The sequence below is a fragment of the Nostoc sp. genome (genome assembly GCF_036917815.1).
Taxonomy (GTDB): Bacteria; Cyanobacteriota; Cyanobacteriia; order Cyanobacteriales; family Nostocaceae; genus Nostoc.
Window position 1 is genome coordinate 1 of the sequence record NZ_JBALEK010000020.1, and the last position, 113,080, is coordinate 113,080.

The 113,080-nt window shown below is 42.5% G+C and carries 95 protein-coding genes and 4 pseudogenes; 56 read left to right on the plus strand and 43 right to left on the minus strand.

The genetic code is table 11. From position 1 onward, the window contains the following. Window positions 1-101: 101 nt before the first annotated feature. From V7K97_RS05585 to V7K97_RS05595, 3 genes and pseudogenes are all read right to left on the minus strand, one after another. A pseudogene (locus V7K97_RS05585) lies at window positions 102-974 on the minus strand (protein kinase domain-containing protein); the annotation flags it as partial. 51 nt (window positions 975-1,025) lie between these two features. Next, window positions 1,026-1,574: a GIY-YIG nuclease family protein gene (locus V7K97_RS05590; protein WP_334799753.1), complete on the minus strand. Its 549-nt coding sequence runs from the start codon at window positions 1,572-1,574 to the stop codon at window positions 1,026-1,028. Window positions 1,575-1,646: 72 nt separating this feature from the next. Then, a complete protein-coding gene (locus tag V7K97_RS05595) occupies window positions 1,647-1,976 on the minus strand; it encodes a hypothetical protein (RefSeq protein WP_334799754.1) in 330 nt (109 codons plus the stop codon). Window positions 1,977-2,421: 445 nt separating this feature from the next. Here V7K97_RS05595 and V7K97_RS05600 point away from each other — a divergent pair, with 445 nt between their 5' ends. Further along, the gene (locus V7K97_RS05600; RefSeq protein ID WP_334799755.1) at window positions 2,422-5,397 is read left to right on the plus strand and encodes a molecular chaperone; all 2,976 of its coding nucleotides are present in this window, start codon (window positions 2,422-2,424) and stop codon (window positions 5,395-5,397) included. 186 nt (window positions 5,398-5,583) lie between these two features. Further along, a complete protein-coding gene (locus tag V7K97_RS05605; RefSeq protein WP_334799757.1) occupies window positions 5,584-6,675 on the plus strand; it encodes a hypothetical protein in 1,092 nt (363 codons plus the stop codon). A gap of 107 nt (window positions 6,676-6,782) precedes the next feature. Here V7K97_RS05605 and V7K97_RS05610 read toward each other — a convergent pair whose 3' ends face one another. Then, complete coding sequence (locus tag V7K97_RS05610) at window positions 6,783-7,661, minus strand: DUF4231 domain-containing protein (protein WP_334799758.1); 879 nt, start codon at window positions 7,659-7,661, stop codon at window positions 6,783-6,785. Between the two features lie 645 nt (window positions 7,662-8,306). Between V7K97_RS05610 and V7K97_RS05615 the strand changes: the two genes are divergently transcribed. Beyond that, the gene (locus V7K97_RS05615; protein WP_334799759.1) at window positions 8,307-9,476 is read left to right on the plus strand and encodes a homocysteine biosynthesis protein; all 1,170 of its coding nucleotides are present in this window, start codon (window positions 8,307-8,309) and stop codon (window positions 9,474-9,476) included. Between the two features lie 160 nt (window positions 9,477-9,636). Here V7K97_RS05615 and V7K97_RS05620 read toward each other — a convergent pair whose 3' ends face one another. Further along, the gene (locus tag V7K97_RS05620; protein ID WP_334799760.1) at window positions 9,637-10,668 is read right to left on the minus strand and encodes a hypothetical protein; all 1,032 of its coding nucleotides are present in this window, start codon (window positions 10,666-10,668) and stop codon (window positions 9,637-9,639) included. 378 nt (window positions 10,669-11,046) lie between these two features. Between V7K97_RS05620 and V7K97_RS05625 the strand changes: the two genes are divergently transcribed. Then, window positions 11,047-11,940, plus strand: coding sequence for a tetratricopeptide repeat protein (locus tag V7K97_RS05625; protein WP_334799761.1), 894 nt, complete (start codon window positions 11,047-11,049; stop codon window positions 11,938-11,940). Window positions 11,941-12,054: 114 nt separating this feature from the next. Here V7K97_RS05625 and V7K97_RS05630 read toward each other — a convergent pair whose 3' ends face one another. The 4 genes from V7K97_RS05630 to V7K97_RS05645 form a co-directional block, all read right to left on the minus strand. Beyond that, entirely contained in the window at window positions 12,055-12,675 is a 621-nt protein-coding gene (locus V7K97_RS05630) for a TMEM165/GDT1 family protein (RefSeq protein ID WP_334799762.1), read from the minus strand. A gap of 288 nt (window positions 12,676-12,963) precedes the next feature. Further along, entirely contained in the window at window positions 12,964-13,416 is a 453-nt protein-coding gene (locus tag V7K97_RS05635; RefSeq protein WP_334799763.1) for a DUF29 domain-containing protein, read from the minus strand. Between the two features lie 329 nt (window positions 13,417-13,745). After that, window positions 13,746-14,705 (minus strand): protochlorophyllide reductase, encoded by a 960-nt coding sequence (locus V7K97_RS05640; protein ID WP_334799764.1) that lies wholly within the window; start codon window positions 14,703-14,705, stop codon window positions 13,746-13,748. Between the two features lie 531 nt (window positions 14,706-15,236). Then, on the minus strand, window positions 15,237-15,383 hold the full coding sequence (locus V7K97_RS05645) for a hypothetical protein (RefSeq protein ID WP_334799765.1): 147 nt from the start codon (window positions 15,381-15,383) through the stop codon (window positions 15,237-15,239). A 33-nt stretch (window positions 15,384-15,416) separates the two neighbouring features. Here V7K97_RS05645 and recQ point away from each other — a divergent pair, with 33 nt between their 5' ends. The 3 genes from recQ (at window position 15,417) to V7K97_RS31915 (ending at window position 19,126) form a co-directional block, all read left to right on the plus strand. Beyond that, complete coding sequence (gene recQ, locus V7K97_RS05650) at window positions 15,417-17,579, plus strand: DNA helicase RecQ (RefSeq protein ID WP_334799766.1); 2,163 nt, start codon at window positions 15,417-15,419, stop codon at window positions 17,577-17,579. A gap of 415 nt (window positions 17,580-17,994) precedes the next feature. After that, window positions 17,995-18,567 (plus strand): Uma2 family endonuclease, encoded by a 573-nt coding sequence (locus V7K97_RS05655; RefSeq protein WP_334799767.1) that lies wholly within the window; start codon window positions 17,995-17,997, stop codon window positions 18,565-18,567. 424 nt (window positions 18,568-18,991) lie between these two features. Beyond that, window positions 18,992-19,126, plus strand: a complete 135-nt coding sequence (locus V7K97_RS31915) for a DUF3775 domain-containing protein (RefSeq protein ID WP_442936859.1) — start codon at window positions 18,992-18,994, stop codon at window positions 19,124-19,126. A 310-nt stretch (window positions 19,127-19,436) separates the two neighbouring features. On the opposite strand, the gene V7K97_RS05660 is transcribed toward V7K97_RS31915, so the two are convergent. Next, window positions 19,437-20,549 (minus strand): sensor histidine kinase, encoded by a 1,113-nt coding sequence (locus V7K97_RS05660; protein ID WP_334799768.1) that lies wholly within the window; start codon window positions 20,547-20,549, stop codon window positions 19,437-19,439. A gap of 517 nt (window positions 20,550-21,066) precedes the next feature. Here V7K97_RS05660 and V7K97_RS05665 point away from each other — a divergent pair. Continuing rightward, on the plus strand, window positions 21,067-21,372 hold the full coding sequence (locus V7K97_RS05665) for a 2Fe-2S iron-sulfur cluster-binding protein (RefSeq protein WP_334799769.1): 306 nt from the start codon (window positions 21,067-21,069) through the stop codon (window positions 21,370-21,372). Window positions 21,373-21,389: 17 nt separating this feature from the next. Then, window positions 21,390-21,629: a hypothetical protein gene (locus tag V7K97_RS05670; RefSeq protein WP_334799770.1), complete on the plus strand. Its 240-nt coding sequence runs from the start codon at window positions 21,390-21,392 to the stop codon at window positions 21,627-21,629. Between the two features lie 194 nt (window positions 21,630-21,823). On the opposite strand, the gene mgtA is transcribed toward V7K97_RS05670, so the two are convergent. The 6 genes from mgtA to V7K97_RS05700 all read right to left on the minus strand — a co-directional run bounded on the left by mgtA (window position 21,824) and on the right by V7K97_RS05700 (window position 28,500). Further along, window positions 21,824-24,487 carry a magnesium-translocating P-type ATPase gene (gene mgtA, locus V7K97_RS05675; protein WP_334799771.1) on the minus strand — a complete coding sequence of 888 codons (2,664 nt, stop codon included), beginning with the start codon at window positions 24,485-24,487 and terminating at the stop codon, window positions 21,824-21,826. A gap of 86 nt (window positions 24,488-24,573) precedes the next feature. Beyond that, window positions 24,574-24,828 (minus strand): hypothetical protein, encoded by a 255-nt coding sequence (locus V7K97_RS05680; protein WP_334799772.1) that lies wholly within the window; start codon window positions 24,826-24,828, stop codon window positions 24,574-24,576. Between the two features lie 45 nt (window positions 24,829-24,873). Continuing rightward, window positions 24,874-25,284, minus strand: coding sequence for a hypothetical protein (locus V7K97_RS05685; protein WP_334799773.1), 411 nt, complete (start codon window positions 25,282-25,284; stop codon window positions 24,874-24,876). A 1,151-nt stretch (window positions 25,285-26,435) separates the two neighbouring features. Next, window positions 26,436-27,254 carry a potassium channel family protein gene (locus tag V7K97_RS05690; protein ID WP_334799774.1) on the minus strand — a complete coding sequence of 273 codons (819 nt, stop codon included), beginning with the start codon at window positions 27,252-27,254 and terminating at the stop codon, window positions 26,436-26,438. Next, window positions 27,251-27,559: a chaperone modulator CbpM gene (locus tag V7K97_RS05695; RefSeq protein ID WP_334799775.1), complete on the minus strand. Its 309-nt coding sequence runs from the start codon at window positions 27,557-27,559 to the stop codon at window positions 27,251-27,253. Before V7K97_RS05695 ends, V7K97_RS05690 begins: the two co-directional genes overlap by 4 nt. Further along, window positions 27,556-28,500 carry a DnaJ C-terminal domain-containing protein gene (locus tag V7K97_RS05700; protein ID WP_334799777.1) on the minus strand — a complete coding sequence of 315 codons (945 nt, stop codon included), beginning with the start codon at window positions 28,498-28,500 and terminating at the stop codon, window positions 27,556-27,558. Before V7K97_RS05700 ends, V7K97_RS05695 begins: the two co-directional genes overlap by 4 nt. A 557-nt stretch (window positions 28,501-29,057) precedes the next feature. On the opposite strand from V7K97_RS05700, the gene V7K97_RS05705 reads away from it, so the two are divergent. After that, on the plus strand, window positions 29,058-29,990 hold the full coding sequence (locus V7K97_RS05705) for a polyphosphate kinase 2 family protein (RefSeq protein WP_334799778.1): 933 nt from the start codon (window positions 29,058-29,060) through the stop codon (window positions 29,988-29,990). 226 nt (window positions 29,991-30,216) lie between these two features. Here the strand turns inward: V7K97_RS05705 and V7K97_RS05710 are convergent, their stop codons facing one another. The 6 genes from V7K97_RS05710 to V7K97_RS05735 form a co-directional block, all read right to left on the minus strand. Further along, a complete protein-coding gene (locus V7K97_RS05710; RefSeq protein ID WP_334799432.1) occupies window positions 30,217-30,363 on the minus strand; it encodes a hypothetical protein in 147 nt (48 codons plus the stop codon). A gap of 187 nt (window positions 30,364-30,550) precedes the next feature. Further along, entirely contained in the window at window positions 30,551-30,925 is a 375-nt protein-coding gene (locus V7K97_RS05715; RefSeq protein ID WP_334799780.1) for an AtpZ/AtpI family protein, read from the minus strand. Then, window positions 30,922-31,332, minus strand: coding sequence for a F0F1 ATP synthase subunit epsilon (locus V7K97_RS05720; RefSeq protein WP_334799782.1), 411 nt, complete (start codon window positions 31,330-31,332; stop codon window positions 30,922-30,924). Before V7K97_RS05720 ends, V7K97_RS05715 begins: the two co-directional genes overlap by 4 nt. Next, window positions 31,329-32,756: a F0F1 ATP synthase subunit beta gene (atpD, locus tag V7K97_RS05725; protein ID WP_334799783.1), complete on the minus strand. Its 1,428-nt coding sequence runs from the start codon at window positions 32,754-32,756 to the stop codon at window positions 31,329-31,331. Before atpD ends, V7K97_RS05720 begins: the two co-directional genes overlap by 4 nt. A gap of 172 nt (window positions 32,757-32,928) precedes the next feature. After that, window positions 32,929-33,867 carry a F0F1 ATP synthase subunit gamma gene (locus tag V7K97_RS05730; protein WP_334799784.1) on the minus strand — a complete coding sequence of 313 codons (939 nt, stop codon included), beginning with the start codon at window positions 33,865-33,867 and terminating at the stop codon, window positions 32,929-32,931. A gap of 2 nt (window positions 33,868-33,869) precedes the next feature. Beyond that, window positions 33,870-35,537, minus strand: coding sequence for an alternate F1F0 ATPase, F1 subunit alpha (locus V7K97_RS05735; protein ID WP_334799785.1), 1,668 nt, complete (start codon window positions 35,535-35,537; stop codon window positions 33,870-33,872). 130 nt (window positions 35,538-35,667) lie between these two features. Here V7K97_RS05735 and V7K97_RS31920 point away from each other — a divergent pair, with 130 nt between their 5' ends. After that, window positions 35,668-35,769, plus strand: a complete 102-nt coding sequence (locus V7K97_RS31920) for a transposase (RefSeq protein WP_442938897.1) — start codon at window positions 35,668-35,670, stop codon at window positions 35,767-35,769. A gap of 21 nt (window positions 35,770-35,790) precedes the next feature. On the opposite strand, the gene V7K97_RS05740 is transcribed toward V7K97_RS31920, so the two are convergent. The 5 genes from V7K97_RS05740 to V7K97_RS05760 form a co-directional block, all read right to left on the minus strand. Beyond that, on the minus strand, window positions 35,791-36,225 hold the full coding sequence (locus V7K97_RS05740) for a DUF6640 family protein (RefSeq protein WP_334799787.1): 435 nt from the start codon (window positions 36,223-36,225) through the stop codon (window positions 35,791-35,793). 178 nt (window positions 36,226-36,403) lie between these two features. Continuing rightward, window positions 36,404-37,216, minus strand: a complete 813-nt coding sequence (locus tag V7K97_RS05745; RefSeq protein ID WP_334799789.1) for a F0F1 ATP synthase subunit B family protein — start codon at window positions 37,214-37,216, stop codon at window positions 36,404-36,406. 4 nt (window positions 37,217-37,220) lie between these two features. After that, a complete protein-coding gene (locus V7K97_RS05750; protein WP_334799791.1) occupies window positions 37,221-37,529 on the minus strand; it encodes a F0F1 ATP synthase subunit C in 309 nt (102 codons plus the stop codon). After that, window positions 37,516-38,199 carry a F0F1 ATP synthase subunit A gene (locus tag V7K97_RS05755; protein ID WP_334799792.1) on the minus strand — a complete coding sequence of 228 codons (684 nt, stop codon included), beginning with the start codon at window positions 38,197-38,199 and terminating at the stop codon, window positions 37,516-37,518. The genes V7K97_RS05750 and V7K97_RS05755 overlap by 14 nt, the downstream gene beginning before the upstream one ends. After that, the gene (locus V7K97_RS05760; protein ID WP_334799793.1) at window positions 38,189-38,494 is read right to left on the minus strand and encodes an ATP synthase subunit I; all 306 of its coding nucleotides are present in this window, start codon (window positions 38,492-38,494) and stop codon (window positions 38,189-38,191) included. The genes V7K97_RS05755 and V7K97_RS05760 overlap by 11 nt, the downstream gene beginning before the upstream one ends. A 480-nt stretch (window positions 38,495-38,974) precedes the next feature. Between V7K97_RS05760 and V7K97_RS05765 the strand changes: the two are divergent. Next, window positions 38,975-39,196 (plus strand): annotated as a pseudogene (locus V7K97_RS05765) (transposase); the annotation flags it as partial. A gap of 194 nt (window positions 39,197-39,390) precedes the next feature. Here the strand turns inward: V7K97_RS05765 and V7K97_RS05770 are convergent. Next, window positions 39,391-39,540 carry a hypothetical protein gene (locus V7K97_RS05770; RefSeq protein ID WP_334799794.1) on the minus strand — a complete coding sequence of 50 codons (150 nt, stop codon included), beginning with the start codon at window positions 39,538-39,540 and terminating at the stop codon, window positions 39,391-39,393. Window positions 39,541-39,625: 85 nt separating this feature from the next. On the opposite strand from V7K97_RS05770, the gene V7K97_RS05775 reads away from it, so the two are divergent. The 3 genes from V7K97_RS05775 (at window position 39,626) to V7K97_RS05785 (ending at window position 46,670) form a co-directional block, all read left to right on the plus strand. Then, a complete protein-coding gene (locus tag V7K97_RS05775; RefSeq protein ID WP_334799795.1) occupies window positions 39,626-39,823 on the plus strand; it encodes a hypothetical protein in 198 nt (65 codons plus the stop codon). 578 nt (window positions 39,824-40,401) lie between these two features. Next, a complete protein-coding gene (locus V7K97_RS05780; RefSeq protein WP_334799796.1) occupies window positions 40,402-45,765 on the plus strand; it encodes a translocation/assembly module TamB domain-containing protein in 5,364 nt (1,787 codons plus the stop codon). A 680-nt stretch (window positions 45,766-46,445) separates the two neighbouring features. Further along, complete coding sequence (locus V7K97_RS05785) at window positions 46,446-46,670, plus strand: hypothetical protein (RefSeq protein ID WP_334799797.1); 225 nt, start codon at window positions 46,446-46,448, stop codon at window positions 46,668-46,670. Window positions 46,671-47,335: 665 nt separating this feature from the next. Here V7K97_RS05785 and V7K97_RS05790 read toward each other — a convergent pair. Then, complete coding sequence (locus V7K97_RS05790) at window positions 47,336-48,268, minus strand: polysaccharide deacetylase family protein (RefSeq protein ID WP_334799799.1); 933 nt, start codon at window positions 48,266-48,268, stop codon at window positions 47,336-47,338. A gap of 1,139 nt (window positions 48,269-49,407) precedes the next feature. On the opposite strand from V7K97_RS05790, the gene V7K97_RS05795 reads away from it, so the two are divergent. From V7K97_RS05795 to V7K97_RS05805, 3 genes are all read left to right on the plus strand, one after another. After that, complete coding sequence (locus tag V7K97_RS05795) at window positions 49,408-50,040, plus strand: retropepsin-like domain-containing protein (protein ID WP_334799800.1); 633 nt, start codon at window positions 49,408-49,410, stop codon at window positions 50,038-50,040. A 1,054-nt stretch (window positions 50,041-51,094) separates the two neighbouring features. Next, the gene (locus V7K97_RS05800; protein ID WP_334799801.1) at window positions 51,095-52,228 is read left to right on the plus strand and encodes a mechanosensitive ion channel family protein; all 1,134 of its coding nucleotides are present in this window, start codon (window positions 51,095-51,097) and stop codon (window positions 52,226-52,228) included. A 9-nt stretch (window positions 52,229-52,237) separates the two neighbouring features. Further along, window positions 52,238-53,374, plus strand: a complete 1,137-nt coding sequence (locus V7K97_RS05805) for a mechanosensitive ion channel family protein (RefSeq protein ID WP_334799802.1) — start codon at window positions 52,238-52,240, stop codon at window positions 53,372-53,374. A 200-nt stretch (window positions 53,375-53,574) separates the two neighbouring features. Here V7K97_RS05805 and V7K97_RS05810 read toward each other — a convergent pair whose 3' ends face one another. The 3 genes from V7K97_RS05810 to V7K97_RS05820 form a co-directional block, all read right to left on the minus strand. Further along, the gene (locus V7K97_RS05810) at window positions 53,575-53,925 is read right to left on the minus strand and encodes a DUF1257 domain-containing protein (protein ID WP_012407317.1); all 351 of its coding nucleotides are present in this window, start codon (window positions 53,923-53,925) and stop codon (window positions 53,575-53,577) included. A gap of 142 nt (window positions 53,926-54,067) precedes the next feature. Beyond that, window positions 54,068-55,579: a stress-responsive protein Ycf46 gene (ycf46, locus tag V7K97_RS05815; protein ID WP_094339753.1), complete on the minus strand. Its 1,512-nt coding sequence runs from the start codon at window positions 55,577-55,579 to the stop codon at window positions 54,068-54,070. 78 nt (window positions 55,580-55,657) lie between these two features. Continuing rightward, window positions 55,658-56,011, minus strand: a complete 354-nt coding sequence (locus tag V7K97_RS05820; RefSeq protein ID WP_334799803.1) for a hypothetical protein — start codon at window positions 56,009-56,011, stop codon at window positions 55,658-55,660. Between the two features lie 121 nt (window positions 56,012-56,132). Between V7K97_RS05820 and V7K97_RS05825 the strand changes: the two genes are divergently transcribed. Continuing rightward, window positions 56,133-56,288, plus strand: a complete 156-nt coding sequence (locus V7K97_RS05825) for a hypothetical protein (RefSeq protein WP_334799804.1) — start codon at window positions 56,133-56,135, stop codon at window positions 56,286-56,288. Between the two features lie 91 nt (window positions 56,289-56,379). Here V7K97_RS05825 and V7K97_RS05830 read toward each other — a convergent pair whose 3' ends face one another. Further along, the gene (locus V7K97_RS05830) at window positions 56,380-57,171 is read right to left on the minus strand and encodes an FHA domain-containing protein (protein WP_334799805.1); all 792 of its coding nucleotides are present in this window, start codon (window positions 57,169-57,171) and stop codon (window positions 56,380-56,382) included. 222 nt (window positions 57,172-57,393) lie between these two features. On the opposite strand from V7K97_RS05830, the gene V7K97_RS05835 reads away from it, so the two are divergent. The 4 genes from V7K97_RS05835 (at window position 57,394) to V7K97_RS05850 (ending at window position 61,037) form a co-directional block, all read left to right on the plus strand. Next, entirely contained in the window at window positions 57,394-57,912 is a 519-nt protein-coding gene (locus V7K97_RS05835) for a hypothetical protein (protein WP_334799806.1), read from the plus strand. A gap of 161 nt (window positions 57,913-58,073) precedes the next feature. Beyond that, on the plus strand, window positions 58,074-59,228 hold the full coding sequence (locus V7K97_RS05840) for an NAD-dependent epimerase/dehydratase family protein (protein WP_334799852.1): 1,155 nt from the start codon (window positions 58,074-58,076) through the stop codon (window positions 59,226-59,228). A 12-nt stretch (window positions 59,229-59,240) separates the two neighbouring features. Further along, window positions 59,241-59,885 (plus strand): DUF4291 domain-containing protein, encoded by a 645-nt coding sequence (locus V7K97_RS05845; protein WP_334799807.1) that lies wholly within the window; start codon window positions 59,241-59,243, stop codon window positions 59,883-59,885. 6 nt (window positions 59,886-59,891) lie between these two features. After that, window positions 59,892-61,037 (plus strand): glycosyltransferase family 4 protein, encoded by a 1,146-nt coding sequence (locus tag V7K97_RS05850; protein WP_334799808.1) that lies wholly within the window; start codon window positions 59,892-59,894, stop codon window positions 61,035-61,037. 652 nt (window positions 61,038-61,689) lie between these two features. Here the strand turns inward: V7K97_RS05850 and V7K97_RS05855 are convergent. Further along, window positions 61,690-61,965 carry a DUF7219 family protein gene (locus tag V7K97_RS05855; protein WP_334799809.1) on the minus strand — a complete coding sequence of 92 codons (276 nt, stop codon included), beginning with the start codon at window positions 61,963-61,965 and terminating at the stop codon, window positions 61,690-61,692. 619 nt (window positions 61,966-62,584) lie between these two features. On the opposite strand from V7K97_RS05855, the pseudogene V7K97_RS05860 reads away from it, so the two are divergent. The 12 genes and pseudogenes from V7K97_RS05860 to V7K97_RS05915 form a co-directional block, all read left to right on the plus strand. Beyond that, window positions 62,585-62,757: pseudogene (locus V7K97_RS05860) on the plus strand (IS4-like element ISSysp3 family transposase); the annotation flags it as partial. A 720-nt stretch (window positions 62,758-63,477) separates the two neighbouring features. After that, window positions 63,478-68,181 (plus strand): hormogonium polysaccharide biosynthesis protein HpsA, encoded by a 4,704-nt coding sequence (gene hpsA / locus V7K97_RS05865; RefSeq protein ID WP_334799810.1) that lies wholly within the window; start codon window positions 63,478-63,480, stop codon window positions 68,179-68,181. 24 nt (window positions 68,182-68,205) lie between these two features. Next, window positions 68,206-68,946, plus strand: coding sequence for a hormogonium polysaccharide secretion pseudopilin HpsB (gene hpsB / locus V7K97_RS05870; protein ID WP_334799811.1), 741 nt, complete (start codon window positions 68,206-68,208; stop codon window positions 68,944-68,946). A gap of 377 nt (window positions 68,947-69,323) precedes the next feature. Further along, window positions 69,324-70,334 carry a hormogonium polysaccharide secretion pseudopilin HpsC gene (gene hpsC, locus V7K97_RS05875; protein ID WP_334799812.1) on the plus strand — a complete coding sequence of 337 codons (1,011 nt, stop codon included), beginning with the start codon at window positions 69,324-69,326 and terminating at the stop codon, window positions 70,332-70,334. A 36-nt stretch (window positions 70,335-70,370) separates the two neighbouring features. Next, entirely contained in the window at window positions 70,371-71,033 is a 663-nt protein-coding gene (locus V7K97_RS05880; protein ID WP_334799813.1) for a type II secretion system protein, read from the plus strand. A gap of 196 nt (window positions 71,034-71,229) precedes the next feature. Then, a complete protein-coding gene (gene hpsE, locus V7K97_RS05885) occupies window positions 71,230-72,189 on the plus strand; it encodes a hormogonium polysaccharide biosynthesis glycosyltransferase HpsE (protein ID WP_334799815.1) in 960 nt (319 codons plus the stop codon). 21 nt (window positions 72,190-72,210) lie between these two features. Beyond that, complete coding sequence (gene hpsE / locus V7K97_RS05890) at window positions 72,211-73,203, plus strand: hormogonium polysaccharide biosynthesis glycosyltransferase HpsE (protein ID WP_334799816.1); 993 nt, start codon at window positions 72,211-72,213, stop codon at window positions 73,201-73,203. A 1-nt stretch (window position 73,204) separates the two neighbouring features. Next, window positions 73,205-74,281, plus strand: a complete 1,077-nt coding sequence (locus V7K97_RS05895; protein WP_334799817.1) for a glycosyltransferase — start codon at window positions 73,205-73,207, stop codon at window positions 74,279-74,281. After that, window positions 74,247-74,903, plus strand: a complete 657-nt coding sequence (locus V7K97_RS05900) for a pilus assembly FimT family protein (protein WP_334799818.1) — start codon at window positions 74,247-74,249, stop codon at window positions 74,901-74,903. The genes V7K97_RS05895 and V7K97_RS05900 overlap by 35 nt, the downstream gene beginning before the upstream one ends. Before the next feature lie 32 nt (window positions 74,904-74,935). Beyond that, window positions 74,936-75,580 (plus strand): TIGR04282 family arsenosugar biosynthesis glycosyltransferase, encoded by a 645-nt coding sequence (locus V7K97_RS05905; protein WP_334799819.1) that lies wholly within the window; start codon window positions 74,936-74,938, stop codon window positions 75,578-75,580. Window positions 75,581-75,947: 367 nt separating this feature from the next. Further along, a complete protein-coding gene (gene hpsJ-B, locus V7K97_RS05910; RefSeq protein ID WP_334799820.1) occupies window positions 75,948-76,787 on the plus strand; it encodes a hormogonium polysaccharide biosynthesis protein HpsJ in 840 nt (279 codons plus the stop codon). Window positions 76,788-76,913: 126 nt separating this feature from the next. Beyond that, a complete protein-coding gene (locus V7K97_RS05915; protein WP_334799821.1) occupies window positions 76,914-77,822 on the plus strand; it encodes a glycosyltransferase family 2 protein in 909 nt (302 codons plus the stop codon). 288 nt (window positions 77,823-78,110) lie between these two features. On the opposite strand, the gene V7K97_RS05920 is transcribed toward V7K97_RS05915, so the two are convergent. Continuing rightward, complete coding sequence (locus V7K97_RS05920; protein ID WP_334799822.1) at window positions 78,111-78,386, minus strand: hypothetical protein; 276 nt, start codon at window positions 78,384-78,386, stop codon at window positions 78,111-78,113. Between the two features lie 392 nt (window positions 78,387-78,778). Between V7K97_RS05920 and V7K97_RS05925 the strand changes: the two genes are divergently transcribed. From V7K97_RS05925 to V7K97_RS05955, 7 genes are all read left to right on the plus strand, one after another. Further along, entirely contained in the window at window positions 78,779-79,543 is a 765-nt protein-coding gene (locus tag V7K97_RS05925) for a DUF502 domain-containing protein (RefSeq protein ID WP_334799823.1), read from the plus strand. Window positions 79,544-79,665: 122 nt separating this feature from the next. Continuing rightward, window positions 79,666-80,307: a transcription antitermination factor NusB gene (nusB, locus tag V7K97_RS05930; protein ID WP_334799824.1), complete on the plus strand. Its 642-nt coding sequence runs from the start codon at window positions 79,666-79,668 to the stop codon at window positions 80,305-80,307. A gap of 219 nt (window positions 80,308-80,526) precedes the next feature. Beyond that, window positions 80,527-82,191, plus strand: coding sequence for a signal recognition particle-docking protein FtsY (gene ftsY / locus V7K97_RS05935; RefSeq protein ID WP_334799825.1), 1,665 nt, complete (start codon window positions 80,527-80,529; stop codon window positions 82,189-82,191). Between the two features lie 872 nt (window positions 82,192-83,063). After that, window positions 83,064-84,449, plus strand: coding sequence for a PP2C family protein-serine/threonine phosphatase (locus V7K97_RS05940; RefSeq protein WP_334799826.1), 1,386 nt, complete (start codon window positions 83,064-83,066; stop codon window positions 84,447-84,449). 371 nt (window positions 84,450-84,820) lie between these two features. Then, on the plus strand, window positions 84,821-85,105 hold the full coding sequence (locus V7K97_RS05945) for an HU family DNA-binding protein (protein WP_334799827.1): 285 nt from the start codon (window positions 84,821-84,823) through the stop codon (window positions 85,103-85,105). Between the two features lie 22 nt (window positions 85,106-85,127). Continuing rightward, a complete protein-coding gene (gene cobD / locus V7K97_RS05950) occupies window positions 85,128-86,210 on the plus strand; it encodes a threonine-phosphate decarboxylase CobD (protein WP_334799829.1) in 1,083 nt (360 codons plus the stop codon). A 296-nt stretch (window positions 86,211-86,506) separates the two neighbouring features. Then, the gene (locus V7K97_RS05955) at window positions 86,507-87,961 is read left to right on the plus strand and encodes a dihydrolipoyl dehydrogenase family protein (RefSeq protein ID WP_334799830.1); all 1,455 of its coding nucleotides are present in this window, start codon (window positions 86,507-86,509) and stop codon (window positions 87,959-87,961) included. 413 nt (window positions 87,962-88,374) lie between these two features. Here V7K97_RS05955 and V7K97_RS05960 read toward each other — a convergent pair whose 3' ends face one another. Both V7K97_RS05960 and V7K97_RS05965 read right to left on the minus strand, forming a co-directional pair. Further along, a complete protein-coding gene (locus V7K97_RS05960) occupies window positions 88,375-89,094 on the minus strand; it encodes a diacylglycerol/polyprenol kinase family protein (protein WP_334799831.1) in 720 nt (239 codons plus the stop codon). A 198-nt stretch (window positions 89,095-89,292) separates the two neighbouring features. Continuing rightward, window positions 89,293-91,065, minus strand: coding sequence for a DUF3685 domain-containing protein (locus V7K97_RS05965; RefSeq protein WP_334799854.1), 1,773 nt, complete (start codon window positions 91,063-91,065; stop codon window positions 89,293-89,295). 143 nt (window positions 91,066-91,208) lie between these two features. On the opposite strand from V7K97_RS05965, the gene V7K97_RS05970 reads away from it, so the two are divergent. Beyond that, complete coding sequence (locus V7K97_RS05970) at window positions 91,209-94,232, plus strand: pentapeptide repeat-containing protein (RefSeq protein ID WP_334799832.1); 3,024 nt, start codon at window positions 91,209-91,211, stop codon at window positions 94,230-94,232. Between the two features lie 262 nt (window positions 94,233-94,494). Here the strand turns inward: V7K97_RS05970 and V7K97_RS05975 are convergent, their stop codons facing one another. Next, window positions 94,495-94,941: a Fur family transcriptional regulator gene (locus V7K97_RS05975; RefSeq protein ID WP_334799833.1), complete on the minus strand. Its 447-nt coding sequence runs from the start codon at window positions 94,939-94,941 to the stop codon at window positions 94,495-94,497. A gap of 637 nt (window positions 94,942-95,578) precedes the next feature. Between V7K97_RS05975 and V7K97_RS05980 the strand changes: the two genes are divergently transcribed. After that, window positions 95,579-96,049: a CRR6 family NdhI maturation factor gene (locus V7K97_RS05980; RefSeq protein ID WP_334799855.1), complete on the plus strand. Its 471-nt coding sequence runs from the start codon at window positions 95,579-95,581 to the stop codon at window positions 96,047-96,049. A gap of 343 nt (window positions 96,050-96,392) precedes the next feature. Here V7K97_RS05980 and V7K97_RS05985 read toward each other — a convergent pair whose 3' ends face one another. Continuing rightward, window positions 96,393-97,352, minus strand: coding sequence for a glycosyltransferase family 9 protein (locus V7K97_RS05985; protein WP_334799834.1), 960 nt, complete (start codon window positions 97,350-97,352; stop codon window positions 96,393-96,395). A gap of 69 nt (window positions 97,353-97,421) precedes the next feature. On the opposite strand from V7K97_RS05985, the gene ispD reads away from it, so the two are divergent. From ispD to V7K97_RS06000, 3 genes are all read left to right on the plus strand, one after another. Continuing rightward, window positions 97,422-98,105 (plus strand): 2-C-methyl-D-erythritol 4-phosphate cytidylyltransferase, encoded by a 684-nt coding sequence (ispD, locus tag V7K97_RS05990; RefSeq protein ID WP_334799836.1) that lies wholly within the window; start codon window positions 97,422-97,424, stop codon window positions 98,103-98,105. 214 nt (window positions 98,106-98,319) lie between these two features. Then, a complete protein-coding gene (scpB, locus tag V7K97_RS05995; protein WP_334799837.1) occupies window positions 98,320-98,856 on the plus strand; it encodes an SMC-Scp complex subunit ScpB in 537 nt (178 codons plus the stop codon). A 145-nt stretch (window positions 98,857-99,001) separates the two neighbouring features. Then, window positions 99,002-99,349 carry a DUF760 domain-containing protein gene (locus tag V7K97_RS06000; RefSeq protein ID WP_094333219.1) on the plus strand — a complete coding sequence of 116 codons (348 nt, stop codon included), beginning with the start codon at window positions 99,002-99,004 and terminating at the stop codon, window positions 99,347-99,349. A gap of 43 nt (window positions 99,350-99,392) precedes the next feature. Here the strand turns inward: V7K97_RS06000 and V7K97_RS06005 are convergent, their stop codons facing one another. After that, on the minus strand, window positions 99,393-100,604 hold the full coding sequence (locus V7K97_RS06005; RefSeq protein WP_334799839.1) for an HhoA/HhoB/HtrA family serine endopeptidase: 1,212 nt from the start codon (window positions 100,602-100,604) through the stop codon (window positions 99,393-99,395). Between the two features lie 302 nt (window positions 100,605-100,906). On the opposite strand from V7K97_RS06005, the gene V7K97_RS06010 reads away from it, so the two are divergent. Further along, window positions 100,907-101,800 (plus strand): LysM peptidoglycan-binding domain-containing M23 family metallopeptidase, encoded by an 894-nt coding sequence (locus tag V7K97_RS06010; protein WP_334799840.1) that lies wholly within the window; start codon window positions 100,907-100,909, stop codon window positions 101,798-101,800. A 64-nt stretch (window positions 101,801-101,864) separates the two neighbouring features. Here the strand turns inward: V7K97_RS06010 and V7K97_RS06015 are convergent, their stop codons facing one another. Beyond that, window positions 101,865-102,917 carry an isochorismatase gene (locus tag V7K97_RS06015; RefSeq protein ID WP_334799841.1) on the minus strand — a complete coding sequence of 351 codons (1,053 nt, stop codon included), beginning with the start codon at window positions 102,915-102,917 and terminating at the stop codon, window positions 101,865-101,867. A 554-nt stretch (window positions 102,918-103,471) separates the two neighbouring features. Between V7K97_RS06015 and V7K97_RS06020 the strand changes: the two genes are divergently transcribed. The 6 genes from V7K97_RS06020 (at window position 103,472) to cofG (ending at window position 109,216) form a co-directional block, all read left to right on the plus strand. Then, window positions 103,472-103,726 (plus strand): SemiSWEET transporter, encoded by a 255-nt coding sequence (locus V7K97_RS06020; protein ID WP_334799842.1) that lies wholly within the window; start codon window positions 103,472-103,474, stop codon window positions 103,724-103,726. A gap of 133 nt (window positions 103,727-103,859) precedes the next feature. Beyond that, window positions 103,860-105,515: a B12-binding domain-containing radical SAM protein gene (locus V7K97_RS06025; protein WP_334799843.1), complete on the plus strand. Its 1,656-nt coding sequence runs from the start codon at window positions 103,860-103,862 to the stop codon at window positions 105,513-105,515. An 85-nt stretch (window positions 105,516-105,600) separates the two neighbouring features. Further along, window positions 105,601-105,789, plus strand: coding sequence for a CPXCG motif-containing cysteine-rich protein (locus V7K97_RS06030; RefSeq protein ID WP_094330630.1), 189 nt, complete (start codon window positions 105,601-105,603; stop codon window positions 105,787-105,789). Between the two features lie 19 nt (window positions 105,790-105,808). Then, a complete protein-coding gene (locus V7K97_RS06035; protein WP_334799844.1) occupies window positions 105,809-106,258 on the plus strand; it encodes an SRPBCC family protein in 450 nt (149 codons plus the stop codon). 980 nt (window positions 106,259-107,238) lie between these two features. After that, complete coding sequence (crtW, locus tag V7K97_RS06040) at window positions 107,239-108,000, plus strand: beta-carotene ketolase CrtW (RefSeq protein ID WP_334799846.1); 762 nt, start codon at window positions 107,239-107,241, stop codon at window positions 107,998-108,000. Window positions 108,001-108,229: 229 nt separating this feature from the next. Continuing rightward, window positions 108,230-109,216, plus strand: coding sequence for a 7,8-didemethyl-8-hydroxy-5-deazariboflavin synthase subunit CofG (gene cofG, locus V7K97_RS06045; protein ID WP_334799848.1), 987 nt, complete (start codon window positions 108,230-108,232; stop codon window positions 109,214-109,216). Window positions 109,217-109,495: 279 nt separating this feature from the next. Here cofG and V7K97_RS06050 read toward each other — a convergent pair. Together V7K97_RS06050 and thrS are read right to left on the minus strand one after the other, a co-directional pair. Beyond that, window positions 109,496-109,576 (minus strand): annotated as a pseudogene (locus V7K97_RS06050) (element excision factor XisH family protein); the annotation flags it as partial. A 66-nt stretch (window positions 109,577-109,642) separates the two neighbouring features. Then, entirely contained in the window at window positions 109,643-111,502 is a 1,860-nt protein-coding gene (thrS, locus tag V7K97_RS06055) for a threonine--tRNA ligase (RefSeq protein WP_334799857.1), read from the minus strand. 427 nt (window positions 111,503-111,929) lie between these two features. Between thrS and V7K97_RS06060 the strand changes: the two genes are divergently transcribed. Further along, window positions 111,930-112,247 carry a DUF2605 domain-containing protein gene (locus V7K97_RS06060; RefSeq protein WP_334799849.1) on the plus strand — a complete coding sequence of 106 codons (318 nt, stop codon included), beginning with the start codon at window positions 111,930-111,932 and terminating at the stop codon, window positions 112,245-112,247. A gap of 304 nt (window positions 112,248-112,551) precedes the next feature. Next, window positions 112,552-112,881 (plus strand): DUF2973 domain-containing protein, encoded by a 330-nt coding sequence (locus V7K97_RS06065; protein ID WP_334799851.1) that lies wholly within the window; start codon window positions 112,552-112,554, stop codon window positions 112,879-112,881. Window positions 112,882-113,080: the final 199 nt, after the last annotated feature.

Here is a 113,080-nt window from a genome sequence, read left to right on the forward strand (position 1 = left end):
ACTTAACGCCTCTGGACAAGAAGTAGCCGACTACCTTGGATGAAGGAGGAAGAAATCTCTATTCTCAGCTTTGGCTAAGTTTAGGTAAGTATTTTCAAGCAGACTATAGTTGGTTGAGTCAAGAGGGGTTGCGTTGGTGGAATTGGATTTGCTATGCTCTGCAAGGTATCCAGCATTGCTCTAGCTGTGGGGTAGCGATCGCGCGGATGATAAGCGATCGCCCGATCAATTACTCTTGCCATAATTGGGCTAATATGACTGGCATACAGTCGCCAGACAATTTCACCCGTCTGGGAATCGGTTTCTAGTTGTTGCGCCTGTTTACCAGTCAGCAAATAAATTACCGTCATTCCCAAACTGTATAAATCACTAGAAAAAACTGGTCTACCTGCGGCTTGTTCACTCGGCATATAGCCAGGTGTGCCAATCACAATGGAACTGGTAGGATTGCCTTGAGAATTTACTACTGTTCCCATTGACTCCCGTACAGCGCCAAAATCAATCAGCACTGGTTTACCGTCCCGATGACGCACAATGATGTTATCGGGTTTAATATCGCGGTGAACGATATGCTTAGAGTGAACGTAATCCAGGACAGGTAATAAATTCATGAATAATTCCTGGACAGCGCCTTCACTAAATAGCCCCTGCTTCTGGACTTTTCCAGTTAAGGTATCACCTTCAACCCACTCCTGAACTAAGTAAAATTGTCCACCTGAGGAAAAGTAGGCATACAATGCCGGAATTTGGTCATTTGCGCCACCGAGTTCTTCTAAAATCGCTGCTTCCCGTTGAAACCTCTCTTGCACTAACTGGTAAATTTGGGGATTGTTATGAATCGGTCTTAGCTGTTTAACCACACAAGGCCGCTTTGAGGGCATATAGGTATCTTCAGCTAGATAGGTTTCACCAAACCCACCAGCGCCCAGTGTACGGATAACTTGATAGCGATCGTTCAGCAGCTGTATTGTCATAGGAGATTACAAGCGATATTCATTTTAAGATAGCTTTCCCCAAAACTACCTTCATTTCAAATCTAGTAAACCTTCTTCTTTCAATTTAGGATTAAAGCGAATTTGCATTTGCAAACCACGCACTTCTAGTAGTTGCGTTGAAATTTCTGCTTCTACTCTCCGGGCTACATTTTTAAGGATTTTTATTTGTGCTAATTCATCATTAGCTGGATTTTGATATTTTGCCTGTTCTTCAGGTGTCATTACTACTTTGACATCAATGGGATGAGTCCATTTTTCCTTGCTATCCCCATTTCCCCAGGGCACACTGCCATTTTCAGCAATCCAAGCATTTTCAATATTTTCTAAAGCTGTGCGACTAGGGCGTTCAATAGTTTGAACTTTTACCCAATAGCATTGCTGTGGCTGACGGACTAAATGCTGCTTGAGGCTGAGATAAACATCACGGGAGTATCCTACAAATTGCAGCACTTTTTCTTGGTCAAATATTGCATATACTCCGATTTTACCCTGAAATTGTTCGGGTAGTTGACCGCGATCGTCAATATAAGGAATGTATTCCAGAGTTGCTAAAGAAGAAAGATTCGTTTCAAGAGCCATACATCAAATATCAAACTTGCTGTTTGCCTTCAGACTTGAGAATTGCTAATTAGAGAAAAATTATCTTAAAAATTACCCATTACCCAATTTTTGGTAAATTGCACAAAGGCGACTGGGTTTAAAAATCTTAGCACTAAACATGAAATTTGGTGGTACGTTGATGATGGCATATTCATCAGATTCATGATACTTTTCAAATTCTGCTGGCATTCCTTTAGTGGTAGTTAAGCTGTAAGGAACTGGCTGGAAAAGTAATTCTGTAAATTTAAGTTGCTCACACCCCAACTGTTGACCAATTTGGTTTAAGAAAGCTTCACCAGTCAATAAATTGAATAGAGTTTCTTGAGCTTGTGCTTCAAGAGTGAAACTACCATCAAAGTTCTGAACGATTTTAAGAGGCATTTTCTGTATTAATAGCTAGTTATTAACGACTAAATGATGATGAACAGTAAGCAATATTTTATACATAATTATCTAGAGTGTTGGGCAAGCAAAAAAGCCTATCTTTTTCAGCAGACGAGCTTTGTTAAAGATTACGGCTTTAAAATCAGCCTATTGGATTGTAAGACTTCTTTCAGTTACAAGAGGAAGCTGGCATAGTTAAGAATCGTGAAGTCTAGCAAATTTTCAGGGATAGCTTAGTTCACCTTAAGGCTATGCGTGATGCCTTTGGGATTATGGCGATCATTTATCGACGGTCAGATGTGGGACTTCTTTTTGTTTCAGCTAAATTTGAGATTTTAGATTAAAAGTCTTTACCACAATGATTATCTAAGTTTGTCATGTTATGGTATAATATCACAGTTTTTAGCTAGCTATAAAACAAATAACAGAAAGTGATACTATAATGAACCCTTTCCAATTGAACAAATATAGTGATCAAGAACCAAGTGAGAAACAACAAAAAAGATTTCCGGGATGGTTTGCTTTAGATTTTGGTACATCCAATTCGACAGTCACACTTTTCGATCCAATTGAAGTACCGATCGCAGAAATTTTACCAAAAGAACAAGAAATGCGGTTGCGCGATCGCTTATCACAATGGCTAAGTTCTCCCGCCTCAGTCGCTTTACCAGATGTCAGCGCTGAAGATTGGGCAAAGTTTATCACAGAAATTAGCAAAAACCTGGAGATAGAACCAGAAAACTTGAGTGAAGTTTTTGAAAGTGATAATAAAGAGCGATTTTTGGAAGCAATTCGCCAAATTGAACTTTCTTTAGGAAACAGCGAGAGGTTCCGCCGTGCTGTCAGCAAAAAACTTTACCAAATTTATCATGAAGTGTTCCGCGTCCCTACCCTAGAGTCGCAAAATCTGATCCCAGTTGTGCTGGATATCGATCGCCGCGATACGGAAATTCCCAGCGAGTCGGAAATTTCGCAGTTAGGGGACTTAAAACTACGCATGGGTAGAGAAGCTAGAGATAACCGAAAAAAAGCGATCGCTCAAGGTACAAGCGGTTCTTTAAAGGAAATTATCAGCAGATTTCACCATTCACCCAAACGCTATTTTGGTCAGGAGCGATCGTTTTCAGTTATTTTGGATGGTGAAGAAGAGACAATTACGGCTAACCAACTAATCCAATCAGCTTGGGCGCATTTAATCGAGTTAACTGAAGATTATCGCCAACGCGCCCGACGCCGATTTTCTGAAGGAGATTTTTTGACAGCAGTTGTCACCTACCCCACTGTCGCCCCACCAGTTGTTCGTAAGGAAATTAGGGAATTAGTTGAGCAGTTGGGAATCGACGATGTGCAAACAGCTTATGATGAAGCCGTTTCCGTGGCAATATTCTTTTTATGGCGAGAATTTGGTGGTAATCTCAACATTGGTATTGAGTCATTTAAAACCCGTTGTCATCAAGCAGGAAACAAATGGTCACAAAATGTTCTCGTCTTGGATATTGGCGGCGGAACTACAGACTTAGCTTTAATTGAACTGACTTTAGAAGATAAAACCCCAGCTTTTGCCGACTATGAAGACCGAGGTTTAGGAGGACGTTACTATAAACTTACCCCCAAACTATTAGGATCATCCGGTCATTTACAGCTAGGTGGTGAGTTAATTACACTGCGAATTTTTAGATTATTAAAAGTTGCGATCGCAGACTTTTTATTGACGGCAGTAACAACAGGTGATATCGAAAACGAAAAGCTAGAAGATTTAATTAACTCGGAGTTAAACGAACGCTTCTTAGAACAAGGTAAATTCAAAACTGGCAGTCTTTTAAAATGTCTGGATAGAGAGAATCCCGAAGGTGATATTGCTTACAAAGATGCTCTAGATACTGCCGAGAAAGTATTACCCACCCGTTGGCAACAAGCACCCCAACGTTTGCAATCATTTTATCTTCTCTGGGATCATGCAGAAGCAGCTAAACTTAAACTTGGGCAAAAGCCGCCAGTAGAGAATTCTCTATCAACCTTCACACTTTCTGAACAGCAAATTTCCGAATTGCTCACTCAAAGTGCCGTTAAATTGCAAGTCAAAGATCCCAATAATATCTGCATCATCCTAGACAACCAGCAATTTGAACGAGCCGCCGCTTCAGGAATTAAAGAAGCGATCGGAATTGCCAAAGGATTAATGGAAAGTCGTCTGCGTCCCGATGATATCACCAAAGATTCTTGGAATTCCCAAAAAGTTGATTGGTTAATCTTGTCTGGTAAAACTTGTAATTTAGACATAGTGCAGCGCCAAATCTACCAAGAATTTAGTAAGTCTCCATATTTTGTCTGGAATCCAGAACGGATTACCTTTGTGTTGGAATTTACTAAATTAGCCACCTCAGCCGGTGCTTGCTATGCCGAGAAACTGCGAAGATTAAGATTCGATCCAGAAGAGTCTAAAAGCTTGCTGCGTAAGGGAGCCAACCAGCTAGAAATTGATGTCAAAAACCTATTTTATTATTTGCCCTGCAACTTCAAACGCAAAACCCAAAGTAACGATTTGTTGACTATATTCAAAGCCGGACAAGAACTCTATCAACTCGCGCCTTGGGAAACTGTCGCCAAAGTTCGTACTCTCTGGCAAGGCATACAATTAACTAACATTATCTACCGTCAAGATTACGAAGAGGGAGATTTACGACTATGGGGAAGCTTTGACGGCAAAAACCTCATGAATCAACTGGAAATGCCAGAAGCAGAGTTTCTGAAAAAAATCAAAGTCCAGTTTGAAATTGACCAAACCCTCGAATATAACGTGTTGCTTTGTCAGGGAAATCCCCATTATTTGATTGACATTCGTGGCATTGATTTAGAATCAGTAGTTTCCGAAACTTCAGCACTATTTTCTGATGGTAAATTGAACTGGAATATTGCTATAGAACGCTTCAATAAAGACTTAAATGATGGTGATATTGCCGTCAACGTTATCGAGTCAGCAACCGTTAATCAACCAGATGCCTATCATCTTGTATTTGAAGTAGGAAATGATGGTAGTAGAACGATTCAAAAATTCCACTATTTGCGCGATGGGGTGACACAACCAGGAACTGGGTTAATTAGTAATCCCTTACCTCCCTTCCCGCAAAGTGGCCAGCACACTTTCTATGTTTATCAAACAGATGCCGAAACCAACAGCAAAAAATGGATCCGAATTGGCGCACTTAGTAAACCAGATGTGACTACAGATTACCCTTGCCAATATCGTGTTACTGTTGACGATCAAGGAATTTTGCGGATGCACGCTGGGGAAGTGCCTTACTGGACATCACAAAATCAAGAATGCCTAAAGGAAGAAGGATGTGTTTATCTTGCTGAATTAGAGTTGCAACCTAATGAAGTTGATAAAGAACGCGATCCCTTTTGCGGTATACATTAACTCTTGGATTAAACCTCTGCGTTGAGAAAATTAATATTTTTAAACGCATAGGCGCTTCTCTACGAGACGCTACGCGTAGCTTGCTTCCCCGTAGGGGTACGCCTTCCCGTAGTGTAGTGGTGCAGAGTTTTGCCAAATTTAATTCGCGATGAATCACATATTAGGTAATATTTGGAGGTGATATTCATGCAGCACTTGCATCAGCTATTAGAAATAGAAAACTCAGAGTTAGCCCGGTTACTGCGGTTTAGTCTGTATGGATTGGAGTCTACTCTAAATCAGGCTCGCGCAGAATTTCCACTAGATCCAGGAGCCAAGCTATGTGATGATGTGCTGCAAGAACTTCATCGCCTGTTGCAAGCTGAACCCCCACAGCAAAATGCTGGTTGGGAAGATGCGCCAGATAAATTAAAACTAAGTCATCTCCGAGAAGCTTTCGATTCTGACTCAGAACTTAGTTATTATCTGGGGAATTCCCAACTGCAAAGCCAAACAGACTCAGATTTGTGGAATGAGATTCAACGTAAACTGCTGCGAGTTCCAGAGGATTTGGCTGCATCTTGGCAACAGCGTACCTTGGATTTGGCTCAAGAAGTTGGTGCGATCGCAGATAATTCTAATCTCTATCAACTTCCCTTTATCCGCGATGAAATTATCTATCCTGGGCTTAGTGGTACTGTTAAAACTCAGGGATTGACCCTGTATCAACAAGCACTTTCAAATTCTCAAGTTCCCGAAGGTAATGCATCCGATTTACCAGCTGCATTCCTATTTTTATATATGAATTTTATCGAAATAGACCCAGATTTACATCATGCTTTAAAAAGCGTTTTTAGCTTCGATGTTATCTCTTTACACTCTAAACCAGAACAGCGCGATCAATACATTGAGGCTTTAAGCGATCGCTTCCAACGCACCCAAAAAGCAGAGAAAAATACTGATCCTCTATCAATTCTACGTGCCTGGATTGACATGGATGAAGCAATACATTCGCTAGTATTCGTACCACCAGCTGAACGCTATTCTTGGTGGGGGAAGCTACAACACGAATCACGACGTATTCTGAAGAAAGTTATCGATCAATCAAATAATGCAGGTAATGAAGTGAGAATTCGCCAATTATCGGGACTTTATGCAGATATCTGTGCTTTATCTAAAGATGATTTACAACTAGACTGTGGTGGTATTCCTGGCGAAGTATTAACTTGTCTTCGGGTATATGCGCGAATTAATCAAGAAGAATCTCCAGGTCGTGTAATATTTCGCTCATCACGGTAGTTGCTGGCAAGTTTTCTAATTCTTGAGATTACGAGGCAAGGCAGATGATTCTGTAAATCCCCGCCTTGCCTTTTCGTCCGCCTGCGCGGACTCAAGACATTTGAAACCTACTTTGTTACCCCTGCTCCTGCTTTGTTTAACTCATTAGATGAAGCTGATTCTATCTTCTCTGATTGCGTCTCACTAGTTTGTTGCAATTGATTGAGATGAATATTGTTCACTTGAACAATGAAATATTCTAATGCCTGACTTGCCTTTTGTTGCTGTTGGGTTTCGTCAGACACATCATAACAACGATAAGGGGGAGTCACGCCCAATATAAATTTCTCTTGTTCAGCTTCTAACAATTCAACGGCTGTATTAGCAGCAAGGGAATTCTTCTGAAAAGGAAAAGAGGTAACTATACTAGCGACTATAGAAGCAACAGCTGGGCAAAGTACAGGGAGCCACTTTAGCCAGGCTTGTCCTGCTTCTAATTTGTCTACCAGAACTAAAATCGGTGTGACTCCTGATAAAATTACTGTCGCAATTTGCAAACTATAGTAAAGGTTTCTTGATACACTCCTAATTTTTTTATAATCGTCAATCAAGTCTTGACTGTATTGTAAAGCCTTCCCTCTTGTCAGAGTCAGGGTATCTTTATCCCAAGAATTAGGATTGGTCAATAGATAACTATAGAGTTCAGCTTTTTTGGTGAGTTCAGACTGATAAGTAGCCTTCTTATAGTTCTGAAATACTTGCCTATTTATCAGCAATAAAAAAAACAAAAAAGTTAGAGATACTGCTCCAGAAATTACAACTATTTTATCGTCTGAAAGAAAAAGAATGAAGAGTCCAGCAGAGAAAAATGCTGCAAGTAATAAATACTCAATCACCTTCAATTTAAACAATTTTTTTTCATCTGATGGGGAGGAGAAGTTTTCAATCCTATCAGAAACCTTAATTTGTTTTTTTTGTTCAAAACTAGTTAATTCCGAAGTAGTCATTGCCTCTTACTCAATTCGTTATTGGGTGAAATGTAGCCGTGGTTAACTAGTTGACTTAGAATGCTTTACCGAAGTCAGAAATGTTTCTTTCATCTGACGTAAAATCATTTAAATCTAGTAAGTCTAGTCAACCATAACCATACATACATTTGATTGATAATGCAAGGGTTTTTTGCAGTATTTTTACGTAGAATTTAAAATATTTTAGACACAAATAGCCTGCTTAACTCCAAAAAATATGATTTGGACTTTGCAAGACTTGAATTGTTTTTTTGAATTCTACCCTATCGTGGGTGTTACAGCTATTTTCAGGTCAATAGACAAGCATGCAAAAGTCCCCTAACACCCCACCCCCAACCCCTAAGAGCAAGCGGGGAGGGGAAACTTTGACGTAAGTTAAAGGCGGGGTGGGGTTCTTTTTTTTGATTTATGCAAGAAGTCTAATAGAACACGTGTTAGGGGCGCAGCAATGTTACCTACTGTGGTTCAAATACATGAAAAATGCTGTAAGCCTTCCCACAGACACTGGTGACAACTATTTTGAGATTGAATTATACAAGAGTCTCCATGAGGTACGCTCACAAGAAGTAATGAAAATTTCTTTTCCCTACTCCCCATTCACTAAGAAGCGCTAGCACTGATAAGATGCGAACAATTGCAGAAATTAACGAGAAAATCAGCCGCCAACGTGCGGTAGTGTTGACAACTGAAGAATTAAAAGCACGAGTTCTAGAAATCGGTGTTACTAAAGCTGCCAAAGAAGTTGATGTAATTACCACCGGCACCTTTGAGCCGATGGAATCAAGTGGTGCAATTATCAATCTGGGACACACTGATCCCCCGATAAAAATTCGCCGTTGCTGGTTAGATGGCGTACCAGCATACTCTGGTTTTGGGGCAGTAGATTTATATTTAGGTGCGAGTTCTGCTGTGGAGACGACGGATGGTGAAGAAGTCCGAGAACGTGGTGGTGGTCATGTCATCGAAGATTTGATTGCTGGTAAATCCATACACGTAAAAGCGCAAGGACAAGTAACAGATTGTTACCCCAGAGCCACTTTTGAAACTACAATTACCAGTGAAACAATTAATCAGTTTTATTTATTCAATCCGCGCAATCTTTATCAAAATTTTATTGTTGGTGTCAATGGTGGCGATCGCCCCCTTTTCACCTATCTCGGTCCCTTACAACCGCGTTTGGGGAATGCCGTTTACTCTAACCCCGGTGCTATTTCCCCTTTATTCAACGATCCTGATTTGCAACTCGTTGGTATAGGTACTCGAATTTTTTTAGGCGGTGGTATTGGTTATGTCGCCTGGGAAGGCACTCAGCACTTCCCTTTACAAAAGCGTTTAGCTAATCGGACACCGATTGGGCCTTCCGCTACTTTAGCTTTAATTGGTGATGCCAAACAAATGGATGCTCATTGGGTGCGGGGGTGTTACTTCAAAAGTTATGGTCCCTCATTGATGTTGGGCGTTGGTGTACCACTACCGGTATTAAATGAACAAGTCGTTGAACACTGTGCGGTGCAAGATCAAGACTTGGTAGCCCCAATAGTGGATTTTTCCATTCCCCGGCGCGTCCGCCCCACCTTTGGTTTAGTGAGTTACGCCCAACTAAAATCTGGGCGGATCACCATCGAGGGCAAAGCAGTACGCTCTGCCCCCTTAGCGAGTTTGTTTTTTTCTAGGCAAGTCGCCCTAGAGTTGAAAAAGTGGATCGAAGCAGGTACCTTTACTCTTACAGAACCAGTTTCTCCAATTCCGATGGACCGATCTTTTCTACCCCAAGATCGTCGGACAGATTTTTGATCTTGGGGAGTGGGGAGTGGGGAGTGGGGAGTGGGGAGTGGGGACTGGGGACTGGGGACTGGGGACTGGAAAAAATTAGTTGAACCCTTATATTTCATCTAATCCTCAATACCTAATCCCTAATCCCCAATCCCCAATCCCCAGTACCAATCCCCAATCCCTACTCTTGAGTCGGTTTCGGTCGCTTGATGGGTTTAGGAGCGGGTGTTTTTGGTATAGGTTTTGACACCACAGAGGGGTCGCCGCCTGTACTTGTTTTTTTGATGGGACGAGGGGTTTCGCCACTGCGTCTGGGGGGGAATGGTTTTCTAACACCAACACCAGTACCAGTACCACCGCCAGCACGAGGGCCACCTTTGAATGGTGGTCTGCGTTTTTTGGGCAAGTCAGCGATCGCCTCAGCTTTTTCTACTACCAAAACGTCAGCTTCCCGCTTGGCTTGGAAGTCCCAGAATTTTCCTACTGCTTTGGTGGTCAGCACACCCCTCAATTTCAACTTAAAATACTTGGGTTTATCAGTTGATTTGCGTGGAGCCTGCCTAATTTTGACTACCAAACTTTTAGCATCAAAAGACTGGTATACTACTTCACCACGAACAGAAAAACCACCATCAGTAACTTCTGATGAGGGTATTACGGCAGTTGTACTTAGTTCAGAGTTTTCGGATAAGCCATCATCGGGTGTCTGTAACTCTTGCAACTCCAAATCTGATTCGTCCTCATCTGTTGAGTTTTTAGCGAGATTTTCTGGCTCCCAAACTCCAACGATTTGGATGTGCAAGGTATCATTTTCTTGTCGTGTACGTGGATATACTACCCATAGGTGTTCTTTTTCTAAGTCTAGGTGATTCTTGACTAAGCTCATAATCCGGCCTAGGAGGACGGCATTGAGTTCTACACCATCTGTAGTCAGCAGCGTACCTTGAGTAAATTGTTCGCTGCTAGCATGATACCGACCCCGGACTAACCCGATGGCTCGATATTGCATCGGCTCACTGGGAGGCGGAATCGGTTGCTGTCGATTGACTAAGTTACCATTTGAGTCGGTCTCAATGGGGTTGACAGGCAAATTTTCAGGTTTAGAGGAGTGGGCTGCTATATGAACATTAGCGGCTGCCTCTATTTTAATTGGGCCTTGGTTAGAGGCAGAAGAATTGGAAGATTCAGGCAACGGCATCAGGTCGGAATTCATAAAAACTCCTTGCGGCGGAGACATATCCCATTGTGGGATTTTACAAAGGCAGCTGGAAAGAGCATTTGTGCGGCTGATGAAAGTATATTTACTTTTTACAAAGTCACACTAGGTTACTCTAGACAATCCTAAAGGCGCTAAATTTAGTGTGTAAACACTAAAAGTCTAATCTAGCGCCCACACACTAGTTTCGGAAGCATATCATAGCTACAATTCTGACGGCTCCTCCTAAAGTCATCACTTACTTTAGCAGTGTAAATAGTTAATTGTTATAAAATTCACAGGCAATTGGCGGTATTCCGCAAAGTTTTGGAAATTTTTAACTTTACGATTTGTGTAAATGATAATGTCATTAAAGTTCAGGAGAAAGACAAAACTGTGGCTCAAACACGCAATCGCTGGATAGTTCAAGTCATCTTGGCGCTGGCAATTCTTGCTTTTGTGGGTGTTTCGGTGATTCCCATAATTGGAGCATTTAATAATACGCCACCCTCAAGCCAGAATACCGCTAGCACCAGAGGCAGTTTGGCAGACTCTGACCAAAAATCAAAACTGGAAGACGAAGTGCGGGGTTATGAACTGGTTTTGCAAAGGGAACCAGAAAATCAGGCGGCGCTTAAGGGTCTCTTACAGGCGCGGCTGCAACTACTGAGTCAAAAAGAAAAAAGTGAGGTTAAAGCAGCTGATATCCAAGTTGTGATTGAACCCCTAGAAAAACTAGCGAAGCTGAATCCCGAACAGTCTGAATATTCGGTGCTACTGGCTCAAGCCAAACAGCAAATAGGCGATCGCGAAGGAGCAGCTCAAGCTTATCGCTCGATTTTGTCCACGAAACCAGGCGATTTGAAGGCTTTGCAAGGAATGGTGGCTCTGTTGATCAGTCAGCAACGCCCCGAAGCAGCCATTGGTTTGTTGCAAGAAACCCTCTCTAAGGCAACCCAAGCAAATACAATTCAGCCTGGAAGTGTAGATACAGTAGCCGTGCAGGTGTTGTTAGGCTCTGTTCACGCTTCCCAGAAACGCTATGCTCAAGCTAGCTCTGTATATGACCAGGCAATTAAGAAAGATCCCAAGGATTTTCGCCCCGTTGTCGCAAAAGCGATGCTCTTGAAACAACAGGGCAAAGACGCAGAGGCCAAACCTTTGTTTGATAGTGCCGCAGCTTTAGCACCTGCTCAGTACAGAGACGAAATTAAGAAGGCAGCAACGGTTTCTCCCATTCCTAAATCTGCTGCATCTCCTCCGGCTTCATCGGAAAGTAAGCCTAAGTAATGGGCATGGGGCACTTGTACTGAGCGCAGTCGTTGGCGCAGCCTAAGAAGAGAAGTATGGGGCATGGGGCATTGGGTATTAGTTATTTCCCCTCTGCTCCTCTGCTTCTTCCCCTCACGCTCCCTCAATGGCAGCAACGACGCCAAAGACTAAAAACAGGCATCCGCCAATAAAGGTAATTTGACGCTCAGAAATGCGTCCGGCAATCATTTTGCCGCCGATAACTGCGATCGCAGTACAAATTGCATGTCCTAAAATTGCACCTATTGTCACTCCAATGGGATTATTACCTGCTGCTAGGGCAATGGTGGCAATTTGGGTGCGATCGCCCAACTCTCCCATAAATGTCAACACAAAGGCTTCTATAACAATTGCTAAGGAAGTCTTTCGCTTGGGTAACTGCGAATCTGCTTGTTTCACTGCCGCTTCCGCTTCTTCTACAACTTCTGTATCAGAGGCAGTAGTGGACATCTTACTAGCGTCATACAACAGCTTGATACCAAAGGCAATAAATAAAGCTATTTCGGCGTAATGAATATAAACTTTTGGTAATAAAGATACCGCTTGTCCAAATAGCACCGAAAGGATTGTCATCGCCGCCAAAGCAGCTGTCACACCGATATATACCAGCCGCCGTGGGTGGTGCATTGACAAAATCACAGCAATAAAAAATGTTTTATCGCCTAATTCTGAAACTGTAATTAGTAATAAAGCTGCGGTAAAAGCTGTTAACACTCTCTCAAGCTCCTGAAGAATCGTTTACCGATGTGAAGCTTGATGAGAACCAAAAGACCTCACCAAGTTTCACACATTTCGGTGTGAACTTAGTGAAGGTCTCGCTTTCAAATAAATATTGATTACTTGCCATCTGAACCAGGGCTTTATCGCCCAGTATGTTGATTCAGATGTACTGGCTTTTGATTTTTTTAGCCAGCAGCTACTCCCCTTCTATGCGATCGCAATTATACATATTTTCCATGTAGTAAGTCAAGAGAGTAGGGAATGGAGAGACTGATTCAGTGGTTACTGAGGTAAAAACTCATCATCTGTGACTTCTGCTAGCTGGTATGGACAGTTCACAGGAAAGGATTCCATTGACAAGCCAGTTTCAGCTTTTGCCTGCTTAACCGCTTGTGCATAACACTCAGCAAAAACTATCTCAAGATAGGATTTGAGACTAGGTGAATCATCTAGAGCTTCTTTGACACGTCTACGATGTTCAATGATGCTTCCTTCCCAGCTACCGCTTCTTTTGTCGGGCTGAAATTGCCATTTGAGCAAATGCATCAGAATTACAATCAAATTACTTTTGAGACTCCGGCGCTCACTCCTTCCCATATCGGCAATTTCTTCAATTAGGTTCTCCCACTCAACGTTTGCGTAATCCTGACTTTGCAATTTTTCTACAGTCGTTTCTAGCCATTGCAAGTAATCAGTTTCATATAGGGTTTGGGAATGCGCCTTTAGAGAAGACATGGTAGTTTCTATAGGAAATGTTTAGATAATATCTCACATATCTTTACAATTAACATCGGTGCGTTAAATAATTCGTAATTCTTAAAACCAACTGGCTTGTATTCCCTATTAAGCACTACATATCTTTCATCAGGTTGTTTTTCAATGCAATAAGGAAGAAATACTGCTCTGAAATCGTTAAGCGCTATATCATTTCCTTTGTCTACAACTTTACTAAAGTCAGAGGTGACGTAATAATCACCTCAACCATTACTTCCCTGCACATAATGCCAATTCATTCAAAAAAATGAATCGATGAATCATGCAGGGTAACGCCACCTCCTGTCCCATCAAGCAAGTCCAACTAACTTGGCGCTGAGTTCCCATAAGCGATCGCCTCTGTCATCATCGCGGGCTTGAGGAGAAACCTTCTGCACAAAAGATTTGCCATCTTTCTTCTGACGATTTCCCCAACTCCAATAGACACCGGATTGATTATAGTCAGGATCGGCAACCACCGCAGCAACCCGTTCTCCCGCCAACTCCTGAGACACATATCCCCCAGTGATGTACTTTTGGAATAATGGGAAGATTTTCTGAAACAGGGGATAGTGGTTTCTAAATAGCGGCGTTTCTGCAACACATCCCGGATAGAGAGAATTGAAAACGATACCGGTTGACTCGTGATAACGTTCATGGAGTTCCCGCATAGTCAGCACGTTGCAAACCTTGCTGTCTTTGTAAGCTTTGACTGGTTCAAATTTCTTGCCATCAATCATTGCGATCGGCTCTTTAAACCCTTCTGCAAAGCCCTGCAAATCGCCCAAGTCGGGACGCGGGGGAATCTTCCCACCCAGTTCGTCTGGATTGTGCGTCACGGTTCCTAAAATGACGAGCCTTGGCTCTAAAGATGACTTCTTCAGATCCTCTAGCATCAGGTTGCACAATAGGAAATGTCCCAGATGATTTGTGGTGACAGTTAACTCGTAACCTTCGGGACTGCGTAACGGCTCCTTGATTAAGGGCATATAAATTGCGGCGTTGCACACCAAAGCGTCTAGAGACTTTCCAGTTGCTCGGAAGTTATTCACAAACTGGCGAACGCTTTCTAAGGAGCCAAGGTCGATATGTAAGCTGGTATAACTGTTGTAGGGGATTCCCACAGCTTGGGCAGCTTTTTGTGCCTTTGCTAAATCCCGACAGGCTAGTATCACAAACCATCCCTTTTGAGCAAGAGCTTTTGCCGCATACAAACCCACCCCCGAAGAGGTACCCGTAATTACAACCGTTGGCTTTTGATGTTGTTCCATTGTGTTCGCACTCCATTGACTATCTCTAGGATCTCACAGCAGGGAGCCATCATTAGCCCTGGCAATAGAATTCGCGGCTATACAAACAAAGTCATCATTAGCCCTGGCGAATAGAATTCGCGGCTACACAAACAAAGTCATCACTAGCCCTGGCGAATAGAATTCGCGTTCCCATTCAGATGCGGTACAACATTATATCGCTAGGTGTAGGGGCACGGCAGTGCCGTGCCCTTACGGATGTACCTAACTAGGTCGAGAAACGCTATAAGTAGCTAGGCGTAAATAAATTAAAGTTTGTAGTTAGGACTTTAGTCCTGATAATTGTTGTTTTGAGCGATGAATAGCTCACTACGAACTAGGATTTTATAAAGCCCCTTCTTGTTTCCCCCACACCCTACACCCCACACCCTTTTATTTTATCAGGACTTACGCAAACAATAGCTGAAACCCTGATTTTTAGGTAGGGGCAATTCATGAATTGCCCCAGAGCGCGTGTAGTTTTGCGTAAGTCCTATTTATGTTTAATTATGCCTACCTACTTACAAGTGCGATCGCATGATATATGATGGTTGACTTAGTGCCGCAGCTACGCCCGTCGTAGACATCGGCAACAGAAACCGAGGTCTGACCAAAGCTGCCGATGATGTGAGTTAAAATCCTGATATATTCAATCACCACTCACGCAGAACAGCCCCGGAAAAAGCGATCGCTATGCTTCAGTATCCCCATCTCGAACAAGCGCTAAAATATCACTTCGGTTACGACAGATTTCGCCCCGGACAACGGCAAATTATCGAAGATGCGCTGCAAAATCGAGATTTAATGGTTGTGATGCCGACTGGTGGGGGGAAGTCTCTGTGTTTTCAGCTACCGGCGTTGTTAAAAAATGGACTAACGGTGGTGGTGTCGCCGTTAATTGCTTTGATGCAAGACCAAGTAGAAGCACTGCGAAATAATAATATTAATGCCACATTTCTCAATAGCAGTTTGAATCCTTATCAGGTGCGATCGCGAGAAGAAGCCATCCTCACCGGTAAAGTAAAATTACTCTATGTCGCCCCCGAACGCTTGCTGAGTGAAAGGTTTCTCCCGTTTCTCGATTTAGTTAAAGAAAAAATCGGGATTTCTAGCTTTGCTATTGATGAAGCGCACTGCGTTTCGGAATGGGGACACGATTTTCGTCCAGAATATCGCCAGTTAAAATCTCTCAGGAAACGCTATCCTGATGTTCCTACCGTGGCCCTCACCGCCACAGCAACCGATCGCGTCCGTAGTGACATCATTCAACAATTAGGACTAAAGCAACCTAGCATCCATCTTGCCAGTTTTAACCGGGAAAATCTTTATTACGAAGTTCGTCCTAAAACTAAATATGCTTACGCTGAATTATTAGAACTAATTAGAGAAACTCAAGGTTCGACTATTATTTATTCTTTAACTCGTAAAAAAGTTGATGAACTCACTTTTAAACTCCAAAATGATAAAGTTGTTGTTTTGCCTTATCACGCCGGATTAACTGATGAGGAACGTAGTAGTAATCAAACGCGATTTATTCGAGATGATGTTCGGGTGATGGTGGCAACAGTCGCCTTTGGGATGGGAATTAATAAACCCGATGTGCGGTTGGTAGTTCACTTTGATATGCCCAGAAATATCGAAAGTTATTATCAAGAATCGGGGAGAGCGGGTAGAGACGGAGAACCATCTCGGTGTACAATATTTTTCAGCTTTGGTGATGTTAAAACAATTGAATGGAGTATCGATCAAAAAACTGACCCTCAAGAACAGTTGATTGCTAAACAACAACTGCGGCAGATGATCGATTACTCTGAAGGCACTGATTGTCGGCGAACGATTCAACTGGGTTATTTTGGCGAAAGGTTTCCTGGGAATTGCGGTAACTGTGACAATTGTCGTCATCCCAAACCGATGCAAGATTGGACGATTGAAGCCATGAAGTTTTTATCTTGTGTGGCGCGTTGCAAAGAAAGGTTTGGGATGGCATACATAATTGATGTGTTGCGGGGGGCAAAAAAAGACAAAATTATCCAGTACGAACACGATAAACTTTCTACCTATGGTATCGGTAAAGATAGAACTCTAGATGAATGGCGAATGTTGGGGCGATCGCTTTTACATCAAGGGTTAATAGAACAAAGTAGCGATGGTTACTCAGTTTTAAAACTAAATGCCTTAAGTTGGGAAGTGATGCGAAAACAACGCACAGTTTCCCTAGCTGTAACCACAGTCCAAAAGATTACCTGGGAACAGGGGAGTGAAAAAGCTGAAGAGGCAGAAGTATTATTACAGAAGTTGCGATCGCTACGTAAACAATTAGCTGATGAACAATCTGTACCACCTTATGTAATCTTCCACGATTCCACTTTAAAAGTAATGGTACAGGTGCAACCCCAAAACTTAGTTGAATTTGCCAAACTTTCTGGTGTAGGTAGTCACAAACTCGCTCAATATGGCGAAAAGTTTATTACAGAAATTCGCGCTTACCGCCAAGAAAAAGGTTTGCAAAATAAATCTGTTACTTCCGCTTCCGTATCCTCTTCCAACTCATCTTCTTATACCGAATTACAGACATTACAATTACATCAACAAGGTTTAAACATCGCTCAAATTGCCCAAAAACGCAACCTTAGTCCTGCAACAGTTAGCAGTCATCTAGAAAAATTAATTGCGAAAAATCAGCCAGTTGATTTAAATCAATTAGTACCTCTAGAACATCAACAAAAAATTTGGCAAGTTTTAGAAGTACTCGGTGACATTTCCCTCACTCCCATCAAAGAACAACTAGGTGAAAGCTACACTTTTGATGAAATTCGCTTAATGCGGGGTAAGTGGCGGCGTGAAAATCGCAAATGAAAATTAAATTTTAGAGGATGTTTTCAAAGTATTGGGCGAATAGAATTCGCGGCTACACAAGCAAAGTCCACCTCCGTGGACTAAGATAAAATCAAGGTTTTAAACCCACGGAGGTGGGTTTTGTCTGTATAGCCGCGAATTCTATTCGCCAGGGCTAGTATGAATTGAGACTTGACAAATATCCTCTTACCTTGTTCCGAATGCACACCTTATGACTGCATCTGAGGATGAACTAAAACTCTCCGAAGAAGGGGCCACTTTTGATAGTGCCATCGGGCATATTGGTCTCCCAAATCAAACAAGTCACATTATGGGCGGTTTATGTCTAGAAAAAAGATAGGCCTGTTGGGTTCTGTGAATTTTCAAACATCCTTTTATGATTAAAATACAAGAGCAAGATTAAAGGAGTTAGCCAATGAGTCAGATGCTTAATACAGGAGTACGTTGGACAATTCAGGATGTGGAACTGTTACCAGAAAATGAAGGGACGCGCTACGAGATAGTTGATGGAGAATTATTTATGACTAGGGCACCTCATTTTAAACATCAGCAAACTTGTGGCAGAATTTTCCAACATCTTAATATTTGGTCAGAGTCTACTGGTTTAGGGGAAGCTGTAATCAACCCCGGCGTTTTGTTTTCAGAATCAGATAATGTGATTCCTGATGTGGTTTGGGCTACAAAGGAAACCTTGGCGCTAACATTGGATGAAGCGGGACATTTAACTGGCGCACCAGATTTAGTAGTCGAAGTTTTGTCTGCTAGCAACGAAGACCTCAGACGAGATAAAGAAGCTAAACTTAAACTTTATTCTAGTAGAGGAGTAAAAGAATATTGGATTGCTGATTGGCGATCGCGTAAAATAGAGGTCTATCGACGCGAAGACAATCAACTTAAGTTGGTAGCAACCCTATTTAGTAGCGATATGATAATTTCTCCTTTATTGCCTGGTTTTAGCTGTATTGTAAACCAGTTTTTTCCTGTATAAATTTTAGGTTAAATGGAAAAACAAATCTCAAGTAACGCATTAACAAAAGTCCAAGTACTGATTATGGCGATGCCTGCGGTGGGCTACGCCTACGCATTGAAGTTTTGGTGAAAGACGTGAAATCGGGAATTACTTTTGTGCGCGATCGCTATATACACAATTAAGAAAAAATATTCTATATCTAGTGAAATCCTGTGACATGATTTTATACATTTGAAACTTGGAGCAATACCTAATGTCAAGCACCCATCTGTCATGCTCTATGAAGTACAGATTAAGGGCTTATCAATATTCGTCCTTATTCACTATGATTTTAGCTTGAAGATAAATATGAATTTTTTATTAATTAGTAAAGTATATAAAATTATTGAGCTTGCTGAATTAATCTATTGCCCATTTGTCTAATTATTTAGAAGATTTTGAAATGACAGGAAGAACATCTGTCAGAGTACTACATAAATATGTAGACGATTTTTCTTCAGATGAAAAAGGACAAGTTATAGCCCTTATATGGCTTGGTCAATATAGCGGTTCTCGTTTACGTGAAGTACACCCGTAGGGGCACGGCAGTGCCGTGCCCCTACACCTTGTGATGTAATGTTGTACCGCATCTGAATGGAAACCGCTATATGTATCCTCTGAACAACCATCAGACTTAAACGATTTAATTGCACAAGCACTACATTTCATCCCTCAAAACTATAGAACTAGTTATATTCTCGAAAGGACTAAACATTTTGGTAGTGGTAAATATGTAGTGATAATAGAGATTTAGTAACTAAAATTATTGATTTTTAGCCTTGAATAAAAAGACTAAAAAAATAGTTGGAGTTTACATAAGTGATCGCAGGGAAGATGGAGCTAGAGGATTATGTAGTGGGGAGAGGGGAGGAGGCTAACGGTAAATCAATTGAGAACACACATCCTTGATGGGGGACATCGCGAACTGAGAGTATACCCTTGTTTAGCGACACGGCGCGTCGTGAAATTGTCAGCCCGATCCCTAATCCAGATTTATCTGTTCCCATCTGAGAAAAAGGCTTAAAGAGTTCTTCCGCCTCACCAGGCGGGAGTCCTCCACATTGATCCTCTATTTCAAGCAAAACACGCCCATCTACAGCCTTACTGCGTATCCATACAATCCCACCCTGCTTCGTGAACTTAATGGCATTTTGAACTAGATTAGATAGGGCAGATATTATCAGGTGACGATCTATTAAAACCTCCAATTCCGGCGCTACCTCAACACGCACCTCAATTGATTTCGCACTTGCTTCAAACCATGCAGTAGCCTCAACTTCACTGACTAGGTGAATAACTCGACATCTCTGATATTGGACAGTTGGTTCGTTCCACAGTCGCACCTCAACAAGTGAACGATCAATAATGTCTCTCATACGCCTATGGGCATTTTCAAGAATACGAGATGTACTTCCATTGGTTCCGACTTTCCCTGTAATTATAAGTTGGGAAGCTAAAGTAGCGGAGGTCAACGCATTTCGCAACTCATGTGCTAGAAATCCCAGACGCTGAACCTCATCCCGCTCTGCATTCTCACGCTGACCTCGATTAAACTCTGTAACCGCTTCAGCGATCGCGATATCCAGGCAGAAATTTAATCGATTGAATTCACGAGGGGATGCTGTTTCACTACTATTCTCCTGAATATACTGAGTGATAGCTTGACAAAGAGCGCCGTAGCCATGAACAACCTGAGAAATACTGTAGCCAAGTTTTAACGACTCTTTTCCCCGCCGCTCTGCTGCGGCTCTGTGAACACTTTCTACCCCATTGTTATGTGCTTCCCCAGATTCATCTATATCAGCATCAGCACGTAATACCTCGATGAGTTCATCGTAGAACACAGGTAATCCTCTTTCCATTTCGTCGCTCGAACTCATGGAATCACCAAGACGCGCGATCTTTTTTGAACACAAGGCGAGAATTTCGTCACGTTCTGCTAAGAGAAATTCATGTAACATTATGAATGTTCTTAATTTTAGACTTATTCTACCATCAGGAGATCGCTAAAACAGCGATGCATCCACCCCAGAACAATTTCCCATCCCCTCGCCGTGGCTAAGTATTTAACCCACATTCCGCACGTCATTTTTTAGTATAAAAAGCAATACAAAAATTGGGAAATAGTTACTGAATTATCCGAGTATAAATACTAAATCTCTATGATCACTATATATTTATCACTACCAACATTTTTTCGTTGTCTAGGTCGTTAATCAACTTATACAATTCAACTATCAATCAAACTCTTGTAAATACTCGATTTCAAACGTCTGGTTGTTACACTTTAGAAAATCTCTCTCTCAGAAGAATAAATTAGCAGTATTTCCTGAACTTATGGGAGATAAAAAGCCGAAATCATCAAGTTAGACTTCCTTCTAAAAGCCATTGGTATTTGCTGATTTCAATCTCTGACAATATCTGGTGTTTATTCCGCAACAATTGAAGAGTATTACTTTCATAACGAGGTCTACAATTATGACGACGACATACAAAATTCAATTGATGAATCAAGAAAAAGGAATTAACCAAACGGTAAATGTTCCCGAAGATGAATATATTCTCTCAACTGCTGAAATCGAGGGGATGGAGTTACCCTATTCCTGTCGTCAGGGAGTCTGCTCGACTTGTACTGGGAAGTTGGTTGATGGTTCCGTTGATCAGTCAGAACAGTCTTATTTAGACGATGAGCAGATCGCTCAAGGCTATGTACTAATTTGTGTTGCTCATCCAACCTCAGATTGCACGATTATTACCCACAAAGAAGAAGAAATAGCTTTATAAGGCAGAAGCCAGTCCCGATGAAACGAGTTTCACTAGTACAACACGAAGGAACACTAGAACAATTGTTGATCACTCCAGTTGCATCAACTTCCATTCTGATTTCTAAAATTGTGCCGATTTCTGCTTTACTCACAGGAACCTTGCTGATTTGTTTGATCAAAAACCCCGGCGCTGGTTGTGGATTTTGGGGGGGACAGTGGCGATCGCATCTGTGGGCATCGGAGTCTGGTATTGGTTTTTTCGCCTCCAACCTGTAAATATAATTCAATTCAATGGGCGGATCGAAGGCTACGAAACCGATGTCAGCACCAAGGGCATCGGTTCTTTCTCAAACATTTTGGCGCAAATGTAATCACAGCTGGCTCCATCAAGGAGGCTTTAAAAATCCTGACTTGGTTTGTCCCTAACATTGTTAATTAAGCAATACGCTGTACTCTACACAAACAGGTTCTTAGGTATATCCATATTTCTTGATGAACCAAGTTTTCACAAATTGAGTCAATACGCAATAGCAAGTTAGGATTAAAGCTAACCAGAGAAAATAAACGGCTGGCAAAGGAACAAACCCCAAATCGGCTCCAATTGGAGAAAATGGCAGATACATTCCGACTGCCATCACAGTGGCGGTGATCAACAGCATGGGCAAAGAAGCCCGACTCTGGAAAAAAGGAATCTTAGCCGTGCGAATCACATGGACAATCAGCGTTTGAGTCATCAGACTTTCCACAAACCAACCTGTTTGGAACAAAGCTTGATTGTCTACAGAAGTCGCCCCAAATACAAACCACATCAGGGCGTAGGTGGAATAGTCGAAAATGGAGCTAACTGGACCAATAAAGATCATAAAGCGCCGGATATTATCAACTTTCCATTTCGGCGGCTTGATTAGGTCTTCTCGATCCACATCATCGAAGGGGATGCCCGTTTGCGAAAAGTCGTAGAGGAGATTATTTATTAATATCTGCACTGGCTGCATCGGTAAAAATGGCAGAATCGCACTCGCACCCAAGACGCTAAACATATTCCCAAAGTTAGAGCTAGTGCCCATTCTGATATATTTGATGATGTTGGCAAAAGTCTTGCGACCTTCGATTACCCCAGATTCCAGGATTAACAAGTTTTTTTCTAATAAAATAATGTCTGCGGACTCTTTGGCAATATCGACTGCCGTATCAACTGAGATGCCCACATCAGCCTCCCGCAGAGCAGCTGCATCATTGATGCCATCTCCCATGTATCCGACAACGTTGCCTTTTTTTCGCAGCACCTGTATGATTTTGGCTTTTTGAGTCGGAGAAAATTTAGCAAAAATAGTTGTGTTTGCAGCAGATGAAGCTAATTCATCATCCGATAGAGATTCAATATCGCTACCTAATAAAACATTTTGGACAGGTAAGCCAACATCTTTGCAGATTTTACGAGTAATGATTTCATTGTCCCCGGTGATAATTTTTATATCAACTCCATGTCCCTTGAGTGCTCTAATCGCTTGGGCTGCGGAATCTTTGGGCGGATCGAGAAACGCAATATTGCCCAACAGAACCAAATCACTCTCATCGGGAATGGCGTAATGCAATTGATCGGTTGGCATGACTTTGTATGCCACTGCGACTACCCGTAACCCTTCAGAGTTTAGTTTTTGTTGTAAATCGGCAACCTTGGTGCGGACTGACTCATCTATTGGCAAAACCTTGTCATCAACTTTGAGTTGGGTGCAGACTTTTAGGACTTCTTCAACCGCACCTTTGCAAATCAGGATATGCTGTTTTCCCATTTCTTCGACGACAACAGACATCCGACGACGCACAAAGTCAAAGGGAATTTCATCAAATTTCTGGTAGTTTTTCTCAATGTCTAAAGATTCAAGTTCTTGATTGTGAGCGAGAACGGCGACATCTAATAAATTTTTTAAGCCAGTCTGGTAAAAGCTATTGAGATAAGCATATTTGAGAACATCTGTACTCTCTTGACCGTAGGGATCTAAGTGTCTCTGTAAGACGATTTTATCTTGAGTTAGAGTGCCTGTTTTGTCAGTACACAAAATATTCATAGAGCCAAAATCTTGAATTGCATCAATGTTTTTGACAATCACTTTTTTGTTAGACATGGTAATTGCCCCCTTGGCCAAATTGGCCGTGACAATCACAGGTAACATTTCTGGAGCCAATCCCACAGCCACAGATAAACCAAATGTGAATGCCTCGATCCAATTGCCTTTAACCACCCCATTGATCAAAAAGACTAGTGGAGCCATGACCAGCATAAAGCGCAACAGCAGCATAGTCACGCCATTCACGCCTTTGTCAAAGCTCGTGCGTGGTTTGCGTCCACTAACGGTTTTAGCCAGTGATGCTAGATAAGTATGACTACCCGTTTCGGCGACAACGGCTGTTCCACAACCACTGACTACGGTAGTGCCCATGAAACAGAGATTAACTAGCTCCAGTGGGTTTTTCTCATTGTGATCTGGGAGTTCTGGGTGTTTTTCAGTGGGTAGAGACTCCCCGGTAAGGGTTGACTGACTGAGGAATAAATCTTTGGTAGCAATCAGCCTGACATCGGCTGGAATCATATCTCCGGCTGAAAGAAAGATGACATCACCAGGCACCAGCAACTTTACAGCAATTTCTTTTCCTGCTGTTATTCCCTCGTTTTCTTTCGGTGCGGCACCCTTGCGGCTCACCGTTGCGGTTGCGCTCACCATTTCCCGCAGCTTTTCGGCGGCTTTGTTCGACTGAAATTCTTGTGAAAAGCGCAGCAAACCACCGAAAATCACCATCATAAAAATTATGAAGGCGGCTGTCGGACTCCCAGTTAACAGTGAAATCGTCGCCAGAACAATGAGTAAAAGCGAGAGGGGATTAGTCACCGTTTTCAGCAGTTGGATATACCACGCGATCGCTTTTTCACGGGCGATCTCATTCAACCCAGATTTTCCTAATCTCTGCTTGGCTTCAGTCTCAGTCAGCCCCTCCAGGGAAGTGTCAAATAAGTGCAGAACTCCATCTACATCATGTTGAGCGATATCGATGAGCGCGTTGGATGTATCTCCAGATGAGCTAGATCCCGTTTTAGGCTTTTTGGATGAATTGGGAGACTGGCTTAAGGTCTTCATAAAGTAAGCTCCAAAACGTGGAGAGTTGGGGATTCATCGGTTTGATTTTTTGGGTTTAGTCAACTGATTTGCGTTAACTTAGGGACTCACAAGAAATAAATTATCCAAATAAACGTAGACGCTGCATCGGCTTGCCGCAGGCTACCACAGAGACAAGGCAGCGCGGTCTTCTCCCAAGGGGAGACGCTAAGAGCGATGGGGGTTTCCCCCATGAGCGACTGCCGCACAGAGAAGCCAGTGCGTTGGGCGGGTTCCCCGACTTGTTCGCGTAGCGTCTCCCCCTGGGAGAAGCAACTGGCGCGACACAGAGAAAGGAGAAATAGAGAGGGTTTTTGGGTCAATTTTGGGACATTTTTTATTTGGAAGTCACTAAATCTTTTTGCTGCTTAACGCGACTCGGCAAAGTGGTGTCGAATTTTTGCCGCGATTTGATGATCCGTCATCTTGTCAACTGTTTCAATACCTACGATGCTTCCACTGAGGTTATTTCCTTCAAGACGTTTTTTCAGTTCATCCTTTGCCTCACCTGGGCCAAATATCAAAATAGACTCTGCATCACGAATACTCGCAATGACCGCATCATAGTAAATGTTGAGTTGTCCTGTAAAATTTCTCTGGAGGCTATCATCTGCGGGGACTTGATGTGATTCGTAAGCACCCTTAAGAGGTGAATCACCAGAACGCCGAGGCTGTTTTTCTACCTCCGATATGATCTCATTTATCTCTTCCCCTTTCGCCGTAACAGTCACGACAATAGCTTTCCTATGGTCAATCCACAGCCCTACTTTTGTTCTCATAGATATCTCCTTTATTTACTAGTTACATCTAACTAAGTATTTATGAAAATTAATCTGGCATTTTTTAAGTCTGTATCCTTGATTGGATAGGGTACAGAGTCAAATAAGTGCAAATAATTTTGCCTTACTACTTATTAATAGGTCTAAGTAAATACATTTCAACCTTTAGCTAAAATTGTTGAGCAAGGCTTGATTAATATGGCGATCGTTCTGCCACTTGCAACGTAGTTTATTGTTAGCTTACCCTTTAAAATTGGTGAAGGTATTGTTCTTGAGGAAGATTTTCTATGACAGCAAGGTTTTATTTAACGTATCGCGGAAGTCCCCACCCTCAATGTACTCATTATCGCGGAAGTCCCCACCCTCAATGTACATTGAGGGTGGGGATAGGGAGCGGACGGCGACGATTCCAACCCGCTCCCTAATCAATCTAACGATTGATTAGGGAGCGGGTTGGATAAGGAGTCGTCAATCTTGTGGCTAGTACGACACGGCGGAAATAAAGCAACCATTTTAAATAGCCAGAAAGCCTACAAAATAAGCATTCTTTCTTTTTACTTTTGCCTTTTTACTTTTGCCTTCTTGTACTAGGCAATTTGTCAATGTAATCTTCAATCATTTGAGTCACTGTTTTTTCCTTGAAAGTGGCATGGTTTTTTAGTTTGTTGAAACGCTTTTCTGATATACGAATATGTACTTCCTTTGTTTTCATAAATATGTCTGTAGTGTGGATATATCTATGGGAATATATAAATGGTTGTTGACCCACCCACTCGACTCATATAACAAACGGCCACAGTAGCGGTAATACGCTTGCCTAGACTAAGAGCGAGAGAAAGGGGGAAAGACCTCGGTCACTGGTTCGTATGGTTACGCCCTGCGGTAAAAAATAAGCCACACAGGGGTGTACGAAAAAGTAATAAAACTGTCTGCCGAAGGCGGACGGCTGCGCGGGTTCTTCCTGAGAAGATAAAGGTAGCAATACCAGAAACGCTGTGTAAGACCATTATCGGGTTTAGTCCCGAATATCAAGAGTGATATACCCAACGTGGCAACGACGAATGAGACGCGAAACGATGATGGTTGTTATCTTTGAAGCTCCGGCTTCAGCGAAGCAAGCCGGAGTACTTCACTTTGCGATACTTTGGAAGTTATTGGTCTAAATCTTGTCGTGCTAAGGCTTGAATTTCAGTTCGCAGTGCGGTAATTTCTGCTTGCAGGGCTTGAATTGATTTTGCACCTGCCAGTTCTGCTTGATCATTTTCGGCATCCTGATCAACAAAAAATACTGCTAGCGTTGCTGTTGCATAACCACAGACCGCGATCGCATACAGTGCTAGTAAAAAGCATAATACCCTTCCTTCTGCCGTTTTTGGAAAGTAATCAGATCCCATCGTGGTCATCACCATTGCCGTCCACCACAGGGCAGTGCCATAGTCAGTGATGCCAATAGTACCAACAGAAAGTTTGTGTTCAAACGCATAAATTCCAGTTGCTCCAACCAAAATGACCAACGCGGTTAGTCCCACCACATAGCCCACTCCTCGACGCTGAACACTTGTTGCAAGTAACCGCATTCCTCTATTGGTTCGTGCCATAACTCCCAACAAATGTAACCCACGAACCACATGAACTGATTGCAAAGACTGTATGACTCCCACAATCCGAAAGGTTCGCACAGCCGGGATAAGCAGCGAAAAGACGATTAACCAGTTGTGTTTGAGGTAAGAAATTTTGCGGGGAGCGAGAAGAAATTTGATCCCAAAATCCACGATAAAGGTGATCCAAATGATGGCGGCGATCGCTACTAGGAGAGGATTCAGTCCCCAAACTAGCTCAACGATAAAAAGTCCCAACCAAGCAAAGCCCAGCACCAGCATCGGCGTTTCTAGCCAATCTTCCAATTGTTGCAGTACTTCGCTGCGCTCTTGATCTAACGCGGGCTTTGACTGTTGGTTCAGATCGCTCATAAGTTCGATGGATGAGACTGATACACCTTTAGCTGTGCCCGTAATTGGGCAATTTCAGTCGTCATATCTAGCACCATTGCCGCTCCGACTAAGTTTAGCCCCAAATCTCGACGCAAGCGTTGAATCTGAGCAATTCGCGCAATTTCGCGGGAATGCAGCAAATCACCGATGGGTTCGATTACGCCTAACTCAACATAGAACTTTATCAGGGTAATCGAAGTCTTAGTGATCAATGCAGCATATTCCAAGCTGTAGAGTTGCTCACCTTCGAGTGAAACCACGGTTTTTGAAAGGCTGAAGGTCATAATTTAATCTCCTCTAACTGGGCGCGTGGGTTAAAACTAGTGTTTGCCTGGATTTTTTCGTAGTATTCTTGCTCGATCGCACTCAGGTCTTTTGGCGTGACAATCTGAAGTTTGGCAAATAAGTCACCTCGTCCCCCTTTTGGCAACGTCCAGCCTTTACCGCGTAGTCTCAGGGATTGCCCCGATCGCACCCCTTTAGGAATTTTCATCGTCACGCTACCATCGGGGGTAGGTACGCTGATTTCTGCCCCTAAAACCGCTTCATCGGGGCGAATTGGAATGTCACAAACTAAGTTATCGCCCTCAAATCGATAGAAGGGATGCGGTAACACCTCGATAGTTAGATATAAATCGCCGCGCTGTGGAGAGAACGGGCTAGGACGACCTTTACCCTTGAGGCGAATTCGACTACCTGGTTTTGCGCCTGGGGGAATGCGGACGTTGATTGTTTCGTCGTCGAGTTGCAGCCGTTTTTGGACACCGTGAAAGGCTTCGGAAAATGTGAGTGCGATCGCAGCTTCAGTATCCGGTGCCGGTGCTTGAGAACGAAATCCACCACCAAAATCATCAAAGCCACCAGTGGAGGTTTTACGTCTCGAACGACCCAGTAGATCGTTGATAAATGAATCAAAATCGCCGTACTGATCGAAGTCGGTCGTACCAACATTAGTGGAACTAGGTGGCGGCGCTTCAGTGTAACCAGGGTGATTCCAGTGCTGACCAAAGCGATCGTACTTCTCCCGCTTCTCTGGATCGGAGAGTACTTCATTGGCTTCGTTCAGTTCTTTGAACTTTGCCTCTGCATCTTTATCTCCAGGATTAAGGTCAGGATGGTATTTGCGAGCAAGCTTGCGGTAAACCCGTTTGATTTCTTCAGGGGTTGCGGTTTTGCTCACCCCCAAGATGGCATAGTAGTCTTTAAAGTCTGTTGCAGTTGGCATCACTGACCTCTTGATTTCGGGTTATTCTGCGGTGGGTAGTAAGCTAATCCCGATTTTCACAATTTTTCATGTCCAGTTCCTCAGCCTGTTGGTGGAGTTTTTGTTGCCTTTAGGAATTACGCAAACAATAGCCGAAATCCTGATTTTACGGTAGGGAGAATTCACAAATTGCCTCTACCGCGTGTATTTTTGTGTAAGTCCTATTTATTTTTAATCAGTTTTTATTAAAACCAATAAAAGGTTGTAAAAAATGGACAATTAAAGACAGATACCATCGTAGCACTTCTGACTAAGAGAAGGTTTTACCTCTTTAGGTTGATATTTAAATAGATCATCTGAATCCAGCCTGAAATATTTTTTATTTCTCCTGATTTCGGTACCATTAATATTACAATACGCTTGGGTTAAGGATAATCGCAGGTTGGTTTGAAGGTCGTGAAACCCAACAAACCAGCGAAAAGGTTGGGTTTCGTTCCTCACCCCAACCTACGCAGTTTAAGGTTTTTGGCACTGACCCAAGCGTATTGATTGATATTATACATTGGAGAGTTAAAAATATGACTGATAAACATAGCCAAACTGATTCATCATCGAAGCTATTTCCCATCCAAAAACTTGACAATTTTATTCGTCCCTTTATTGTTTCACCAGGGCAGAAAATTTCCCTTGCTAAAGACTACAACCCAGCTTACAAAGACCATTATCTGGATAAGTCTGAAGCTAAAAGTGAGTTGCAGAAAGGCATTAAGGCTTTAGCAAAATATCAGGATATTCTCTATGCCCAAAATACCTATGCTTTGCTAATTATTTTTCAAGCAATGGATGCTGCGGGTAAAGACAGTACTATTAAACACGTTATGTCTGGTATCAATCCCCAAGGATGTCAGGTGTATAGCTTCAAAGCTCCTTCTACGGAAGAGTTGGATCATACCTATTTATGGCGATGCTTCAAAGCTTTACCAGCACAAGGACAAATTGGGATTTTTAATCGCTCATATTATGAAGAAGTGTTGGTAACGCGAGTTCATCCAGAACTTCTGGAGCAGCAACATATCCCGCCTAATCTAATAGACAAACACATTTGGAAACGCCGCTTTGAGGAAATCAATAACTTCGAGAAATATCTAGTCAATAATGGGATTGTTATCCTGAAGTTTTTTCTGAATGTCTCTAAAGAAGAGCAAAAAAAACGCTTTTTAGAACGGATTGACCTCCCTGATAAAAACTGGAAGTTCTCTGTTGATGATGCTAGGGAGCGTACTTTTTGGAATGAGTACATGGCTGTTTATGAAGATATGTTTAATCACACCAGTACAGAATGGGCACCCTGGTACGTTATCCCAGCCGATCACAAATGGTTTACTCGCGTTGTAGTAGCTGGCATCATTTACACCCAGTTAAAGGAACTCAACCTCAAATATCCAAAGGTCAGCGAAGAAAAGCATCAAGAACTTTTGCAAGCAAAGGCAATGCTTGAAAGCCAGAAGTAATATCATATCCGCTTGATTACTTATTAAACCCGAAGAACCCCACCCCGCCAAAGCTATGCTTTGTCTCCCCTCCCGAAGAGCGGGGAGGGGTGTAATGACTGTGGGAATCATAACTATTTATGCGGACATGATATAGCGGTTTCCATTCAGATGCGGTACAACATTACATCACAAGGTGTAGGGGCACGGCAGTGCCCATTGGTGTCAACTTAAGCTAAAACCCTTTTCAAATCTCGTTTCTAGCCTCTGGCTGGAAATGCTGCTCCTGGCGGCTCTGCCGCCAGTAAGGGAGGCGGCAGCCCCAACGACGGGCATTCCCAGTCGGAGACTGGGAACGAGGCAATCTAAAAGCTGGTTCTAGGCTTGCTTTCACGTTAAGTTGACACCAATGGGCAGTGCCGTGCCCCTACGGGTGTACCTCACGTAAACGAGAACCGCTATATAACAATAGGACTTACGCACAAGTTACGGAATAGCGAACCGCAGAGGCGCAGAGGACACGGAGAAATCAGAGTTTGAGAGATATTTTGCGTAAGTCCTGAACAATTGAAAATTCAATGTTAATCTCCTTTTTCCTGGTTGGGAGAATCGGCTGGAGATTGAGGAAAATCATCGGGTGGTTGAGATTTTGCCATACGTTTCTGCTCCTTCGATACCCATTCCCAGGCAATCAAACAACCAATGGTTAAACCCGCTAGCATCAGTGCTAATGTCCATGAAAAGTTACTGGGAAATCGGAAATCGAGCCATATACCTAGTGCCATCGCTAACAAAGTTGGTGCGACCACTGACCAACCGATCAAACCGGCAAAACCTAAACCAAACCAAACGCCACCATAAGGTTTTGCTTGACGAGCATAAAGTTTGCGACGTTCTTTATTAGCGATCGCTTTAGCAAAAAGATGCAATTGCGACTTTCGGGAGGGAGTTTTCATGTATATTCACCTAACTGAATAAAGTGCCGAATCGTATTCACCTCTAGCTTTTCTAAAACGGAACGTGCTGTTTTTTCACGTTCATCGATTAAGTGAAACTGCTGCTCAACGGTTTTTTTCAACATTCCCAAATCGCCACCTTGGACGGCATTTTGGGTAGTAACTGTTACCTCATCCCCATGTTTAATCAAAATTCCTTGGTCGATCGCTAGGAATTGTTCTTGTCCTTGCGGTGAGACGAAGGATAACAAACTCGGTATCAGCGTCGCCACAAAATCTATATGGCGAGGTAGTAAGCAAAATATCCCATTCTCCGCTTCAGCAATCACTTTAATCGCGGCTGTTTCAATCAGGATTTTGGTGGGTAAGACAACTTTGAGCCGTATTTCTGATGGTGTAGAGGTCATGATTTTTTGCTCTCCTCTGGTGCTTTTACCACTTCATTAATTGAGCCGATCATGTAGAGCGATCGCTCTGGTGTATCAGCAAACTCGTCATTGAGAATGCGATCGCATCCATCTAGTACATCTTCTAACTCGACTAATTTACCTGTTAAACCTGTAAACTGAGCGGTGGAAAAGAAAGGTTGAGTCAGAAACCGTTCTAAACGTCGCGCCTGGGATACCACTTGGCGATCGCTTACCGATAATTCTTCTAAGCCCAACATGGCGATGATATCTTTCAGTTCTTCATAGGTGGTGATGGTTTTGCGGACTGCTTGGGCAATCTGATAATGGCGATCGCCAACGATATGAGGCATCAGCATTTTGGAATTTGATTGCATCAAATCCACGGCGGGATAAAGCCCTTCACTCGCCCGTTTCCGTGACAAGACAATTGCTGCTGATAGATGGGAAAATACAGCCACAGCCGAGGGATCGGTGAAGTCGTCCGCAGGGACATAAACCGCTTGAATGGAAGTAATCGCCCCCGCCGATGTATTGCAAATCCGCTCTTCTAGTTGAGCGAGTTCAGTAGCGAGAGTTGGTTGATAACCCACCCGCGAAGGTAGTATCCCCATCAGTCCCGATACTTCTGAACCCGCTTGGATAAAGCGAAAGATATTATCAATCAAAAGCAAAACATCTTTTTGGGAGCGATCGCGAAAATATTCTGCCATTGTCAGCGCCGCGTGTCCTGCCCAAAATCTGACTCCCGGCGGTTCATTCATCTGTCCAAAGACTAAGACGGCATTTTCAAGAACGCCTGTTGCTGCCATTTCTTCATATAAATCCAGACCTTCACGGCAGCGTTCGCCAATGCCACAAAATAAACTTACGCCTTGGTGCTGTTTGACCATGTTATGAATCATTTCCGTAATTAGCACTGTTTTGCCAACACCAGCACCACCAAGTAAACCTGTTTTACCACCTCGTTCCAAAGGTGTGAGCAAATCGATCACTTTGATCCCAGTTTTGAGGATTTCGGCTTTGGTAACTCGCTCTGACATGGCGATCGGTGTGGCATGGATCGATCGCCATTCGCCACCTGTGATGGCTTCTTTCTCATCGATCGCTTCGCCAAATAGGTTTAACATTCTCCCTAAAAGGCGATCGCCTACGGGAACTTGTAACGGGTGCTGAGTATCAATGACAATCGCACCGCGTGTCACCCCGGCGGTGGGGACAAGTGCCACACCTCGCACCACCTGAGCGCTTAGATGTGAAACGACCTCGATGGCAATATTACCTACTTGTAATTGGGTATGTATATCTGGTAACTGTTTGGGAAAATGAATATCGATGATGCTGCTCCGCACGGAGAGGACGGAACCGAGATTTTGCTCTTGGGAATGATTTGAGTGGGAAGATGATTTAATATTTGGTTCCATTTAAAGTTGACCTATATATAAATTTTTCTAGATTGCCGCAGGATGTGGAAAATTGTAAACATTAGACCTCTTAAAGTCCCCTAACACCCCTCCCCGCCTGCGGGGAGGGGAGACTTTGACGTAAGTCAAAGGCGGGGTGGGGTTCTTTTTTTGATTTATGCAAGAAGTCTATTCAATGGCTTAATTCAAAGGCTGAAGTAATTTCTAGCAATTCATCTGTAATTGCAGTTTGGCGTTGTTGCTGAAATTGACCAGTAAACTCTGTGAGCCGCTCTGCAATGTTTTTCTCGGCAACTTGCATGGAAGCGAGACGGCTAGCGTTTTCACCTGCGAGGGACTCACCAAAAGCACGATAGAGCAAGATAAAGAAATATTGTCGTAATAGAGACGCAACTAAAACATCGCTCGGCATCGTAAAAGTTGGTAGAGTTCGCGATTCCCAGGTTTCGCTTTCGATATGTTCTAGCCATTGGCGATCAAGTGGCAACAGTTGCAGCTTGTACGGCTCGCATAACGTATTGGAATGTAAGTGGTTGTAGAACAAGAAAATTCGGACAACTTGCTGGCGAGCGGTGAGCGTAGTCGAACCGCGATCGCGCCATTCGGCAATGTGTACTAAAATTTCTTGAACCATTGATGTAATCTCACTTAGCGAACCTGCCATAGGGAAAGTTTGCTCGATTGCATAGCCTGCGGTTTCTAAATGGGAAATAATTCTCGATCCAACAGCAAAAATCGCCAGACGTTCGGGTGAGATATTCAACTTCTCTAATTCTGCGATCGCATAGCGGCTAATCTGTTCGTTGAATTGACCGCACATCCCTTGCTCTGAGCCAAAGATAATCACGCCGCAACGACCAGCATCTGAGGTCGAAAGTGATTTTCGGTCACTATCGCCATTCACCTGTTGGGTATGCGCGTCATGGGTATGTATTGCCTTCAGCACGACATGCAAACCCATTTCGATTGTATGGTTATACTCAGCTAGGGAAGTAACCGCCTGTTCGTATTGGTGAATGTTTAACGCCGCTAATACTTTCATCATTTTCACCACGGCTTGCAGTTCTTGTGCAGTGTGGATTTGGCGTTGGAGAAGCTCAATAGATGACATAGCTACTCCTTTAAATCTTTTAAATCTTTTGAATCTTTTGAATCTTTTGAATCTTTTGGATCTTTTGAATCTTTTGAATCTTTTGAATCTTTTGAATCTTTTGAATCTTTTGGATCTTTAGAATCTTTAGAATCCTTTGGATCTTTTGCAACTGTAGCGATCGCAGTTGTGGCAGTCTTTAATAAGACATCGCGATCGCTATCACTCAATACCGCTCCGCTTTCGATTTGTAGGCAAAGATCCGCTAACTGGGTGGATATGGCTTGAGCGATCGCAAGTTCTGCAATGGCAATTTTAGCGATGGGGACGGAATCGAGTAAGCCTGCTGTCACTGAAAGCATCACAGCTATTTGCACAGCAGCCGGCATTGGCGCATATTGCTTTTGTTTGAGCATTTCGCGCACTCGTTGTCCGCGTTCTAAAGTCAGGCGAGTCGATTCTTCTAAGCGCGTACCAAAGCGAGAGAAAGCCTCTAGTTCTTCAAATTGAGAATAGGAAAGACGTAAATCTCCTGAAACAGCGCGATAAGCAGGAAGTTGAGTTTTACCACCCACCCGCGAAACCGATTTACCGATATCGATCGCCGGCAATACCCCCTTTTGAAAGAGGATTGGTGAAAGATAAATCTGTCCATCGGTAATGGAAATTAGATTCGTCGGGATATATGCAGCAATGTTTTGTGCCTCTGTTTCGATGATCGGCAGCGCAGTTAAGGAACCACCACCTCGTTTGTCGTTGAAATGTGTAGAGCGTTCCAGTAAGCGGGAGTGAATATAAAAAATGTCCCCTGGATAAGCTTCGCGTCCAGGTGGGCGGCGCATTAACAGAGATATTTCTCGATAGGTGCGGGCATGATTGGTGAGGTCATCGTAAACAATTAGCACATCTCGCCCTTGATCGGCAAAATATTCTGCCATCGCAGTAGCGGCATAAGGAGCGATATATTGTAAGCCCGGTGGCTCTTCTCCTGCTGCCATGACAACTGTTGTGTATGGCATTGCACCCTGTTCTTCGAGGTCGGCAATTAGCTTGGCAACAGCCGCACTACGCTGTCCGATCGCGCAGTAGATACAGAGAATATTTTTGCCTTTTTGATTGATAATTGTATCGAGGGCAAGACCGCTTTTACCCGTTTGGCGATCGCCTAAAATCAATTCTCTCTGTCCCCGTCCAATAGGAATCAGGGCATCAATCGCTTTGATTCCCGTTTGTAAAGGCACATTCACAGCCGCACGATCCATGATTGCTGGGGCATTGCGTTCGGAAGGACGGCGTTGTGAAGTTCGGACGATACCCTTACCATCGAGGGGACGACCGAGAGGATCGATCACTCTTCCTAGTAGTGTATCGCCCACAGGAACATCAAGCACTTTGCCAGTACGCCGCACTTCGGTACCTGACTGGAGTTGATCGCTAGAATCCAGCAAAACTACCCCAACTTCTTCGGGATCGAGGTTAAAGACTAACCCCAGACTACCGCCAGTAAAACGGACAATTTCCTCTGACTGCACATTGGGCAAACCGATGATTTTGGCAATACCTTGCCCAATGGATTGGACAATTCCGATCTCCTGCGATCGCAATTTCGCTTCCTGCTGATCGAGAACTTGAGTATACAGGGCAAAAGTATCTTGTAAAACTGTCTGTAAACCTTCTTCAGTCTGTTGCATGATGCTTCCTCTGAGTAGGGACTGGTGACTGGTGTAATGAGTCTGTAGTAAGCACTGAAGTGCTTACTACAGACTCATTTGACATCTTATGAGGTTTGGAATTAAGGTACTCATCAGCATCTAAAATCCAATGCTAATGGAGTATTCCAGCGACCTCACTGATGCAGAATGGGAAATTTTTGAACCCTTATTGCAAGAGATATTACCAACCAAGAAGCAGATTGCGGGCTAATAGCTAAAGTACGTTGATGGCTCAGTCAGTCCATTTCGCATTTGGCTTCAACGCAAGCGAAGTGGCGACGCCAGTCAAGATGAGGAAAATGATTTGGAAGTAAGTTTGAAGGGGAAGTCCCATTAAATAACTCATCGGCGTGATTGTGTCAGGGTCGAAAGGAGCGGTGCCGGGATAAAGAATCGCGCCCGCTTGAGCAACCCAATAAACTGCTGCAAAGCTAGAAGCAGCCAATACCCCATTCAATCGATCCGTGGTTTTTCTCCAAGCGAAGAAAATCGAGATGGCTCCCAGGAGGATTGAAAACATGAGGGTTTGCCCTCCGTGGAATTTTGCATGGGGAGGCCAATTTGGGTTGAAGATATGTGTCTTGTTGTAGTCTGCGATATGCCCACCAATGGGCAAGAGAATCCCGATCGCTGTAAAGATAAGTCGGCTAGACATTGGCATTTTCATTTTTTTTATTTTGATTCTCCATTTCCAAAAATATCTGTTCGTGTTTGAGCCATAATGAGGTCTTCAAAAACGATTGCGTTTACTGGTAGGTATACAAGATCCCAAATGGGTTCTATAATTAAGGACTAAAGTCCTGAGTACGAACTTCAGTGCTTTAGAGTTAAGGACTAAAGTCCCTTTAAGCTTTTTCTGCAAAAACAGTAACCAAATTTTCGGTGATGCTATCTAAGTAAGTATCCATACTCCACGCTAGTTTGTAGCCTGTGCCGCGTAGTTCGATCCCACAAATCAGACTAGATTCAATTTCATAAGTCGGTTCGATTTTGCCTGCAATTTCATAACTCGATTCAATTTTGCCTGAACCCACCGCCTTAAAATAGTCTTGCAAAACCGTAGCGATCGCTGCACAAATATCCGACGGTAGGGTAAAGGTACTCACCAACGTCAACGGAATGCTATCTTTTGTCGAAGCAGTTAAAGTCGTCACCAGTTCGGCACGTTCTGTTTCGGTGAGATCGCGCAACTTCTGCAAAAACACCCTGGCAATCTGTGTTTCTAACTCAGACTCTGCCAAATCTGTCAACACCCGCCGCACGGTTGCTTGTAATTGCTGCATGGTGCGATCGCCCACCTCGTGTAAAAAAGCATCTTTTTGCCGTTGCAAACTGGTTTGCCATTGCGATCGCTCTGTCGCCACTGATTCTTGCATTTCTTTCAACAAGCGTTGACGGGTTTGCTCCACTTCTGATTTTGCTTGAGTGAGCAATTCTGTCTTTTCGTCTGTGAATTTCTGCTGCATTTCCTCATAATGCTTAACCTCCTGTTGTGCTTCTTCTTTTTGCTGAGATGCCGACAACAAGCCATCGCGGATCGTTTTCTCGCGGCGTGCCATTGCCTTCGTAATCGGTTTATATAAAAAGCGTTGCAGCACAAATATCAAGACAAAAAAGTTGAGGATTTGCGCCCCGAAGGTAAACCAGTTAATCTCCACTTGATTAGCCTCCTGCTTTGGCGATCGCACCGATTACATAGTTCCAAAATGGATTGGCAAACAGGAGAATTAGCGCGATCACAAAGCAATAAATAGCGATGGATTCGATAAATGCTAATCCCACAAATAAGGTGCGGGTAATTGTATTGGCTTCGTCGGGTTGTTGAGCGATGGAACTAAGTGCTTGGGCAACGGTTTTACCTTCGCCGAGGGCTGGGGCAATGGAGCCGATGGCCATAGTCAAACCCGCCGTTAAGATTGACACAGGGCCAATAATTCCGAGTACAAGTGATAGAGATTCATTTTGAGCCATTGTCTTCGTTACTCGTAGAACCAATATAAACAACTGCTAAAATTGCGAAAATATATGCCTGAATTATGCCTGTCAACAAGCCTAAAGCTTGCATAATGGCTGGAAAAAAGAATGGCGCGATGGATATTAAAATCGCCACAATCATTCCGTCACTCATCACATTCCCAAACAAACGCACTGCTAAAGCTAAAGTCCGTGAGAGTTCGCTAATTATATAAAAGGGAAATAGGATGGGAGTTGGCTCTAGGTAATGGTGCAGATATTTCCAGATTCCTTGCTGACGGATACCAAAAACGGGGACGGCAAAGAATACACATATCGCTAGGGCGGCAGTGGTGGATAGTGAGGCAGTGGGCGGATCGTAACCAGGAACGATCTCTAAGAGATTGGAGGTGGCAATAAAAACAAACAGGGTGCCGATAAAGGGCAAATAGCGATCGGGATTTTGTCCACTAGTTTGCTGAATTTGATCGCGTAAATTGACAACTAAGACTTCCAGTAGGTTTTGCCAGTGGGATAGCTCCGTGTCAGGGGAGAGTTTGCGCGTCACCAACCAAGCACCAATGCCAAGCAGTAGCATGATCATCCATGTAAAGACCAAAGTGGCATTGATCGACACAAATCTCCACTGCCAAAACACGATCTCATCTGGACTAAGACTAATGTGCATTGAGTCTCCTTGGCCATTTCGGCTGCAACTTTTCAATGGTGCGATTGCGTACCCAAATGAACGCGCCTAAGCAAACAAGCAGATGCCAAAGTGCTTGCTCTTGAGCGATCGCTAGGACAAAAGCAAATGTGGTGATGGCGATCGCTAACCGTCCAAAAAAGCTGCCTAAGGTTAATAAAATTGGGCTTTCGGCTGTAGGTAATTTCTGCACCGTCATCCACAAGCCACGAAAGTAGAGATTTCCTACCAAAATTCCTAACACTAAAGTAACAGGTAAAAATAAGAGGCTGTTCATGTTAAATCTCCTAAGAGGCTATTTAAGGAAGTATAAATATTTACCGATTTCCACTACTACCAGCAAAATGTCAAGCTGGAAACCTGGATTATTTTCTGGCTAAATATAGTTAAAAGGCAATACAGTTCACTTAGGCATTTCTTCCTTATTCAGTAAGCTAACCATTTCTTCAGGTAACTTGTTATAGCTATCTTGCGATCGCCATTAGTTACTCTGACATACTTATGTGAGAAATCATGTTTAACCAAGCGTTTGATTAGCGTATAAGTTGTATTTTTTGTCCTAAAAACTTTCAAATCGTTACGATCAAGTAAAAATATTTATCATAATTGCTCATAAACTAAATTAGGACTTACGCAAAATATCTCTCAAACTCTGATTTCTCCGTGCCCTCTGTGCCTCTGCGGTTCGTTATTCCGTAACTAATGCGTAAGTCCTATAAATTTAATAATAAAATCGGCTTCATTATAAATGGGTATATGGCTATCAAAAGCTAAAAAACATTTCCCAAATAGTAACAATACTTTTATCCGATGGTTTGATGAAATAGTAGCTTACTTTGATGATACGACAACAAGTGGTGCTGTTGTTCGCGTAGCGTTCCGCAGGAAAGGCATCATTAACAAACTCAAACTAATTAAGCGTTCAGTTTATGGATTCAGAAACTTTAATAATTTTAGAGTAAGATGCTTATTAAATTAATTGGCATTTTAATTTAGGACTTACGCACAGGTAACGGAAAACGAACCACAGAGGACACGGAGGTCACGGAGGAATGGGAGTTTAAGAGGGTTTTTGCGTAAGTCCTATTAATTATTAGTTTATAGCGGTTCTCGTTCACGTGAGGTACACCCGTAGGGGCAATTCATGAATACTTAACTAAAATTACTAGCTTGCTAATAAATGAGACTGGGAATTTGAGCCAAAGCGCGATCGCACCCAGGGAACCCCGCTCTTGCTGGGGAAATGCGTGACTCATCTTTTATAGATTCTCTGCGAGACGCTACGCGAAGGACGGGCTGTTCGGTGACGCCTTGCTTACCCACTGCTATATAAAATTAAGTCCCCAGATAGTGTGTACCTCACCACAAAAGAACTTAAGCTTGGCTTATTAAGTTTGGGGAAATAGTCATGAATAAAGAAACAGTTCCTAATCAAGCTGAAAAGTCTAATCCAGAAGGTGATGCATCACAATTAAGTCCAGAGGTACTAGACAAAATCAAACACCCTCGGAGAATCGACGATGTTATCCGGGAGCAATCACCAGAAGAACGTAAAAGTAACCCGGCTTTAGTACCGGAAATGGTTGATGATCCAACTGATAATTGATTGGGTTTGCGAAAGAATAATGACAAAGCTCATGCAGTAATTTGTTGCTATCCAGATCCCCGACTTCTTCAATAAATAAGTCGGGGATCTAAATCCAGTTTTATGAAGTGATATTCCACTATAAGTTGCTCCCAAATATCAGATTACTTACCATCGTCATCTATAGTAAGTTAGATTATACAGAGTTGGAATTTTCTCACCAGGGTTGTATATACAGGAGCGATCGCAGCGTAATTTAATATTTGAATGTTACCTAGTTTCTGAATAACCATAATTAATACCAATTCTATCTGAGGTTGAGCTTTATTTATGTAGGAGCAATTCATGAATTACCCCTACTTTAATTTTGCTATTAATCGAAATACATTCAGGAATTGCGTGAAATTACGAAATAACATAGACGCGTTTGCGGTACGTATCGTTGGCGCGGCTTCTCCTGGAGAATAGAAGCAGCTTGCCGCAAAGTTGTTGCGGAATTCCTAATATTGTGAAACCATAGTTTGTAACTTACTTATACAACTACAACTAGTCTGTCTCTTGCCTCACTCCAGAAAAAAGTACTGGTACTAGTAACAATCATGACGCGATCGCCAAATTCAGAAAATAACCAAAAACCATCTAATCGTCGTCTGTGGCTCCTGCTTTTAGGACGTATCAGTTTAGCTCTGGGTGGGGTTTTGCTGGTTGGAATTATAGTTGGTGCTTGGTGGGCTAGAAGTTATATATATAAAGATTTAGCACCGTTAGTGCAGCAAAATCTTCAACAATTGCTTGGCCGTCCAGTCATAGTCGGAAAAGTTGAACGTTTTTCCCTAACTAGTCTGAGATTTAGCTCTCTATCGATCCCAGCAACTCCCACCGATCCCGATCGGGTGGTAGTAAAAGCTTTGGAGGTGCAGTTCTCGCCGTTACAAGTTCTCTTCACCCGAAAACTGGGATTAAATGTCACGTTAGTTGAGCCTAATGTTTACATTCAACAGAATAAAGATGGTCGTTGGGTGACAGCCCAAGTTAAAGCTGGCCAGGGACAAAGCTTGATTCAAACTGAGTTAGAAACACTTCAGATTCAAGATGGCAATGTAGAGTTATTGTCAGCTTTTGCACCAACTAAACCGAATAGCTCAGTAATATTAGATCAAGTTGGCGGTGTTGCCCGATTTTCCGATCAAAATCAAAGGATCGGTTATGACATCAATGCTCAACTCACTAGGGGAGGCGCTGTTAAAATCGTTGGCGAAACACAAATAAAAGCTCAACAAACTAGCCTCCAACTGCAAGCACAAAATTTACAAGCATCTGATATCAGTCGATTAATTCAGTTACCAATTGCTTTGCAAGCAGGGTCTTTAAATGCTGATTTAGGCGTTCAGATTCCACCCAAGCTGTCAGAAATAGCGATTACGGGAACAGCTACAGCTAATCAAGTGGCTGCTAAAATTCAAAATATTCCTCAGCCGGTTTCTAATTTTAATGGAAGATTTATATTTGAAGGTCAGACAGTTACTTTAGATAATCTGAGTACGAACTTTGGTAAGGTTCCCATTGTGGCAAATGGAACAATTAATACTCAAACAGGTTTTAATGTTTCTGCTCAGATCAAACCAGTTAGTGCGAAAAATATCTTAGACACATTGAATGTAAATTCGTCAGTCCCAGCTAGTGGCGAAATTCAAGCAAATATTCAGGTGCTAGGACAGCTTCAGCAACCAGTGGTCAATGGTACAGTAAGCAGCACAAAACCTATTCAAGTTGACCGCGTTCAATTTAAAACCGTTAACACTGATTTCCGCTTGAATGTATCTCAAACTGCATCTAAAATTGCCATCTCCAATCTGAAAATAGTCCCCGCAGCAGGTGGTCAAATTACAGGCGGCGGTCAAGCTAATCTGGGAGGTAAAAAAGAGGTAACATTTAATGCTATAGCTGATGGGATATCAGGGGATATACTAGCACGCAGTTATGGCGTTACTCTACCGATCGCAGTTGGGAATGTTTCAGCAAAAGCCCAAATCTCTGGCTCCCTTGACAAACAGCCCTTGAACCTTGATATTACTAGTGTTCTGGTAACGCCGCCAGCCGGGGGGCAAATCACAGCCAATGGTCAAATTCAACTGGCTCCCCAAGGTGAGGTAGGCGTAAATATTCAAGCTAAAGGTATACCAGGAAATGCGATCGCACAAGGTTACGGCATTTCCACTCCCATTAATGTTGGCGGTATATCTGCGAATGCGAAAGTTACTGGTTCTCTGGGTAAACCCTTAAACGTCAATGTGGCTCGTGTTCAGGTAAATCCTGAAGTGGGAGGGCAAATCACAGCTAGCGGACAACTTCAGCTTGCACCCCAAGGGAGGGTATCATTTAATGTGCAAGCCCAAAAATTGCCAGGAGATGCGATCGCCCGAGCCTACAAAACTTCACCCTCCATCACCATTGGCAATGTATCGGCAAATGCTGATATCTCCGGCACTCTGAGCAATCTGCAAACAGTAGCGCGGGTGCAAGCGCCTAACGCCACCTATCCCACTAGCGGGCGAGTTGTTGTTGCCAAGCAAGGAGAAAATATCCTTTTCCCCGATGCAGTTTTCAACATCGCAGGTGGGACAATCGCGGCTCAAGGACAACTTGCACAACAACGCTGGCAAGGAGTTGTGAAAACTTCGCAAATTCAACTCAACCGTTTCTCACCACAACTGCGAGGACGGCTTAATAGCAACATTCAGTTAGCAGGCACAACCAAATCTTTCCAGCTTGCAGATATTCGCGCCGCCGGACAAATCGGCCTTCCCCAAGGGATAGCACTGCTGACAAAACCGCTCAACGCCCAATTTCAGTGGAATGGACAGCAGATTATAGTTGAAAACGCAAGTACCCCAGGATTGAGTGCTAATGGTGCGATCGCTATTCAGTCTCCACCAACTGGCGCACCTAAAATCGCCGGATTTAATTTAAATGTACTGGCGCAGAATTTCAACTTAAAAAATACAGGCTTTCAAGTTCCTGGTGACGTAGCATTAGCGGGGCTAGTTGATTTTAATGGAAAAGTTACAGGTACTCCAGATGTTCCGCAAGCTAACGGTAATATCCGACTGCGGAATTTCAATGTCAGTAACTTGGCATTTGACCGACTTTTAACCGGAAACGTGAATTTTCAGGGAGGACAGGGGGGAAGTCTACGATTAGCTGGGAAGCAAGATCGGATTGCCCTTAACTTAGGTGCAGATTATCGTCCCACTTCATTTTTAGTTCGATACGATGGCGCACTCACCACAGGTAGAACTGAGGGAGATAACTTGCTCATCAACGCCCAACAGTTTCCCATCGCTCTGGTTGGAGGCTTTTTACCTAACAATCAATTGAAACCACTGTCGGGGCAACTATCAGGGAATTTAGTTGTTAATCTTAATAATTATGCAGTTGCGGGGGATATTGCGATCGCCCGGCCTCGTGTTGCGAGAGTTGCAGCAGATGAATTTCGCGGCACCATCAATTATGCCGATGGAACTGCTAGTTTGGCTAATGGTCAATTGCAGATTGGAGGTAGCAACATCGCCCTCAGTGGAAATGTGCAAACAGGGAATGACCCGAAATTTCAATTTCAAGCTAATTTAGACCAAGCCAAAATCCAGAGGCTTTTACAAGCCTTCAATATCTTCGACTTTCAAGACCTTAGTAGCGGTTTGCAGCCTCCGAAGTTGGCTGGAGCAGAAGTACTTAAAACTAAGCCTGTCAATTTGCCCAATGCAGATTTAAAAACACAGTTGGCATATTTCTCAAAAATTACAGCAGCGATCGCAAAAGAACAGCAAGTAGAGACAAAACAAACCCCATCTTTGCCCAGCCTTGCAGAATTAAACGGCGCTTTGAGCGGAGGAATTACAGCCAATGGCTCGTTAAAATCTGGGTTGAACGTCGGCTTTAATTTTCAAGGTGCGAATTGGCAATGGGGTAATTACTCCATTAATCAAGTCGTTGCTCAAGGCACCTTTGCCGATGGTATTGTCACCCTTTCGCCTTTGAGTGTTGGGATAAATCAAGGACTAGTGGCGTTTTCAGGACAGTTAGGAACTGAGCAACTATCTGGAAAATTGAATGTCGCAAGTTTACCCTTATCACTTTTAGAGCCTTTTATCGAAAAATACCCCATAGATATCACTGGGAAAGTGAATGCTGACGCCACCTTAGCAGGTAGTTTACAAGCCCCAAGTGTTAAAGGAGAAGTAGCGCTGGCGGATGCGACTCTCAACAAACAACCTGTGCAAACAGGAAAGGTGAACTTTGATTACGACAAAGCTCGTTTGAATTTTGATAGTACCTTACTACTGACCGGAACGCAGCCAGTAGCCATTAAAGGAAGCATACCTGCTCCCTTACCTTTTGCGGCAGTGCAACCAGATAGCAATCAAATCAGCATCAACGCCAATGTGCAAAATGAAGGATTGGCATTGTTAAACGTGTTTACCAATAATCAAGTTGCTTGGGTAGACGGTCAAGGAAAAGTAGATTTAAACATTCAAGGCACTTTAAAGGAACCAATTATCAACGGAAATGCCACACTTAATAATGCAACTTTTCGCGCTCAAGCCTTATCTGATCCTTTAACGAATGTCACAGGGACAGCACAATTTAACGGTACTACTGTGAATGTCCAAGGTATCCAAGCTACTTACAATAAAGGGCAAGTGACTGCATCAGGCATCCTCCCAATTTTTACTCCTGAGCAAGGCGCAGCTAATCCCCTGACAGTATCAATAGCAGACAAACTCAACTTTAAGCTGGCATCACTGTATGAAGGCGGTGTCGGCGGCGATGTCGTAATTCGGGGAACAGCATTAAAACCGATAATTGGTGGGGAGATTAAACTGAGTGATGGTAAGGTGATTATTGGAAACTCGGCTACTACTGATAAAAAAGCAGCAGCGACAACAGAGGCTAACGCTAACGTCATAAATCGAGAAGAGGTTAACGTTAACCTCAAACCGACACCAGATAGTAGCACTAACCCAGTGGCTACAGCAAAGAGTAGCACTAGCGCCGTAACTACACCCAATTTACCTATAGAGTTTGCAGATTTAAAGTTGATTTTAGACAAGAATATTCGTGTTACCACCGAGTCCCTACTCAGCTTCGTACCAGGAGGAGCCGCATTGAGTCAGCCCCTATTGAGCTTTGACGCCAAAGGCGACTTGACCATCAATGGTACATTAGCCAAGCCGCTTCCTGAAGGAGTCATTAATTTGACAGGAGGAGGACTGAGCTTATTTTCCACTCAATTCACCTTGGAGCGGGGCTATGAACAAACGGCGCGGTTTATTCCTAGTCAAGGACTTGACCCGACTTTAGATGTCCGACTTACCGCAATTGTACCCGAAGCATCAGCAATAAGCAGTCAAACTTTGGCATCACCATTGTCTGCTGAAGTTAGCGATGCTTCTGTAAACAACTTCGGGACTTTACGTACCGTTACAGTTCGAGCTAGTGTGAACGGCCCAGCTAGTGAATTGGGCGACAATCTAGAACTGACAAGCGAACCCAGCCGTAGTAAGGGGGAAATAGTTGGTCTGTTGGGTGGTTCAATTCTGAGTTCTTTTGGTCAAACAGATGCAGGCCAAGGGCTGACTAATTTCGCTACTTCTACCATTTTAGGTGGTTTGCAAGGAACTATTACTGCGATCGGACAAACTGTTGGTTTCAGTGAGTTTCGGATATATCCCACTCCATCTACCAATAATAAAGTAGCGACAACTTCGGTTCTTAATTTATCAGCAGAAGGTGTGTTTGACATCAATAAAAATTTCTCTGCCTCTTTATCACGCGCTCTTACTAGCGATGACTCTTTCCTTTACAATGTGTTATATCGAGTCAATGACGAAGTTTTGGTGCGAGGCTCAACTAATTTGGGGGATGAAAATCAATTCCAAGTTGAGTATGAAACCCGATTTTAGAGCGATACAATTCAGTTAAGCTTCTCTTCCTTTGTAAAACTAGATGACGAACAGCTTAATATCTGTAGGTTGGGTTGAGGAACGAAACCCAACATTTGATCTTTGTTGATGTTGGGTTTCACTGCCGTTCAACCCAACCTACATTGATAGCTTTTACTATAAGTAATCACCCGAACTTGATATCACTTGTCTGCTTAACTCGACTTTATCCATTTTTTGGCAACACTCAAACTAACGCTGAAACCTTTGTGGTACGGTAGCTTTACTTTTTATATTTTACCGATAATCTGTTACTTGGAAAAAGTATCTGCCAAAAAGCCAAGGTTTTTGCCGGATAAAGAAAACCGACTTCTTAATTTTGGATAAAGTCGAGATTATGACATTTACAGATAAATTTAACCAACTTGCAGTAATTCTTTCTGAGCAACTGAGTGTGCAAATAGAAGATGTTATATCATGTCCGCATAATTAGTTATGCTAACCACAGTCAATACACCCCACCCCCAGCCCCTAAGAGCTTGCGGGGAGGGGAGACAAAGCATAGCTTTGGCTGGGGTGGGGTTCTTCGGGTTTAATAAGCAATCAAGCGGACATGATATGACTCTTGATACACGGCTTCGGGAAGACCTGAAAATAGATGGTGATGACGTTGATGAACTATTATAGCGGTTCCCATTCAGATGAAGTACAAAATTAGATCGCAAGGTGTAGGGGCAATTCATGAATTGCCCCTACGGGTGTACCTTACTAGGTCGGAAAATGCTATATGTAAAATTGCTGAACAGTTTGAGATAGATTGGCACGGGTTTGTTTTTTACCGTTACTTCCATGAAGAGCCACATTTATTTTCTCTCCTTTTTGAGTGGTACTATAGCGGTTCCCACTCAGATGCGGTACAAAATTAGATCGCAAGGTGTAGGGGCAATTCATGAATTGCCCCTACGGGTGTACCTCACGTGAACGAGAACCGCTATATCGCAAACGTCACGGTGCCCTCAAAACAATTACTGTCAGCCATTTGGTATCAGTTATTGAGCGTGGAGTTTGGTTTGAACCATCTCAATCTGGTATTTACATTTGAGTTCATTAGGACGCAGAGGAAAGTCTAAAGTAGCGCAAAGGTTCTTCATTACCACCCACACGGCAACTCTCGCATTATTTGGCACTTTTAATGAGTAGGACGAAATGCTTGTCCTAATGATGCGGGTGTCTCCAGTTTAATGCCTTTGTCATCCCGCGAGGCGATCGCTATTCCTGATATTAGTGCTATAGGACTACTATTTGATTTTCAAAAAGATATGTAGGGTGTGTTAGCGACAGCGTAACGCACCAAATCTTTACGAATGGTGCGTTACGGATTTCATCCTAACGCACCCTACAGTACCTAATTTTGTTCAAAAATCAAATAGGAATCCTATATGAATAATCTTAAGTAAATATTACCTGTAACTGAACCAGCCACAGCCCCAACCAACATCATTCCCGCAACGCCCAGGTTTAACACCCCCGATTTTCCGTCACTAATTCACCTAGTGCCGCCAAAATTAGAGGTGTCGCGACCTGTAGCGTATCACTGATGATTAACCTGATTGTTTGGATGTTCATCCTTTGTAACCGGAGGTGAAGCTACCTCCGGCAGATGTTCTTCTTTGGCTTGCATTTCCAAAAGTTGGGGAATCGTCACAAATCGATAGCCTTGGGCTTTCAAACCTGCGATCATTTCTGGTAAAGCCTTGACAGATTTGGAACGATTGCCGCCCCCATCGTGCATCAATACAATTGCACCTGGTTTTGCATATTTCAGCACATTTTTCACCAGCCCCGGCACTTGAGGCGAACGACGTTCAGCATCTCCCGACTCTTCAGACCACATCATCACAGTGTACTTCTCGTTTTTGGCATATTGGGCTAGTCCATTATTCAGAAAGCCGCCTGGGGGACGAAACAGAGTAGTTTTCTTTCCAGTCGTCTTGTAGATGATGTCTGCTGTGCGATTAATTTCACTCGCCGCAGTCGGCCCATCCATTTGAAAATACCAATGATGCCATGTATGGTTGCCAATTACGTGACCATCATCAGCCACTTGCTTGGCAATTTTGGGAAAATATTTCACCATTTCTCCAATCATGAAGAATGTCGCCTTGATATTATTTTTCTTCAAAATTTCTAAAACCTGTGCCGTATTTTTGGGGCCAGGTCCATCATCAAAACTTAGGGCAATGACTTTCTCATTTGCTTTTAGTTTCGCTTGATAAACGATTGTCCCCTGAAATTCCTTTGGCACTTGATTTATCTGGTCTGTAGCTGGGTTGATATTCTGTGCATCTGCACTCATCAGCTTGTTGTGACTCCCTTGATCACTCTCGCTTTTTGGCTTTATAATTCCCAACAGATGCTCAAATCCGCTTGTAGTTAAAAGCAAACTGACACCTAAACTACTAGCACCAGTAACCAATGTCACGAATATTACTTTCAGTAATAAAGATAATTTACGACTGGACACATTAAATCTCCTCAAGTATTAGTTATTGGGCATGGGGCATCCCTTCTCTACGAGACGCTACGCGTAGCTTGCTTCCACGAAGTGGTACGGCTCCGCTCAGGGCAAGTGGGTATTGGGCATTGGGCATTGGTTTCTCCCTTAGGGACTTCCAAGAAATAAATTATCCAAAAAAACGTAGACGCGATAGCGGCTTGCCGCAGGCTACCACAGAGACAAGGCAGCGCGGTCTTCTCCCTTGGCGCTAGCCTCTCCCAATGTGAGAAGGGGAGAGGCTAAGAGCGATAGCGCCGGCGGCAAGCAAGTCCGCGTACCCTTACAGGGAAGCAAGCTACGCTTTTAGCGTCTCGTAGAGATCGTCTGGGGGTTTCCCCCATGAGCGACTGCCGCACAGAGAACACAGAGGAATAAGGAGGAGAGATTTTTTTCGCCAGTTTTTTGAGTATTTTTTTATTTGGAAGTCCCTTATCTCCCTCTTACCTCATTTGCACTCGATTGTAAATTAAAATATCTGCTGCTAAAAGAATAAAGAATAACATACCTTGGAACATCCCAGCTAAAGGTAAGGTAAGTCCCAATTTAATCTGCACTCATTCGCCACCTACGTACAAAACTACCATCAACAGCTGAATAATATAATACTCAGTATATTTAACCTACCAATAAAAGCAGCAATAACGGCAGTATAACCGTAACTAGGAGAAATGCTAGGGTGTAATTGACCAATAGGGCTGAGGACTTGGCACACACCTGCTAAACCAAACCTGCTAGGGCGTGTTTTCAAAGTCTTAGATCCCCCCAACCCCCCTTAAAAAAGGCTTGCTCAAAATCTCTTAAAGTCCCCCTTTTTTAAGGGGAGCCACTGCGCCCTTGCGGTTTCCCGACTTGTTCGCGTAGCGTCTCCCCCTGGGAGAAGCACGTGGCGTGGATTTAGGGGGATCTAAAAAATTAGGAGGCTAAACAAGTAGTTTGAAAACACACCTGCTAATTCACCGCTAATTAGGAGTTAGCCAAATGACGTGTAGGCATAGCCCATCATAGACATCCCAGCCTTGAGACTATAACCAATTACCCCCACGCTGAAACCAAAAAACCTTTGCCGTAGTACTCCTTTATCCTGAATTGGTGATTGAATTAAATATATGAACACAACACCCTCTAAAAGAGAAACAGATGAAATGTTCAAATGGTTAAATCGTAACCGCCAGATGTTATTAGATTTATATAAAAATCAATATATCGCTTACAATGCAAATGGAATAATTGCTCACAGCGAAAACTTACGCGAAGTTTTAGCATTAGGTAATGCAGCAAAACAGCCTTTTTTAATTTACCTAGTTCCCCGTCGCACTGCTTCTATAGAAATTTTACCAATTCGCTTCCGCACCGTCACTCGCCATGATTGGCAACCAAATTATAGGGTTATTTTAAAACATAGAGATATAGAATCTAATACAACAATGTTAGTAGATTCGGGTGCTGAATTAAGTTTAATTTCGTTGAAAGTTGGTCAAGATTTAGGCTATGCTTTGGCTGATTCAGAATCAACTTTGTTGGCAGAAACTATAGGGGGCAGAGTTGAGTACGTTTTACGTAATGTCGAAATGACAATTGATGAACACAATTTTATTACTCCTGTAGCATGGTTACAAACCAACACAGGCGGAGAACAATTGCTTTTAGGGCGAGAAGTTGTATTTGATAAATTTAATATTGAATTTAGACAGGCTGAGGAGCAAATTATTTTTACATGGCGTGAAGACTTGAAGTCATAAATTCAATAATTTAATAGTGTTTAACAGTTAACTTGAATTGCTTCATCTGAAAATGAATAACTACTCATTCTTAAGACTCCTCAGCAATTTTCCGAATTTTTTCTTGAAATCTAGCGAAAACGACTTCGCCATCAGTTACTTGTTCTTGCACCAGATGATTAAAAACTGAGATTGAGAAGCTAGTTTTACAAGGATTTCATCGGAAGTATTGTTTAGAAATCAAATATGATTCGTATATAAGTAGGTGGGCGAGAAAATTTATAACTATGTCAGCCGTAAGTGCTGTATTTAATAAACACTAAGTACAAAATACAGTTATTTAATTTACTATAGCGCTTCTCGTTTGGGTGTAATACACTTTGACCTCTCTCCAAACCTCTCTCCTAAAAGGAGAGAGGCTTTGAATCTTACCCCCCTTCCCTTGTAGGGAAGGGGCTGGGGGTTAGGTCTGTATTCCATGCAATTGAGAACCGCTATAAGTGCTTGATTAAAGCTTGATATAATAAGTCTAAATATAGCAATCAAAAGTGAAACGTGAGAAAATACGGAGATAAAAACTACCTATTTATAGGCTTTTCATCGGTTTTCTTTCTCATAAATGATTTAGGATTGCTATAGCATTTTCGGATGAATTAGACAACACAAATTCTTTCATATTATACTGTCATTTGCTGGCTAGTAAACTAATTTAATTTGCGTTAGCTCATCTCAAAATATTCAAGCAACAGTATTAACTGTCCTAACTGTCCTTGCAATTTTATGAAAATGATGAAATACTATGGAATCCTAAACAAAATTCAAATGACAACCTAGTACAATACGGCGGAAATAAGCCACCCATTTAAAATCGCTATAAATCTTACAAAATCAGTGTTTTTTCTTTTTACTTTTGCCTTGTTGTACTAGTGATGTCGAATAGGCCATCATAGACATCACTTTGTTTTGAGTCTTGGAAAACAAACCAAACGAAAAATAAGTATTTTTCGTTAGTTACTAGCATTAGTTACGATCAAAAGTAATTGAGATGCCTTTGGCTTGAGGAGTTAGCTATATTGTGGATATTTTCAAATCTGAAATTATTGAAGGCAATCTGAATTCACTCTCTCAAATAATTCAAGATAATCTCAATTTCATCATCATCATCACTGCCTTGATAATAGCTATAGCAGTCAGTGTTTTATTTGCATTGGCTTTTTTCTTGAATAAAATGAACGAATTACTCACAGTTCGCTTTGTATCTCCAGAAATAAAAAAAGTCTATAATTTAGTTTTTTCCCCATACGAAAACTGGTTAAAAAAATCTATTTATTTAATAATAATTGACATAGTTTGGATAATTGTCCCTCTCCCCAATTTCCTCAAATACCTAGAAATTGTTCTCGGCTTATCAACAGCGATTACAGTTGGCTGGTTATGTTCGCGCTTGTTTGAAAAGTTTCTTATATTTTACTTGGCAGAATCTACGCTAAAGCAAAAAATTAATGGTGAATTGTTAGTTGTCGCTAATATTATAGGTGACGCAGTTATTTTTCTGATAATCATCTTTATTTTTGCCCAGACTCACCATATCAATGTGGTGGGTTTAGTGACGAGTTTGGGAATTGGGGGGATAGCCATTGCCTTTGCTGCTAAAGGGCTTTTAGAGCAGTTATTAGGTGGAATAGTTATTTATCTCGACCGACCTTTTGTGATTGATGATTATATTGGCTTGCCTGATGGCACATTTGGCAGAGTTGAATCAATTGGTTTACGTTCTACTAAAATTCGTAATTCTGGAAAAGGGACTTTAACTATAGTTCCTAATAATTCCCTCACCGAATTAAGTATCGAAAACTTTACAGGAGGCAAAAAAATTGTTTCTTTAATTTATTTAACTTTATATCGTGTACTTTCCGAAAATGAAAGAGCTTTAATTAGTCAAGTTATTTTAGAAAGTACCAACGATCTATTTGGAATTGATTCTCGCAATACGGAGGTTAATTTTAAGGATTTTGTTCAAAATGGAACTCAGATGACCCAGGCTCAACTTAACTTTTTTATTCTGGGTTCTGGTGAAATGGGAATGGATATGCGCCGTCAGTTACTAGATGTGGCGAAAGAAAACATTACGATAAAACTTTCTGAATATGGTATTGCTTTTGATCTGGAAGAAAAACCAGTTAATATTGATGCACCCATTAATATTTAAATAATTAAAATGAACGTCCTCTTTAAGAATATACAAAAATGGTTGCTCGTTGACGAAGCAACACGCAACTTTTTCATCTCATTAGGGATTAGTCTCGCTATTTTTTTATTCTGTGTTTTTCTTTCAATTTTGATTGGTAAATATACTCCTTTATTCTTAAAAAAAGTTATTCGGAGAATTTCCCCAGTAGGAATATCAAAAATTTATGCCAGCTTAATTGACCCGTTAGAAAATATACTTAAAATTGTCGGAACCCTAATCCTAATCTCTGTATGTTTAAATTTGTTAGAAAAATATACAGGATTTTATTATTTTTTGAAATTTTTCTTAAATTTAGCAGTAATCATCAGTTTGGCAGTGCTGTCATCTAACTTATTCCGCCAATTATTACGGGTATATGGCATTGTTTTACTCCGCAAGATAGGACTGGAAATTGATGAATTACTGTTGGTTTTTGAAACTCTTGCTAATGTGATGATTGGTTTTCTTTCGGCTCTGGCATTTGCTCAAAGCCAGAATATTAATTTAATTGGTCTACTTGCTGGTTTAGGTATTGGGGGACTTGCGGTTGCTTTTGCCGCTCAAAAAACCTTAGAACAGATTCTTGGAACAATTGTCTTGTATCTAGATCGTCCTTTCTCTCCTGGAGAATATATTCGGGTAAATTTAAGTTCTCAGGGTATATTATTTGCCCGTGTCGAAGCTATTGGTTTGCGTTCGACCAGACTGCGAACTGCTGGTAAAAACACCCTTGTGATTGTTCCAAACTCAACATTGGCAAATACAGATATTGAAAATATTACTAGAGGTAAAAAGGTGATGGTTATGCTCTATCTTGATTTTACGCGTAGCTTAGAAAAAGCTGAACAAGCATTAATCGAAAAAGTTGTTAAGGAGAGTACTAATACTTTATTTGGGATCGATCCAGGCAGTACAAAAATTAACATATTTAATCGAGAAGGAAACTTGGGAGTTCGTGCAAGGGTGAGTTTCTTTATACTAGGTTCAAATGAAAATTCCATTGATTTCCGCAAGCGTTTACTGGAATTAGCCAATCAAGCTATATCGAGAAAGCTCAGTGGTTACGGTATAGAGTTCACTATGCAAGAATCGACACTTTATGTCGAGTCACACATAACAATTTAATGGTATCCAGAATGGTCAGTACAATGTAGTAAGTTACACCATCGACACCCAGTAATATGTTTAGCTGAGTGCGACTGAAGGATATAATTTTATATATAAAAATCGGGACTGAGAAATAAATCTCAGTCCCGATAAAAAAGCGGGCTAACCGCTATTTATATGGTTAACCCGTGCAGCTTTGGGAACGCGCAGAGAAATTGTTATTGCAATACCAACTTCACATTGGCGTTTTGCAGACCGCGCTGTTTTACTTCAGCCAAGGTTTTGTTAACGGCATACTTTTGGTTGATTGAGTTGATCAACTCGGTTTGGTTGTGCTTCTTAGCAACGCCCCACAAGTCAGCAATTAGGTCAAAAGAACCATCACTGTTGCGAGACCAACCGAGGTCATATTCGCCATCCAACATAGCAACGATGTCAGAACGGACGCGCTGACCGTTATAACCACGGACATCAGCTTCAGTCTTTACGCTGATACCGAGGTCGCGCAAAGAAGCTTTGAGGATTTCGGCATCGGTGATCTTGGTACGCAGGGTGCTAAAGTGAGACATTTGGGTTTCCTCCAATGAGAAGATTGAGAAAAACGACAACGGTTTGTTTTGAGCGAAGCCGCGCTTAGTAGGATGCGGCTTTTTCTTATAACTGCTAGCATTTTCAGCTAGCCTTTCCCCCTGGGATGGCAGAGGAAAGCTTTTAAAACTCCATTCGCTGATATTCAGCTACGGAGGATGCTGCGGGGCGGGCGCGCTGTCTGGCCCAATCTCTCAGAGCCGTTACTTGTTCTTGCATCGTTCGAGACAGCGGCAATGTTGCCTTCAGTGCAGCAATAATATCTAGTTGGGTGAACTCCCGATCTTGGGCAAAAGCTTCATACATTGCCGCAACGATCGCTTGCTCAACTTCTGCCCCAGAAAAGCCATCAGACATCTTGGCTAGTTGCTCAAGATCGAATCGAGAGATGTCTTCACGGCGTTTCGTCAGGTGAATATTGAAAATGTGTTGCCGTTCTTCCGGTGTTGGCAGATCGACAAAGAATATTTCATCAAAGCGTCCTTTCCTCAAGAACTCGCCAGGTAAGCGTTCTACTCGGTTGGCGGTTGCCATCACGAATACTGGTGATTTCTTATCTTGCATCCATGTGAGGAAAGAGCCGAAGATTCTACTTGAAGTCCCCCCATCAGAATCAGAGGAACCTCCACTACCAGCAAAGGATTTATCCAATTCATCGATAAACAAAATCGCTGGGGAAATAGATTCTGCTGTTTTCAGGGCGTTTCGCAGATTTGCCTCACTTCGTCCCACCATTGAGCCGTCGTAAACTCGCCCCATATCCAACCGCAACAGTGGTAAACCCCACAGTCGGGAAGTAGTTTTGGCTATTAGTGACTTACCACAACCGGGAACTCCTAGAATTAGCATCCCCTTTGGTTGAGGCAAACCATACTCTCTCGCTCTTTCTGTAAAAGCGTTAGAGCGTTGCTTGAGCCATCTTTTTAACTCTTCTAAGCCACCTACAGCATCAATGGTTTCATCTTCTTCGATGTATTCTAAGATCCCATTGCGCCGAATTAGTTGCTTTTTCTCAGATAAAACGATATCTACTTCATCTTCCGTCAAACGCCCTGTAGTTACCTGCGCCTTTCGGTAGACTTTCTCAGCTTCATCTTTAGTTAGACCTAAAGCCGCTCTGAGAAGTTTTTCTCTGGCTTCTGTTGTCAACCGCCGACCACGATTTTGGTCTACGTGCTGAGTCAGTACTTTATTCAACTCTGCCATATCTGGCAGTGTAAAGTCGATAACAACAACTTCTTTTTCCAACTCTATAGGTACTTGCTGCATGGGAGACATCAAAATGATGTTCTTTTGCGTACCTTTAAAGCTAGCGATCGCATCACGTAACGATCTGTTTGTTGCAGGCGCATCAATAAAGGGGTGTAAATCTTTAAGAATAAATATACTGGGTTCTTTCTGCCGGATGATCCACTCAATGGCTGCCTCTGGAGACACAGTATTATGTTGGGTAACATTCCGGGGTTGACCATACTCCACAATCCCGTGTGTTACTGTCCAAATAAATACTCGGCGCTGGGGCTTTAACAACTGGGCGATGGTGGAAACTGCTAGCTCGGCCCGCTCTTCCTCGGAGGTCACAAGGTAGATTAAAGGGTATTGAGCTTGAATTAGGATACTGAGCTCTTCTTTCATACTTCGACCTACTTGAGACCTTATAGAGACAGTAGAGACATTGCTTCTGGTAAAGACAACCAAATCATGAATATCTATCTAGCAAGGAACTAACTCTTCCTCGCCCTTGGGATTGGTTTCATCTTCATCCATCTCATCAATAGAAAGATGCTCTTGACCAACTACTCCTGGTTGATTGCCTAAAGTAACCAGTTCCCCATCACGTAAGACTAGTGAGCTATCACAAGTTGGGCATGAATAAACTCTATGAGTCCGCCCATAAGTGGAATCTTCCAACTCGTCAACTAATTCTTGATTAGACAGGTAAAAACCAAGGGCGCGTTCGGCAAGTTCTGACATTGGCTCGGAATCGATTGCTGAACGAATCTTCAGTTTTCTGTGCAACTCTGACGATAAATACAAAGTGACCTTTTGCTTAGTTTGCGTTTGCATATAACTCTTTAACGGTCTTACCCGGGTATGTATATCAAGTTATCGGTTCTTTTCTTGGTTGTCAAGACAGTAAAACGTTTTAACGCTACTTTTGTTACATTTGTTTACAAGTGAGGCTGAAATGCTATTTAAACGCGGTGTGCAACTTGCTCTCAAACCTAACCCCCAGCCCCTTCCCTACAAGGGAAGGGGAGCAAGACTTAAAGCCTCTCTCCGCTTGTCTGACGACAGGCTGACGCCAACGGGGAGAGAAATGGAAGTGGGGTTTCAAGAATAAGTTGCACATCGCGTTATTTAATTGGGCGATAAATCGCTGACTATAAACCTGTCAACTCAAAAACTGAAACTTTTATGGGAAATAGCGGTGCTTATTTTTTAGTTATTTGCAGCGTAAGCGGATTAAAGTTGAACACCTTTCCGGTTGTAAACAACTGATATCCACAGGAGATGCCAGCAAATGACACTAGCATCGAAAAAAGAGACACTGAGCCGATTACAACACCACTGGCGATGAAGAGAGCGATTCCGATGCCAATCAATACCCATCCCAGTTTCCGATGATCGCGTCCACCCCAATTTAGAGCTACTACGCCTCCCACACACAGCAAAATTCCAGGTGTGCTGCGTAAATAAACACTGACATAAATGCTTGTACTTAAAAATGTAACGCCTGCTAGGATTAGTCCTAAGCCAATAAGCTTGCTGGCAAGGACTACTTGTTCTTCCTCTTCTTTGCCGATGTTAGGCACTGTAATTTTTGTGGGTGCGGAGTTTGGTGTATAGTTTTTTGGGGCAGATGCAGAGTGCTGCTGCACCCTAAACATGAAAGTTATTTTGTCTCCTTGCCCAAGGGAAACTCTATCTCCCGGTTGCAGTGGAGAAAAAACTTGAGGCTGAAGTTTCGCGCCGTTAATGTATGTACCATTAGAACTGCCCAAATCGCTGATATGGTATTCATCCCCATTTATCCAAATTTGCGCGTGGATACGGGATGCCACATCGGAATCTGGTAAGCCAGAAACATCAATATCTGGTGGTTTTTGGTCGTTTGGCTTGCCGATGGAAATTACAGAAAGATTTGGCGGAAATTGTAAAGATGTGTTGGTTTGGAAGTGAAAAAGCTCCAAAGTTAGCTCGGCTGTCTGAGATGCGCTGTACATTAGTTGTGTTATAAAGCACTTACTTTCAGCTTGCTCTACTGGGAACTAAAAAGAGAATGGTAAATATCCTGAAAGAATATTGAATTTTTAATCAGCGCTCTTTTGGTGCAATTTATGCAGTAGTTTCCCGATTCGGGAATAACTCGTAAATTGGCGAAGGTATTGATCTGAGTTTCTGGTATTTGTATAAAATCAGTGACTTTGGCAAAATGTGTGATGTAAATGGCTACTGCTAATAAAACCTGTAGTTTGGGGCGAAGAATTTATCGGTTTGCCGCCAGTGTTAGCGGAGTCATTGCCCTGTTCATAATCCTGTGGGGTTGTACTGCAAATAATTTTAACTCTGGAGCGATCGCCTGGAAAACTTATAGCAACTCTCGTTATGGCTTTGAATTTCCATATCCGAGTAACTGGACTTCTTTAGCAGCCCCAGCAAATGATGATGGAATTGCGTTTATTTCACCACAGGATAACTCAGTGGAAATTCGGGGATGGGCAAGTCAGCAGTTACCAAATGCTCAAGAGTCAGTTAAAAAGATAAAACCCAACTTTCAGACTGCCCAAGGAGTTTCTGGGGTAATGGTTGTAGAAGTTGATCAACAAGTAGGTTCAATGACACTGACACTAACTCAGAGTCAAGTGAAATACTGTTTGCGGGGACGAAGCAAAAGCCAAAAATTTCCAGATTACTATCGTTTGTTTTATTACATTGCCCAGCAGTATCGGATTTCAAAGTTTTAATTGGGCATTGGGCATGGGTTATTCTCCTCATCTTCCTCATCTCCCCCACTCCCCACTCCCCACTCCCCACTCCTACAAAATCCACATCTGGGACAGAATAATGATTAACAGGGTACAGAAACCTGGTAGATTTAGCTATCAGCGAGTAAAAACTGGTGAAGATGAAAGTCCTGGTTATTGGTGGTGATGGATATTGCGGTTGGGCAACTGCTCTTTACCTTTCCAATCGAGGTTATGAAGTTGGAATTTTAGATAGTTTGGTGCGGCGGCATTGGGATAATGAACTTGGTGTCGAAACTCTCACTCCGATCGCACTAATTCAACAACGTCTCCAGCGCTGGCAAGATTTGACGGGTAAATCGATCGACTTGTTCATCGGCGATATCACGAATTACGAGTTTCTCTATAAAACATTACAGCAATTTCAGCCAAATGCCCTAGTGCATTTTGGTGAACAGCGTTCAGCCCCATTTTCCATGATTGACCGAGAACATGCAGTTCTCACCCAAGTCAATAATGTAGTTGGGACGTTGAACTTACTGTACGCCATGCGGGAAGATTTCCCGGACTGTCATTTGGTGAAGCTGGGGACGATGGGTGAATACGGTACACCCAACATTGATATCGAAGAAGGGTATATCACCATTGAACACAATGGACGCAAGGATACCCTACCTTATCCCAAGCAACCCGGTTCAATGTACCATTTAAGCAAAGTCCATGATAGTCATAACATCCACTTTGCTTGCCGGATTTGGGGATTGCGGGCCACTGATTTAAATCAGGGTGTAGTTTACGGCGTCTTAACCGAAGAAACGGATATGGACGAACTATTGATTAATCGGCTGGATTATGATGGTGTGTTTGGTACAGCACTGAACCGCTTTTGTATTCAAGCAGTGATCGGACACCCTCTAACCGTCTATGGTAAAGGTGGGCAAACTCGCGGATTTTTGGATATTCGGGATACAGTCCGATGTGTGGAATTAGCGATCGCTAACCCTGCCGAAGCTGGTGAATTCCGTGTATTCAACCAATTTACCGAACAATTCAGCGTCGGCGAATTGGCATTGATGGTAAAAAAAGCTGGTAATGCTATCGGATTGAACGTAGAAATCAATCACTTAGATAATCCCAGAGTTGAAAAAGAAGAACATTACTTCAACGCTAAAAACACCAAATTGCTCGATTTAGGTTTACAGCCTCACCTGCTCTCTGATTCTCTCCTCGATTCTCTGTTAAACTTTGCCATCAAGTATCAGGAACGAGTTGATCATAAACAAATTCTGCCTAAAGTCTCTTGGCACAGAAATTAGGGTTAACTCTGCGTGCGGCTGATAACAGAACCTTATTTCACTCAAGTCAGTAATTGGCCTAAAAATGGTCGTCATATTCTAGCACAATATGACGACCATTTAATTGTTGTTTATCAGGCGTATCGTCCAGCTATTGGTAACTTCGCCGCCACCTACGGTTATTTTGGTGGTGAGTTCAGTTTTGAGCGTATGAGTTGGATAAAACCTAACTTCCTCTGGATGATGTATCGTTCTGGATGGGGTACACAAAATGGGCAAGAGGTAGTGTTAGCTATTTGGATTAAGCGTTCGGCTTTTGATCAAATTTTAGCGGCGGCTGTTCATTCCAGCTACGTTCCAGAACTTTATCCCGATAAAAGTACATGGCAAAGAGCATTGAAGCAATCACAAGTCCGCCTACAATGGGACCCGGATCATCACCCAAATGGGACAAAATTAGAACGACGCGCTATTCAGTTAGGGTTACGTGGCCAAGTGCTAGCTGCTTACGCCAAAGATTGGATTGTGAACATTGAGGACATCTCGGACTTTGTACAAAAACAGCGCCAAAACATTAAATCTGACTGTGCAGAGTTGATTACACCACAGGAGAGAGTCTATTCTGTGTTTGATACCGAAACGCAAGCAAAGCTGAGATTATCTGCCTGGACTGAATAGTTTTTTATGAGAATCGCTCTATTTACCGAAACCTTTTTACCGAAGGTTGACGGCATTGTAACGCGCCTACGCCATACTGTTGACCATCTACAGCGCAGTGGTAATCAAGTGCTGGTGATTGCCCCTGATGGAGGCATCACAGAACATAAAGGCGCTAAAGTTTACGGCGTTACTGGCTTTCCTCTGCCATTATATCCAGAATTGCAAATGGCATTACCACGCCCAGCCATTGGTTACGCTTTAGAAGAGTTTAAGCCGGATGTTATTCATGTGGTGAATCCAGCAGTTTTGGGTTTAGCTGGCATATTTTACAGCAAAATCCTCAAAATCCCCTTAGTAGCCTCTTATCATACCCATTTACCCCAATATCTCCAGCATTACGGCTTGGCGATGCTTGAGGGTTTTCTTTGGGAATTATTGAAAAGCGCTCATAATCAAGCAGCTTTAAATCTGTGTACTTCCACAGCAATGGTTGAGGAACTGACAGCACACGGTATTGAACGTGTAGATTTATGGCAGCGTGGGGTAGATACAGAATTATTTCACCCCGATTTAGCTAATGTAGAGATGCGATCGCGCTTATCGCAAAATCATCCAGAGAGTCCATTGCTACTTTACGTTGGGCGGCTTTCGGCTGAAAAAGAAATTGAGCGCATCAAACCAATCTTAGAAGCAATTCCGGCAGCGCGATTAGCATTAGTTGGAGATGGTCCCCACCGTCAAGCATTGCAAAAACACTTTGCCGGCACAAACACTTATTTTGTTGGTTATCTTATGGGACAAGAATTAGGTTCTGCCTTTGCGAGTGCTGATGCCTTTATCTTTCCTTCCCGTACAGAAACACTAGGCTTAGTATTACTAGAAGCGATGGCAGCTGGCTGTCCCGTGGTAGCAGCCCGTTCCGGGGGAATTCCTGATATTGTGACAGATGGGGTAAATGGATATCTTTTTGAGCCAACAGCAGATGTTCAAGGGGCATTAGCTGCTACTGTTCGCCTATTAGAACAAAAACAACAACGAGACATCATCCGTCAAAATGCTCGCCAGGAAGCAGAAAGTTGGGGTTGGGCAGCTGCTACCAGACAGCTGCAAGATTACTACCAAAAGGTCATACTTTCTGAACACTTGGCAAAATCGGGGAGTAGGGAGTAAACAGTGGGCAGTGGGGTTAGTGAGGATGAGGGAGATGAGGAGGACAAGAAAAATAACCATGTCCAATGCCTAAAATCTAAAATTACCATGACACTCGCCAATCCTGGCAGCGTCTTGGCTACGTCAACTTTGAGTTAATTTACTTACCAATTGTGCAGCGATCGCATTGGGGTGCGCCAGTTAGATAAAATTCGCGTCAAAGGCAAACACTAGGCTGTGAATATCCACGAGTTAATTGGCGATTGCGTGTTTTGAAGCCACCAAATCCATCCAACCCAAGATCGAGCTGTTGATATGCATCTATAGGATTACTATTTGATTTTTGAACAACACGTAGGGTGTGTTATCGCCGAGAGTACGGCACCATTTTCAAGGGTTTGGTGCGTTAGACTCAAGTCATAACGCACCCGACAAATACTTAATTTTTTTCAGAAATCAAACCGGATTCCTATAGAAGGTGCGTGTAATTACCAACAAACGCAGCCCCCAGAGTCCTGGGATGGTGTCTGCACAATGCTTACTAAATAGTCGTCATTAGTCATTAGTTATTCTCCCTCTGCCCAATGCCCACTTGCCCTGAGCGGAGCCGTACCACTTCGTGGAAGCAAGCTACGCGTAGCGTCTCGTAGAGAAGGGATGCCCAATGCCCCATTCAACCTTGAGCCTCTCCATGATCATCCTGAAACGGGTCTTCGCCAATTCCTAGCTCTTTTTTTGAGCGTTTCAATTGTTTCCATAGATCCTTTATTTGTTCGTAAGCTGCACCTGGAGGCACTTTTCCACCTGTTTCTAAGTTGCAAATGTAACTTACGCGTTGAGCAAATTCTTGTAGATTCGCATTAAAAACTAAGTTTTCTGGCTTTACCTGACCGTAGTAGCGACCACGAGGGAAGAGAAAATCATCCTTGTTCACTATTTTTTTCTCCATTTATTCAATTCACCTTCTCTTTTAATTTCTGAAGCTCTATCACTAGCTAACCTAATCTTTCTTTTGTCATACTGAGGTAAATCAAACCATCCAACTCTTTTTCCAATTGGTGATGCAGGAATTGATTGATTCAGACTTTGAGACTAGAGAATAAAGCTTGAAATAAGCTAAAAATCTTTTAATTTGCATCCTCAAAAAAATGAATCTCTTGTGGGGTGGGCAACATGAGCGCCCTAGTTGTGCAAATTAAATGCGCGACAGCTTACTTTTGTCGTAAATATTACAAAAAAGTTTTCCCCGAAAGTAACTAGACGAGAATATTTGATTTTCCTCCCGATTGTTAATTTATCTCATTTTAATTTATAGAAGTTAAAACTGTAATTAACTTCAGTCTAAACCCTGAGCTATAAGCTACTAAAACATACTCGGATGTCTTAGTAAATTTTATTTGCAAAAATAATTACAAATATATAACCGATCCTATTTAAGTAAATATACTATGTACTCAAGTCAATCGTCCTCTGTTAAAAGTTAGAGATTCGGGCAAGAAGTTTGTCAATCTCATTAGAGAGATAAGTAAGTCGGTGAGAAAAATTCAATGTATATGAATAAATTTTACGCACTTGAAGTCAACCTACCTCTGGGTCAAAAAGCGATTCATTGGCGATTCCTGACCACCCACAAGGTCGTTTGTTGAGAACAAGCACTCTGTGTAATTAGTATATACGGCGAATTGAACAACTGCTTGCCACCCTCAAAACCGCCTTCTTAAATATCAAAGCGACCCAATTACCATTGCTGCCATCCAGCGACTAACGGGAGCATCTCAATGAGTGTAAAAACACGTTTGCCCTAGCGAATGGAATTCGCGGCTATACAGACAAAACCCACCTCCGTGGGTTTCAAATCCTTTGAGTCCGCGTAGGCGGCCTACCCTTCTCCTTCGGAGACGCTACGCGAACGGGTTCCCAACGGGGTACGTTTGTGTAGCCGCGATTTCTAATCGCCTGGTATATTTGCTTTCGCTGAGATGCTCCCGCGACTAACTGTGTTGGCTTTGTCACTTGCTGTCCGAATTTTACAAATGCGATCAACATCAGCCCAACATCTGATTATTTTGCACCCAATTGATATCTTTCCTTTAACAGCTGGGTATTCTAAGTTTACTCTGCTAACAACATCTTCATAAACTTGCCTTCAAATCAAATACATTTCCGCAATTTTACTGTGAAATTATGCACTTTTTCTTTATCAGACTTGAATTAAATAATTTTGAAAAAATCAGTGTTTACCGGATAAAAACAGCAATTCATCAATGATATAACTTTAAATAAATTCTCCTATGTTTGAGCTACTTTATTTGAAATTTAGCAAAACCAGATGTAGTAGTTAGTTACATAAGTATAATCTCATATTCTGCCTATAAATTATGCCTAAAAAATATTTGATAGGCATAATTGAAGATTTCAGAAAATCAAACATTCGCTAAAAACACTTGACAAGGAAGCACCTATGTCTCGAAAACGTCAGCTATTCAAGGTAATTCAAAAAACCTTCAAACAAGTTAGCAAGCAGTTTTTATCTGCAATTAATAAGCAAATTATTTGGCTCCTGCGGGCTATTTTTGGTACTCAAACAAGACGCGGCTCAGAGAATGCTGGGTTTTTATTGCCCACAGTGGCAATGGTATTAATAGTAGTTGTATTATTGACCGCCGCCATTTTATTTCGGTCTTTTGAACGCTCCAAAAATGCCAGTAATGTGCGAGTGAATCAAGCTGTACTTAACGCCGCAGCACCAGCCCTTGACAGAGCTAGAGCAAAATTAGACAAGCTATTTGCCGACAGCCGACTGCCACGATCAGTACCTTCAGATACAGTTTTAGAGAGTACCTTAAGTACTAATTTGACTGAATATACTCTGGGAGATGAAACTCCATTAACACTGCGTTATGCTTATGCATCTGCACCACCAGAAGGTCAGCCATTACCTTTGGCAACGGCATGGATGTTCCCCATTGATACAAATAACAATGGTAAATTTGACAGCTTTACTCTTTACGGAATTTACTTCCGAACTCCGCCTATAACTAATGGCACATACAGCCGCCCTAGAAATCCTCTAGAGGCAAGAACTCCACCCATGACTGCTGGTAGTGTAAGCAGTGGTTGTAAAAATAGTGTGGGAACAAGTGCAACTTTAGTGGGGAGTACGGGCTGGGTTAATATTGCTAGTCAGCTTCAAAAAAGCTTTTTTGTCTACACTGCTAATGTTCCCATTACTAACAATAACAAACCAACAGGTAGTGATGCAGCCAATTACGAAGCTTTTAACGGGAATAAAGGTTTTTCAAGTTTAGAGTATCAACAAGACCGTGTACAACTACCGCTAGTTAACAATGCGGTGGTTTATAACGATGATATAGAACTTACCCCAGGTACCAAATTTAACCTAAATGGCCGGATCTTGACTAATAGTAATTTCCTAACTGGTAGCGGTTCTAATAATATCACGCTTTATCAGGTTAGTAGTCAAAATTCCTGTTTCTACAGTGAGGATAATGCCAAAATTGTTGTAGGAGGCAATTTAGGGGCGGGTGGTTTTACTGCTACTAGTGATGCAAGTAACAGTACTGGAGTGCATTTATTCCAAGGGCAAGGAGTTGCTCCTAATCAAAATCTTAGTGTTCAACCTAACAAATCAGTCACTGACCAACCGAATAATATTGCCTACAATAGCCTAGCTTATGCACAGCGCATCAATCTTTTGGTGCAAGCACAGATGGCTAACGCTGCATCTACTGATCCACAGCAAGTTCAAGATGCCATTACACAGCAACTACAACTATTAAATTTAACTACAGCTACTGCCAGTGCAGCGCAACAATCCAGTGTCCGTAATAACCAGTTAATACTTTACTTTCAAGACCGTACCCGCCGTGTACCCTATGGTGAAGCTGCTTTTGGTGCAGATGCAATCATAAATCCTACGACTAGTATAGATTATACCACTAGTACAGTTTTACAAGGAAGTGGTAACTCGCTGCGTCCACCAGACACTTGGGTTTATCCCTTTAATCCTAGTGATGGTCAAACTAAAACTAATTATTCCAATTTAACACTTAACATTAGTAATTCTAAGCTGCTACCTAGTGCTACACAACCAACTCAGCAACAAACACTAGGTGTAGAACAATACGTTGGCGATCGCGTTTTGCTTGGCAATAACCTACCTGCATTGTGGTGGAACGGAACAACATTTATTGGTTCAAATGCTACCACAGATACCCAAAATATTACAAATGTTAACTGGGATAGCGGAAGTGGAACTCGCACTCGCAGCAGTGGTGTACAGCAATTGGCTGATTTAGGAATTGTTAGCCGAGATGGAGACTGGGAATCAGCAGCTGCTACAGTACCAACAACTCCCGATGATCCTGTGGGTGGCTTGCGGGTAGTCACTGGTGCAGGAATTTATTTGCCTCCAACTTTTACTGTTAGTAGCACCCAAGCTGCTTTGAATACGGCAGCGGCGGCTACAAATAGAATTTGGTCAGATATGATGCCCGTGCCTAATACTATTGCTAGTGGCATTAATCCAGATACTTACAATTCCAGTAAAGTATATTTACCAGATCCTAATAATACGCCGTATTTACGGATGAGGGCTACAGCAGTTTATCACTACCAAGCGAGTGGCTACAGTGCAACAAGCCCTAAACCAATTGCTTGTATAAGTAGCTTCTACGACCCTACAAATAGTAATACAGCTAAGAACCTTGCAGCCCTTCCATATAACGGCAATGCGAGTGGTAACTCCCATAATGGTATTGTCTACGCAGCTCCAACAAAGGGGGTTGCTGACTATTTAGCTTTACTAAAATACCAAGCTAATTTAATGTATCCCAATGGGCGGTTGGTAAATCCAACACTGAACACCGCTATGGGGCTAGTCGCTACCTCTGGGACACTCACAATATCAGAGCAGTCTGCTATTGATGCTTCTGTTTGTGCCATCCAAATATTAGATGGTAGTATCGGCTCTCCAACTACTAGCGTCATTCCTCACGGCGCAATTTACGAAAATGCTTTTTTAGATGCGAGACAGATTAAGGCAATTCATAAAGATGTCTCAACAGCTGGTGTAGAAACATTCACCAACGCTGATGGTGTAAATGGAAATGGAACTGGGACATCAACGCTTTGTTACTTTCAATATCCCTGTACTATTGCAACTGGGGCACCCGCAAACGTACCAAATCCATCTACTAGTTCGTCGGCTCCAGATTATGAACTCGCCAAAGAAACCCGCCAACCTCTGGAAATTCGCGCCACTGTATTAGACATTAATAAGTTGCGGACAACACCTTATGGTACAGCAACACCACAAGAATACTTAATTCCCAATAGTGGTATTATTTACGCTACTCGTGATGATGCACTGCCGGATTTGAGTTATCCTGCTGGAATTACAGCAACAGACACAGCGACACAAATACAAGCAAAACAAGCTACTCAACAATCACAAAGCCCTGTAGATTATAAACTTGATCCAACTCGCCGTCCCAACGCCATCATGTTGATCAATGGCAACCTACTCTCGCGTGTTCCGACTTACAGAGATGCAGAAAAAGGCTTGGTTCTAGCTTCTAACTTGCCTGTATATATTCAAGGCGACTTTAATAAACATACACAGCAAGAGTTTAATACAGCTCTAGCTAGTGATTGGAGCAATTTTTACTCTCGCGTTGCATCAGACCTGAATCCAAACTTTGCTTGTCGTACTGGTGACTCTAGACTACCAAATTGTACCACTGGGGATGCATGGCGACCTGCCAGCGTGTTGTCAGATGCGATCACACTTCTTTCTAATAGCTATGTGACGGGCTACCGCAGTGATGGAGACTATGACCTGAATAATAACTTGGGTGATAACACTTCTATTACCGCATTTCAGAACAATGGGTTTGCTTTTGTCAATAGTAGTAATGCTGTAGTTACTACCAACAACAGTAATGTCGTGAATAGTAATGTTGGCAATGCTACTCTCTGGTATGACCCTGCTAATAGTGACTTGCCCCTTACCACTGCAAACAGTTCTTACCTCAATAACTTTGTGACACCCATCCAGCGAAGAAGAACTGCTCCAGAGTATTTAATGGAAGTCTGTCCGAAACTACCTGTTTCGGCTTGTGATCCGGGTAAGGATTGGTACGTAACAGTAACCGGTAGTGTAAAAGCCTCATCTGTTATTGGACAGACTTTTTCTCTGAATACCCATTTAGCAGGTACAACAGCACAATCACAATCACCGACTGGTTCTAATTCTCAATATCTAGGCTATCCTCGCCGTGTTGCCTTTCTGCGTGATACTACATCTGGACAACTCATGCCTGATCCTAATAATCAACCAATCATTATAGGTATCAAAGGCGGGAAAATAACTCAATTTCCACTGAGTACTTTTAGTTCTAGCAATAGACCAGATTCCGCAGCGAATGCTCTCTGGTTTCTAACAACTACAACAAATTCAAACACAGCAATCACTGATAATTCTCCCCCAATAGTTTTACCATTGACTGCTGGTACAACAAATCAACCAGCTTTATCGCCAATGTTACAAATTCAAGTAGCTTTCGGCACTGATCAAACTGCATCACCAACATCAAGTAACAGAATAGGTCCTAGCAACATACAGAATTCTTATTGGCTGCAACAAGCAACAGCTACCACCTTTAACTTAGCCGCAGCAGGGGGAGACACCCCGGCTCGTCCTCTAGAAGATAATGGTGGTTTACACAACTTTGTCCGCCTCCTGGAAAATTGGAACCCAACTGGTGCCTTAAGCGATGCCATTGCAGCTACAATTAACGGCTCTTTTATCCAAAGAACCCGTAGTGCCTATGCTACTGCACCATTTGTAGCATACTTAAATAACACATCTTTAGCAGCATATCCGATCGCTAATAGCAATGGTCAAGTACCTTTTTATCTGGCTCCCAACAGACAATGGGGTTATGATGTCGCCTTGCTATCGCAATCACCAGACGCATTTTCGCAAAAGTTAGCGATAACGCCAAATAACAAACCCAATGAGTACTTCCGGGAAGTTGCTCAAGATGATACATGGATGCAAACGTTGTTGTGTGCCAAAAAAGCCTCAGATAGTACTAATGTCGTCGATAGCACTCAACGTCCTACTAGCTGCTCATCATAAAATGTCAAAAACTGGTTAGTAACTATGATTAAGTGCAAACAACAGCAAATAAGTCACCCGTCTGATGAAGCTGGTTTTACGATCATTGAGTCACTGGTAGCAATAATCATAGTTGCTATTGCACTGGCTGCGATCGCGCCTACCATCGTGATTGCAACAGCAACCCGCGTTCAATCAAAACGCGTAGAACTAGCCACACAAGCTGTCAGAACTTTCATCGATGGTGTGAAAACTGGAGCAGTTGCAATTCCTGAACCCACTAATATCACTACTACGACTAATGCCACTATTGTATTGCCTCAATCAAGCGCCACAACATCCAGGAGTTTAGCGGACAATTTACTTACCACCACAAATATGCCAGTTCCTACGGCATCAACATTGTTATATTGTGTGACAAAAGATGCAAATAATAACCTAACTATTAGTGCCCCAAGCTGTACAAGCAACCTATTTTACATTCAGGCTGTAAAAGTTATAGTAACAGGAAGTACCCCAATTAATACCACAACAGGTCAACCAATCGATGGTTACGGTTTGGGAATTAGAGTTTATCGATCAGATATTGACTTTACTAAAACTGTCAACGCTAGCACTAGTAGTACCAATAATAGACAAAAAACTTTTACTGGGAGTTTGGGCAGTACCCAATCCCCACTAGTGGAAATGACCACTGTAATTGGTTCTAAAAACACTACCTTCAATGCTCTATGTCAGCGTCTTGCTGTTACTAGCAGCACTACTACTAACAACACTTGTAATTAATTCTGTGTAGTCAGGTTGAAAGCTGACTTTTAAGGTTATGTGGAAAAACCAGCGCGAAACCTAACCCCCTAGCCCCCTTCCCTGCAAGGGAAGGGGGAAAATTCCAAACCTCTCTACTCTTAGGCTACGGAGGTGGACTTTGCTTCTATAGTCGCAAATTCTATTCGCCCAATACTTTTAAAACATCTTCTAAGAGGGTGTTTGAAAAGTTCTTCTCTTGGTAGTAAAACGTTTTAGATCCCCCTAAATCCCCCTTAGAAAGGGGGGACTTTGATTCCAGGTTCCCCCCTTTTTAAGGGGGGTTAGGGGGGATCAACAAGTGCCTAAAATCACAGCTAAATACTTTTAAAACATCTTCTAAGGGGCAAAAGCTAGTTATGAAGAATGGACTAAAATTTCTTCTCAGCATTCAGTTGAAACATTCTAAGTTTGTTCAGCAAATTAATGGTTTTACCCTGATAGAACTGTTGGTAGCCTTATTGCTGGCATTCCTGGTGCTGACACCACTGCTAGGATTCATGGTTAATATTCTCAGTACAGATCAGAAAGAGCAAGCCAAGGCAAATTCTGAACAAGAACTCCAGACAGCAGTTGATTATATGACCAATGATTTACAACAAGCTGTCTACATATATGATAAAACTGCACTGACTACCAATTCAAACAGTGTCCCAGCAAGCTCAGGAATTCAAGACCAAATACCCCCTGTTAAACCAGCTAGTGTTTGTAGTTCTACTACTACTTGTCAACCAATTCTAGTGTTTTGGAAACGCAAGTTTCTATCGGGTGGGATTACACTTTCCAGCAGCACTACAACCAGCACAACAGACGACACTTTTGTTTACTCACTAGTTGCCTACTATTTAATCAAAGATAGTAATACTAATTGGTCAAATGCGGCTCGTATTGCCAGATTTGAAATTAGGGATGGAGTTCTGGTTGCTAGTGGTACTACTACTGGTACTGCTGGGAATTGTACTGGTTATTCCAATGATACATATATTGACACTAGCCACTGCCCCGATGCAGGTTTTCAGCGTTTTAACCTGAATCTACCAGGTGCCGTAGGTATCAGTCAGCAAATGAATTCATGGACAACAGCCTCGGCAGCTTACACTCAACAACCTTTAGTACTAGTTGATTATATCGATCAAACCTCTATTGGTTCAACAACTCTTACTTGCCCCACTGGAACACTTAGCTCAGGTAGTTTTATGGGCTTTTATACTTGCGTTGATGTTGCCAACACCACAGCACAGGTGTTTTTACGAGGCAATGCACTAGCTCGGTTGCAAACTAGCAATTTCGATTACTCTTCAAGTAACCAAAGTTACTTTCCAACAGCAAGCGTCCGCGTTCAGGGACGTGGATATTTATATACTAAATAAACTTGATATACGCAGCACAATTAATGGTGGGACATTATGGACAACCTAACTTCAAAGTTATTCCACGCTAAGATGTGTAATAAAAACACCAAGGAACGATTTCATCCTCAACACGATGCTGGCTTTACCTTAATAGAAATGCTTGTAGTGGTGCTAATGATCGGAATTTTATCAGCGATCGCAGCTCCAGGTTGGTTTGCCTTTCTAAGTCGACAGCAGGTAAATAAGGTTAACGACGCAGTTCTAGCAGCACTGCGAGAAGCACAGAGCGAAGCTAAAAGAAATAAACTTAGCTACAGTGTCAGTTTTCAGACAGATAGCACAACTCAAGATGTAGATGTTGCTATTTATCGTACCACTGCTGGAATCAGCACATGGAAACGTTTAGGGGCAGATGTGGGAGCCAATTCTAATAAATTACTGCTGGGCACAAATCTCACTAGTGCAAACACTGTTAATTCCACCTCTACTGTATCCTACCCTGCTTCAAATACGTCAACACAGATTACTTTTGACTATATGGGAGCTTTACCAACTTTACCCACTCCAAACTTTGGATCTGCTACAGTTCCAGGGTTAAAAATAGTAATAGCTGCACCAAGCCCTACAAACTCTACATCGCCTGGTATAAAGCGATGCGTCATTGTGGAAACTCTCTTGGGAGCAATGGTAACAGCAAAAGACACTCAATGCAATTAAGCGGTTTTGCTAGGAATCTTTATTTAAAAATACGTAATACCACTGAACATAAAACTGCACGTTGATAGCAAAATTGAAACATCATCTGCACTTCTAATGTTTGATAGATTTATTTAAGAGTCGCTGACAAACTAGCCATTGGCTGAACATAATAAAAAGCGTCTTAATCAACATATCAAAATGAAACTTTTGTCAAATGACTGAAAACCTTGACTTTACTGTAGCTATCCCAACTTATAACGGTGAAAGTCGTTTACCTGAACTACTGGAACGACTGCAAAACCAACTTAACACCGAAAATTTATCTTGGGAAATTATAGTTGTAGACAACAACAGCACTGATAACACAGCTGAAGTTGTTCAAAGCTATCAACAAAATTGGCAGTGTCCTTACCCTTTAAAGTATTGCTTTGAAGCGCGACAGGGAGCAGCTTATGCCCGAAAAATGGCAGTTGCAGAAGCTAAAGGTAGATTCATAGGTTTTCTAGATGATGACAACTACCCAGTATCAAGTTGGGTATCCGCAGCTTATGCTTTTGGTGAAAAATATCCGAAAGCGGGAGCTTATGGCAGCCAAATTCACCCTGACTGGGAAGTAGAACCACCAGAAAACTTTCAGCGAATCGCTCCATTCTTGGCAATTACAGAGCGAGGTAATTTACCGCTATTATATGAACCAGCCAAAAAATTACTACCTCCCTCTGCCGGACTTGTTGTTCGTAAACAAGCATGGGTTAAAAGTGTACCAGATAAGTCTATTTTTAATGGGAGAGTTAAAGGCAATATGATTGGCAGTGAAGACTTAGAACTGTTGTCTCATATTCAAAAATCAGGATGGCAAGTTTGGTATAACCCAGAAATGGAAGTTTATCACAAAATACCAGAGTTTCGTTTACAAAAAGATTATTTAATTCCCTTTATTAGAGGTATTGGACTTAGCCGTTATGTAACTAGAATGATCAACATAAAGCAGGTATATAGACCAATTGCTCTTCTATCTTATATGATAAATGATCTGCGTAAAATCGCTTTCCATGTCCTCAAGTATCGAACTAAGATAAAACAAGATTTGGTGGTTGCTTGCGAAATGGAACTTTATCTAAGTAGTTTCATTAGCCCTTTCTATCTTTGGAAAAATGGATATTTAAAAAAATAAGTTATCAAAATATTAGCTATTATGACTGAATTAGCAATTGAAAATTTAGATGTTAGCGTAGCCATTCCTGCATATAATGGAGCAACCCGTTTACCTAAAATATTGGATAAACTATTAACCCAGACAGGAGTAGAAAAACTTAACTGGGAAATTATTATTGTAGATAACAATAGTTCTGATAATACATCTGAAATAATCCAGAATTACCAAAAAGATTATGATGGAATCTGTCATTTAAGATACTTTTTAGAAACCGAACAGGGAGCCGCTTTTGCAAGATTGCGGGCAGTACGTGAATCTAGAGGGCAGCTAATAGCATTTTTAGATGATGATAACTTACCTGCTCCTAATTGGTTATCAGAAGCATATATTTTTGGATTAGAGCATCCTCAAGCAGGTGCTTGGGGTGGACAGATTCATGGTGATTTTGAAGTCAAACCGCCAGAAAATTTTGAAAGAATTCAAGCTTTTTTGGCTATCAGAGAACAGGGTTCAAATCCGCATTTATTTGATGCAGATAATTTAAGACTTCCTCCTGGTGCCGCCCTAGTTGTGAGGAAACAAGTATGGTGTGAAAATGTACCACAACGACCTAATTTAAGCGGGAAATTGCCTGGTATTTTGGTGCAGGGTGATGACTACGAACCATTGCTTTACATACATTATGCGGGCTGGCAAATTTGGTATAACCCTACCATGCATACTTATCATCAAATACCACATTGGCGACTTGAGAAAGATTATCTCCTAACTCTGGCACGCGGCTGTGGCTTGTGTATTTTCCAGTTACGTTTGATAAATACTAAAAATTGGCAAAAACCAATAGTGTTTGTGAAAACTATTTTAGGAAATTTACGCCGAGTATTACAGCACCTCATTCAGTATAGAGGGCAATTGAAAAGTAATCTCATTGCTCTTTTTGAGATGGAGTTTTACTTGGCTAGTATGATGAGTCCTTTTTACTACTTAAAATGTAACCTAGGCAGAGTATTAAAAAATAAATCAGCGCTATAAAATGATGATAATCAGCAAAAACTTGCCGAAGATTTCTGTAATCATCCCCGCTTATAATAGTGAAAAAACTATTAATCAGACAATTAAATCTGTTTTGAATCAAACTTTTGCTGACCTAGAATTAATTGTAATTAATGATGGTTCACAAGACTCAACTTTAGAAGTTGCTACACAAATCCAAGACTCACGAATACAGGTATTTTCCTATCCCAATGCTGGCGGAAACGTCAGTCGTAACCGAGGATTACACCATGCAGTTGGAGAATTTGTTAGTTTCTTAGATGCAGATGATCTTTGGACACCTGATAAACTTCAGTCTCAGTTAAAAGCTCTGCAAGAAAACGTGACTGCAAAAGTTGCTTATAGTTGGACTGATTATATTGACGCAAATGGTCAATTTGTAGTTTCAGGTAAGCGGATTAATGTCAATGAAAATGTTTATGAAAAATTGTTGTTAAACAACTTTCTAGAGAATGGTTCCAATCCATTAATTTGTAGAAAAGCTTTAACTTCATTAGGTGGCTTTGACGAATCTCTAAGTGCGGCTCAGGATTGGGATATGTGGTTAAGATTAGCCTCTAAGTTTGATTTTATATGTGTACCATCTGTACAAATACTATATCGCATCAGTGCTAATTCAGTTTCTTCCAATCTTGTCAGGCAGGAAAAAGCCTGCTTGCAAGTGCTTGAGAGAGCATACAAGGAAAGACCTTCTCTACGAGACGCTACACGAACTACACTTAAGTATAGTTGGCATATAAGCCTAGCAAATTTATACAAATACCTGACTTGCAAAGCTCTACAAGAGCCGTTTAATAGGCAAAAAAGTCTAGCATCTGCTAGATTTCTCTGGAAGTATTTTCTTAACGACCCTTCAAGACTTCAAAATATAAATTTAACCTTAAAATTGTTGTTGAAAATTGCGATAATTTTTACCTCGCCCACCTTGTTCTACAGTATTATTAATCGCCGCGAAGTAAGAAAGCAAGAAACTAAAAGATTCCTCAACATCTGGGTAACTGAAAATCGACCAGAACGTAAAAATGGATACCCAGGTGCATTTACGATCTTTAGTTAATGCGAAAAATCTCTGGAATAACCACTCTAATACTGGTTTTACTTTGCCAGAGATGTTAGCTGTTGTTGTATTAATTGGTATATTAGCGGCGCTGGAAATACCCAACTGGCTGGCTTTTGTAGAAACTCGCCGTCTAAACACTGCCCAAAACGAAGTTCACCTTGCTTTGCGCCAAGCTCAAAGTCAAGCTACCAAAGATAAATTAACTAAGCAAGCCAGTTTTCGCATACAAAACGGTGTAGTGCAATGGGCAGTTCATCAAGCAGAAGCAGGGCAATTTGTTCCTGATGCTGTTAAAAACAATGGCAACCTCTGGCATAATCTTGAGCCAAACACTCGTATTTATGAAGAGCAAAACAATAAAGGAGCAAAGGAGACAACTTTACGAAAACAGACTTCACAGCAAGTATGGCGAGTTCTATTTAACTACCAAGGTTGTCCTATTTATGAAGTTGGAGATGAGTGTACTAACACATCACTAAGAACACTTGGACAGATCACCTTATATAGCCAAAATGGTGGAAAGGTTAAGCGTTGTATCTATGTTTCTACGATTTTAGGAGCAATCAAAACTGGAAAAGATCATCTGAGAGCCAACGAAAACGACAAGTATTGCTATTAAGATATTTTTAGTTGATTCAAACAAGGTATTGTGTGCTGAACTTACCAGGAAACTCAAAACAGCACTTGATTATTTTCACTCGCTATCCAGAACCAGGTAAGACAAAAACCCGATTGATACCTGTTTTGGGAACTGTTGGTGCTGCCAATCTTCAACGAGAAATGACTGAATATACAATATTTCAGGTTCAAGAATTGCAAAAAGTAGCTGTTATATCTGTAGAAGTGCGGTTTAGCGGTGGCGATTTGCAACTCATGGAAGATTGGCTGGGGTTGGATTTGGTTTACCAGTCTCAAGGTGAAGGGGATCTAGGTTTGCGGATGGCGCGATCGCTTTTTGATGCCTTTCAATCTGGTGCAGAAAGTGTAATTATCATTGGTACAGATTGTCCTGGAGTGAATGCCCAGATTCTAGCGACGGCCTTTGAGAAGTTACACACCTTTGATCTTGTACTTGGCCCTGCGATCGATGGTGGATATTACTTAATTGGTTTGCGCCAACCCATCCCAGAGTTATTCGTTAACATCGATTGGGGAACTGCTCAAGTATTCCAGAAAACCGTGGACATTGCCCAAAAACTTAATTTATCTCATGTGAATTTATTGCCTTTAGCTGATGTTGATCGGCCGGAGGATCTGCCGATTTGGGAACAAGCCCTTGCAGGGGAGATCGGGTAATTAAGGAATTTCCAACATATAAATTAATTATCTAATCTTGTGGGGTGGGCATTTTCCCTGCCTTCGGTTAAGGGCGCTGGTGTCGCCCACCCCACAAGAAGTAGTTGAGTATTTTTTTATTTGGAAGTTCCTAATGAGTCTTTTTTTCAGCCCTGCATCATGTTCGTATCTTAAAGTACCAGGAATTTCCTGAAGACACTGTACATAACAAATGTTACTGTGGCATAGTTGAAAACCAAGAGGCAGATAGCCTTTACCAATATTGAATCTGCTTTGTGTTTCTACAAAACAGTCACGGTCATGGGCACAATATTCAAGTAGCTTCAAATATGAAAATCACCCGTATTCACCGCCAGTTTGAAAAACTATGGTTAACCGTTTTCCTTCCGTGAGTACTACCCTCACACTTAAGGTAGTTGCAATAATCTGCATTTTGTCTTTTTTCGTTGACTTTTTGATTCTATCCTTACCCTTTCAACCTACTGATCGGCTATGGCAAATCAACTTGGCAACAGCGCTAGTTGATCGGGGAATTGTTCCTTTAGTAGGCTTGGGGCTTCTGTTTACTGCCTATTGGATTGATAGTGCTGATGCAGGAAGCGATCGCCCCCAAGGTATTGATTTAAGATTTCCCGCCCTGATCCTCTCAAGTATTTTAGGGTTGATGTTCTTGCTGATTTTTCCCCTGCACCTCAATAACGTCAATCAAGCTAAGACTCAAGCACTTACTCGAATCACCCAAGAAGCAGATCAGGCAGAAACTCAACTGAACAATCGGTTATCGCAATTGCAAGCACAACTGAATACCGACCAAGGAAAAGCTCAACTAGAGCAGCTGCGAACTCAAACCAAAGCTCAGTTTAGTGAAATCCTCAAAGACGATCAAAAATATAAGCAAGCACTTGAAAGTCCTCAAATTCCCGCAAATATCAAAGAGTTGCTGAAGAAGGCTAAAACAGATCCTCAAGCACTTGAGAAAGCTATCGAACAACAAACAGATGTTCAGACACTGCGAACTCAACAACTAAGCCAACTTCGCCAGCGCAGAGAAGAAGCAGAGAAACAAGCTAAAGATACTGCTTTGAATTCTGGACTGCGGATTGGGATTAGCAGTTTGCTGTTGTCCATTGGTTACATTATCATCGGCTGGACAGGCTTAAGAGGTAGGGGTGCTGTGCAAGGTAAACCTAGAGCTACCGCCCGCTAATCTTCTATTGGCATGGCAGTAGGACGTATCCAAAAATTATTGACGGATTATACTGCCATGCGCCCAATAGCTAATAACAATAAAAAGGCAGTTATCACTGAGTAAAATCGCTATAAAACTTAGGTAATGTTCTCAATTTACATACTGACATATAACGAAGAACTAGATATTGCTGCTTGTATCGAATCGGCGATGCTATCAGATGACATCATTGTTGTGGATTCATGCAGTAGCGATCGCACTGTGGAAATCGCCAGTCGCTATCCCATCCGCGTCATCCAACACGCTTTTGAAAGTCACGGCCGCCAACGCACCTGGATGTTAGAGTCTATCCCCCAGAAGCACGAATGGGTTTACATTCTCGAAGCTGACGAGCGTATGACACCAGAACTGTTCGCGGAATGCGAAAAGGCAAGTCAGAATCCAGACTACATCGGTTACTACGTGGCTGAACGTGTCATGTTCATGAATCATTGGATTCGTTACAGCACTCAGTATCCCCGTTACCAAATGCGCCTCTTCCGCCACGGGAAAGTGTGGTTTACAGACTACGGTCATACTGAACGGGAAGTTTGTGAGGGTGCAACTAGCTTTTTAAAAGAAACATACCCACACTATACTTCTAGCAAAGGCTTGAGCCGATGGATTGAAAAGCATAACCGTTATTCTACAGATGAAGCTCAAGAGACCATGTATCAACTAGAACAGGGAAAAGTCAACTGGCAAGATTTATTCTTTGGCAAATCGGAAGTCGAAAAACGCCGCGCCCTGAAAGATTTGTCTTTGCGTTTACCCGCTAGGCCGTTGCTACGGTTTGTATATATGTATTTTATCTTAGGCGGCTGTTTAGATGGACGCGCCGGCCTTGCTTGGTGTACATTGCAGGCATTCTACGAATATCTGATTTTGCTCAAAGTCTGGGAAATGAAGTATCTACCAAAACCTAATTTAGACACAACAGCAATTCTGGTAGAAGAGAGTACACAACAGTTGCAGTGTGCCGATTCTGAAACTACACAGGTTGATGCGGTGTGAAGAAGTTCTGATTGTGACATACTCCCCTCACCGAACAAGGCAAAAGTAAAAAGTAAAAAGGCACTCATCAAGAAAAAGAAAAATGGTTTGAGAGCAACTAAATTTATTTATGGAATGAAATAAAAACATTTATAACGATAGCGCCGGCGGCAAGCGAGTCATCGAGCGTCGTGGCGCAGCGCGTTCGCATGATTGCGTCTCGTAGAGAGAAATAAGGTGTCATTATTAAATCCCCTCAATTTATTTATGGGGATTATCTTTTTACTTTTTACTTCTTAACCCGTCAACCTAACGGTTGACATCGGTCATCGCCCCGCCATTCTTCCCATCGCCGCCCTTCGGGACAGCGTGGGGCTGCTGTCGGAAATAGCTCAAACTGCGATCGCCTACGGTGGGCGGGTACGCTGCAAAATCAGAATTTAGAACCCAAGAGTCATTAGTACATAGTATATATTTACTATCGCGTGTTACATCTAAACGAGAAGCACTGAAAATTGAAAGCCACAGATCCCCGACTTCTTTTAGAAGTCGGGGATCTTGTTTCTCATGATTTGGGACTGCCATATATAATAAATTAATATTTTTAACGCAATATTTTCATAAAAGCTGCTCCTGGTAATGTGTGAGTAACTAACCAGATCAAATCATTCCTTAGTTTACCTGGTGGTACTTTCACAATCATGAGCAGCTTTTGATTGAGCGCGGTAGATTAGTAGTACCGAAGAGACTTGCAACAATCATTTACAAGTCTTGCAAAGAAAAGTAACATTTTCTGACAACAACCAGTCGCCATCGGATTGATTAATGTCTATGTGTATGCTTGTAGGAAAATAGTTGATTTACAGCAATAAGTACATGTTTTTGCGCCAGCAGCCAACTTGCTAGCGTTTTGGACAGTTACTTGCGGCAGAAACTGCCTAAAGTTAAAGTCTTCGGAATTTGACGAATCTGCTGGTATGGATACCAATAACAAAAGTTCCTCTAGCTTAAAACAGGAGAATCGGGACTTGGTAATCGATCGCCTAAAACAGGACTTAAAAAACGACCTGATTGCTGGTTTGTTGGTAATAATTCCCCTAGCAACCACTATCTGGCTGACAATTACCATTGCTACTTGGGTAATCAACTTCCTTACCCAAATTCCCAAACAACTGAATCCCTTTGATGGGTTAAACCCAATTTTAGTAAATATACTGAATTTATTAGTAGGACTAGCTGTACCACTACTAAGTATATTGTTGATGGGGTTGATGGCTCGGAATATTGCTGGGCGGTGGTTGTTAGATTTTGGTGAGCGATTATTACAGGCAATTCCTTTAGCGGGACAGGTATACAAAACTCTTAAACAGCTTTTAGAAACAATACTAAAAGATTCTAATGGCAAGTTTCGCCGTGTAATTTTGGTAGAGTATCCCCGTCGGGGAATTTGGGCGATCGCCTTTGTCACTGGTGCAATCAGCAGTGATATCCAAACCCAGATGTCCCGCCCCGTGCTAAGTGTTTTTATCCCCACCACCCCGAATCCGACTACCGGATGGTACGCAGTTGTTCCTGAAGACGAGGTGGTGAACCTCTCCATGTCCATTGAAGACGCTTTTAAAATAGTTGTATCAGGTGGCATTGTCGCCCCCAATGCGCCCTTGGTTTTCCCCAAAGAGTCCACCTTGGAAGTCAAACACGACGAAATCAACCAGCAGGTTATTCCTGTTGAAGACAGTTAAAATCAATCTGGCAAAGTCACAAGCAAATGCCTAATGTTGTTGTTTGACTGTGCCAAAATTGATATGATCGTAAGTTTGTCCCGCCTAGTTAATCAGTTCTCGCACAATCACCCCTCATTTTTATGCAACCTCGTAAACCCCAGCAAATTGCTCGTGAATTGGCGCTTTTAAGCCTTAGCCAATTGCCAGTCAACCCAAAGAAATTAGATAAATTGGAAGACGATCAACTAGTATCCAAGTTGGTGCTAGGAGCAGTACGCACTCTCACCTCAGAAGTGCAAGATACCCTCGATAACGCCGCAGGTGAACTGCAACGCAGTAACGATCGCCTCTTAAGTAGCCAAACTCGGGCAGCCGACCTCAATACTGCCAGAACAATGCTTCAAGAAGCGATCGCCTGCACCCAGACGGCAATCAACCAGTTGGGTACAGCAGTTGATTTCCCTGTGTTAATTCAGTTAGCTAATCAGGACAAGGGAGTTCGGAATTACGCTAAAGAACTTGTGATTACCGTCAACGAAAATCGACAAATTATAGATGAACTCCTTTCTACTGCCTTAGTAGATTGGCAAGTAACTCGCCTCGCCCAAATTGACCGCGATATCCTGCAAATCGCTGTGGCAGAAATGAAGTTCTTAGGAGTTCCAGACAGTATCGCCATCAACGAAGCTGTGGAACTAGCCAAACGCTACAGTGGAGACGATGGTCATCGGTTTATTAACGGTGTTTTGCGCCGAGTCAGTGACCAGAAAAAAAGTGCGTAGCTTTTTATATTTATTTCCCAGAGTGAGCAAGATGACGGGGACAAGGAAAATAACCCATACCCAATACTTCTCTTCTTAGGCTGCGCCAACGGCAACTCTTGGAGACGCTACGCGTAGCAAGATCCCCGGAGGGGTACGCTCAGTACAAGTGCCCCATGCCCCAAGTTAAATTAAACTCATAATTCATAACTCATAATTCATATAGTCAATACTGCTGCAATGGTTTTTAATTGGTTCCGTCGTCAACATAACGATTCCTCTGACACTCCCTCTGATAAGAAGCAGGAAGAAACTCTTCCTGCACAAGAACCCCAACCAGAGCCAGCCGAAACATCAACACCAACTACTGAAGGTGCAACAGACACCACAGCTGACTTATTGGCGTTTGCGAAAGCTGCCTACAAAAATATCCAGCAAAAACAGCAAGCCGAGGTAGTAACCCAGCCTGATTCGGCAGATGCGCCAGCACCATCAGCACAACCTGAAACCGCAGAAACGGCAATTGCGGAAATCACTGAACCAGAAACAATCGAGGAACCTGTTAGTACAACAACTGTAGAAACTCCACAGGCAGAAGTTATCCAAGTTGCTACTGAGTCAGAAATTACAGAAGATTCCTCAGTAGCAGCAATTGCTGATCAGCCAGATGTCAAAAGCCAAGAACTCACGGCTAATGAAGTTGAACCAACACCCACCGAACCACTAGCTACCCCAGAGGCAACACAGCCAACAGCACTATCCTTCTTAGAACGGGCAAAGGCTCAACGGCAAGCCAAGCTAGAACAATTAATAGCCACCGCCATTGAAGTCCCCGAACCGGAGTTAGTACAGCCAGTAGCTACAACTTCCGAGGTAGGAGAGGAAATTCCTGGATTGGTATTTGATGATGGATTTGTGTGGTCGGCGAGAGTCTTAGCAGCTCAAGGTAGAAGTCCAGAAGACGTTTCTATGGAAGAAATTACCTGGCTAAAAAAGCTCCGGCAAGGGTTAGATAAAACTCGTCGTAGCATTCTCAACCAACTGAAGGCGATCGTTGGTCAAGGGCCGCTAAACCTTGCTGCTGTGACGGAAATTGAGGCATTGCTCCTGCAAGCTGATGTGGGTGTAGAGGCCACAGATTTTATTATCGATGCCCTACAGAAAAAACTTCGAGAAGAAGTGACTGCACCTGAAGAAGCGATCGCTTACCTGAAAAAAATCCTCCGGGATATGCTGGATGCGCCAAGCATTACATCCCAGAAAACTACTTTTACCCCAGAAAAAGAAACCTTGAACATTTGGTTAATTACTGGGGTGAATGGTGCCGGTAAAACCACCACTATCGGCAAAATTGCCCATCTAGGACAAAAATCTGGCTATAAATGTTTGATTGGGGCAGCAGACACCTTCCGTGCTGCTGCTGTGGAGCAGGTGAAGGTTTGGGGTAGTAGAAGCGGTGTGGATGTAATTGCCAATCCGGGAAAGAATACAGATCCGGCAGCAGTTGTCTTTGATGCGATCGCAGCTGCCCAAGCACGTCAAACCGAATTACTTTTGCTAGATACTGCTGGGCGACTGCAAAACAAAAAAAACTTAATGGACGAACTCGGTAAAATCCGCCGAATTATCGACAAAAAAGCCCCAAATGCCAAAGTAGAATCTCTTTTAGTTCTAGATGCCACTTTAGGGCAAAATGGACTGCGGCAAGCTGAACTTTTCTCCCAAGCTGCCCAACTGAGTGGTGTTGTCTTAACCAAGCTCGATGGTACTGCCAAAGGCGGCGTTGCCCTAGCTGTTGTGCAACAACTAGGTTTACCCATTCGCTTTATTGGTGCTGGTGAAGGAATTGAAGACCTGCGCCCGTTTTCGAGCTATGAGTTTGTCGAAGCTCTCTTGAGTGGCTAGTTGAAAAATTTGGAGTTAAAAATTTTTCTTGACAAACTGATAAATTTAGGGATAACTGATCTGATATTATCACTTGAACTAACTAGAAACAAAATACTGGAAACAGATCAAGTCCTAAAATTATCAGCTTGTCACAATAAATGTGTGACTTTTGCTAGAATTTGAAGCTTGTGAAGTTGAAATTGCTGGGTAAGTAATTTCATAGTCAGCACTTTAGTCGTTATTTTCTAAGCACTAAAATCCTGACTACAAACTGGATCACGGTAATTATGGTGTGTAAATTAAGTATTTGAAGACTTATTTACATATTCTCAGGTTTGGGAATGAGTGTAAGTCTGTTTTTTACCAAACCAACCTCGATTTGAGTGTTATGGAGGTTTTCACTCAAAATACTCCTAGTACAACAAGGCAAAAGTAAAAAGTAAAAAGTAAAAAGTAAAAAGAAAGAATACTTGTACTACAAGCTTTCTACCCTTTTGAGATGGTAGGTTTATTTCCGCCGTGTTGTACTAGTTGCCTCTGCCCAAGCAGTCACTCTGAAAGCACTATAAATTATTCTTTGAATAAAGTATTTATATAAATTTAGAGATATGCTTTGGTAATTAAGTTATGGAAAAATGAAAAGTTTTCGGAACTATCATTAAAACTAGTAATTTTTACGGGTTGGATTTGGACTAAAAATACATGATTTGAAATTAAGAATATTCCATCAAAAATACAATAGGCAAATAAAATACTTATAAAATTTGCCTATTACGTCTTTATACTCTTGCTAAAATGACAAGTCTTGTCTAAATATGGTTTAGCAATGCCAAAGCCAAAAGATTTATAAGTAATCTAAAATCTGCCAATATAAAGCTGTACCTGTACCTGTGTCTCAACTGCCCTCTCAACCCACTGATAACAATAGTAGTGCCGCGACTGATGTCACACCAGTCGTGGCACTCAAAGAACTCGTGGCAAGGTTGCACCGGGAACAGAACAAAATTCAAGATTTGCTAAGTTCTTTAGGATTTGCCCTGAGAAGTTTCAATAATTTGAATCAGTTTTTGGAACTGATCCCGTTGATGGCAACAAGAGTGACGGATGCAGACGGCAGCGCCCTGTTTCTCTACAAACCTAATGGTCAAGTTAGGTTAGAGCAGTTACATTGGCAAGATAGTCGTCAGCGAAAGAATATTCGCAAAGCGCTAGAAATAGCTAGCAGTCAAATCACGCTTATCCCCAATAGTGCCCTTCTAGCCAATGCCACGGGGATTTTGGATGACCAGATGCATCGCTATTTGGGGCCAGATGTGCAAATCTTTGGTACGGCAATTCTGGTGAAACATACAGAACGGGGATGGCTTTATGTCTTGAGCCGCGATCCAGAATATAGTTGGACAGAAACTAGGCAAAAGTTAGTTAGGTTAGTGGCAGATCAAACAGCAGTGGCGATCGAAAACGATGAACTAGCTGTAGAACTAAGAAAAAAAGAACGCCTAGATCAAGAACTAGAAATTGGCGCAGAAATTCAACGGCGACTTCTACCACGTCAATGTCCGACAATTCCTGGTGCAGTACTAGCGGCACGCTGTAAACCTGCCAATCGCGTCGGTGGAGATTACTACGACTTTATTGCTACCAATCATAATAAGATTCAGCTTAAGACCAAAGGCAGCACGGAAACTAGTCGCTGGGGTTTGGTTATTGGAGATGTTATGGGCAAAGGTGTCCCGGCTGGGCTGATTATGACGATGATGCGGGGAATGCTACGGGGGGAAGTGCTACATGGTAATTCCCCAGCCAGAATTCTGCAAAACTTAAATAGAGTGATGTATGCGGATTTGGAAAATTCCCACCGCTTTGTAACGCTATTTTATTCAGAATATAATCCCCATAACCGAGTTTTGTCTTATAGCAATGCGGCACACAATCCACCCTTATGGTGGCACGCAGCCACGAAAACTGTCACCCGTTTAGATACTCTAGGAATGCTAATCGGTTTGGATGCTAACAGCCAATATGAAGATGCCCAGGTACAGTTAGAGCCTGGGGATACAATTATTTACTATACAGATGGCTTGACTGATGCTGCTGCCGCAGGTGGCGATCGCTTCGATGAAGAGAATTTTGTTGCTGGCTTCAATACGGCTTGTAAGTACTGCAATGGGCCAGAGGAGATTGTGGATTACCTATTTGACCAAGTTCAGCAATTCATTGGTGCTGATAAGCAAAACACTGATGATATGACCCTAGTTGTTCTGCAAATTTATTAAACTCAACGAGGTTGTCGCCAACCCCGTTGGTCTTCAAAAGACTTCGGTATGAGTATTCATACCGAAGTCTTGCCCCTACTCGGTTTGAAATAAGTATTTTTTCCTACTTCTGGGGTAGTTTTTAGTCAAACAAGTACCCTAAAATTACAAAACATCCTGAAATCTATATAAATTAATGGTTTCATCTATCCACATCAGGCTACAACACCTTAGAATGATTCATTGAAAAGTCGAGCCGATGGTATGTACAGCCGTTTTGAGTAAAAGTACTCCCAAAGGATGATTTTTGTATTTCCGCGAACAAAGATTTCAGTACAGATGTGTCAAGGTGCATCCGTAAAGAATCTCAAGTAAACCTTCAGGAGTTTGATATGAACAAAGGTGAATTAGTTGATGCCATAGCTGAAAAGGCTAATGTTACGAAGAAACAAGCGGATGCAGTCTTAAGTGCCGCTTTGGATGAGATTGTGGAAGCGGTTTCTTCTGGTAACAAGGTGACGTTGGTGGGATTTGGCTCATTTGAATCACGGGAACGTAAAGCCCGCGAAGGTCGCAACCCGAAAACAAATGAAAAGATGGAAATTCCTGCGACAAGAGTTCCTGCTTTCTCGGCAGGGAAACTGTTTAGAGAAAAGGTAGCACCCCCAAAATCATAGGTTCTTAGGGAACCCTTTTTTAATGCGGCAACCTGCACACGGGGGAAATTTAGCCTGGGCAGCAGCACTGGCTGGCTGTCCCCCTGATGCTATTCTGGATTTTTCTGCTAGCATCAGCCCGTTGGGGCCTCCAAATAGCGCGATCGCTGCTATTCAGTCCCAAATTGGTAATCTTAAGCACTATCCAGACCCAAATTATAGTGAACTGAGACTAGCTCTCAGTCACTTCCATCAACTGCCGCCTGAGTGGATTCTGCCGGGTAACGGCTCCGCAGAATTACTGACTTTAATCGGTAGGGAATTAGCTCAATTAGCCGCGACAATTTTAATAACTCCAGCCTTTGGTGACTACTACCGAACCTTGGCAGCGTACAAAGCTAATGTGCTGGAGTGTCCTTTGTCACTTGTACTGAGCGAAGCCGAAGTATTAGTCAGTGGTCATTTGCCATTGACAAGGGACAAAGGATTATTGCTGAATAACCCCCACAACCCAACCGGGAAGCTATTTTCGCGGGACTCTATTTTGCCCTATTTGGAGCAATTTGCTTTGGTGGTGGTGGATGAAGCATTTATGGATTTTGTGCCGCCGAATGAGGAACAAAGCCTGATTCCGGTGGTGCAGGAATATCCAAATTTAGTAATATTGCGATCGCTAACCAAATTTTACAGTCTCCCAGGACTGCGATTAGGATATGCGATCGCACACCCCGACTGCCTAGCTAAATGGCAACTATGGCGTGACCCTTGGCCTGTAAACACCCTAGCGGCGGCGGCGGCAATTGCAGCACTCCAGGATACAGAGTTTCAGCAGCAAACCTGGGCATGGCTACCACCTGCACGAAACCAACTCTTTCAGGGTTTGGCTAAAATCCCCGGATTGCAACCCCAAGCAAGTGCTGCTAACTTTTTACTGGTTGAGTCTCAAGAGTCTACTTCGCAGTTACAGCAACAATTACTCAAGGATCACCAGATTTTAATCCGCGATTGCCTTAGTTTTAAAGAACTAGGCGATCGCTTTTTCCGGGTTGCTGTACGTTCTCAATCCGATAACCAACGCTTAATAACAGCGCTGAGTGGGGAGTGGGGAGTGGGAAGTGGGGAATAGGGGAGATGAGGTAATTTTCATTCTCCCCCATGCCCAATGCCCCATACTTCTCTTCTTAGGCTGCGCCAACGACTGCGCTCAGTACAAGTGCCCCATGCCCACTTGCCCTGAGCGGAGCCGTACCACTTCGTGGAAGCAAGCTACGCGTAGCGTCTCGTAGAGAAGGGATGCCCCATGCCCACTTGCCCTGAGCGGAGCCGTACCACTTCGTGGAAGCAAGCTACGCGTAGCATCTCGTAGAGAAGGGATGCCCCATGCCCCATGCCCAATGCCCAATGCCCAATGCCCCATGAGTGATGACAATTGACTACGATGTTGTAATTATTGGCGGCAGTCTTGCTGCGTACTACGCTGCCCTTGCTGCAACCCAACTACATGCTACAGTTGCCTTGGTGGAACCCAAAGTAGACTACGGGTTTACTCATCACCATGCTCTTACCGAAATCGGTAAACTGGCGCAGAAGTTGGATAATAGCTCTGCTTTTGGCATTCATGCCACACACGCTAATACCTCAGAAGAATGCCACGTATCGATGGTATGGCAAGAAGCGATGCTGTATGCTCAATGCGTGGCCTCAAATCTCAAAGAACACCATTCTCCAGCCATCCTAGCCGCGCGGGGAGTCGATGTCATCGTTGGCAATGGTCAATTCCAATCTTCACCACAACTTGCTTTTGCCGTTAACAAGCGTCTACTACGCGCCCGTACCTATTTGCTGGCCAGTGGTTCGCGTCCAGAAATCCCGGAGATTGAAGGATTGCAAGCCACTGGCTATCTAACCCTATCTAATATTTGGCAATCCTTACAGGGAGCAACATTAGCCAAAAATTGGGTAATTATCGGTGGAATTCCCCAAAGCATTGAAATCGCTCAAACTTTAGCGCGGTTTGGTTGCAGTGTGACGCTAGTAGTCAAGCATCGTTACATTCTCCCCGATATAGACCCGGAGATAGCCATACTGCTTCAGGCGCAGTTGGAAGTTGAAGGTGTGCCTGTCCTCACCGAAAAACCAGTAACTCAGGTGAGGCTAATTGAGGGTAAAAAGTGGGTTCAAGCAGGAGATAAGGCTATTGAAACTGATGAAATTTTAGTGGCGACTGGACAACAGCCAAATCTGGAATCTCTAAATTTGGCAGCAGTCGGTGTGAAATGGCATCGACGTAGTTTAGTAGTGAATGATAAATTGCAAACTACTAACCACCGCATTTACGCTTGTGGGGATGTAATTGGTGGTTACGATTTAGCCAATATCGCTAATTATGAAGCAAAAATTGCCCTGAACAATGCACTCTTTTTCCCCAGGTTACGAGTAAATTATCACTCCGTTCCTTGGGCGATATTTTCTGCGCTGATGCTGGCGCAAGTGGGTTTGACAGAGGCACAGGCAAAACGCCAATTTGGTCGAGATGAAGTTTTAGTTTTGCGACAGTATTTTAAAACGGTAGCAGCAGCCCAGCTTCGGGGCGAAACCACTGGTATGTGTAAATTAATTGTGCTACGCAACGGGGAAATTTTGGGAGCTTCGATATTGGGGGGAGAAGCCGGAGAATTAATTAATTTGATTGCCTTGGCAATGTCACAAAAAATTAAAGTTAAAGATTTAGCAAATTTATCTCCCGTCTATCCTAGTTTCTCAGAAATTCTGGAACAAACTGCAAGAGAGTGGAGTAAGGAAAAGTTAAATAGCAATATTGCTTTGCAAGAGTTTTTAGAAGGCTTCTTCCATTTCCGCCGCAATTGGAATTTATGAGTTATGGGGCATTGGGCACTTGTACTGAGCGTACCCCTCCGGGGATCTTGCTACGCGTAGCGTCTCCAAGAGTTGTCATTGGCGCAGCCTAAGAAGAGAAGTATTGGGCATTGGGCATATTGGGTTGTTGCGGTGCTTTACGCGATCGCTAAGGGACTTCCAAAGAAAAAAATATCCCAAAACTGACGCAAAACCTCTGTATTTCTCCTCTCTCTGTGTTCTCTGCGCCTCTGTGGTTCGTTTATTTGCATAATTTATTTCTTGGAAATCCCTAATACCATTTCTTTGTGAGGCTGCGCCAAATTTTCTTTCTTTCTTTGTGTCCTTTGCGCCCTTTATGGTTCGTTCCTCATGTAGTTTGGCGCATCTTCATACAGAATTGGCATAACACAGCCTATAGAATTGAATATTTTTTAGGGAGTCCCTGAAAAATTCTGCATCACAACCCATACAACTCCCGCCGCTACTAGAGGTACGCTGAGGTTATCTGTACCGTGGGGTGAGACTGCCTCTGCTAGGGTAGCGAAAGTAGCTGTTACCACCGCCGTCAACAATGCCGATTTTAAACTTAAAGGTGTTGCTAGGGGACTCAGTAATGAACCAGGTAGCAGCAACAGCACCAAGAAAATCACTACTGTACTCGCTCCAAACATTGCTGCTGAACCCTCCCAGGAACGCACAGAATTTACCACTTGGTACTTATGCTGTCCGAAGCGTCTACCGATTAATGCTGCTAGTGCATCACCCCAGGTCATGGCCATTATGCCAGCAACAGCGATCGCAACGCTATCTACTGGCCCATCTGGTCGCCACAGTAGCCCAAACAGCAGTGTTACTGAGATAGCGAAGTAAACTGTACCAGGTGAGCTATCTTGGGTATCCATTGCGCCGATGATTCGGTAGCGGTAAAACAGGTAGTTGAGTCCGATAAAGGTAGCAAAAGGTATAATTCCGATTTCCCAGTGTTTAAACAGCAGCAGAACACCAAAAACCCACATCCCTGCACCAATATGGATCACTTTGCGCGTCAAATCTGGCTTCACACCAAATAGTTTACGCAGTCCCTCGCCAATGACAAGTAGACCGGTAGCGTAAACATAAGAAATTGCTAGCCCGATAAAATCATTTGTCATTTGTCATTTGTCAATAGGTGTCAACTTAGAGCCAGGGCGAATAGAATTCGCGGCTACACAAACAAAGTCCACCTCCGTGGACTAAGAGAAAACTAAGCTTTTTTAACCCACGGAGGTGGGTTTTGCCTGTGTAGACGCGGTTTCTAACCGCCCTTTTACCGTTAAGTTAACACCAATGCCCCTCATCCCCCTCATCCCTCACTTTGGTCGATCGCTATTTCGTCTCAGGTTCTTGTCTACTGACGAAACGCTACCAATACCTTGAAGAATACCACGACCGATTAAACCTAAACCCCGACCAACTATTTGAGTAAGTATGAAGACTATACCGCTACCTAAAAAAGCTAATAGTGATTTTAAACGCGGTGCGATCGCATCACTAAATTCTAGGAGCAATGTCACTACTAAAGGAATATTGGAAAGTTTTACTAACTCCTGATTTCGAGGAGCATAAACTGAAGTATTGGCAATCCCACGAGGTGCAATTACAAATAGTTCATACCTACTTTCAAAAACTGCTTTTGGCTCATTTATATAATTTCTTAATCGGTATTTCCACGATAAATCATTTCTAAACCGTTCAATCTCTCTTGTAGAAATCAATTGCCGCCCATAAAAATTTTGCTTAATCTCTTCTACATCTGCTAAAGAATTTAACAGTGGTTGCACTACTCCATTCGCTACCTGAATCAACAAGTTCTCTAAAATCATTAATGCTTGCGACTTGGCTTCAGCGCTCACTACTGGATAGGAGGTATTATCAATATTTAATTCTGTTTGAAATAGAAGATAAGAATAAAACTCACAAAGTAGCGGAATTTTATCGAGAATATCTCTTTGGACAACTTCTGTATTTTGCATCAATAACTTGACAATTTCTATATATTGATTCCCTATTTTGATTCGAGCAAACTTCCCAAAAAAATCTGTAATCGCTGCTTGCCATAAGTCGCGTATTAAGGTATTTTTTACTTCATATAATTGATTTATCTCTATTTGAGAAGCACGCAACTCATCCAACTGTTCAGCCAATTTTTGCAGGATCAAATAAAGTAATTCCCGTTTTTTATCTTCACGAAAGATGTCAATTTCTAAAGGTATATTCGTGACATTTCGTAAAGAAAATTGAAGTTTAGTAACACAAGATGCAAACAAAGCAGATTGTAGGGTTTCCGGACTAAGTAAAGGTGACACCGTTTGTCTTTGTTGAATGGCACTATTCAATGAAGGAGTCAGAGGCGGCTCATCAGCAGCAATATGTTCCTCTTGCCTTTCTTGCGATGAAACCAACAACCGATTTAGCAACCAACGAGCTGCTAGCAGTTCTCGCCGTCGTCCAGCTAGAATTGCTCGATCTAATACTGGTAGTCCGGGAACTTGTAATTGTGCTGTTACTACGGCTAGGGTAGCGTCAATGTGAGCAATTCCTGACAAACGTAAATTATTTCGGAGTCTATGGAAAGGGAGTGAGGAGTGGGGAGAGACGCGATTAATCGCGTCTGTACTAGGGAGTGGGGAGTTAGGAGTTGTTATTGCTTCTGTGTCTTGGAACCAATAGGAAGCACCATCTGCGACTTGTTGCATGGCGGTGACTAACTCAGGAAGTGGTGTACCTTTGGGGCAGTAGCCATTTACACCAACAGATTTAGCAGCTAATAGCAGTCCTTGTTCTTGCACAGAACTGAGGAGCAAAATTGGCAGGTTGGGATATAAGGCTCTGAGTTGGCGACAGAATTGTAAGCCTAGCTGTTGACTGGTGGTAGAGCGACCATTCCCGAATTCCAAAACCACCAAATTTACCTGATTAGGGTCTTCCTGGGCAATTTCTGCTAAAATCTGCAAGGCAACGGTGTCATTTTCTACAGCTGCGATCGCTTCCAGGTGAGGAATTGCTTCTAGGGCTATCTGTAATCCCAGACGAAAAATCGGGTCTTGGTCGATTAACAATAATTTTAGAGGGCGATCGCTCATAGTCCACTCAATTACACAAGCACGGTTTTTTACCAATCAGCAAACAACTTTGATACAAAACTTTGTCTTTCCCATTGTTACCTGTTTTCGCAAACTGATAAATCGATCATAATTGCCATAAACAGCCTTCACTGTGTAATGAAATGAACCTGAGTATTCGGCACTGGTTGGCAGAACGCCAGATCGCAATCAATCAAATCAAAGCATTTTCACCGGCGCAATTGGCAGGTATTGCCTACCGGATTGTTCAGGATATGGAAGTCAAAAGCCTCATGCCTTTTGATATTTGTACCTTGGTAGAGGTCTTAGAACTGCCTTTAGGTGTTGTTTGGGAAGAAATCAGTGTGATTTCCCAGTTGACAGAAAACCTGTTGCGTAACCTCAGCCAAAAAAAACCGTTAAAACGTAACGAAGGGACGTGGCTAGCGTTTCAAATTGCCTATCTCCACGCTTTGCAAGCAATTCTAGAGCAAGAAGCAAAGCTGCAAAGACCGTGGCTAGACCGGGCAAGTATACCTATCCAATCACACATACTTAAAGGGGATGTGGGTAAATTCATCCTCCAAGATCCGCAATTACAAGGTTTGCTGAAAACTCTCAGTCCTGGTAAATTGACTGATACTCAAGCGGAACAAGCATTATCTTTGGTTGCAGATTCATTACTGGTGCAACAAATAAATAACGCTGTCATAGCTTGGTTAATTGCCAATGGTGCAGAGGAAACTGAAGCTAAACTTCTAACACAGCGTTTGGTCAACTCACTTCCTGGTGAAATACTGGTAGTCGTTACTGAGAATGCTGCACCTTTAGCCCAACTGCAAAAATTTTTCCGATTGGGGATTTCATTATCTCCCAATTCGATCACCCCAGAAGTTGGTTCTACAGTCGGCGAGAAAATTGATTTGCACCGAGAATATTACCGTGCAAGTTTGATTAAAAATCTCAGTATGCCTTTGCTGATGGAATCCTTTGCTCTCAAGGATATCTATGTGCCACAAAAAGGCTTACCAATAGAAGAAAGTATTTCTGAGCAGGATAAAAAAACTGTTAAACCAGTTGATTTAAAGATATGGGCGCAGCAACAGCTAACTGATTTAGAAACGATCGCTATGATTGAATCGGAACCTGGTTATGGAAAAACCAGTTTTTGCCAACTTTGGGCAGCACAGCTAGCAGAGGAATTCTACCCTACTTGGATGCCTATAATAATTAGGTTACGAGATGTAAAATATGGTAAAACTTTAATTGAAACCCTGAATTCTGCCTTTCCTGTTAATCTTTCAACTTGGTTAGAGCAAGAAAACCTCCCTTGTCTGTTGCTGCTAGATGGTTTGGATGAACTGCCCCCTTCTGCTCACGGTATCAGGGCAAAACCAATTTTCATTCAGCAATTACTGAACTTTCAATCTCAGCATCGGCACAAAATTGTGTTAACGAGTCGATCAACGACGTTAGAAGAAATCGCCCCAGAAGTATCGCTATTATTAAGGCGAATTATTATTCAGCCGTTTGATGCGGACGAACTCAAACAATGGTTTCAACAATGGGCAAAAGTGCAATCGTTGGCGATCGCTCAAAATTTCTTTACATTCCTAAAACAGTCAGGGTTATTTGTCAGCCAATCAAAGTTTTCAGGATTATCTGCCCTTGTGCGTCAACCGCTAATGCTGCATTTGTTGGGCATTTTGCACCGCGACGGATTGGTAGATGATGAACTATTGCAGTTAGCTGCTAATAACCAAAAGTCTTTTCTGTTATGGGAAATTCATCATCGCCTGAGTCGATGGTTGTTGGGTTATCCGCTAATTGGTGGGATCAAGACGATGCTACTGCGCTCAGGATCGGCTCATATCCACCGGACTCCAGAAGCGATCGCTAATTTACTCGCTGGTCGTCATCCCCAAGATTTACTTGAGCAGATGCAAGCGATCGCTCTCCAAATTTTACACTCGCAACGTCATCAAATCAATGTAGCTGGTGAATTTCATCCTCTACCAGGGTTTTATTTGAAAGTTCGGGATGTAGAAAGCGCAGCGAAAACTAGTTTAATTGAGTTTTCGCATATCAAGTTGGGAGAATCTCTTTGTGCAAATGCGATTGCTGCCCAACTTAAATTTCTGACTCAGTACCAAAATGAGGCTTATGGTACGCCGACTTTTGTACTTGATTCTCCTAGTAGCGTAGCCCAGCATATTTATAATTTACTAGGTTACGGGATACTGAGCCAGGAAATTGAAGAATTGGCGATCGCACAATTGCGCCGACAGCAAAAGCACAAATTTTCGTTTGAAGCTTTGTTTCAACGTCTTTTATCTTTTTGGCGTGCTTACTGTCAAGGCTGTTGGTTAGATCAAGGGATAGCCCACAAAGCTTTAACTCATTTTCAAGCACAACAAAACCCTGTGAATGTTGAACAGGTGAATGCTGCGGTGGGACTGAATGTATTTTTATTGCTTTGTGCTTGCTACCGAGAAACAAGAGTTCCTTTTTGGCCTTGTGGGAATCCAGCGAATTTGGCAGAATTCAATCCAGAGGCGCTGAGTGGGCTGATTGCTAAGACAACGGTTTTGCATAAAAGTGCCTTCGCAACCCGAATCAAATCTCTGGCTGGAATCAACTTATCGGGAGCCTCTTTATTGCAAGTGGTGTTAACTGGGGTAAATCTTGAGCAGACAAACTTATCCAATGCGGAGTTAATCGGGACGAATTTAGCTGGAGCCAATTTGCAACAGGCGAACCTCACAGGCGCGAACCTACAACAAGCGAATCTCGTAGGCGCAAACCTCCGACAAGCGAACCTCACAGGGGCAAATCTGCAACAGGCCAACCTGATGATGATAAATCTGAGTTCAGCTAATCTCACGAACGCCTGTTTATTTGATGCCATCCTCGCTGAGACTGACAAACAATTGGCCAACGATAATGGTGCTTTGTTCTCTAAAGAGTCGTTTCAAAAACTGAAACATTTGCGTAGTTTACCGCCGCAGGCATCGCAGCAGCGCTTCTTAAACACCATACAAATCACCCCAAATATGGATGCTAATTGGAACAAGATCCCTGCCCTCGGACTAATTGAAAGCTGCGAAGGCATGATTTTACCAGTAGATTTATATGATGATGATGGCGATGATGAGACAGTTTTTAGCAATAATTCTATTGGGGAATAGGGAATAGGGGATAGGGGATAGGGAATTGGGAATAGGGAATAGGGGATAGGGAATAGGGAATTGGGAATTGGGAATAGGGGATAGGGAATAGGGAATAGGGAATTGGGAATTGGGAATTGGGAATAGGGGATAGGGAATTGGGAATTGGGAATTGGGAATTGGGAATAGGGAATTGGGAATAGGGAATAGGGAATTGGGAATAGGGAATTGGGAATAGGGAATTGGGCATTCTCCCTCATCCCTAGTCCCCAATCCCCAGTCCCTAACCCTCTTCCTGATTCCGGTAGCCAAAAAAGTTAATACTGTAGTCAGTAATCCGCACTCCTGTTTGTTCTTCGATTTTGCGGATAAAATCTTCTGGAAGTTCTACATGAACATCGAGAATTTGATTTGTATCTATACAGTTGACATGACTGTGAGAGTCACTGATATTGCCGTACAAACGCCCATCACAGCGCTCAATACACTCAATGATGCCTTGACTTGATAATGCTTCTAAGTTTTGATAAACAGAGGTATGACCGATCTCTTTGCCTTCTTGGTTCAAGCGATCGTAAATCTCTCTCGCCGCAAGGTGTTCATTTGCTTGCCAAAGTAACTCCAGAATAAAGCGACGCTGACGACTGACGCGCATACCCAGGATTTGACAGCGCTCAAGCGCATCTTCTAAAGAACGAATTGGTTTTGTAGTAATTGTTTGTTTTTGCATATTACAGCTTCTTAACTGTTGGGGTAATTTTCCCGTCTAAATGTTTATTGGTTATTTAATATATGCAACTCTATTGCACACCGCTCTTTTACCTGTGCTTGTGTTTTGGCTTTTGATGCTGCGGAAGTGACAGGTGGCGATAATGATTTTTTTTGCTTGTTGATGCTTACTTTGTCAGACCTTAATCTAAAACAAACTCATTACAACTTTAACTTAAAATTGCTGTAAATGTCCACCTTGGGGAGGCGTTGCGTTTCCCAAGTAGCCTGATTCTAATGGCATACCATGTTAATGGTGTAGTAATTTCTTATTTAAATTAGGTAAGTAGGCAAGAAAATTTCAATATATGTAAACAAATATAAATTAACGTCGGGTGTGTTAGCAGAGCGTAACGCACCATCCATAATTTCAGGTGCGTTACGCTTTCAGCTAACGCACCCTACAATTAAAAATTTGTTATGTGTATAAACCTTGTATGGGTTGAGCAAATGATCAGTAAAAAAGTATCAGTAAATACTAATTAATTTGTGAAGAAGTCTTTGTGCTACTTAATGTTTATGTAGCGTCAATGCCTGAAAGCTGCTACTGTAGATTGTCGATCCTACAATTGAGCATCAAGAAAGTGGCTGCTGAATCAATGACAATTGCGATCGCACTCAATAATGACTTCATTAACAATCTGGATCTGTCGCCTGCGTCAACGGTGATTGAAAAACTGCTGCAAGATGGGATCGTATCCCATGAACAGCAGCTACGCTTTGATATCAATTACGATCGCGAACCAGGCGATCCGAGGGAACTCTCAGAAATTCCAGAGGTGCGGCTGTGGTTTGTGCGTCTAGATGCCAAATATCCCTGGTTGCCATTTTTACTCGATTGGAAAGCTGGGGAATTCGCTCGTTACGCCGCCATGCTTGTACCACATCAGTTTAGTTCCCAAGAAGGCATTCAGTACAATCCTGAAGCCTTAGAGATATTTTTGATGCACAAAATCTTTATTTTAGCCGATTGGCTCAAACAGCAGGATATCCCCAGCCTCTCGCGGCTGAAGTCTATGGCCCAAATGCTGGGTTACGAATTAGATGATGCTTTTTTTGCGATATTTTAACAAGAAAGAAAGAATTCAGGAGTCAGGAGCCAGAATTCAGAATTGAATTCTGAACGAAAAAGCTGACTTCGGCGTGGGCGTTCAGTGGAACGCTGAATAAACGGCATTTTTGCACCCCTACCAAATCTATAGACCTCTTGCAAAAGTCCTTAACACCCCACCCCCAACCCCTAAGAGCAAGCGGAGAGGGGAGCGTTTGCTTTACTCAAATGCGGGGTGGGGTTCTTTATTTTTGATTTATGCAAGAGGTCTTATGATTTGGTGGTCAGCTTTCGTAATAGCGGATCTGAATCCCCCACTTTTTTGTTCCGACTTCTGAATTCCTCTTCAAAAAACTACTGCTTTAGCCACCCCAAATTTTCTCTAAAACTGCGTTTGGTGAAATATCCGCCGTTTTTCCCGTGGGGGATTCAATGGCCAGGAATTTATCGTTTTTCGGCAACAATTTCGCTGAATTGGTGGGACCAAATAGGGCAATGGTATAGGTTTGAACTGCAACACTCAGTTGTAGTGCCGCATTATCAGTAGACAGCAACAAATTTGCCCCGGCAATTATGGCAGTTAACTTGCCAATATCATCTGGGGCAGTTACTTTGATATCTGGAGAAGACTCCAGAAGCGATCGCACAAACTGTTCATCATCAACTCCCTTAATCACCACCACAGGCAGTTCCGGTTGCTTGTGGTGGAAGGCTTGAATAATTTGGTGCCAACTCTGGACAGGGTAGATTTTATCCGGTTCTTTAGCCTGGGATAATTGGCCAGAACCGCCATTAATCAAGATATAGCCTGTTTCATGCACCCCTAAACGTTTTTGTTCCTTTTGTGCCCACTCAATATCTGGTTTTGGCACATTTACTGCTAACTCTGGCACAGGGCTATTTATTTCCAATGGTTGCAGCAAATCGTGGTATAATGCTGCCGCATACTGGGATAGTTTGAACGGTACAGCATGGGTAAGAAAACCCGATCCTTTACCTTGATAGCCAATGCGTATAGGAATCCCCGTCAACCAGAGTAAAAGACCCACCAACCAATTTTGCTTAACAGCAATGGCAACATCGTATTCGCGATCGCGAATGGTGCCCACCAAGTTACCCCAATCTGCCAGACTGTTACGGTCATGAAAATCAAAGTTCAGTACCTCGTGAACTGACTTGCTCACTTGGTATGCAGCCTTTGACCGGGGTTCAACAACGACATCGATCTGAGCGTTAGGGTAATGGCGCTTCAAGTCATCTAGGGTCGGAAAGAAGAGAATTTGGTCGCCAATTCCGCCAGGTACAAGGGCTACTACTCGCATAATATTTATTGACGCTTACTCGCTCCCCATTTTAGGGGAAAATATATAGCTTAAAGATTGAGGAATTCTGTGTATTTACTAATTCCATCTGCGGGAATAGGAAAAAGAATGGGGAGTAACCGTAATAAACTCCTGCTGAAAGTGCGATCGCAACCAATTATTGCTTGGACTCTATTAGCCGCAGAAGCCGCCACTACAATCAGTTGGATCGGGATTATTTCTCAACCTGCTGACTGGTCTGATTTCAAAACAATTATCGCCGATCTGAAGCTGACTAAACCAGTGGAATTGATTCAAGGTGGCTCCACCCGGCAGGAATCTGTTTACAATGGCTTGCAGGCGCTACCAATAGCCGCAGAACAAGTTTTGATTCATGATGGCGCGAGATGCCTGGTAACACCAAATTTATTTAACTCTTGTGCCGAGGCCATTGGCCGCTGTCCCGGCTTAATTGCTGGTGTACCCGTCAAAGACACCATCAAAGTTGTCGATGAACAAGGCATAATTCAAGAAACACCCGATAGACGAAAACTATGGGCGGCACAAACTCCCCAAGGATTTGATGTCAAGTTATTGAAACAGTGCCATGCTGAAGGTGTTCGTCAAGGTTGGGAAGTAACTGACGACGCTGCTTTATTTGAAAAGTGTGGTATTGAAGTGCGAATTGTCGAGGGAGAGGAGACGAATTTAAAAGTGACCACCCCACAAGATTTAGCGATCGCAGAATTTATTCTCACAACTAGAGGCTTTTGAGGGAATGGGGAATGGGGAGTAGGGAGTGGGGTAAATAACCAATGCCCAATGCCAATTTGAGAGTTTCAAACAATATTTTGACAATTTACGATATAGTGCCACAAACTTGTTGATTGTTAGTTGTCATCTGCTAATGACCAATGCTTCTCTACGAGAGGCTGCGCCAACGACTTCGCTCAGTACAAGTGACTAATGACCAATGACTAATAACTAAATGATTACAGCCACAGCGACGAAGATAGAAGCAATTCTCTATTTAAAGGGTAAACCCTTGTCGCTCGGCGAAATCGCCGAGTATGCCGCGTGCGATCGCGCCAGTGTTAAGGAAGGCATGATTGAACTAATGGACAACTATGCCCACCGAGATAGCGCTCTAGAGGTAATAGAAACTCCAGATGGTTACAGTTTGCAACTACGGTCTGACTTTCATGATTTAGTGCAAACGATGATACCAGTAGAATTGGGTGTAGGAGCATTGCGGACTTTAGCAGCGATCGCCCTCAATAGTCCCATACTCCAGAGTGACTTGATTAACCTGCGCGGTTCAGGGGTATATCAACATGTTCCAGAACTCGTCGAACTTGGTTTCATCCGAAAGCGCCGAGACAGTGATTCTCGCTCCTACTCACTTCAAGTAACGCCGAAATTTTATCAATATTTCCAAATCGAACAACTTCCGCAAATACTTTCTACCAACCAGAAGGAAGAACAACTAGAACTAGAACTGGAGGGAGTGGGGAGTGGGGAGTAGGGAGCAGGGAAGGTAGGGGAAGAAGAACTCTTGATTATTCCCTATTCCCCACTCCCCTCCTCTTGACTTAATACCCGTGGTGAATGCGCTACCCTTGTACTATGGTTTAGAGTAGAGTTAGCAATTAAGCTAAATAAAACTGCCAATGGTGTTTAATCCTGACTTTTTGAATGACAACTCTGAGGAACACCCTAATCAACTTCTTTCCGACCACTCTGAGGAATACCCCAATCAGTTGCTCAAATATCTACAGCATCAGTCTCCTGATGTTTTAGCGAGGATTGCTCAGTCCGCCAGCCCCGAAATTAAACAAATTATCTCGCAAAATGTCCAGGGGCTAGTGGGGATGCTCCCGGCAGAAAATTTCAACGTGCAAATCACAACAGATCGAGATAACTTAGCTGGGCTTCTAGCGTCGGCCATGATGACGGGGTATTTTCTGCGCCAGATGGAACAAAGAATGCAGTTAGAGCATTTGTCTAATGGTCAATAATCAATAGTCAGTAGTCAAACATTCTGGGACTATTGACTATTGACTATTTCCTTTCAGGGTAAGCTGCTGATTTTACTTTGAAGGTTTGAATTTTACCACTGCGGTTGACTTCGATCGCTAAGATGTCCCCAACTTTGCTGGACTCTACCAACCTCTGAACTTGGGCTGAGGTTTTGACTGGTTTACCGTTAACTTTTTGAATCACGTCTCCGGGAAGTAGTCCGACTTGCTTGGCTGGAGAGTCGTCTGTGACTCCTCTAATGACAATTCCAGCATCCTGCTGAATATTTAGCTGATTCTCTTGATTAATCTGCTGTCTTCTGATGGGAGAAAGGTCTGCCATTTCAAAACCCAAGAAGGGATGTTCCACATGCCCTTTGGTAAAAAGTTCATTGGCGACGCGGGCGGCGGTTTCAATGGGGATGGCGAAACCGAGTCCTTGAGCATCAGCGCGGATGGCAGTGTTAATCCCAATGACTTCCCCTTGGGCGTTTAACAATGGTCCACCAGAATTACCAGGGTTAATCGCGGCATCAGTTTGGATAAAGCTGACTCGCTTATCTGGCACCCCAACTTGAGTACTGGTGCGATCTGTAGCGCTGATGATGCCCATAGTGACAGTATTATCTAAACCCAGGGGATTGCCAATAGCGATCGCCCATTCTCCTGGGATCAAGTTTTGCGAATTACCCAGCTTGACAGTTGGTAAATCATGTGCTTCTATTTTCACGACTGCCACATCTGTCACAGGATCAGATCCTACTACCTTTCCCTCTAAACTCCGACCATCTTTGAGGGTAACTTGTACCGTATCTGTATCTGCTACCACATGAGCGTTAGTGAGTAATTCTCCATCTTCGCTCAAAATAAATCCCGATCCTGTACCGCGCTCAATCCGTTCTTCAGGAATTGGTTGCTCATCCTCTCCAAAGAATCGTCGCAAGAGGGGATTTTTTAATACGTCAGATATGGGATTGGCGACTTTGCGAGTGGCATTAATTCGCACCACAGCCGGGCCAACTTTTTGCACAGCCGTTGCAATAAAATTCACATTATTATCGCCCCCACTAGCCCCAATCTCTGGGTTAGGAGGATTCGGAGATACGGATTCTGGAGGCAAAGCCATTGTCACATTTCTTAACTGTTGGAACGAGGGATTTTGTAGCAGGAGATAGCGACTACCAAACAAACCTGCACCACAGCCGAACACCAGTAATAACACATAAACGCCCAGTTGCTTTAAAGATAACTTCATAATAATTCTGCTCAAGGACAGCAATGCAGTTGCTAATTTCTAAGTGTAGTCAAGCTAACGGCAAGTGGACAGATCAATTTACTAGAAATTGGGCATCCCTTCTCTACGAGACGCTACGCGTAGCTTGCTTCCACGAAGTGGTACGGCTCCGCTCAGGGCAAGTGGGCATTGGGAAGAATTTACTCCCCCTCTCCCTCACTCCCTCATCTCCCCCTCTCCCTCACTCCCTCATCCCCCTCATCTCCCCACTCCCCACTCTTCCCATCTAAAATTTAAAGTTAATGCGCTCTTGATCTCTGTACATGACTTTACCCTTTCGTCAACTGTTTCTCTGTAGCTTACTTAGCGCCTTGGGACTAGTAAGCATACTCCCAAACACCAATAGTGCTAAGGCTGCTGTCGGTGGTTGCCCAACTCCAGCTTTATCTCGCTTCCAACGCCATAAAGTTATTCGTGGCGAAACTTTAGAGAGCATAGCGCAGCGCTACAATCTCATACCTACAACTATTATTGGCATGAATCCAGCTTTGCAGAATGGTGCAGTTGCCGCCGTTGGTAGTGTGCTTCAAATTCCTCCCTACAATGGGATTGTAGTCGAAGTGCCTCGCGGTGAAACTTGGCGACAAGTGGCGGCACAATACAAAGTTCGTGCTGACAGCCTTTTTGAGGTGAATGGTTGCCAACAAGACCCCAGAATCGTCTTTGTTCCTGGGGTAAATTGGTCGCCCAATGGTGTTATAACTAAGTCCCCTTTACCTACTGATGCAGGTACACCAAACCGTGCATCCCTATCTGGATATCCCTTGGCACAAGTCGCAACCGTGGGATTAGCTTACGGCTGGCAAATTAATCCTGCGACAGGTGAAGTTTTCTTCCACAGTGGTATTGACTTATTAGCACCAGTTGGTACTAATGTGCTAGCGATCGCACCTGGAACTGTAGCCTTTGCCAGCGATCAAGGCTCTTATGGCAAGTTGGTCATTATTAACCACAGTGGCGGACTCCAAAGCCGCTATGCTCAACTTGACAGTATCAAAGTTACTGTCGGTCAGCAAGTGAAAAAAGGAGACTTACTAGGAACAGTAGGCACTAGTGGAAAACCAAGTTCCAGTCAACCGCATCTCCATTTTGAAGTGCGTTCTAGCTCATCTCTGGGTTGGGTAGCGGAAGATCCCAAGGGTTATCTGAAAAAATGAGGAAATGGGGAGATGAGGGAGGAGGGAGAGATGAGGGAGAATACTAAACCCAATGTCCCATGCCCTACCTATGCCCTATGCCCAATTCCCAATTTCCAAATTCGCTAGATTTTACGATGTGCATTCCTGCCTCTGCAAACCTTGTAAATGCCGTGTCTGCCTGTTCTGTGTAGTCCACAACACCAGGGACAACAACAGGAGAAGTGCAATCTTCTAGTAGATAGATTTTTTTTGCAAGGGTAGCATCTACCTGTTTAATTTCTGTTAATAAATCGTCAATTGTCCAGGCGACACAGTGACTTTTAGCTTGGCCACCAATAATCACAACATCAAATTCTAAAAGTTGTTTAATCAAGCGCGTGTTCTTTTGAGCAAGTGGACGTTGTTCAAAATCTTCTAACACTTCTGGACGTAAGATAGAATAGTTTTCTGTTAAAGGATTTTCGCCTTTAATTTCAAATTGTGCCTGACTCTGACGCCCAATGCTGTGGAAAAATATTGCTTCTTCAACCGATGAAACTAAAGCATGACCAATGCCACCCAACATAGAATGATAAGGCCAAACAGTTAGGGGATATTTACCATCTTGACTAAGTTGCTTAAGGTAATGGTAAGCGTGTTTTTCTAATAATTCATAATCCCCATTAGTAACACTATCAGCAACTGCTGGGTTGACTTTCCAGATACCTTGTTGAATATCTGCTGGTGTGATACTAGTAGCTGCTGGAGTTGGATGTTCTCCCGCAGCGTTCACCCAAAAGATCGGATGAAAAATTTGCGTTGCTGTGTGGGTGTCCAGGGTGGGTACAATTTTTGTAATTACTCCCAAGTTACGATAGATAAACTCACATAACCTGACGTTATCATCCACCGCCGCATTACCGGATTTTCCACCTACAAATAATTCAAAGCCGGGGATACAGAAGGTGTTCTGGACATCAATTAACAATAGACAAATACGGGTTTTATCTAAAGATGCTGGTTTGATATCGTGTTGTTTGGCCCAGATTTCAGCTTCGGTGGCACGTTCTTGGTAAGGTACGCGCGAAATTTCGCCCACTTCTTCAGGGTTAAAGTGTGGGGGAATTGGTAGTTGGGGTGTTATTTGGGTGTTCATAATTACAGTCGCTTTTATTCTGTAATAACATCTATAACTTCAATACCCAAATTTTCTCAAGTCCTTCAGCAAGTTGAGGACTTTTCAAACAACCTCTTAGCGCCGAGGGCGCCACAAGCTTAGACTATTGCGTTACGCTCTGCTAACACACCCTACAATAGTACTGAGATTTTTTCAGAAATCAAAAATGATTCCTATATAAAGCGGTATAGCGCTTCCTAATCAGATGAGGTACATCTTAAGCCCCCTCTCGAAGAGCGGGGAGGGGGTTGGGGGTGGGGTTGTTGTACCTCACAAGTGCCGAGAACCGCTATATGAGGCGGCAGAGTATTTGTTAAACAAAGATGCAGTTGGGCTAAAGCTGATCTCAAAAAACCGAAGAATAAGGGCTGAATCAAAAATTAAAATCCCATCATAAAAACGAAAGATAACTACGAGGTGATTTAGAAGTTGACAAACTTCATGTAATATAAAAGTAGTAATATAGACATTAACCTCACAAAATCTTCAGCAATGGTACTAAGTTAGGGTAGTGTTTACCAGGATTAAACCGCATGGACTTTGTGACAATTCTAGGATTATTTGCCGCTTCTATAACTACGGTTTCATTCTTACCCCAGATGATTAAAATATGGCAAAATCAATCAGCGAAAGACGTTTCTTTTGTGATGTTGATTTGTTTCAATACAGGGGTATTTTTATGGCTTATATATGGAATTATCCTGAAACAATTGCCGATCATTTTGGCTAATGCTGTCACACTATTTTTTAACTTGATAATTCTATGGCTTAAAATTAAATATAGATAAAGAAGTCCTAGTGACTGTAAGTTGCACCTATACAAACTCTCATGCACCTGCGCGGACTAAAATCAGTTGGTTTTGCCTGTGTAGGGGCGAATTACATGAGACTGCATGATTCAAACACCCAAAAGAAACCCCTGTGACATCATCTGTATTTGATTCTGAACGCCTTCTATTTACACCCACCAGCCCAGACACCAACGCTATCCCCATAATCTTCGCCTTTCCCAATGAGTACAGCGTAGGGATCACAAGCCTTGGCTATCAGGTGGTGTGGGCAAATTTTGCAATGCGTGATGATGTGAAGGTGAGTCGCCTGTTTACCGATACTCACGAACAACTCCCTAGAACACCAGAAATTGTGGGATTTTCTATTTCGTGGGAACTGGATTATGTGAATATTTTAAATTTGCTGGAATCTTTAGAAATCCCCATTCGAGGAACCTCTCGTGATAATTCTCATCCGATAATTTTTGGTGGTGGCCCCGTTCTCACTGCTAACCCCGAACCTTTTGCAGATTTTTTTGATGTCGTTTTGCTGGGGGATGGCGAAACCCTGTTGGGGAATTTTATTGAGGCTTACAAAGAAGTCAGAAATGCCTCAAGACAAACTCAACTAAAAAGACTTGCACAAATACCAGGAATTTATGTACCAAGTTTGTATGAGGTGGAATATCACACTAGAGATGGTGAAGTAAAGTCTATTAAACCAATTTCTCCCGAAATTCCCGCAGTAGTGCAAAAGCAAACTTATCGAGGAAATACCCTATCAGCCTCAACTGTAGTCACCGAAAAAGCGGCATGGGAAAATATTTACATGGTGGAAGTGGTGAGAAGTTGTCCAGAAATGTGCCGCTTTTGTTTGGCGAGTTATCTCACACTGCCTTTTAGAACAGCCAGTTTGGAAGATTCATTAATTCCAGCGATCGCCAAAGGTTTAGAAGTCACAAATCGGCTAGGATTATTAGGGGCTTCAGTAACTCAACATCCAGAATTTGAGGCGTTGCTAGATTATATTAGTCAACCAAAGTATGATCATGTCCGTCTCAGTATTGCCTCAGTGCGAACCAATACCGTAACAGTCCAGTTAGCAGAAACATTGACGAAACGAGACACGCGATCGCTTACCATTGCTGTAGAGAGTGGTTCCGAGAAAATCCGCCAAATCGTCAACAAAAAGCTGCATAACGATGAAATCATCCAAGCAGCCGTCAATGCCAAAGCTGGCGGATTAAAAAGCTTGAAACTCTACGGAATGGCAGGAATTCCTGGTGAAGAAGCAGAAGATTTAGAGCAAACTGTAGTGATGATGCGTAATATCAAAAAAGCTGCGCCGGGATTGCGGTTAACATACGGATGCAGCACCTTTGTACCCAAAGCACACACACCGTTTCAATGGTTTGGGGTGAATCGCCAAGCCGAAAAGCGGTTGCAGTTTTTGCAAAAACAGCTAAAACCACAGGGGATAGAATTTCGCCCAGAAAGCTATAATTGGTCAATTATCCAAGCTTTGTTATCGAGAGGCGATCGCAGACTCTCCCAACTTCTCGAACTGACTCGTGACTTTGGTGATTCCTTAGGTAGCTACAAACGTGCTTTCAAACAACTCAAAGGACAAATCCCCGACTTAGATTTCTACGTCCACGCCGAATGGTCAACACAACAAGTATTACCCTGGAGCCACTTGCAAGGACCTCTGCCACAGTCTACACTACTAAAGCATTTGGCTGATGCTAAGAGTTATATCAATCCATCCTCCAAGGAACTACAGCCATTACTGGGGACTAGCAACTAGGGACTGAGGACTAGGGACTGGGGACTAGGAATTAAAAGTTAATACCCAGTCCCCAGTAACCAGTCCCCAATACCTTGAAAACTTGATGCAAAACACAGCTGAGTATTACTGCGCCTATTGCGGCGAACCAAACTTAACTTTTATTGATTTGAGTGCTGGAGGACAGCAATCTTACGTTGAAGATTGTCAAGTTTGTTGTAACCCAAATATTTTGTATGTGCGGGTTAATGAAGATACCCTAGATATCGAAATTGATACCGAATCCGAAAGTTGAATTTTAGGTTTTTCTTTCCATGCTGCACTTTAAACATTCCTCAATAATTAATACGTCACCAGAAGTAGTTTGGAAATTTCACGAAAGGCCAGATATTTTGCAACTCTTGAATCCACCTTGGCAGCCAGTCCAAGTGGTTCGTCGTGAAGGGGGGCTGAACGTGGGAGCTATCACCGAATTTCGTCTGTTTCTCGGCCCATTACCCTTAACTTGGTTAGCGCGTCATACTGAATGTGAAAAATATCGCCTGTTTACCGACGAACAGATATCTGGCCCTTTTGAGTATTGGGTACATCGACATGAATTTGAACCGGAAGATGGCAAAACTAGGTTAACTGATGCTATCTCCTTTTCCATGCCTGGTGGAGGAACAGTTGAATTTATCAGTGGTTGGCTAGTGCAAGCCCAACTAGAAGCGATGTTTCGCTATCGTCATTATGTGACTAAACGCGAGTGCGAGTCATTATAAACCAATGGTCATTCTCTTATACTAAGTGGCTCCAACCCATTAGCTGATTCTGAGCCACACTATAAGTCAATGCGCTTGGCTTTGTGAAAAATTGCTTTGTTGGGTTGCGCTTTGCTTAACCCAACAAAGCCCAAGAAATGTTGGGTTTCGTTCCTTAACCCAACCTACACAACTCCAACCCATTAGGGATCTGCGGGTTAATAGTGTCCCAACCAACCGGGTTTTGACACTTCGACTACGCTCAGTGCATCGCTGCGCTCAACCCTCAGCCGTCGAGAGTTGAGCGCAGTCGAAACTTGGTTTACTGGTACTTTATTTTCACGCAAGTCCATTAGCTTATTCGGAGCTACACTATAGGTTTGAAAAATATTATTCTTTTTTAGTCTGAACAATAACACTCAGGAAACCTTCTAACTTTCCTTAGGGACTTCCAAATAAAAAAATACTCAAAAAACTGGCGAAAAAACTCTCTCCTCCTTATTCCTCTGTGTTCTCTGCGTCTCTGTGGTTCGTTTATTTGGATAATTTATTTCTTGGAAGTCCCTTAGATTTTTTTTGATATTTGAAATACGACTCATACCATTTATTTTTGAAGATCCGTCTATAGAACTTACGCAGAATCACAAAAAGTAGGGACAATTCATGAATTGCCCCTACTTACCGCTAATTATGTTAACGTCTTTTTCCCTGCTTCGGCTGTTTACAAAGTACCATATTAATAACACTAGTTCTTCTAATCACGATATCTATCCGTATTATCACGTATATAGATCAACCGTCAAACCAAAAACATTTTTTGGTTTGGCGCTTCTATGTGTAATAATAGTTAAAGTATCTTAATATTTATAAACATTTTAAAGTATTGGCACTATCCAATGCAAAGCGCTAACCACTAATAGAGTTTTCTGGCTGGTAGTTAGTGGTTTTTCTGGTGACTATATTTTAGGAACTTTCATCTGAATACTAGGCGGAGTAAAAGCGTGATTCAATTAGAACAACCACCCAGTCATCAAACAAAACTGACCCCCGTAGTTAAAAGTAAATCTCAGTTTCAAGGACTTTTTATTGCTATTGTAATTGTTAGTGCATGGGTCATTAGCCTGAGTTTATTACTTCCCCTTGACATCTCCAAATTACAATTTTGGATGCTACTGCCTATCATACTTTGGCAAACATTTTTATATACGGGATTATTTATTACATCTCATGATGCTATGCATGGGGTAGTATTTCCTCAAAACACCAAAATTAATCATCTTATTGGGACATTAACCCTATCTCTTTATGGTCTTTTAGCATATAAAAAATTATTGAAAAAGCATTGGTTACATCACCACAATCCAGCAACTCAAGGAGACCCTGATTTTCATAATGGTAAATACAAAAACTTCTTTGCTTGGTATTTCCATTTTATGAAAGGTTACTGGAGTTGGGGACAAATAATTGCCCTAATTATTATTTATAACTTTGCTAAATACATACTCCATATACCCAGTGATAATCTAACAAACTTTTGGGTAATTCCCTCGCTTTTAAGTTCATTGCAATTATTTTATTTTGGTACTTTCCTCGCACATAGCGAACCAATCGGAGGTTATGTTCAGCCTCATTGTGCCCAAACGATTAGCCGTCCAATTTGGTGGTCATTTATCACGTGCTATCATTTCGGCTACCACGAGGAACATCATGAGTATCCCCATATTTCTTGGTGGCAGTTACCAGAAATTTACAAAGCAAAATAGTTATTGTTTCTCTAATAAGTAAGTGGGTGTGAATAATTAAAAGTTTGTAGTAAAGGTTTCAGCCCTTAAAATAGAGCTGGAGCCTCTTAACTAAGAGCAAATTTTTTATCGTAAAATCAAGGGTTAAAGACCCCTACATCTATATGTAGTATCATTTTCATTCGGGGTTAAATCCCCATCTGAAATGTCTTGAATTTTGAATTTTGAATTTTGAATTGTTAACCTGTTTATGCCAATTAATAATTCTCGTCTTGTAACCTATAGCCCTGCTTATACAATCGTTCCCACTTACGAGTGCTTTAATCGGTGTAGCTACTGCAACTTTCGTAGTGAACCGGGTAAAAGTCCCTGGATGAGTCTTTCAGATGCAGATAGTATTTTAAAACCACTTCAAAGCCGAAAAATCTGTGAAATCCTCATACTTAGTGGTGAAGTGCATCCCCATTCCCCAAAGCGTCAGGCGTGGTTTGAGCGGATTTATGATTTGTGTGAATTAGCGCTTTCAATGGGGTTTTTACCACACACAAATGCCGGTCCTCTGAGTTTTGAGGAGATGCAAAAGCTCAAATGTGTAAATGTTTCAATGGGGCTAATGTTGGAACAGTTAACGCCAAAATTGTTAAATAGTGTACATCGTCACGCACCGAGTAAATTACCAGAAGTCCGTTTACAACAATTGCAATGGGCGGGAGAGTTGCAGATTCCCTTTACAACGGGGTTGCTGTTGGGAATTGGGGAAACTGTAGATGATTGTTGGGAAACATTAACAGCTATATGTGAACTGCATCAACGTTATCACCACATTCAAGAAGTTATCCTGCAACCTCATAGTCCTGGACATCAGCAAACCTTTGATGCACCACCTTTTGACCCTCATCAGTTACCAGAAGTAATTTTTAGGGCGCGTCAGATTTTACCGCCAGATATTACTATTCAAATTCCGCCAAATTTAGTTAAAGATAACCGATGGTTACTCGCTTGTATTGAAGCTGGTGCGCGAGATTTGGGGGGAATAGGGCCAAAAGATGAAGTGAATCCCGATTATCCTCATGTTCAGGAACAGGCATTAAGAGAAATTTTACAGCCTGCGGGGTGGGAATTGGTGCAGCGATCGCCAGTTTATCCCCAATTTGATAGCTGGTTGTCGAAAGAATTGCAAAAAGCGGTGAAACACTGGCGCAAGACTTTAACCCCAATTTCTCTTTTGTCAGAATAGGGAAATAGAGATTTTCTCATCTCGTAGTAGTTTCTTTGCTGACGAGTCTTTGAACTGGATTCATCCACTTCAATACAGTTTCTCGGCTGCTAAATCAATAAATATATCCTTCTTACCAATTTTGAGGCTAATATCATGTCCGCTTAATTGCTTATTAAATCCGAAGAACCCCACCCCCGCCAAAGCTATGCTTTGTCTCCCCTCCCCGCAAGCGGGGAGGGATTGGGGGTGGGGTGTAATGACTGTGCTTTACATAACTAAATTATGCGGACATGATATAAGAGGATCATCCGTAATCTTCCACCCATCTTTGATGAGTGCATTTTTCACACAATCATGATAGATGTCTTTGGCTGGTATTAATTCTGATTTTTCAGTTAATTTTTGAGGCTGGGCATTACCCAGCCTACTGTTTGCTATTTGAAGTTAATCTGCGGTTGTGACATCGATGTGAAAGTTATCGAAGTTAGCGATCGCTTCTTGTAATTTATCCAAAACTTGATGAACAGAAATACTACCTAAGTCCCCAGAGGCGCGGGTACGGATACTCAAGGTGTTGGTTTCCACTTCCTTGGCTCCCACAACTGCCATCACGGGTATTTTTTCTTTCTCTGCATTGCGAATCTGTTTACCCAAGCGATCGCCACTAGTATCAACTTCTGCACGGATACCCAAGGTTCTCATCTTGGCTACCACATCTTTAGCAAAATCTAGCTGGGTGTCACCCACTGGTAGTAATCTGGCTTGCACTGGCGCTAACCACAAAGGGAAATCGCCTGCATATTCTTCAATTAAGATCCCAATCAGCCTTTCCAGTGAACCAAAAGGCGCACGGTGAATCATGACTGGGCGTTTACGAACACCATCTTCGGCAACGTACTCCAAATCAAAGCGTTCTGGTAAATTGTAATCTACTTGCACAGTTCCTAATTGCCACTCTCGATCTAAGGCATCACTAAAGATAAAGTCAAGTTTTGGCCCATAAAAAGCCGCTTCTCCAATACCTTCAAAGTGTTCCATCCCCAAGGTTTCAACTGCACGGCGAATTGCACCTTCGGCTTTGTCCCAAACTTCATCATCACCGATGTACTTATCACTAGCAGGATCGCGGAAACTGAGTCTAGCTTTAAATTTCTTCAGTTGCAGACTATTAAACACCGACAAAATCAAATCCACCACACTCAGAAATTCGCTATCTAACTGTTCTGGGGTGACAAACAGGTGAGAATCATCCACAGTAAAACCGCGCACCCGCGTTAAACCGCCCAATTCGCCTGATTGTTCGTAGCGGTAAACAGTACCAAATTCTGCCAGTCGCATCGGTAGTTCCCGATAAGAGCGCAACTCACTCTTATATATTTGGATGTGAAAGGGGCAGTTCATCGGCTTCATCACGAAGCCCTGTTCCTGTGCGGCATCTTCTTGATTATCTGCCATTAAGGGGAACATATCTTCTTTATATTTCTGCCAATGTCCAGAGGTTTTAAATAAATCGACTCTGGCAATGTGAGGCGTTACTACAGATAAATAACCCCGTTTGATCTGTTCTTGCTTGAGGAAGTCTTCTAAAGTACTCCGTAGTAGAGTGCCTTTGGGTGTCCACAAAGGTAAACCCGGTCCTACTAGATCAGAGAATATAAATAATCCCAGTTCCTTACCCAGTTTCCGGTGATCTCGTCGCAGCGCTTCTTCTTTGCGTCGCTTATATTCAGTGAGTTGTTCTGGACTTTCCCAAGCTGTGGCGTAGATGCGTTGTAATTGGGCTTTAGTTTCATCTCCACGCCAATAAGCGCCAGCAACGCTTTCTAATTCAATTGCTTTCGGGTTTAATTCACTGATATTTTCCAGATGAGGCCCCGCACACAAATCCCACCATTCATTCCCCAGGTGGTAAATCGTGATTGGTTCGTTTTTGATATCTGCCAGAATTTCTAGCTTGTAAGGTTCCTTAATTTCCTGAATCCGGCGTTGGGCTTCTTCGCGGCTGACTTCTTCCCGAATTACTGCCAGTTTGCGATTGATAATCTTCACCATCTCTTTTTTGATGGCTTTGAGATCATTTTCGCTAAATGGTTCTGGATTGTCGAAGTCATAGTAAAAACCGTTTTCAATCCAAGGGCCGATTGTAACTTGCGCCTTGGGAAACAGCTTTTGTACTGCCATTGCCATTACATGGGAAGCAGTGTGGCGAATCTTTTTTAAGTTCTCCGATTCGCTGGTACGCGGTAAATAAATTTTTTCAACTTGTTCTGACTGTTCTGACTGATTTGATGAATTTGGCGACATTGGCTGCTGAACCGTTGGCGAAGTGATTACAAAAGGTGATTTATCTGAATCTGTAGGCTTATTCAAATATAACGACTTTGATTTTGGCCAGTTCGACTTTATTCTCACTACTGAGATTAATTTTTAATCCGGGATAAAGATAAATTTTTGATTGCTTACCTGAGTGTCAAATTCAGGATTGCACGCGTAGGCGTAGCCCGTCGTAGACATCGCTAAATTATCTGATGAATTGCAACTCCATAGCATATATACCTATAGATGCCTCTCCAAAGGAACTGTACAAACCGAATATCAAGACTATATAATAAAATCTGTGTTCTTTGTTACAAATTTTTACATCTCAGAATTATGAGAGAAATCAAAAAAGTGTTAAGAAACGTAAATAACGTTAATATTAGTAAGCAAGCTTGAAATATGCTTCTCATTTATGCCAGACTCAAATTTACCAGGGACTGAGTTGCTGAAAACGGTTTTAGAACCCCTGCTAGAAGATTTTCAGCATTGGTTCACGCGATCGCGCCATTTACTCGAAACTGAGCAACTATCATTTATGAGTAACCAAGAGCAATCTGACTTACTCTTGCGGGTTAAGCAAGCGCAAAATGAACTAAATACGGCGAAGATGCTATTTGCTGCTACTGATAAACAAGTCGGGATTGATATGGCAACATTAATGCCCTGGCATCAATTAGTAACAGAATGCTGGAATGTTGCAATGCGCTTTCGTCAAGGACGTGAAGCATAAGCTGTAACTAGGAGCATCTGCTAAATTTTGGCAGACTACTCAGCTATGTCTCCTAAAAAGACGGTAAATCAGTCGTTAAAGAAATAGTACAAAATTCTTAACAACTTCTTAACACTTTTTGGATTAACAAAATAATGTATCCTATGCTACCGTAAGTAGAATAACGGTTGACAAATAGCTCCATATAGATGTAGACGCACCAAAAGTGCGTGAAATACTCGTCTTAACCGTGAGTCACAGTGTCGGCGAGGCAAAGCGTTTACAAAATAAAGTTTAAAAAATTACTGTCCTGGAGGAAAATCTAATGTTACATCTGCTTTACATTCTGGCTTTTACAATCCTTGCATTTATAGCTGTTGGCAACTTAATTCGTAACCTGATCGTGTTCAGTTTTGATCGCGATCGAACTTACCCGACGAATTCCTCGCCAATGAATAATCAAGGCAACTATGGTTATTATTCATCAAAAAGACAGTTTGTACCCCATCCAGAGTTATTAGATAACGCGGGTAACTTAATTAAAGAGCCACTTTTGGTAATGCGTTCGATTAACGTTGAAGATGCGCGTCAACATCTTGATGCACTTTACGAAGCATCCCCAGGACATAAGAGAGACAATTCTGAAGAAGGGTAAAAAAGTTAGGAGTTTGGAGAGACGCGATTAATCGCGTCTGTACATTAGGAGTTAGGGTGTAAATTATTGTTGTTTTTGCATCCTCAAGGCTTCTTATAGCAGAAATTTATAAAGGGTAGGTTGAAAACCCCTGAGAAACAGCAACGCAGTTGCGTATTTCGTACTTCAGGCAGGGGATGAAAACCACGATGCAGGCTAA

Bases quoted from the DNA above. Each gene is read 5' to 3' on its own strand.
- V7K97_RS05590 (WP_334799753.1), bottom strand. From the start codon at position 1,574: ATGGCTCTTGAAACGAATCTTTCTTCTTTAGCAACTCTGGAATACATT.
- V7K97_RS05595 (WP_334799754.1), bottom strand. From the start codon at position 1,976: ATGCCTCTTAAAATCGTTCAGAACTTTGATGGTAGTTTCACTCTTGAA.
- V7K97_RS05600 (WP_334799755.1), top strand. From the start codon at position 2,422: ATGAACCCTTTCCAATTGAACAAATATAGTGATCAAGAACCAAGTGAG.
- V7K97_RS05605 (WP_334799757.1), top strand. From the start codon at position 5,584: ATGCAGCACTTGCATCAGCTATTAGAAATAGAAAACTCAGAGTTAGCC.
- V7K97_RS05610 (WP_334799758.1), bottom strand. From the start codon at position 7,661: ATGACTACTTCGGAATTAACTAGTTTTGAACAAAAAAAACAAATTAAG.
- V7K97_RS05615 (WP_334799759.1), top strand. From the start codon at position 8,307: ATGCGAACAATTGCAGAAATTAACGAGAAAATCAGCCGCCAACGTGCG.
- V7K97_RS05620 (WP_334799760.1), bottom strand. From the start codon at position 10,668: ATGAATTCCGACCTGATGCCGTTGCCTGAATCTTCCAATTCTTCTGCC.
- V7K97_RS05635 (WP_334799763.1), bottom strand. From the start codon at position 13,416: ATGTCTTCTCTAAAGGCGCATTCCCAAACCCTATATGAAACTGATTAC.
- V7K97_RS05640 (WP_334799764.1), bottom strand. From the start codon at position 14,705: ATGGAACAACATCAAAAGCCAACGGTTGTAATTACGGGTACCTCTTCG.
- recQ (WP_334799766.1), top strand. From the start codon at position 15,417: ATGCTTCAGTATCCCCATCTCGAACAAGCGCTAAAATATCACTTCGGT.
- V7K97_RS05655 (WP_334799767.1), top strand. From the start codon at position 17,995: ATGAGTCAGATGCTTAATACAGGAGTACGTTGGACAATTCAGGATGTG.
- V7K97_RS31915 (WP_442936859.1), top strand. From the start codon at position 18,992: ATGACAGGAAGAACATCTGTCAGAGTACTACATAAATATGTAGACGAT.
- V7K97_RS05660 (WP_334799768.1), bottom strand. From the start codon at position 20,549: ATGTTACATGAATTTCTCTTAGCAGAACGTGACGAAATTCTCGCCTTG.
- V7K97_RS05665 (WP_334799769.1), top strand. From the start codon at position 21,067: ATGACGACGACATACAAAATTCAATTGATGAATCAAGAAAAAGGAATT.
- V7K97_RS05670 (WP_334799770.1), top strand. From the start codon at position 21,390: ATGAAACGAGTTTCACTAGTACAACACGAAGGAACACTAGAACAATTG.
- mgtA (WP_334799771.1), bottom strand. From the start codon at position 24,487: ATGAAGACCTTAAGCCAGTCTCCCAATTCATCCAAAAAGCCTAAAACG.
- V7K97_RS05685 (WP_334799773.1), bottom strand. From the start codon at position 25,284: ATGAGAACAAAAGTAGGGCTGTGGATTGACCATAGGAAAGCTATTGTC.
- V7K97_RS05690 (WP_334799774.1), bottom strand. From the start codon at position 27,254: ATGAGCGATCTGAACCAACAGTCAAAGCCCGCGTTAGATCAAGAGCGC.
- V7K97_RS05695 (WP_334799775.1), bottom strand. From the start codon at position 27,559: ATGACCTTCAGCCTTTCAAAAACCGTGGTTTCACTCGAAGGTGAGCAA.
- V7K97_RS05700 (WP_334799777.1), bottom strand. From the start codon at position 28,500: ATGCCAACTGCAACAGACTTTAAAGACTACTATGCCATCTTGGGGGTG.
- V7K97_RS05705 (WP_334799778.1), top strand. From the start codon at position 29,058: ATGACTGATAAACATAGCCAAACTGATTCATCATCGAAGCTATTTCCC.
- V7K97_RS05715 (WP_334799780.1), bottom strand. From the start codon at position 30,925: ATGAAAACTCCCTCCCGAAAGTCGCAATTGCATCTTTTTGCTAAAGCG.
- V7K97_RS05720 (WP_334799782.1), bottom strand. From the start codon at position 31,332: ATGACCTCTACACCATCAGAAATACGGCTCAAAGTTGTCTTACCCACC.
- atpD (WP_334799783.1), bottom strand. From the start codon at position 32,756: ATGGAACCAAATATTAAATCATCTTCCCACTCAAATCATTCCCAAGAG.
- V7K97_RS05730 (WP_334799784.1), bottom strand. From the start codon at position 33,867: ATGTCATCTATTGAGCTTCTCCAACGCCAAATCCACACTGCACAAGAA.
- V7K97_RS05735 (WP_334799785.1), bottom strand. From the start codon at position 35,537: ATGCAACAGACTGAAGAAGGTTTACAGACAGTTTTACAAGATACTTTT.
- V7K97_RS31920 (WP_442938897.1), top strand. From the start codon at position 35,668: ATGCTAATGGAGTATTCCAGCGACCTCACTGATGCAGAATGGGAAATT.
- V7K97_RS05740 (WP_334799787.1), bottom strand. From the start codon at position 36,225: ATGAAAATGCCAATGTCTAGCCGACTTATCTTTACAGCGATCGGGATT.
- V7K97_RS05750 (WP_334799791.1), bottom strand. From the start codon at position 37,529: ATGGCTCAAAATGAATCTCTATCACTTGTACTCGGAATTATTGGCCCT.
- V7K97_RS05755 (WP_334799792.1), bottom strand. From the start codon at position 38,199: ATGCACATTAGTCTTAGTCCAGATGAGATCGTGTTTTGGCAGTGGAGA.
- V7K97_RS05760 (WP_334799793.1), bottom strand. From the start codon at position 38,494: ATGAACAGCCTCTTATTTTTACCTGTTACTTTAGTGTTAGGAATTTTG.
- V7K97_RS05775 (WP_334799795.1), top strand. From the start codon at position 39,626: ATGAATAAAGAAACAGTTCCTAATCAAGCTGAAAAGTCTAATCCAGAA.
- V7K97_RS05780 (WP_334799796.1), top strand. From the start codon at position 40,402: ATGACGCGATCGCCAAATTCAGAAAATAACCAAAAACCATCTAATCGT.
- V7K97_RS05785 (WP_334799797.1), top strand. From the start codon at position 46,446: ATGAAGTACAAAATTAGATCGCAAGGTGTAGGGGCAATTCATGAATTG.
- V7K97_RS05795 (WP_334799800.1), top strand. From the start codon at position 49,408: ATGAACACAACACCCTCTAAAAGAGAAACAGATGAAATGTTCAAATGG.
- V7K97_RS05805 (WP_334799802.1), top strand. From the start codon at position 52,238: ATGAACGTCCTCTTTAAGAATATACAAAAATGGTTGCTCGTTGACGAA.
- V7K97_RS05810 (WP_012407317.1), bottom strand. From the start codon at position 53,925: ATGTCTCACTTTAGCACCCTGCGTACCAAGATCACCGATGCCGAAATC.
- ycf46 (WP_094339753.1), bottom strand. From the start codon at position 55,579: ATGAAAGAAGAGCTCAGTATCCTAATTCAAGCTCAATACCCTTTAATC.
- V7K97_RS05820 (WP_334799803.1), bottom strand. From the start codon at position 56,011: ATGCAAACGCAAACTAAGCAAAAGGTCACTTTGTATTTATCGTCAGAG.
- V7K97_RS05825 (WP_334799804.1), top strand. From the start codon at position 56,133: ATGCTATTTAAACGCGGTGTGCAACTTGCTCTCAAACCTAACCCCCAG.
- V7K97_RS05830 (WP_334799805.1), bottom strand. From the start codon at position 57,171: ATGTACAGCGCATCTCAGACAGCCGAGCTAACTTTGGAGCTTTTTCAC.
- V7K97_RS05835 (WP_334799806.1), top strand. From the start codon at position 57,394: ATGGCTACTGCTAATAAAACCTGTAGTTTGGGGCGAAGAATTTATCGG.
- V7K97_RS05840 (WP_334799852.1), top strand. From the start codon at position 58,074: ATGAAAGTCCTGGTTATTGGTGGTGATGGATATTGCGGTTGGGCAACT.
- V7K97_RS05850 (WP_334799808.1), top strand. From the start codon at position 59,892: ATGAGAATCGCTCTATTTACCGAAACCTTTTTACCGAAGGTTGACGGC.
- V7K97_RS05855 (WP_334799809.1), bottom strand. From the start codon at position 61,965: ATGGAGAAAAAAATAGTGAACAAGGATGATTTTCTCTTCCCTCGTGGT.
- hpsA (WP_334799810.1), top strand. From the start codon at position 63,478: ATGTCTCGAAAACGTCAGCTATTCAAGGTAATTCAAAAAACCTTCAAA.
- hpsB (WP_334799811.1), top strand. From the start codon at position 68,206: ATGATTAAGTGCAAACAACAGCAAATAAGTCACCCGTCTGATGAAGCT.
- hpsC (WP_334799812.1), top strand. From the start codon at position 69,324: ATGAAGAATGGACTAAAATTTCTTCTCAGCATTCAGTTGAAACATTCT.
- V7K97_RS05880 (WP_334799813.1), top strand. From the start codon at position 70,371: ATGGACAACCTAACTTCAAAGTTATTCCACGCTAAGATGTGTAATAAA.
- hpsE (WP_334799815.1), top strand. From the start codon at position 71,230: ATGACTGAAAACCTTGACTTTACTGTAGCTATCCCAACTTATAACGGT.
- hpsE (WP_334799816.1), top strand. From the start codon at position 72,211: ATGACTGAATTAGCAATTGAAAATTTAGATGTTAGCGTAGCCATTCCT.
- V7K97_RS05895 (WP_334799817.1), top strand. From the start codon at position 73,205: ATGATGATAATCAGCAAAAACTTGCCGAAGATTTCTGTAATCATCCCC.
- V7K97_RS05900 (WP_334799818.1), top strand. From the start codon at position 74,247: ATGGATACCCAGGTGCATTTACGATCTTTAGTTAATGCGAAAAATCTC.
- hpsJ-B (WP_334799820.1), top strand. From the start codon at position 75,948: ATGGTTAACCGTTTTCCTTCCGTGAGTACTACCCTCACACTTAAGGTA.
- V7K97_RS05915 (WP_334799821.1), top strand. From the start codon at position 76,914: ATGTTCTCAATTTACATACTGACATATAACGAAGAACTAGATATTGCT.
- V7K97_RS05920 (WP_334799822.1), bottom strand. From the start codon at position 78,386: ATGGCAGTCCCAAATCATGAGAAACAAGATCCCCGACTTCTAAAAGAA.
- V7K97_RS05925 (WP_334799823.1), top strand. From the start codon at position 78,779: ATGGATACCAATAACAAAAGTTCCTCTAGCTTAAAACAGGAGAATCGG.
- nusB (WP_334799824.1), top strand. From the start codon at position 79,666: ATGCAACCTCGTAAACCCCAGCAAATTGCTCGTGAATTGGCGCTTTTA.
- ftsY (WP_334799825.1), top strand. From the start codon at position 80,527: ATGGTTTTTAATTGGTTCCGTCGTCAACATAACGATTCCTCTGACACT.
- V7K97_RS05945 (WP_334799827.1), top strand. From the start codon at position 84,821: ATGAACAAAGGTGAATTAGTTGATGCCATAGCTGAAAAGGCTAATGTT.
- cobD (WP_334799829.1), top strand. From the start codon at position 85,128: ATGCGGCAACCTGCACACGGGGGAAATTTAGCCTGGGCAGCAGCACTG.
- V7K97_RS05955 (WP_334799830.1), top strand. From the start codon at position 86,507: ATGACAATTGACTACGATGTTGTAATTATTGGCGGCAGTCTTGCTGCG.
- V7K97_RS05960 (WP_334799831.1), bottom strand. From the start codon at position 89,094: ATGACAAATGATTTTATCGGGCTAGCAATTTCTTATGTTTACGCTACC.
- V7K97_RS05965 (WP_334799854.1), bottom strand. From the start codon at position 91,065: ATGAGCGATCGCCCTCTAAAATTATTGTTAATCGACCAAGACCCGATT.
- V7K97_RS05970 (WP_334799832.1), top strand. From the start codon at position 91,209: ATGAACCTGAGTATTCGGCACTGGTTGGCAGAACGCCAGATCGCAATC.
- V7K97_RS05975 (WP_334799833.1), bottom strand. From the start codon at position 94,941: ATGCAAAAACAAACAATTACTACAAAACCAATTCGTTCTTTAGAAGAT.
- V7K97_RS05980 (WP_334799855.1), top strand. From the start codon at position 95,579: ATGACAATTGCGATCGCACTCAATAATGACTTCATTAACAATCTGGAT.
- V7K97_RS05985 (WP_334799834.1), bottom strand. From the start codon at position 97,352: ATGCGAGTAGTAGCCCTTGTACCTGGCGGAATTGGCGACCAAATTCTC.
- scpB (WP_334799837.1), top strand. From the start codon at position 98,320: ATGATTACAGCCACAGCGACGAAGATAGAAGCAATTCTCTATTTAAAG.
- V7K97_RS06000 (WP_094333219.1), top strand. From the start codon at position 99,002: ATGGTGTTTAATCCTGACTTTTTGAATGACAACTCTGAGGAACACCCT.
- V7K97_RS06005 (WP_334799839.1), bottom strand. From the start codon at position 100,604: ATGAAGTTATCTTTAAAGCAACTGGGCGTTTATGTGTTATTACTGGTG.
- V7K97_RS06010 (WP_334799840.1), top strand. From the start codon at position 100,907: ATGACTTTACCCTTTCGTCAACTGTTTCTCTGTAGCTTACTTAGCGCC.
- V7K97_RS06015 (WP_334799841.1), bottom strand. From the start codon at position 102,917: ATGAACACCCAAATAACACCCCAACTACCAATTCCCCCACACTTTAAC.
- V7K97_RS06020 (WP_334799842.1), top strand. From the start codon at position 103,472: ATGGACTTTGTGACAATTCTAGGATTATTTGCCGCTTCTATAACTACG.
- V7K97_RS06030 (WP_094330630.1), top strand. From the start codon at position 105,601: ATGCAAAACACAGCTGAGTATTACTGCGCCTATTGCGGCGAACCAAAC.
- V7K97_RS06035 (WP_334799844.1), top strand. From the start codon at position 105,809: ATGCTGCACTTTAAACATTCCTCAATAATTAATACGTCACCAGAAGTA.
- cofG (WP_334799848.1), top strand. From the start codon at position 108,230: ATGCCAATTAATAATTCTCGTCTTGTAACCTATAGCCCTGCTTATACA.
- thrS (WP_334799857.1), bottom strand. From the start codon at position 111,502: ATGTCGCCAAATTCATCAAATCAGTCAGAACAGTCAGAACAAGTTGAA.
- V7K97_RS06060 (WP_334799849.1), top strand. From the start codon at position 111,930: ATGCCAGACTCAAATTTACCAGGGACTGAGTTGCTGAAAACGGTTTTA.
- V7K97_RS06065 (WP_334799851.1), top strand. From the start codon at position 112,552: ATGTTACATCTGCTTTACATTCTGGCTTTTACAATCCTTGCATTTATA.